General features: G+C 56.7%; 108 protein-coding genes, 1 tRNA gene and 1 pseudogene (1 of these 110 only partly in view). 55 read left to right on the top strand and 55 right to left on the bottom strand.

Annotated features, from left to right (window positions below; all coding sequences use genetic code 11):
- The 10 genes from AC2FJB_RS08460 to trpS all read right to left on the bottom strand — a co-directional run.
- Positions 1-807 carry the 5' portion of an ABC transporter permease gene (locus tag AC2FJB_RS08460; protein WP_496672287.1) on the bottom strand. 288 nt of this gene lie to the left of the window's left edge, so 807 of the gene's 1,095 nt are visible here — the first part of the coding sequence; the start codon lies at positions 805-807; its stop codon lies off the left edge, out of view.
- 1 nt (position 808) lies between these two features.
- The gene (locus AC2FJB_RS08455) at positions 809-2,338 is read right to left on the bottom strand and encodes an ABC transporter ATP-binding protein (protein WP_299899100.1); all 1,530 of its coding nucleotides are present in this window, start codon (positions 2,336-2,338) and stop codon (positions 809-811) included.
- A gap of 95 nt (positions 2,339-2,433) precedes the next feature.
- The gene (locus AC2FJB_RS08450; RefSeq protein WP_117870287.1) at positions 2,434-3,432 is read right to left on the bottom strand and encodes a BMP family lipoprotein; all 999 of its coding nucleotides are present in this window, start codon (positions 3,430-3,432) and stop codon (positions 2,434-2,436) included.
- A gap of 138 nt (positions 3,433-3,570) precedes the next feature.
- Positions 3,571-3,990 carry a GNAT family N-acetyltransferase gene (locus tag AC2FJB_RS08445; protein ID WP_496818136.1) on the bottom strand — a complete coding sequence of 140 codons (420 nt, stop codon included), beginning with the start codon at positions 3,988-3,990 and terminating at the stop codon, positions 3,571-3,573.
- An 11-nt stretch (positions 3,991-4,001) separates the two neighbouring features.
- The gene (tsaB, locus tag AC2FJB_RS08440) at positions 4,002-4,592 is read right to left on the bottom strand and encodes a tRNA (adenosine(37)-N6)-threonylcarbamoyltransferase complex dimerization subunit type 1 TsaB (protein ID WP_496718014.1); all 591 of its coding nucleotides are present in this window, start codon (positions 4,590-4,592) and stop codon (positions 4,002-4,004) included.
- The gene (locus tag AC2FJB_RS08435; protein WP_299639479.1) at positions 4,582-5,145 is read right to left on the bottom strand and encodes a NifU family protein; all 564 of its coding nucleotides are present in this window, start codon (positions 5,143-5,145) and stop codon (positions 4,582-4,584) included. Before AC2FJB_RS08435 ends, tsaB begins: the two co-directional genes overlap by 11 nt.
- Before the next feature lie 69 nt (positions 5,146-5,214).
- Complete coding sequence (locus tag AC2FJB_RS08430; RefSeq protein WP_496718015.1) at positions 5,215-5,808, bottom strand: 2-hydroxychromene-2-carboxylate isomerase; 594 nt, start codon at positions 5,806-5,808, stop codon at positions 5,215-5,217.
- A gap of 9 nt (positions 5,809-5,817) precedes the next feature.
- The gene (locus AC2FJB_RS08425) at positions 5,818-6,273 is read right to left on the bottom strand and encodes a universal stress protein (protein WP_496718016.1); all 456 of its coding nucleotides are present in this window, start codon (positions 6,271-6,273) and stop codon (positions 5,818-5,820) included.
- A 77-nt stretch (positions 6,274-6,350) separates the two neighbouring features.
- Positions 6,351-7,214, bottom strand: a complete 864-nt coding sequence (locus AC2FJB_RS08420) for a branched-chain amino acid aminotransferase (RefSeq protein WP_496718017.1) — start codon at positions 7,212-7,214, stop codon at positions 6,351-6,353.
- A gap of 59 nt (positions 7,215-7,273) precedes the next feature.
- Positions 7,274-8,302, bottom strand: coding sequence for a tryptophan--tRNA ligase (gene trpS / locus AC2FJB_RS08415; RefSeq protein WP_496718018.1), 1,029 nt, complete (start codon positions 8,300-8,302; stop codon positions 7,274-7,276).
- Between the two features lie 86 nt (positions 8,303-8,388).
- Here trpS and AC2FJB_RS08410 point away from each other — a divergent pair, with 86 nt between their 5' ends.
- Positions 8,389-9,075 (top strand): rhomboid family intramembrane serine protease, encoded by a 687-nt coding sequence (locus tag AC2FJB_RS08410; protein WP_496718019.1) that lies wholly within the window; start codon positions 8,389-8,391, stop codon positions 9,073-9,075.
- On the opposite strand, the gene murJ is transcribed toward AC2FJB_RS08410, so the two are convergent.
- The 3 genes from murJ to AC2FJB_RS08395 are packed head-to-tail and all read right to left on the bottom strand — an operon-like array spanning position 9,076 to position 14,553.
- Entirely contained in the window at positions 9,076-10,617 is a 1,542-nt protein-coding gene (murJ, locus tag AC2FJB_RS08405; protein WP_496718020.1) for a murein biosynthesis integral membrane protein MurJ, read from the bottom strand.
- Positions 10,614-13,433: a [protein-PII] uridylyltransferase gene (locus AC2FJB_RS08400; protein ID WP_496718022.1), complete on the bottom strand. Its 2,820-nt coding sequence runs from the start codon at positions 13,431-13,433 to the stop codon at positions 10,614-10,616. Before AC2FJB_RS08400 ends, murJ begins: the two co-directional genes overlap by 4 nt.
- Positions 13,393-14,553, bottom strand: coding sequence for a penicillin-binding protein activator (locus tag AC2FJB_RS08395; protein ID WP_496718023.1), 1,161 nt, complete (start codon positions 14,551-14,553; stop codon positions 13,393-13,395). Before AC2FJB_RS08395 ends, AC2FJB_RS08400 begins: the two co-directional genes overlap by 41 nt.
- An 88-nt stretch (positions 14,554-14,641) precedes the next feature.
- On the opposite strand from AC2FJB_RS08395, the gene rsmI reads away from it, so the two are divergent.
- The 3 genes from rsmI to gshB all read left to right on the top strand — a co-directional run bounded on the left by rsmI (position 14,642) and on the right by gshB (position 16,866).
- Positions 14,642-15,499 (top strand): 16S rRNA (cytidine(1402)-2'-O)-methyltransferase, encoded by an 858-nt coding sequence (rsmI, locus tag AC2FJB_RS08390; protein WP_117870262.1) that lies wholly within the window; start codon positions 14,642-14,644, stop codon positions 15,497-15,499.
- Between the two features lies 1 nt (position 15,500).
- Positions 15,501-15,872, top strand: coding sequence for a YraN family protein (locus AC2FJB_RS08385; RefSeq protein ID WP_117870261.1), 372 nt, complete (start codon positions 15,501-15,503; stop codon positions 15,870-15,872).
- 61 nt (positions 15,873-15,933) lie between these two features.
- A complete protein-coding gene (gshB, locus tag AC2FJB_RS08380; RefSeq protein WP_496718024.1) occupies positions 15,934-16,866 on the top strand; it encodes a glutathione synthase in 933 nt (310 codons plus the stop codon).
- On the opposite strand, the gene AC2FJB_RS08375 is transcribed toward gshB, so the two are convergent.
- Genes AC2FJB_RS08375 through cobU form a run of 4 tightly spaced genes read right to left on the bottom strand, consistent with a single transcriptional unit; the run spans position 16,863 to position 20,461 of the window.
- A complete protein-coding gene (locus AC2FJB_RS08375; RefSeq protein ID WP_496718025.1) occupies positions 16,863-18,377 on the bottom strand; it encodes a YifB family Mg chelatase-like AAA ATPase in 1,515 nt (504 codons plus the stop codon). The two genes, gshB and AC2FJB_RS08375, sit on opposite strands and share 4 nt — an antisense overlap.
- A gap of 47 nt (positions 18,378-18,424) precedes the next feature.
- Positions 18,425-19,306, bottom strand: coding sequence for a glutathione S-transferase (locus AC2FJB_RS08370; protein ID WP_299899078.1), 882 nt, complete (start codon positions 19,304-19,306; stop codon positions 18,425-18,427).
- Between the two features lie 58 nt (positions 19,307-19,364).
- Positions 19,365-19,943, bottom strand: coding sequence for a histidine phosphatase family protein (locus AC2FJB_RS08365; protein WP_117870252.1), 579 nt, complete (start codon positions 19,941-19,943; stop codon positions 19,365-19,367).
- On the bottom strand, positions 19,940-20,461 hold the full coding sequence (cobU, locus tag AC2FJB_RS08360) for a bifunctional adenosylcobinamide kinase/adenosylcobinamide-phosphate guanylyltransferase (RefSeq protein WP_117870249.1): 522 nt from the start codon (positions 20,459-20,461) through the stop codon (positions 19,940-19,942). Before cobU ends, AC2FJB_RS08365 begins: the two co-directional genes overlap by 4 nt.
- 99 nt (positions 20,462-20,560) lie before the next feature.
- Here cobU and AC2FJB_RS08355 point away from each other — a divergent pair, with 99 nt between their 5' ends.
- The 6 genes from AC2FJB_RS08355 (at position 20,561) to AC2FJB_RS08330 (ending at position 27,131) form a co-directional block, all read left to right on the top strand.
- Positions 20,561-21,439, top strand: coding sequence for an RNA polymerase factor sigma-32 (locus AC2FJB_RS08355; protein WP_117870247.1), 879 nt, complete (start codon positions 20,561-20,563; stop codon positions 21,437-21,439).
- Positions 21,436-22,260, top strand: a complete 825-nt coding sequence (locus AC2FJB_RS08350) for a ChaN family lipoprotein (protein ID WP_496718026.1) — start codon at positions 21,436-21,438, stop codon at positions 22,258-22,260. The genes AC2FJB_RS08355 and AC2FJB_RS08350 overlap by 4 nt, the downstream gene beginning before the upstream one ends.
- 63 nt (positions 22,261-22,323) lie before the next feature.
- Positions 22,324-23,520 carry a bifunctional phosphopantothenoylcysteine decarboxylase/phosphopantothenate--cysteine ligase CoaBC gene (gene coaBC, locus AC2FJB_RS08345; protein ID WP_496718027.1) on the top strand — a complete coding sequence of 399 codons (1,197 nt, stop codon included), beginning with the start codon at positions 22,324-22,326 and terminating at the stop codon, positions 23,518-23,520.
- A gap of 15 nt (positions 23,521-23,535) precedes the next feature.
- Positions 23,536-23,991, top strand: a complete 456-nt coding sequence (gene dut, locus AC2FJB_RS08340) for a dUTP diphosphatase (protein WP_117870240.1) — start codon at positions 23,536-23,538, stop codon at positions 23,989-23,991.
- A complete protein-coding gene (locus AC2FJB_RS08335; RefSeq protein ID WP_299899066.1) occupies positions 23,991-25,040 on the top strand; it encodes a HesA/MoeB/ThiF family protein in 1,050 nt (349 codons plus the stop codon). Before dut ends, AC2FJB_RS08335 begins: the two co-directional genes overlap by 1 nt.
- Positions 25,041-25,115: 75 nt before the next feature.
- A complete protein-coding gene (locus AC2FJB_RS08330) occupies positions 25,116-27,131 on the top strand; it encodes a M3 family metallopeptidase (protein ID WP_496718029.1) in 2,016 nt (671 codons plus the stop codon).
- A 2-nt stretch (positions 27,132-27,133) separates the two neighbouring features.
- On the opposite strand, the gene AC2FJB_RS08325 is transcribed toward AC2FJB_RS08330, so the two are convergent.
- The 6 genes from AC2FJB_RS08325 to AC2FJB_RS08300 are packed head-to-tail and all read right to left on the bottom strand — an operon-like array spanning position 27,134 to position 33,700.
- Positions 27,134-28,066: a 2-hydroxyacid dehydrogenase gene (locus AC2FJB_RS08325; RefSeq protein WP_496718030.1), complete on the bottom strand. Its 933-nt coding sequence runs from the start codon at positions 28,064-28,066 to the stop codon at positions 27,134-27,136.
- Positions 28,067-28,081: 15 nt separating this feature from the next.
- A complete protein-coding gene (gene rodA, locus AC2FJB_RS08320) occupies positions 28,082-29,221 on the bottom strand; it encodes a rod shape-determining protein RodA (protein WP_117870230.1) in 1,140 nt (379 codons plus the stop codon).
- Positions 29,218-31,167, bottom strand: coding sequence for a penicillin-binding protein 2 (gene mrdA, locus AC2FJB_RS08315; protein ID WP_496718031.1), 1,950 nt, complete (start codon positions 31,165-31,167; stop codon positions 29,218-29,220). The genes rodA and mrdA overlap by 4 nt, the downstream gene beginning before the upstream one ends.
- Complete coding sequence (locus AC2FJB_RS08310; protein WP_117870226.1) at positions 31,164-31,700, bottom strand: rod shape-determining protein MreD; 537 nt, start codon at positions 31,698-31,700, stop codon at positions 31,164-31,166. Before AC2FJB_RS08310 ends, mrdA begins: the two co-directional genes overlap by 4 nt.
- Positions 31,693-32,595, bottom strand: a complete 903-nt coding sequence (mreC, locus tag AC2FJB_RS08305; RefSeq protein ID WP_299643591.1) for a rod shape-determining protein MreC — start codon at positions 32,593-32,595, stop codon at positions 31,693-31,695. Before mreC ends, AC2FJB_RS08310 begins: the two co-directional genes overlap by 8 nt.
- 58 nt (positions 32,596-32,653) lie before the next feature.
- Complete coding sequence (locus tag AC2FJB_RS08300; protein ID WP_039523195.1) at positions 32,654-33,700, bottom strand: rod shape-determining protein; 1,047 nt, start codon at positions 33,698-33,700, stop codon at positions 32,654-32,656.
- A gap of 155 nt (positions 33,701-33,855) precedes the next feature.
- Here AC2FJB_RS08300 and AC2FJB_RS08295 point away from each other — a divergent pair, with 155 nt between their 5' ends.
- Positions 33,856-34,641, top strand: coding sequence for a 23S rRNA (adenine(2030)-N(6))-methyltransferase RlmJ (locus AC2FJB_RS08295; RefSeq protein ID WP_496718033.1), 786 nt, complete (start codon positions 33,856-33,858; stop codon positions 34,639-34,641).
- Between the two features lie 169 nt (positions 34,642-34,810).
- Here the strand turns inward: AC2FJB_RS08295 and AC2FJB_RS08290 are convergent, their stop codons facing one another.
- Positions 34,811-36,379: a 2-isopropylmalate synthase gene (locus tag AC2FJB_RS08290; RefSeq protein ID WP_496718034.1), complete on the bottom strand. Its 1,569-nt coding sequence runs from the start codon at positions 36,377-36,379 to the stop codon at positions 34,811-34,813.
- Between the two features lie 289 nt (positions 36,380-36,668).
- Between AC2FJB_RS08290 and AC2FJB_RS08285 the strand changes: the two genes are divergently transcribed.
- Complete coding sequence (locus AC2FJB_RS08285; RefSeq protein ID WP_496718035.1) at positions 36,669-37,334, top strand: SDR family NAD(P)-dependent oxidoreductase; 666 nt, start codon at positions 36,669-36,671, stop codon at positions 37,332-37,334.
- A 4-nt stretch (positions 37,335-37,338) separates the two neighbouring features.
- Here AC2FJB_RS08285 and AC2FJB_RS08280 read toward each other — a convergent pair whose 3' ends face one another.
- Positions 37,339-38,820, bottom strand: a complete 1,482-nt coding sequence (locus AC2FJB_RS08280; RefSeq protein WP_496718037.1) for an MORN repeat-containing protein — start codon at positions 38,818-38,820, stop codon at positions 37,339-37,341.
- A 154-nt stretch (positions 38,821-38,974) separates the two neighbouring features.
- Between AC2FJB_RS08280 and AC2FJB_RS08275 the strand changes: the two genes are divergently transcribed.
- The 3 genes from AC2FJB_RS08275 (at position 38,975) to AC2FJB_RS08265 (ending at position 42,640) form a co-directional block, all read left to right on the top strand.
- Complete coding sequence (locus AC2FJB_RS08275; RefSeq protein ID WP_496718039.1) at positions 38,975-40,633, top strand: NAD+ synthase; 1,659 nt, start codon at positions 38,975-38,977, stop codon at positions 40,631-40,633.
- A gap of 313 nt (positions 40,634-40,946) precedes the next feature.
- Positions 40,947-41,171, top strand: coding sequence for a hypothetical protein (locus tag AC2FJB_RS08270; protein ID WP_254683721.1), 225 nt, complete (start codon positions 40,947-40,949; stop codon positions 41,169-41,171).
- A 137-nt stretch (positions 41,172-41,308) separates the two neighbouring features.
- Positions 41,309-42,640 (top strand): NAD(P)/FAD-dependent oxidoreductase, encoded by a 1,332-nt coding sequence (locus AC2FJB_RS08265; protein WP_496718041.1) that lies wholly within the window; start codon positions 41,309-41,311, stop codon positions 42,638-42,640.
- Between the two features lie 4 nt (positions 42,641-42,644).
- Here the strand turns inward: AC2FJB_RS08265 and AC2FJB_RS08260 are convergent, their stop codons facing one another.
- Complete coding sequence (locus AC2FJB_RS08260) at positions 42,645-43,577, bottom strand: MBL fold metallo-hydrolase (protein WP_496718042.1); 933 nt, start codon at positions 43,575-43,577, stop codon at positions 42,645-42,647.
- A 116-nt stretch (positions 43,578-43,693) separates the two neighbouring features.
- On the opposite strand from AC2FJB_RS08260, the gene AC2FJB_RS08255 reads away from it, so the two are divergent.
- Positions 43,694-44,128, top strand: coding sequence for a DUF1801 domain-containing protein (locus tag AC2FJB_RS08255; protein ID WP_496718043.1), 435 nt, complete (start codon positions 43,694-43,696; stop codon positions 44,126-44,128).
- A 75-nt stretch (positions 44,129-44,203) separates the two neighbouring features.
- Positions 44,204-45,529, top strand: a complete 1,326-nt coding sequence (gene gltX, locus AC2FJB_RS08250) for a glutamate--tRNA ligase (protein ID WP_299899042.1) — start codon at positions 44,204-44,206, stop codon at positions 45,527-45,529.
- 52 nt (positions 45,530-45,581) lie between these two features.
- Here gltX and AC2FJB_RS08245 read toward each other — a convergent pair whose 3' ends face one another.
- Positions 45,582-46,151, bottom strand: a complete 570-nt coding sequence (locus AC2FJB_RS08245) for a gamma-glutamylcyclotransferase family protein (protein ID WP_496718044.1) — start codon at positions 46,149-46,151, stop codon at positions 45,582-45,584.
- A 93-nt stretch (positions 46,152-46,244) separates the two neighbouring features.
- Here AC2FJB_RS08245 and AC2FJB_RS08240 point away from each other — a divergent pair, with 93 nt between their 5' ends.
- Complete coding sequence (locus AC2FJB_RS08240) at positions 46,245-46,691, top strand: RrF2 family transcriptional regulator (protein WP_170346430.1); 447 nt, start codon at positions 46,245-46,247, stop codon at positions 46,689-46,691.
- 2 nt (positions 46,692-46,693) lie between these two features.
- Here the strand turns inward: AC2FJB_RS08240 and AC2FJB_RS08235 are convergent, their stop codons facing one another.
- Both AC2FJB_RS08235 and AC2FJB_RS08230 read right to left on the bottom strand, forming a co-directional pair.
- Positions 46,694-49,222, bottom strand: a complete 2,529-nt coding sequence (locus tag AC2FJB_RS08235) for an ABC transporter permease (RefSeq protein ID WP_496718045.1) — start codon at positions 49,220-49,222, stop codon at positions 46,694-46,696.
- The gene (locus AC2FJB_RS08230) at positions 49,219-49,914 is read right to left on the bottom strand and encodes an ABC transporter ATP-binding protein (protein ID WP_496718046.1); all 696 of its coding nucleotides are present in this window, start codon (positions 49,912-49,914) and stop codon (positions 49,219-49,221) included. The genes AC2FJB_RS08235 and AC2FJB_RS08230 overlap by 4 nt, the downstream gene beginning before the upstream one ends.
- 66 nt (positions 49,915-49,980) lie before the next feature.
- Here AC2FJB_RS08230 and AC2FJB_RS08225 point away from each other — a divergent pair, with 66 nt between their 5' ends.
- Positions 49,981-50,607, top strand: coding sequence for an arylesterase (locus AC2FJB_RS08225; RefSeq protein WP_496718047.1), 627 nt, complete (start codon positions 49,981-49,983; stop codon positions 50,605-50,607).
- An 18-nt stretch (positions 50,608-50,625) separates the two neighbouring features.
- Here the strand turns inward: AC2FJB_RS08225 and AC2FJB_RS08220 are convergent, their stop codons facing one another.
- The 4 genes from AC2FJB_RS08220 to AC2FJB_RS08205 form a co-directional block, all read right to left on the bottom strand.
- Positions 50,626-51,180 (bottom strand): L,D-transpeptidase, encoded by a 555-nt coding sequence (locus AC2FJB_RS08220; protein WP_117870197.1) that lies wholly within the window; start codon positions 51,178-51,180, stop codon positions 50,626-50,628.
- Positions 51,181-51,345: 165 nt separating this feature from the next.
- Complete coding sequence (locus tag AC2FJB_RS08215) at positions 51,346-51,552, bottom strand: cold-shock protein (RefSeq protein WP_117870195.1); 207 nt, start codon at positions 51,550-51,552, stop codon at positions 51,346-51,348.
- Between the two features lie 668 nt (positions 51,553-52,220).
- Complete coding sequence (locus AC2FJB_RS08210) at positions 52,221-53,858, bottom strand: sulfatase-like hydrolase/transferase (protein ID WP_299899032.1); 1,638 nt, start codon at positions 53,856-53,858, stop codon at positions 52,221-52,223.
- A 180-nt stretch (positions 53,859-54,038) separates the two neighbouring features.
- Positions 54,039-55,073 (bottom strand): fatty acid desaturase, encoded by a 1,035-nt coding sequence (locus tag AC2FJB_RS08205; protein WP_496682658.1) that lies wholly within the window; start codon positions 55,071-55,073, stop codon positions 54,039-54,041.
- Between the two features lie 318 nt (positions 55,074-55,391).
- Between AC2FJB_RS08205 and rplO the strand changes: the two genes are divergently transcribed.
- From rplO to AC2FJB_RS08120, 17 genes are all read left to right on the top strand, one after another.
- Positions 55,392-55,865, top strand: coding sequence for a 50S ribosomal protein L15 (gene rplO / locus AC2FJB_RS08200; protein WP_117870187.1), 474 nt, complete (start codon positions 55,392-55,394; stop codon positions 55,863-55,865).
- Between the two features lie 109 nt (positions 55,866-55,974).
- Positions 55,975-57,339, top strand: coding sequence for a preprotein translocase subunit SecY (gene secY / locus AC2FJB_RS08195; protein ID WP_117870185.1), 1,365 nt, complete (start codon positions 55,975-55,977; stop codon positions 57,337-57,339).
- A complete protein-coding gene (locus tag AC2FJB_RS08190) occupies positions 57,336-57,980 on the top strand; it encodes an adenylate kinase (protein ID WP_496718050.1) in 645 nt (214 codons plus the stop codon). Before secY ends, AC2FJB_RS08190 begins: the two co-directional genes overlap by 4 nt.
- A 400-nt stretch (positions 57,981-58,380) precedes the next feature.
- On the top strand, positions 58,381-58,749 hold the full coding sequence (gene rpsM / locus AC2FJB_RS08185) for a 30S ribosomal protein S13 (protein WP_008757392.1): 369 nt from the start codon (positions 58,381-58,383) through the stop codon (positions 58,747-58,749).
- Between the two features lie 15 nt (positions 58,750-58,764).
- On the top strand, positions 58,765-59,154 hold the full coding sequence (gene rpsK / locus AC2FJB_RS08180; RefSeq protein WP_058283499.1) for a 30S ribosomal protein S11: 390 nt from the start codon (positions 58,765-58,767) through the stop codon (positions 59,152-59,154).
- Positions 59,155-59,268: 114 nt separating this feature from the next.
- A complete protein-coding gene (locus AC2FJB_RS08175; RefSeq protein ID WP_117870179.1) occupies positions 59,269-60,285 on the top strand; it encodes a DNA-directed RNA polymerase subunit alpha in 1,017 nt (338 codons plus the stop codon).
- 118 nt (positions 60,286-60,403) lie between these two features.
- On the top strand, positions 60,404-60,823 hold the full coding sequence (rplQ, locus tag AC2FJB_RS08170; RefSeq protein ID WP_117870177.1) for a 50S ribosomal protein L17: 420 nt from the start codon (positions 60,404-60,406) through the stop codon (positions 60,821-60,823).
- Between the two features lie 159 nt (positions 60,824-60,982).
- Positions 60,983-62,368 (top strand): trypsin-like peptidase domain-containing protein, encoded by a 1,386-nt coding sequence (locus AC2FJB_RS08165; RefSeq protein WP_496718051.1) that lies wholly within the window; start codon positions 60,983-60,985, stop codon positions 62,366-62,368.
- A 3-nt stretch (positions 62,369-62,371) separates the two neighbouring features.
- Entirely contained in the window at positions 62,372-63,682 is a 1,311-nt protein-coding gene (locus tag AC2FJB_RS08160; RefSeq protein ID WP_496718052.1) for a replication-associated recombination protein A, read from the top strand.
- Positions 63,683-63,780: 98 nt separating this feature from the next.
- Positions 63,781-64,587, top strand: a complete 807-nt coding sequence (locus tag AC2FJB_RS08155; RefSeq protein WP_496718053.1) for a crotonase/enoyl-CoA hydratase family protein — start codon at positions 63,781-63,783, stop codon at positions 64,585-64,587.
- 120 nt (positions 64,588-64,707) lie between these two features.
- Positions 64,708-65,751 (top strand): RluA family pseudouridine synthase, encoded by a 1,044-nt coding sequence (locus AC2FJB_RS08150; protein WP_496718054.1) that lies wholly within the window; start codon positions 64,708-64,710, stop codon positions 65,749-65,751.
- The gene (locus AC2FJB_RS08145) at positions 65,748-66,419 is read left to right on the top strand and encodes an HAD-IA family hydrolase (protein ID WP_496672183.1); all 672 of its coding nucleotides are present in this window, start codon (positions 65,748-65,750) and stop codon (positions 66,417-66,419) included. The genes AC2FJB_RS08150 and AC2FJB_RS08145 overlap by 4 nt, the downstream gene beginning before the upstream one ends.
- 3 nt (positions 66,420-66,422) lie before the next feature.
- The gene (locus AC2FJB_RS08140; RefSeq protein WP_496672180.1) at positions 66,423-67,130 is read left to right on the top strand and encodes an ATP12 family chaperone protein; all 708 of its coding nucleotides are present in this window, start codon (positions 66,423-66,425) and stop codon (positions 67,128-67,130) included.
- Positions 67,131-67,335: 205 nt separating this feature from the next.
- Entirely contained in the window at positions 67,336-68,352 is a 1,017-nt protein-coding gene (locus AC2FJB_RS08135) for an amino acid ABC transporter substrate-binding protein (protein WP_117870166.1), read from the top strand.
- A gap of 126 nt (positions 68,353-68,478) precedes the next feature.
- The gene (locus AC2FJB_RS08130) at positions 68,479-69,711 is read left to right on the top strand and encodes an amino acid ABC transporter permease (RefSeq protein WP_117870164.1); all 1,233 of its coding nucleotides are present in this window, start codon (positions 68,479-68,481) and stop codon (positions 69,709-69,711) included.
- A gap of 3 nt (positions 69,712-69,714) precedes the next feature.
- Complete coding sequence (locus AC2FJB_RS08125; RefSeq protein WP_117870162.1) at positions 69,715-71,013, top strand: amino acid ABC transporter permease; 1,299 nt, start codon at positions 69,715-69,717, stop codon at positions 71,011-71,013.
- A 12-nt stretch (positions 71,014-71,025) separates the two neighbouring features.
- Entirely contained in the window at positions 71,026-71,817 is a 792-nt protein-coding gene (locus tag AC2FJB_RS08120) for an amino acid ABC transporter ATP-binding protein (RefSeq protein ID WP_117870160.1), read from the top strand.
- A 49-nt stretch (positions 71,818-71,866) separates the two neighbouring features.
- Here AC2FJB_RS08120 and AC2FJB_RS08115 read toward each other — a convergent pair whose 3' ends face one another.
- From AC2FJB_RS08115 to rpmH, 12 genes are all read right to left on the bottom strand, one after another.
- A complete protein-coding gene (locus AC2FJB_RS08115) occupies positions 71,867-72,364 on the bottom strand; it encodes a SixA phosphatase family protein (RefSeq protein WP_496718055.1) in 498 nt (165 codons plus the stop codon).
- A complete protein-coding gene (locus AC2FJB_RS08110) occupies positions 72,361-73,047 on the bottom strand; it encodes a ferredoxin (protein WP_496718056.1) in 687 nt (228 codons plus the stop codon). Before AC2FJB_RS08110 ends, AC2FJB_RS08115 begins: the two co-directional genes overlap by 4 nt.
- 22 nt (positions 73,048-73,069) lie before the next feature.
- Positions 73,070-73,933, bottom strand: a complete 864-nt coding sequence (argB, locus tag AC2FJB_RS08105; RefSeq protein ID WP_117870155.1) for an acetylglutamate kinase — start codon at positions 73,931-73,933, stop codon at positions 73,070-73,072.
- A gap of 60 nt (positions 73,934-73,993) precedes the next feature.
- Positions 73,994-74,647: a ribosome biogenesis GTP-binding protein YihA/YsxC gene (gene yihA, locus AC2FJB_RS08100; protein WP_299899003.1), complete on the bottom strand. Its 654-nt coding sequence runs from the start codon at positions 74,645-74,647 to the stop codon at positions 73,994-73,996.
- Positions 74,644-75,381, bottom strand: a complete 738-nt coding sequence (locus AC2FJB_RS08095) for an MOSC domain-containing protein (RefSeq protein WP_299899001.1) — start codon at positions 75,379-75,381, stop codon at positions 74,644-74,646. Before AC2FJB_RS08095 ends, yihA begins: the two co-directional genes overlap by 4 nt.
- Positions 75,378-77,207, bottom strand: a complete 1,830-nt coding sequence (yidC, locus tag AC2FJB_RS08090; RefSeq protein ID WP_496718058.1) for a membrane protein insertase YidC — start codon at positions 77,205-77,207, stop codon at positions 75,378-75,380. Before yidC ends, AC2FJB_RS08095 begins: the two co-directional genes overlap by 4 nt.
- A 126-nt stretch (positions 77,208-77,333) precedes the next feature.
- The gene (locus tag AC2FJB_RS08085) at positions 77,334-78,866 is read right to left on the bottom strand and encodes a putative bifunctional diguanylate cyclase/phosphodiesterase (protein ID WP_496718059.1); all 1,533 of its coding nucleotides are present in this window, start codon (positions 78,864-78,866) and stop codon (positions 77,334-77,336) included.
- A gap of 61 nt (positions 78,867-78,927) precedes the next feature.
- On the bottom strand, positions 78,928-79,821 hold the full coding sequence (gene ttcA, locus AC2FJB_RS08080; RefSeq protein ID WP_496718060.1) for a tRNA 2-thiocytidine(32) synthetase TtcA: 894 nt from the start codon (positions 79,819-79,821) through the stop codon (positions 78,928-78,930).
- A 43-nt stretch (positions 79,822-79,864) separates the two neighbouring features.
- Positions 79,865-81,481, bottom strand: a complete 1,617-nt coding sequence (locus tag AC2FJB_RS08075; protein ID WP_496718062.1) for an acyl-CoA dehydrogenase family protein — start codon at positions 81,479-81,481, stop codon at positions 79,865-79,867.
- Between the two features lie 67 nt (positions 81,482-81,548).
- On the bottom strand, positions 81,549-81,794 hold the full coding sequence (gene yidD / locus AC2FJB_RS08070) for a membrane protein insertion efficiency factor YidD (RefSeq protein ID WP_496718063.1): 246 nt from the start codon (positions 81,792-81,794) through the stop codon (positions 81,549-81,551).
- Positions 81,791-82,216 (bottom strand): ribonuclease P protein component, encoded by a 426-nt coding sequence (gene rnpA / locus AC2FJB_RS08065; RefSeq protein ID WP_117872865.1) that lies wholly within the window; start codon positions 82,214-82,216, stop codon positions 81,791-81,793. The genes yidD and rnpA overlap by 4 nt, the downstream gene beginning before the upstream one ends.
- Positions 82,217-82,241: 25 nt before the next feature.
- Positions 82,242-82,376, bottom strand: coding sequence for a 50S ribosomal protein L34 (gene rpmH, locus AC2FJB_RS08060; RefSeq protein WP_005980833.1), 135 nt, complete (start codon positions 82,374-82,376; stop codon positions 82,242-82,244).
- 295 nt (positions 82,377-82,671) lie between these two features.
- On the opposite strand from rpmH, the gene AC2FJB_RS08055 reads away from it, so the two are divergent.
- From AC2FJB_RS08055 to AC2FJB_RS08040, 4 genes are all read left to right on the top strand, one after another.
- Entirely contained in the window at positions 82,672-83,403 is a 732-nt protein-coding gene (locus AC2FJB_RS08055) for a TVP38/TMEM64 family protein (RefSeq protein WP_117872864.1), read from the top strand.
- Between the two features lie 3 nt (positions 83,404-83,406).
- Complete coding sequence (locus AC2FJB_RS08050; protein WP_496718064.1) at positions 83,407-84,825, top strand: dihydrolipoyl dehydrogenase family protein; 1,419 nt, start codon at positions 83,407-83,409, stop codon at positions 84,823-84,825.
- 18 nt (positions 84,826-84,843) lie between these two features.
- Positions 84,844-86,226, top strand: a complete 1,383-nt coding sequence (locus tag AC2FJB_RS08045; protein WP_496718065.1) for an ATP-binding protein — start codon at positions 84,844-84,846, stop codon at positions 86,224-86,226.
- A 64-nt stretch (positions 86,227-86,290) separates the two neighbouring features.
- Positions 86,291-86,367: transfer RNA gene (locus AC2FJB_RS08040), tRNA-Arg, on the top strand.
- 419 nt (positions 86,368-86,786) lie between these two features.
- On the opposite strand, the gene AC2FJB_RS08035 is transcribed toward AC2FJB_RS08040, so the two are convergent.
- Positions 86,787-87,755 (bottom strand): hypothetical protein, encoded by a 969-nt coding sequence (locus tag AC2FJB_RS08035; protein ID WP_496718066.1) that lies wholly within the window; start codon positions 87,753-87,755, stop codon positions 86,787-86,789.
- 278 nt (positions 87,756-88,033) lie between these two features.
- Positions 88,034-88,699, bottom strand: coding sequence for a recombinase family protein (locus tag AC2FJB_RS08030; RefSeq protein ID WP_496718067.1), 666 nt, complete (start codon positions 88,697-88,699; stop codon positions 88,034-88,036).
- Between the two features lie 61 nt (positions 88,700-88,760).
- Between AC2FJB_RS08030 and AC2FJB_RS08025 the strand changes: the two are divergent.
- The 3 genes and pseudogenes from AC2FJB_RS08025 (at position 88,761) to AC2FJB_RS08015 (ending at position 90,849) form a co-directional block, all read left to right on the top strand.
- Positions 88,761-90,041 (top strand): annotated as a pseudogene (locus AC2FJB_RS08025) (inositol monophosphatase family protein).
- Entirely contained in the window at positions 90,038-90,556 is a 519-nt protein-coding gene (locus tag AC2FJB_RS08020) for an ADP-ribosylglycohydrolase family protein (protein ID WP_496818109.1), read from the top strand. The pseudogene AC2FJB_RS08025 and the gene AC2FJB_RS08020 overlap by 4 nt, the downstream one beginning before the upstream one ends.
- Before the next feature lie 38 nt (positions 90,557-90,594).
- Complete coding sequence (locus AC2FJB_RS08015) at positions 90,595-90,849, top strand: hypothetical protein (RefSeq protein WP_496718070.1); 255 nt, start codon at positions 90,595-90,597, stop codon at positions 90,847-90,849.
- Positions 90,850-91,442: 593 nt separating this feature from the next.
- Here the strand turns inward: AC2FJB_RS08015 and AC2FJB_RS08010 are convergent.
- Together AC2FJB_RS08010 and AC2FJB_RS08005 are read right to left on the bottom strand one after the other, a co-directional pair.
- Positions 91,443-91,760: a hypothetical protein gene (locus AC2FJB_RS08010; protein ID WP_496718071.1), complete on the bottom strand. Its 318-nt coding sequence runs from the start codon at positions 91,758-91,760 to the stop codon at positions 91,443-91,445.
- Positions 91,761-91,874: 114 nt separating this feature from the next.
- Positions 91,875-92,972, bottom strand: coding sequence for a hypothetical protein (locus AC2FJB_RS08005; RefSeq protein WP_496718072.1), 1,098 nt, complete (start codon positions 92,970-92,972; stop codon positions 91,875-91,877).
- A gap of 253 nt (positions 92,973-93,225) precedes the next feature.
- On the opposite strand from AC2FJB_RS08005, the gene AC2FJB_RS08000 reads away from it, so the two are divergent.
- The 4 genes from AC2FJB_RS08000 (at position 93,226) to AC2FJB_RS07985 (ending at position 97,379) form a co-directional block, all read left to right on the top strand.
- A complete protein-coding gene (locus tag AC2FJB_RS08000) occupies positions 93,226-94,698 on the top strand; it encodes a DUF2779 domain-containing protein (protein WP_496718073.1) in 1,473 nt (490 codons plus the stop codon).
- A gap of 60 nt (positions 94,699-94,758) precedes the next feature.
- Complete coding sequence (locus AC2FJB_RS07995) at positions 94,759-95,451, top strand: hypothetical protein (RefSeq protein WP_496718074.1); 693 nt, start codon at positions 94,759-94,761, stop codon at positions 95,449-95,451.
- Positions 95,452-95,772: 321 nt separating this feature from the next.
- Positions 95,773-96,009 (top strand): hypothetical protein, encoded by a 237-nt coding sequence (locus AC2FJB_RS07990; protein ID WP_496718075.1) that lies wholly within the window; start codon positions 95,773-95,775, stop codon positions 96,007-96,009.
- Positions 96,010-96,851: 842 nt separating this feature from the next.
- The gene (locus AC2FJB_RS07985; protein ID WP_496718076.1) at positions 96,852-97,379 is read left to right on the top strand and encodes a hypothetical protein; all 528 of its coding nucleotides are present in this window, start codon (positions 96,852-96,854) and stop codon (positions 97,377-97,379) included.
- Positions 97,380-97,659: 280 nt separating this feature from the next.
- On the opposite strand, the gene AC2FJB_RS07980 is transcribed toward AC2FJB_RS07985, so the two are convergent.
- Positions 97,660-98,667: a helix-turn-helix domain-containing protein gene (locus AC2FJB_RS07980; protein WP_496718078.1), complete on the bottom strand. Its 1,008-nt coding sequence runs from the start codon at positions 98,665-98,667 to the stop codon at positions 97,660-97,662.
- A 489-nt stretch (positions 98,668-99,156) separates the two neighbouring features.
- Here AC2FJB_RS07980 and AC2FJB_RS07975 point away from each other — a divergent pair, with 489 nt between their 5' ends.
- The 8 genes from AC2FJB_RS07975 to AC2FJB_RS07940 all read left to right on the top strand — a co-directional run bounded on the left by AC2FJB_RS07975 (position 99,157) and on the right by AC2FJB_RS07940 (position 110,780).
- Entirely contained in the window at positions 99,157-100,437 is a 1,281-nt protein-coding gene (locus AC2FJB_RS07975; protein WP_496718080.1) for a hypothetical protein, read from the top strand.
- Between the two features lie 134 nt (positions 100,438-100,571).
- On the top strand, positions 100,572-101,216 hold the full coding sequence (locus AC2FJB_RS07970) for a COG3904 family protein (RefSeq protein WP_496718081.1): 645 nt from the start codon (positions 100,572-100,574) through the stop codon (positions 101,214-101,216).
- Positions 101,217-101,239: 23 nt separating this feature from the next.
- Positions 101,240-101,632 (top strand): thermonuclease family protein, encoded by a 393-nt coding sequence (locus AC2FJB_RS07965; RefSeq protein ID WP_496718083.1) that lies wholly within the window; start codon positions 101,240-101,242, stop codon positions 101,630-101,632.
- 193 nt (positions 101,633-101,825) lie between these two features.
- Entirely contained in the window at positions 101,826-102,923 is a 1,098-nt protein-coding gene (locus AC2FJB_RS07960; RefSeq protein WP_496718085.1) for an ATP-dependent Clp protease proteolytic subunit, read from the top strand.
- 295 nt (positions 102,924-103,218) lie between these two features.
- Complete coding sequence (locus AC2FJB_RS07955) at positions 103,219-105,264, top strand: anti-phage protein ZorA-like protein (protein WP_496718086.1); 2,046 nt, start codon at positions 103,219-103,221, stop codon at positions 105,262-105,264.
- Complete coding sequence (locus AC2FJB_RS07950) at positions 105,261-106,316, top strand: OmpA family protein (RefSeq protein ID WP_496718088.1); 1,056 nt, start codon at positions 105,261-105,263, stop codon at positions 106,314-106,316. Before AC2FJB_RS07955 ends, AC2FJB_RS07950 begins: the two co-directional genes overlap by 4 nt.
- A complete protein-coding gene (locus tag AC2FJB_RS07945) occupies positions 106,303-107,652 on the top strand; it encodes an EH signature domain-containing protein (protein ID WP_496718089.1) in 1,350 nt (449 codons plus the stop codon). The genes AC2FJB_RS07950 and AC2FJB_RS07945 overlap by 14 nt, the downstream gene beginning before the upstream one ends.
- Positions 107,652-110,780: a DEAD/DEAH box helicase gene (locus tag AC2FJB_RS07940; protein WP_496718090.1), complete on the top strand. Its 3,129-nt coding sequence runs from the start codon at positions 107,652-107,654 to the stop codon at positions 110,778-110,780. The genes AC2FJB_RS07945 and AC2FJB_RS07940 overlap by 1 nt, the downstream gene beginning before the upstream one ends.
- Positions 110,781-111,065: 285 nt before the next feature.
- Here AC2FJB_RS07940 and AC2FJB_RS07935 read toward each other — a convergent pair whose 3' ends face one another.
- The 5 genes from AC2FJB_RS07935 to AC2FJB_RS07915 all read right to left on the bottom strand — a co-directional run.
- On the bottom strand, positions 111,066-111,212 hold the full coding sequence (locus AC2FJB_RS07935; RefSeq protein WP_496718091.1) for a hypothetical protein: 147 nt from the start codon (positions 111,210-111,212) through the stop codon (positions 111,066-111,068).
- 48 nt (positions 111,213-111,260) lie between these two features.
- Entirely contained in the window at positions 111,261-111,767 is a 507-nt protein-coding gene (locus AC2FJB_RS07930; protein WP_496718092.1) for an N-formylglutamate amidohydrolase, read from the bottom strand.
- Positions 111,768-111,790: 23 nt separating this feature from the next.
- On the bottom strand, positions 111,791-112,069 hold the full coding sequence (locus tag AC2FJB_RS07925) for a hypothetical protein (RefSeq protein WP_496718094.1): 279 nt from the start codon (positions 112,067-112,069) through the stop codon (positions 111,791-111,793).
- A gap of 681 nt (positions 112,070-112,750) precedes the next feature.
- Complete coding sequence (locus AC2FJB_RS07920) at positions 112,751-112,972, bottom strand: hypothetical protein (RefSeq protein WP_496818102.1); 222 nt, start codon at positions 112,970-112,972, stop codon at positions 112,751-112,753.
- 173 nt (positions 112,973-113,145) lie between these two features.
- Positions 113,146-113,946: IS3 family transposase (locus AC2FJB_RS07915; RefSeq protein ID WP_496718096.1), on the bottom strand; the 801-nt coding region annotated here is incomplete at its 5' end.

Below are 113,946 nucleotides of genomic sequence, written 5' to 3'. Positions count from 1 at the left end.
GACATTGTTGATGGCCATCAGCCCCGCTAGCCCGCCGGAAATCAGCATCGCAACAATCGTGATACGCACAGGTGAAATACCGGCATAAACAGCGCCGGTCTCGGAATGGCCGTAAGCCCGGATTTCATAACCCAGACGCGTGCGCCAGATCAGTGCCCAGACAACGACGCAGGCAAGCAACGCGATGAAGAAGGTTATATTCGCCGGTGCACCTCGGAAAACAACGTTCTCTGCGGTTGAGAACATCTCCTGGAAAGACGGCAGATGCACGCTTTCAGAGAACCGCGCGGTGGCCGGATCCTGCGACCCTTGGGGGCGCATGACATTGACCAGCATGTAATTCAGGAAAGCAGCGGCGATGAAGTTGAACATGATCGTGGTGATCACGATGTGGCTGCCACGCTTTGCCTGAAGATAGGCCGGAATTGCCGCCCATAGCGCGCCGAACAGCATCGACGCTGCGCAGGCTGCAAGCAAGGCAATGCTCCAATGCGGCCAATCGACATACAGACAGACCATGGCCACGCCCAGCCCGCCCAGCATCGCCTGACCTTCGCCCCCGATGTTGAACATACGGGCGTGGAAGGCGACGGCCACTGCCAGACCGGTAAACATGAAGTTCGTTGCATAATAGAGCGTATAGCCCCAGCCATAGGTCGATCCCAGCGCACCAGTGACCATAAGTTTGACCGCTTCGACAGGGTTTTCGCCGATGGCGAGAATGACCAGCGCCGAAAGGATTGCGGCCAGTATCAAACTGATCAGCGGGATCAGAATGACATCCGCCCATTTAGGCATTTTTTCCATGTTACGCGGCCTCTCCCGCAACACCGGCCATCAGCAGGCCCAGCTCTTTTTCATCTGTTTCATGGGGCAGGCGTTCTCCCATGATATGTCCGTCAAACATCACCGCGATCCGGTCCGAGAGCGAGAAGATTTCTTCCAGTTCGACCGATACTAGCAGGATAGCCTTGCCCTGATCGCGCAGCGCAACAATCTGTTTGTGAATGAACTCGATGGCACCGATGTCCACGCCACGCGTGGGTTGGCCGACCAGCAGCAGGTCAGGGTTGCGTTCAATCTCGCGTGCAACAACGATTTTCTGCTGGTTGCCGCCCGAGAAACTCTTGGCTGCCAACCATGGATTGGGTGGACGGACGTCGAATTTCTCGATCTTGGCTTCGGTATCGGCACGCAACGCCGCGTTGTCCATAAAGATACCGCGTTTATAGGCCGGGTCGCGGTGATACCCGAAGGCCACGTTTTCCCATGCGTGGAAATCCATGATTAGGCCTTCCCGCTGCCGGTCTTCGGGCACGTGGGCGATGTGTTGCGCGCGACGGGCCTGACCATCTGATCCTGCACCACTCAGTGCCAGCGGCTCGCCGTTCAGTTTGATCGTGCCCTGTCCCGGACGCATTCCGCCAAGAACTTCCAGCAGTTCGGATTGACCATTGCCGGCCACGCCGGCGATGCCGACGATCTCACCTGCGCGTACGGTCAGGTCGATACTCTTGACCCGTTCAACGCCGGCCGAATCGAAAACGCTGAGATTTTCGATCTCGAGGATGGGTTTGCCGGGCGTCGCAGGTACCTTGTCGACTTGCAGCAGGACCTTGCGGCCGACCATCAGTTCTGCCAGCTCCTCGGGACTGGTCTCGGATGTTTTGACAGTCGCCGTCATTTGCCCGCGCCGCATAACCGACACCGTGTCGGTGTTTTCCATGATTTCGCGCAGTTTGTGGGTGATCACGATGACTGTTTTGCCCTCGGACCTCAGTCGGTCGAGGATGCGGAACAACTGATCGGCTTCGGCTGGGGTCAACACGCCGGTCGGTTCGTCCAGAATCAGAATTTCGGCCTTGCGGTACAGCGCCTTCAGGATTTCGACCCGCTGCTGCATCCCCACGCCGATCTCGTCGATGCGCTTGTCGGGATCGACGAACAGTTCGTATTCTTCCTCGAGCTCTTTCAGCTCTTTGCGGGCTTTTGCCAGTGACGGGGCCAGCAACCCGCCATCCTCGGCACCCAGAACGATGTTTTCCAGGACGGTGAAGTTTTCCACCAGTTTGAAATGCTGGAACACCATCCCGATGCCCGAGGCAATGGCCGCCTGGCTGTCAGGGATGTCGGTCTTGGTGCCATTGATCCAAATCTCACCTTTGTCGGCTTTGTAAAAGCCGAAGAGGATGCTCATCAACGTGGATTTGCCTGCGCCGTTTTCACCGATAATCCCATGGATCGTACCGGGTGCAACACTGATCGAGATGTCTTTGTTGGCCTGAACTGGCCCAAAGGCTTTGGATATCCCTTTGAGCTCAATGGCTGGGACGGTCATGTCTTGCCCTCAACTGCCGAGAAACCCATCCGGCTGTCCGCTCGGATGGCGAAGTGGGTGGCGAGGCGGAAGGCGTCCTCCCGCCCCGCAGGTAATCAGAACTGCAGTGCCGGGCAGCTGTCGTTCTCGTAGTAGCTTACAACATTGATATCGCCGTTGATGATACCCTTGCGGGCTTCGTCGACAGCGTCGCTCATGCGAACTGAAACAAGTTCCTTGTTGTTTTCGTCCATGGCAACGCCAACACCGTCTTCAGCCAGACCCATGATGAATACACCGGTTTCGACACCATCACCCGCCTTCATCGCTTCATAAACAGCAACGTCCACACGCTTCAGCATCGAAGTCAGCACTTTGCCGGGATGCAGGTGATTCTGGTTGCTGTCCACACCAATCGACAGGATGCCTTCGTCAGCCGCAGTCTGCAGAACGCCAACGCCGGTTCCGCCGGCCGCGGCGTAAATCACATCAGCGCCCTGGCTGATCTGTGCTTTTGTAAGCTCTGAGCCTTTTACCGGATCGTTCCAGGCAGCAGGAGTCGTGCCAGTCATGTTGGCGACAACGTTGATGTCCGGGTTCACAGCCTTTGCGCCCTGAGCATAGCCGCAGCCGAAATGGCGAATCAACGGGATGTCCATGCCTCCGATGAAACCAACGGTGCCGGTTTTCGACGCCATGGCAGCCATCATGCCGACCAGGTAAGATCCTTCGTGCTCGGCAAAGCCAATCTGGCGGATGTTTGGTGTGTCCAGCCAAGTCACGTCAACAGCGACGAATTTGGTGTCGGGGTAATCACTTGCAACAGCGGCCAGGGCGTCAGCGATTCCGAACCCCATGGTGATGATCGGATTTGCACCGGATTCCGCAAAACGGCGCAGAGCCTGTTCGCGCTGCGGTTCTGCCTGAATTTCGATTTCCAGATACTTGCCGCCGGTTTCATTGGCCCAGCGCTGCGCGCCGTTATAGGCGGCTTCGTTGAAGGACTTGTCGAACTTGCCACCCAGGTCAAAGATTACCGCCGGCTCGGCCAGAGCCGCTCCAGCTGACATTGCGACCGCAGCGGCAGCACCCATCAAGGATTTCATCAGGGTCATTTCAGTCTCCCAGTTTATTTTGTTGGCACAGGGTCAGATTAGCCCCGTTCACCCACTTTTAGCGAGCATAACTGTTGTGATGGCGGGTATTAAGGGGGTTTGCAACCACCATGGTCAACTGAATTCTGACCAAATGGTCTAAAAAATGGGCGATTGCCGTTGGGGCAGGCAGCATTCCATTACAAATGCATCAACTTTTTGGCCCTTTTCTCGCGCATAATAATCCTTGCGCAACCCGCACTGCCGATATCCGCATCGACTGTACAGGGAAATGGCCGCAATGTTGTCGGTTGCAACATCCAGAAAGGCACGTGTCGCCTGAAAATCGATCGCCTGATCATGCCATTCGTGCATGAGTCGAAGTGCCAGGCCCTGCCTTTGAAACGAGGGATGGGTCGCAATAGTCAGCAACTCGGCTTCGCCCGGAATCACCTGAAACAGGGCAAAACACCGAGAATCTCCGATGGAATGAGTAAAGCGGTTTTCGAGAAGAGCGGTGAATTCACCTTCTGTCCAGCCGCGCGATTGTGAGAACGCAGCGGCGTGAATCGTTGCCATCTCGTGCGGTGTCATTTGTCCAGCAGTACAGGGGGTGTATCGCGGGAAGGGGCCGCGTCCGCAGACCTCACGTACAAAGGTGCCGGAGGCGAACTGACACTGTCCCAGCGCTGCGCGGCCAGAAGGGCGATGGCTTGTGCCTGCAAGGCTGGGTCAGAGCAGGAAAACAACGGCCCGCCAAGTTCTGCTTCGGCCCTGGGCAAAAGACAAGGATCGGCACCGGGCATTTTCACATAAACCTGGTCGCGCGGGGCAGGGATCGCCGGTATCTGCCCTTCTTCCGCCAGCTCACGCAGGGCATCAAAACCGGAAACCCCGACCGCAGGGATTTCAAGCCCAAGCGCAAGACCCCGCGCGGCCGAGACCGAAATGCGGATGCCGGTGAAATTACCGGGCCCTATCCCAACGCCGATTGCGTCCAGACCAGCCCAATCACATCCGGTTTCTGCCAGAACGTCTTCCAACAGCGGAATCAATCGCTCGGCCTGGCCGCGAGACATTGCTTCGGCACGGGACGTCACGATCTTGCCATCGCGCAACAAAGCGGCCGCGCAATGCGCGGCCGATGTGTCAAACGCCAGAATCGTCGGGTTAGACGGCAACAGGGCGAACCTCGGTCACTTCCGGAATGTAATGGCGCAGAAGGTTTTCGATACCCATCTTCAGGGTCAATGTCGAAGACGGGCAGCCTGCGCAGGCCCCCTGCATGTGCAGATAGACCACGCCGCGATCAAAACCGTGGAACGTGATGTCTCCCCCATCCTGAGCCACCGCAGGGCGTACGCGACTGTCCAGCAAATCCTTGATCTGGTTTACGATTTCAGCGTCTTCGCCAGAGTGCTCGGCATGGCCTGATGCTCCGGCGGCATCTGCGCCCATAACGGGTTGGCCGGATTGATAATGCTCCATCACCGCACCAAGAATGGCCGGTTTAATGTGATCCCACTGAACGTCGTCCGTTTTGGTAACGGTGACAAAATCATTGCCAAAGAACACGCCGGTCACACCGTTGACTGCAAATATGCGCTTGGCCAGCGGGGATTTTTCGCCCGCTTCCGCAGTTGGGAAATCCGCTGTTCCAGCTTCCAGCACCGTTTGGCCGGGCAGGAATTTCAACGTGGCCGGATTGGGGGTGGATTCGGTCTGGATGAACATGAGGGCGCTCCGTCTGATGTGCTTCTGATATGCGCGCAGGCGTACTGGAAGTCAAGATTTGGAACGATTCTAAATTGTCGAGGCGTATTCAAGTGCGTCATCCAGACGGTCATCGCCCCAGAACAACTCCCCCCCGGCCAGAAAACTTGGTGCACCAAACAGGCCAAGCACCTTGGCACGGGCAGATTGTTCGAACAGGGCCTCTTTTATGTCCGTGTCCCCTGCGCGGTTCATCACGCTGCTGCACAACCCTGCCTCGCTGAGACAGGAGGTCAAAACGCTGTCCTCTGAGATATTCTGCCTGGCGCCGAATTCGGCGCTGTAGACAGCCCGAACAAACGCCGCCCGTTCCTTGTGATCTTCAATGGCCAGAACCAGACGCGCTGCCTTGAGCGAATTCTGCGGAAACGGATCAGGCTTTGAAAAAGGCAGTCCCCGCGCTTCACACAGACGTTCCATATCGCGCCACATGTACCGCCCCTTGGCCGGATACAAGTTGAAAGGTGAGGTGCGCCAACCCTGATCCGCGAAAATCGGACCCAGTAAGAAAGGGTGCCATTCTACGGCAACGCCCATTTCTTCTGCGGCCGCTTCGATCCGCATTGCGCTGAGGTAGGAATAGGTCGAGGCGAATTCGAACCAGAACTGTACTGTCTTCGCCATTGCCGCCCCTCAGGTGATTTCTTCCAGTTTCTCTTTGCTCAGATCACCTGGAACAATCGTGATCGGAATCGGCAGGCTGCCTGAATTCTTTGTCAGTTGAGTTACCAACGGGCCGGGGCCCTTCTTGTCGGTACCCGCTCCAAGGACAAGAACACCAATCTCAGAATCGGATTGAACATGCTCGATGATCTGCGTAACGGGATCACCTTCGCGAATGGCCAGTTCGGGTTCCACATTCTGTTTGTCCCGCATCCATTTGGCAAACACCTCGAAATGCGCGTGGATACGTTCGCGGGCTTCTTCACGCATGGTTTCAGCCACGCCGATCCAATGGTTGAACTCGTCAGGCGGGATGACAGAAAGGACTGTTACACCACCACCGGTATGGGCAGCTCGCATCGCGGCAAACCGCATTGCGTTCAGGCATTCGCGGCTGTCATCCAGAACAACTAGGAACTTACGCATGGGTATCCTCTTCAATTTTAAGGGATCATGCCCGAGCGATCGCGTGCTGGCAACTCGGACACGTCATAAGCGCTATGCTAGCGTTCGCTTGCAGCCCAATCCCAATAGAGGGCGCGGGCACGGCGGGCAATAGGGCCGACCTGAAATTGCGTGTCCTCCAAGGCGGTTACCGGTGTGACCTTACTCATGTTGCCGGACATGAAGACCTCGTCGGCTTCATGAAAATCCTCGAAGCTCAGAACCGTTTCGTGGACCGTCACACCATCTTCGCGCAGGTTTTTGATATGCCGTGCTCGCGTAATGCCAGCCAGGAAGGTTCCGTTCGGGATCGGTGTAAAGATTTCGCCATCCTTTACCATAAAGATGTTGGCCGTTGCCGTTTCGGCCACATGTCCCATCGCATCAGCTACCAATGCGTTGGAAAAACCTTTCGAGCGCGCCTCTTGCAGCATGCGGGCGTTGTTGGGGTACAGGCACCCTGCCTTGGCGTTTACGACCGCGCTTTCCAGAACCGGGCGGCGGAAGCGCGTTGTTGACAGAGTGGCCGACGCGGTTTCGGGCGCCATTGGGATTTCTTCCAGGCAGATTGCAAAACCGGTGCTGTTTTCCTGCGGGACTATGGCCGTGCTGTCGCCGTCGATCCCCCAATACATCGGGCGGATGTAAACGGCTGCATCCGGGTTGTAAGCCCGCAACCCTTCGCGCACCAAATCGACCATCTGCTCGGTCGTCATTGTCGGCGTCAGCATTAAGGCTTCGGCAGACCGGTTCACCCGTGCGCAATGGGCCGCCAGATCGGGAGAGACCCCGTCAAAATACCGCGCGCCGTCAAAGACAGAAGATCCCAGCCAGGCGCCATGATCCGCCGCGCGCATGATGGGTGCATCCCCCTCATGCCATTGGCCTTGAAAATAGGTCCGGATGTTCGTGCCGGTTGCCATGACGCCCTCCTTTGATTCAGGCAAACCCTAGGAGGGCGTCAGGCGAAGGTCCAGTGCAATCAGCGTGATGCAGGTCCGACCATGCCTACGATTTCGTAGGTCTTTTGCAGGATCGGAGCCGCGATCTCGCGGGCGCGCTCAGCTCCACGGGCCAGAATCCGGTCAATCTCGGCCTGATCCCCCATCAGACGTGACATTTCGGTCGAGATCGGGGCCAGTTTCGCCACTGCCAGATCGGCCAGCATCGGTTTGAAGTCACCGAACTGCTTGCCGCCAACATCGGCCAGAACCTGCTCGATGTTTTGATCGTTCAGGGCCGCGTAGATATTGACCAGGTTACGCGCTTCTGGGCGGTCCTCCAGCCCTTCGATTTCTGACGGCAGGGCATCGGGGTCGGTCTTGGCTTTGCGAATTTTCTTGGCAATCGCTTCGGCGTCATCAGTCAGGTTGATCCGGCTCATATCCGATGGATCGGATTTCGACATCTTCTTGGACCCGTCCCGCAGGCTCATGACGCGGGTGGCCGCACCTTCGATCACCGGCTCGGTGATAGGGAAGAAATCGACGCCGAAATCGTTGTTGAATTTGATGGCGATGTCCCGGGTCAGCTCAAGATGCTGTTTCTGGTCTTCACCGACCGGCACATGGGTTGCATGATAGATCAGAATGTCGGCTGCCATTAGGGCAGGGTAGGCAAACAAGCCAAGCGAAGCGTTCTGCTGGTTCTTGCCGGCCTTGTCCTTCCACTGGGTCATGCGCTGCATCCAACCCATACGCGCAACACAGTTGAATATCCAAGCCAGTTGCGCGTGTTCCGGCACCTGGCTTTGATTGAACAAAATCGATTTTTCAGGGTTTAGACCAGAAGCGATGTAACCGGCACAAAGCTCCCGCGTTGCATGCTGCAACGCGGTTGGGTCTTGCCAGACTGTGATTGCATGAAGATCGACCATGCAATAGATGGTTTCAAATTCATCGCTTTGCATTCTCACCCAGTTCCGAAGCGCACCGAGATAATTGCCGAGGTGCAGGTTGCCCGAAGGCTGTGCGCCGGAAAACACGCGCGGCGTGAACTGGGTCTCGGTCATCAAAGGGAACTCCTGTCTGGAAAAATCAGCCTCCGTCGCTTACCCATGAGGCAAAGGGACGTCAACAGCCGCGAAAGGCCAGCCCAATGAGCAGTGCACATTACACACCGCCTGTGAACCCCCTTCCACCGGTCGTGGTGGCGCTGGTTCTGTTCATCATCGGCATTGAGCTTGTCTTCACGCTGGGCGCGCGGGGGCTGGTCGGGGGGCCAGCGGCAGTCGGCTGGCGCCTGGACGCGATACAGCACTATTCCTTCTCGGCGGATATTTTCGACTGGATGGTACTGAACGGGCGTTGGCCGTTCGACCATGTGATCCGGTTCGTGACCTATCCCTTTGTTTCAGCCAATTTCACGCAGGCGATTTTTGTCTGTGTCTTTGTGTTGGCGATGGGCAAGATGGTCGGAGAGGTATTCGGGGGCTTTCCCATGCTGCTGATCTTCGTCGTCTCGGGGATTGGCGGTGCGTTGACCTATGCCGTTCTCCTTGATCCACGCTATCCCCTGATCGGAGGGTTCCCACCTGTTTACGGGCTGATCGGAGCATTTACGTGGTTGTTGTGGCGCAAATTGTCGCTTGTAGGGGCAAATCAGGCGAAGGCGTTTCAGCTGATCGCCGTCCTTATGGGCATTCAGTTCCTGTTTGGTCTGATCTTCGGCGGCAACGCTGAATGGGTTGCCGATCTGGGCGGGTTTGTCACGGGCTTTGGCATGTCTTTTTTGGTGGCACCCGGAGCCTGGGCCCGGATCGTCGGGCGCATCCGCCGCGATTAATCAGGACCGGCGCAGGGCGCGTTTGAATTCTGACAGTTTGAATGCGCCCAAGACATGACCAAGACAGAGATACGAGACGGCGGCGACCACGATCAGGATCAAAAGCGCAAGATAGCGCCAGCCGGGAATGTCCAGCGTCCAACCATAAAAGTGGGTCGCTGCGAACAAGACCACTCCCATCCCGACCGAGGCCAGAACGATCCGGCCCGCACGATTCCTGAACCGGTCATCGAAACGCGCTTCCTCGCCCATGCGGCGTGCGCCGAGCGCCAGCAGAACCACCATTGCCCAGCCGGCAGTTGACGCAGCAATCGCAGGGGCGATCCAGCCCACCAGCGGAAACAGGCCAAACGCCAGTGCCGCGTTCACCACCATTGCAACCATTGCGTAGCGGAACGGAGAACGCGTATCTTCACGCGCGAAGAAAAGCGGTTGCAGCAATTTTTGCAGCATGAATGCAGGCAGACCGATGCCATAGATCGCGACCGCCAGCGCTGTCGCAGCGGTATCCTCGGGGCTGAACTGTCCCCGTTCGAAAAGTACCGAAACCAGCGGGTTCGGGATGATCAGGAACGCCACGGTCGAGGGCAGTGTCAACAGCAGCATGAATTCCCCGGCGCGGGAAAACGCGTTGCGGGCGCCTTCCTTGTCGTCGGCGCGCAGGCGGCGGGACAGGTCGGGCAGCAGGACAATGCCAATGGCGATTCCGACGACGCCCAAAGGCAGTTGGTACAGGCGATCCGCGGCAAACAGCCAACTCACGGCTTTTTCAGTTTTGGACGCCACCAATTGCCCGACCACCAGATTGACCTGAGTAACCCCCATGGCCAGAGCGGCCGGAACCGCGATGCGGACCATTCTGCGCATCTCGGGCGTCAGGTGGGGCAGGCCGGGGCGTATGCGGATACCGGCACGCTCGGTCGCTACCCAGACCAGTGCCAACTGCGCGACACCAGCAACCGGAATGACCGAGATCAGCCATCGTATCACCTCGCCGCCGGACATGGCCCCGGCGATCAGCGCGGTGCAGGCAAAAATGTTCAGCAAGACAGGTGCTGCTGCGGCTGCGGCGAACCTGCCGGTTGCGTTCAATACGCCCGAGAACAGGGCCGCCAAGGACATGAAAAGGATATATGGGAACACGACATAGCCGTAGTCCACGGCCAGATCGAACCGTTCATCACCATAAAACCCTTCGGCTGTCAGCCACACCAGGCCGGGCATGAAGACCATGGCCAGCCCGACCAGTGCCAGAACAGCCAGGGCCAAAAGGTTGAACGCATCCTGTGCAAAGCCCTGAGGATTCTCATCCGCTTCCAGCCGTTTCGAGAACATGGGCACAAAGGCGGCGTTAAACGCGCCTTCGGCAAAAAAGCGGCGAAACATGTTCGGCAGGCGAAAGGCCGCGACAAAAGCATCCATCACCGGCCCGGGACCGATGAAGGCGGTCAACAGTATTTCCCGCAGGAACCCCAGTATACGACTGGCCAGCGTCCAGAAGCCGACCGTGAACAGGCCCGAGACCAAGCGTATTTGCTTCATGACGCCGCACGCTCTGCGCCTTCGGTGATTGCCTTGCGCAGCTTGGCCTCAAGCCCACGTTGCTTGCTTTCCGAATGGTACTTCAAGCCGAACATATCCTTGACGTAAAACGTATCGACCACCTGTTCGCCATAGGTCGCGATCACCGCATTGGCGATATAAACATTCGCGGCGGCGAGGGTCCGGGTCAGATCAAACAGCAGGCCCGGCCGGTCGCGGGTGTCCACTTCGATGATCGTGTATATTTCAGAACCGTCGTTGTCGAAGGTGATATGCGTCGGGACGTTGAAGGCACGCTCGCGTTTCTTGATCTTGTCGCGTGATTTCAACGCCTCTTTTGCGACCACTTCGCCGCGCAGTGTCTTGTGAATCATCTGCGTTAGACGTGGCAGGCGCGAGGCTTCAAACGGGTGTCCCTCTGCGTCCTGAATCCAGAAGGCATCGGTGACGTAGCCGTCTTTGGTGGTATAGCTGCGAGCATCCACAACATTCGCGCCGACCAGGGCCAGCGCGCCGGCGATGCGCGCAAAAATACCGGGGTGATCGCCCATCGCGAAACAGGCTCGCGTTGCGTCGCGATCCTCGTCCGGCTGAAGCCGGATCTCCATCGCGCCGGGGTCGCCGCATTGTTCCAGCGCGCGCAGCATGTTCGCAAACTCGACATGTGTAGCCAGATTAAGACCCTGCCAATAAGGGTCGTAGTGACGTCCTGTCTCGGATTTGAGGTCGGCCTTGGACCAGGCTGCCAGTTCGGTGCGCAGGGCTTTTTTTGCCTCGGCCCCGCGATTGGCGCGGTTGAGGTCCTCCATCCCGGTTTCCAGCGCGCGCTTGGTTTCAGCGTGAAGGGCACGCAGCAGCGTGGCTTTCCAATTGTTCCAGGTATTCGGCCCTACACCGCGAATGTCGCAGACGGTCAGAACGGTCAACAGGTCCAGTCGTTTGACTGTTTGGACTGCTTTGGCAAAATCACGCACTGTGCGGGGGTCCGAAATGTCGCGTTTCTGTGCCATGTCGGACATGAGCAGGTGATAGCGAACCAGCCATTCCACCGTCTCCGTATCCGCTTTGTTCAGACCCAATCGCGGCGCGACCTTGCGCGCGATCTGTGCCCCAAGGATCGAGTGATCTTCGGGTCGTCCTTTGGCGATATCATGCAGCAAAAGGGCGACATACAGAACCTTACGATTGACCCCGCCTTCCAGAATCGACGAAGCAAGAGGCAGGGATTCAATCAACTCTCCGCGTTCTATCTGGGCCAGATTCACGATGCACTGGATGGTATGCTCGTCCACCGTATAGCTGTGGTACATGTTGAACTGCATCATTGCCACGATGGGCTCGAACTCGGGCAGGAAAGCGGAGAGTACACCCAGTTCGTTCATCCGCCGCAAAGCGCGTTCTGGATTGCCGTGTTTCAGCATCAAGTCCAGAAAGATGCGCCGCGCCTCTTTGTCGTTGCGCATTTCGTCGTCGATCAGATGCAGATTTGCCGCCACCAGACGCATGGCATCCGGATGGATCAGCATTGCTGTTCGCAAACCTTCTTCGAACAAGCGCAGAAGGTTCACTTTGTCGGACAGAAATTTGTCAGGGTCTGCTACGTCCAAACGGCCGTGAACAACCTTGTATCCGGCTTTGACCCGCCGGCGTTTGCGGAAAATGCGCTCCAGCAATGGCGCGCCTTTCACGTGCAGCGCCTCAAGCTTTGTCAGAAAAATCCGCGTCAACTCGCCCACACGTGTGGCTTCGCGAAAATAGCGTTGCATGAATACTTCGACCGCACGGCGACCGGCGCGATCCTCATAGCCCATGCGCGCCGCGACCTCGACCTGCATGTCAAAGGTCAGCTGTTCGGTGGCGCGGCCTGTCACCAGATGCAAATGCGAACGAACAGCCCAAAGGAACTCTTCGGCCTGAACGAAGGTATTGAATTCTTCCGGGGTGAACAGACCCAAAGGCACAAGCTCGGCCACGTCCTGAACGCCGTAGATGTACTTTGCAATCCAGTAGAGGGATTGGAGGTCGCGCAACCCCCCTTTGCCTTCTTTCACGTTGGGTTCGACCTTGTATCGTTCCCCTTGTTTCAGGTGCCGCTCATCTCGTTCATTCAGCTTGGCTTCGATGAATTCCCGTTCGGTTCCCTTGAACAGGTCGGTTTTCAGCCGCCGCTCAAGCTCGTCGGCCAGCGCCTTGTCACCCGCCAGATAGCGTTGCTCCAGCATTGCCGTACGGATTGTGAAATCCTCGGTCCCCAGCCGGAGGCAGTCTTTGATCGTGCGTGACGAATGCCCGACCTTCAACCGCAGATCCCACAGAATATACAGCATCGATTCGATAACGCTCTCGGCCCAGGCCGTAATTTTGTACGGTGTGAGAAACAGCAGATCGACATCGGAAGACGGTGCCATTTCACCGCGCCCGTAACCTCCAACGGCCAGAACAGCGATCTTTTCACCCTGAGTTGGCGTCGCAATCGGATGCAGGCGCGTGCTGGAGACCAGCATTGCAGTTCCGACCAGTTGGTCCGTCAGGAAGGTATAAGAACGGGTCAGCGCGCGCGCGTCAAACGGATGCTCGCTGAAGGCATCGGCAATAGCTTTGCGACCAGCTTTCTGAGCGTCGCGCAGAATGCGCACTGTTTCAGAGCGCATTTCGCTGTTGTCAGAGCAGGTCTCGAAGGCCATAGCCAGCGCATCATTGACGCTGACGCTGTCAAAGATGTTTTTGGCTGGGCAAATCAGAGCGCCTTCAGGCGCCATAGTCACGCCCGATCGCTCAGAAACCGGCACCAGAGAAGCTTTGCGGGGCAGGGTCAATCACAACCACCTGTTTATTCTGAATCGTCGCTACGGCAAGGCCGCGTTCGTTAGTGCCGTTTGGACGCAGGCGGAAGATGCCGCCAACGCCTTGGAAACCGGCATTCTGAGTTAAGGCAGCACCGGTCAGGGCATCGGACTTGCCCTGACTGACCAAGGCACCAATCGCCGCTATGCCGTCATAGGCCAGACCGCTGATCGGGTGAGGCGCTTCGCCATACGTCGCGTTATACCGTTGACGATAGGCTTGTGCCTTGGATGGGTCGGGCAGGGCAAACCACCCCCCCTGCACACCCGGCAGTTCCAGCGTCTGCGGGGGGATATCCCAACGGGTCAGGCCGATGAATTGAGTTGTCGCCGGAGAAACGCCTGCCTCAGGCAGCAATTGCGAGAAAAGTGGCAAAGCACCCGCAGTTGTGGCCGTCATAAAAATCGAGTCCGCTCCGGTCGAATCGACGGTGGCTTTGATCGTGGGAACCGAGTTGATAACGCCCTGTTGCGACCGGTCATATCCGACAGTTCCGGCATTGTTGACTCGGCTGTTTGCCAGCGCATTGGTGATTGCAGTTTGCCCCACTTGCCCCGCGGAATCATTGCTGTGCACGATAACCATGTTTGTTTTGCCTTGCCGGCCCGCGAAATTGACCAGCCGGCTGGCCGTGTTTTCAAAGGTCGGTCCCAGAACAAATACGTTGCCACCCGCAATGCTGGTGTTGTTCGAAAATGAAAGAACATTGATGTTATTGTTCAGCACCGCCAGTCCTGCAGCATTCGCGGCCTGGGCGTATACAGGGCCGACAATGATTTTGGCGCCTTCTGCAACGGCCTGCTGGGCCACGGCTGTCGCCGTGGTTGGGTTCCCCGCCGTATCGTAGACACGCAGGTCGATTTTGACGTTGGGCAGATCGGACATCGCCAGGCGGGCTGCGTTCTCGAGGCTCTGCGCCAGTGCTGCGTCGCCAGAGCGGGGAACCAGCAAAGCAACCGGAACAGGATTCGATGTGTTGATCGAGGGCCCACCCCCAACGCCACCCGGCTCACAAGCGGCCAGAAACGCTGCGGTCGTCAGGGCAATGGCGGCTTTCGCCAGCTTGCTTACGGGCTTGCAAACGGTAAACATCTAAATGAAAACTCCCTGATCCGGCGGCTGTTAGTGCTTCTGTTCTGTCGAGCCGCGATAATAAACGTCACGCTGTGAGGGTCCAGCTTTGAATTTCCAAAAGATCAGATTGGCTGCGGGCCTGTATTTTGTTGCCACTCCGATCGGAGCCGCGCGCGATATTACGCTCAGGGCGCTGGATGTTCTGGCCTCGGCCGATGTGATAGCGGCAGAGGACACCCGGAGTTTGCGCCGGTTGATGGAGATTCACGGCATCCCCCTGGAGGGTCGGCGTATACAAGCCTACCATGATTACAGCGGTGCAGGTGCGCGTGGCAGGCTTATGGATGCCCTGGCGCAGGGGCAATCGGTCGCCTACGCATCCGAGGCGGGTATGCCGCTGATCGCTGATCCGGGATATGATCTTGGCAAGCAAGCGGCAGAAGCCGGGCATATGGTGACCTGTGCGCCCGGTGCATCGGCCGCGGTAACCGCGTTGACATTGGCGGGCCTACCAACAGATGCATTCTTTTTTGCGGGATTTCTACCAAATGCATCCGGTGCACGTCGGGCCCGGATTGAGGCATTGAAGACTGTTCCAGGCACCTTGGTTTTTTATGAATCTCCGAAACGCGTATCAGCCAGCCTTGTGGATCTTGCCGAGTGTTTGGGGGCAGACCGTCAGGCGGCGTTGTGTCGTGAACTGACAAAAAAGTTTGAAGAAATCCGTCGTGGAAGCCTGGCTGATCTGGCAACTGAAATTCAGGAAAAACCAGTTAAGGGTGAAATAGTTCTGCTGGTGGATCGTAGCCATTCGCAAAGCGTTAACGAATCCGACGTAGAAGAGGCCTTGAAGCGAGCTTTGGAAACCCACTCGGTTCGGGATGCAGCGGATCTTGTGTCAGAAATGTATGATCTGCCGCGGCGTCCGATCTACCAGAAAGCGCTGAAAATGGGAAAAGGGTGACATGGGGCAACGTGCAATTCAGGGCTCGGTTTCCTATCATGCGGGTCAGTCGGCCGAGCTTCGGGTCGCCTCGGATTACGAGCGTCGGGGTTTTGCAATTGTGCATCGCCGGTGGCGGGGTGCCGGTGGTGAAATCGATCTGATTGCCCGAGATGGCGACGGGGTTGTGTTTGTCGAAGTCAAGAAAAGTTCCACTTTCGAAAAGGCTGCGGCCCGGATCAGCCAAAAACAAATTGACCGAATCTGTGCCTCGGCCGCGCAATATCTGGAAAATGAGCCGGGTGGGCAGCTGACCAATGTCCGTTTTGACGCGGCACTTGTAGATGGCACTGGCGCAGTTCAAATCATCGAAAACGCCTTCGGTCATGCCTAAGCCCCATTGAACCCTCGGGCCTGCTGGGCCATGTATCTGGCATTAAACTGAGGGACACGCCATGAAAATAGCCTTTCAAATGGACCCGATCGGGGACGTGGACATCAACGCCGACAGCTCATTCCGTCTGGCGGAAGAGGCGCAGGTGCGTGGTCATTCGTTGTTTTTCTATGGACCGGATCAACTGGCTTATCAGGAAGGACGCATTACGGCGCGCGGCCATGACATGACTGTTCAGCGGGTCGCAGGCGACCCGGCTGTTCTGGGCTCCGAACGTGAAGCTGACCTGGCCGACTTCGATGTGGTCTGGCTGCGTCAGGATCCACCCTTTGACATGCACTACATCACGTCGACTCACCTACTGGACCGCCTCAAAGGGCGAACGCTGGTGGTCAACGACTCGTTCTGGGTGCGGAACTATCCTGAAAAACTGCTGGTTCTGGATTTTCCCGACCTGACCCCGCCCACGACGATTGCCCGCGATCTGCAGACGATCAAGGCGTTCAAGGAAAAGCACGGCGATATCATCCTCAAGCCGCTCTATGGCAATGGCGGTGCTGGCGTGTTCCGACTGGATGCCAATGACCGCAACCTGACCTCTCTGCACGAGCTGTTCACGGGGTTCTCGCGCGAGCCTCTGATCGTGCAGAAATTCCTGCCGGATGTCAGCAATGGCGACAAGCGCGTGATCCTGGTGGACGGCGAACCGGTTGGTGCTATCAACCGGGTTCCCGCCGCAGGCGAAACGCGCTCAAACATGCATGTGGGCGGTCGCCCGGAAAAGATCGGGTTGTCCGAGCGTGATCTGGAAATCTGCGCCGCCATCGGACCGCTGCTGAAAGAAAAAGGTCAGATATTTGTCGGGATCGACATTATTGGCGACTACCTGACCGAGATCAACGTGACCTCGCCCACCGGTATTCAGGAGCTGGAACGGTTCGACGGCGTCAATATTGCCGAGAAAATCTGGCAGGCGATAGAAGCCAAGGTTTAGGCCATGACCCGGGCGCTGATGCGAAAGCTCAGCGCCTCTGCCACATGTGGCCTGCGGATGTCGGCTGAACCGTCCAGATCGGCGATCGTCCGCGCCACTCTCAGGATGCGGTGAAAGGCGCGGGCCGATAGCCCGAACCGATCGGCTGCTTTCAGCAACACCGCTTTTCCTTCGGCGTCAGGTGTTGCGATCTCTTCCAGAACCCTGCCTTCGGCGTCGGAATTCTGGCGCAGGTTCGGTGTTTCCCGAAACCGGTCTGCCTGAATGGCGCGGGCGTTTTCAACACGTACGGCAACTGTCGCCGAGCTGTCGCCGGATGGGGGCAGATCAAGATCGGTGAAACCCACAGGCGGAACTTCGATCCGCAGGTCGAACCTGTCCATCAGGGGCCCCGAGATACGGTTCAGATAATCCTCGCCGCAGCCGGGTGCGCGAGAGCAGGCTCGTGAGGGATCCGTCAGATAGCCGCATTTGCATGGGTTCGCAGCGGCCACAAGCATGAAGCGGCAGGGGTATTTCACATGGGCATTGGCCCGTGCCACCATGACTTCTCCGGATTCAATTGGTTGGCGCAGGGTTTCCAGAACTGTACGCGGAAACTCGGGGAACTCATCCATGAACAGCACGCCGTTATGCGCCAGTGAGATTTCACCGGGTTTGGCACCTTTGCCACCGCCGACAATGGCTGCCATCGAAGCCGTATGATGCGGTTCCCGAAAAGGACGTGTGCGGTTGATGCCGCCTTCGTCCAGCAACCCGCACAGGGACTGGATCATCGAAGTTTCCAACGCTTCGACCGCCGTTAGCGGAGGCAAGATGCCCGGAAGCCGAGCGGCCAGCATGGATTTGCCCGACCCCGGCGTGCCGATCATGATCAGATGGTGACGCCCGGCTGCCGCGATTTCCAAGGCGCGTTTGGCGCGTTCCTGTCCTTTTACATCGCGCAGATCCCGCGCGCTGGGCGTCAGATTCACCTCGCCGGGTTGTGCCGCCGGCAAAGGGGACTGTCCCGAGAAATGGCGGACAACATCACCAAGGGAATCCGCGCCGATAACCTGAGTGGCGTCGACCCATGCCGCTTCGGCGCTGGAGGCTTTGGGACACAGCAACATGCGATCCTCGGAAGCTGCCGTCATGGCCGCGGGCAGGGCACCGACAACAGGCACCAGGGAGCCATCAAGCGACAACTCTCCCAGTGCAACTGTTCCTTCGGCGGCATCGGCCGGGATGATCTCGAGCACGGACAACAGCGCGACCGCGATGGGCAGGTCAAAATGACTACCTTCCTTGGGCAGATCGGCAGGAGATAGGTTAATCGTAATTCGTTTCGAGGGCAGGGCGATGGCCATCGCACTCAGCGCGCTGCGGACACGGTCCCGGGCTTCGGACACAGCCTTGTCTGGAAGGCCCACGATGGAAAAGGCCGGCAAGCCGGGTGAGACGGCACATTGCACTTCGACCGGGCGGGCATCGACTCCTTGAAACGCGACAGTGTGGGCACGGGCAACCATGGCAGTCCTGTTCTTGGTTAACAGGACGTTGCTGCCATGGTTGTGGTTTAAGAGTCGTTAACGGTTGCGCGCAAGGCAGCGAATTTGGGCCACGCGTCGGGATCTGCAACGGTTTTGTCGCGGCAGAATGGATTGCAGAAGCCCCAGCATTTGCCATCCAACTCCAGAAACTCCACGACCGGTTCGCCGGAATAAGGGCAAACTTCGTTGATTGACGGGCCGGATACCGGCTTGGCGGTTGAAACCCCTCCGATCGGCCAGGGCTTGGACGACAAGTCCTGACGATAGGGAAAAGGGTCGTATCTGACGGTCAGGCCCATTGCGCGCCATTGTCTGACGGCGGGGTCTGCCAACAGGTCCAGGCAATAGGCCCGGTTCGCCTTTGAAACTGGCAGCCCATACCCGATGATCCGCGCTGCGACGGGTGTGTAAAACACGTCCGCCAGCGAATACGTGACAAACAACGGGCCTTGTTCCGCACCGGACACTGTGCGCGCATGGTCCCAGAGTGTTTCGACGCGTGCCAGATCTACCAGTGTCTCATCCGATGGTTTGAAATCCTGCCAGACGTGCAACAATTGCATGGGGCATTCACCTCGCAAGGCGCCAAACCCCGCCACCATCTCGGCGCATAGCCATCGGGCAGTCGCCCGGGCTGCGGAATCTGATGGCCACAACCCGGCATCAGGGCGGTGCTCGGCGAGGGTTTCGGCCATGGCCAGGCTTTCGCCGACCACAGTTCCATCCGGCAGGCGCAGGGCGGGCACAAGTCGCGCTGGAGCCAGGGAAGCCATGTCCTGTGTCATGGTGCCCGAATACAGGCCAATCATGTGGCTTCTATGGGGCAGGTTGAATTTCTCAAGCATCAACCAGCCGCGCATCGACCAGCTGGAGAAAAGGCGGTCACCGATATACAAATCATAAGTCATACGCGAACGATGCCGCAGGTTCGCAGCCCGGTAAAACGGTGATTTGTGCGGGGGCTGTTCACGGAAGGTGATTGATTGTCCCAACCAACCACTTGCCTGCGTCGATCGTGATGTCCGTCACCGACAGGTTGTCGATTGTATGTGAAAAGGTCTGTTGCCCATCCAGATCAAGGGCGCGCTGCACCTGGGTGAGGATCACGCCGAAATGCGCAACGATGACCAGATCGCGGTCTGTATGTGCCGAAACAAGCACGTCGATGGCTGCGTCGACCCGATTGCGGACATCGTTCCAGCTCTCACCCTGCGGCGGGCGGACATCGCCGGGGTTGTCCCAATACGCAAAGGCCAGTTCCGGGTCTTCAGCTTCGATTTCGGCAAAACCGCGCAGTTCCCAGCGGCCAAAGTGGATTTCCCTCAGGTCAGGGTGATGAGGCAGTCGATGACGTCGGCCTTGTATGGCCGTTGCCGTGTCAACTGCCCTTGACAGGTCTGACGAGATCACAAGCGCCTCGGGCGGCAAATGGTAGTGCAGACGTTTCAGGGCCGCAGTATCGCTCAGGTCAGCGGGCAGGTCGGACCAGCCGACCATTGTTTTTGCATGGGTCGGCCCGTGTCGGACAAGATGTAAACGCGTCACGGCAATTGCCCTTTCAGAACCAAAGGCAACCCGGCTGTGATCTGCACCACCAGATCGGCCTGCGCTGCAAGCGCGATGTTCAGCCGTCCCTGCGCTTCGCGAAACCGGCGGGCCAGGGCGTTGTCCGGAACAATACCGTGACCGACTTCGTTCGAGACTATCACAATCTGGGCCGGGCATGAGCGAAATGCTTTAAGCAGGGCGGTTTGTGCGGCTTCCAGATCGGATTCGGCCAACAGGTGGTTGCTCAGCCACATGGTGGCGCAGTCAATCAGGCAAATCTGATCGGGCGCCAACTTTGCCAGAACCGGTCCCAAATCAAAGGGTTCTTCAACCGTGGTCCAACCGTCGCCGCGTTGCTCAAGATGGCGGTCGATTTTCTGGCGCATCTCGTCATCAAACACTTGTGATGTCGCAAGGTAAACGCGGCTTTTCCCCTGAGAAACAACCAGTTCTTCGGCGAAAACCGACTTGCCCGACGCGGCCCCGCCCAGAACCAAGGTTAAATCCGGCGACACAATACTTACCTATAGTTGATCCGATTGGTGCTGTTTTGCGTAAAGGTCATAGGTCGGCAAAGCAAGTCTGACCAGTACCTGCAAACAGGGGAGAGGTTTATGGCACTGGATAACGCGACGGACTTTTCGATGTCCCGGCAAGCAATGAAGGCCGAGCTGCTGGATGCGGAAACTGAACTGAAACTGGCGTATGCTTGGCGTGATGAGCGTGATGAGCAGGCGTTGCACCGCCTGATCACCGCCTATATGCGTCTGGCGATTTCGATGGCGGCCAAGTTCAAGCGCTATGGCGCGCCGATGAATGATCTCATTCAGGAAGCAGGCCTTGGCCTAATGAAGGCCGCAGACAAGTTCGACCCGGATCGCGGTGTGCGTTTCTCGACCTATGCCGTGTGGTGGATCAAGGCAAGCATTCAGGATTACGTGATGCGGAACTGGTCCATGGTTCGGACCGGGTCCACCTCGGCTCAGAAGTCCCTGTTCTTCAACATGCGCCGTGTTCAGGCCCGGCTGGAACGTGAAGCCGCCACCGAAGGTCAGGACCTGGACCGTCATCAGTTGCATCAGATGATCGCAACGGAAATCGGCGTGCCTCTGCGCGACGTTGAGATGATGGAAGGCCGTCTGTCCGGTTCCGACTTTTCTCTGAATGCCGTGCAATCTGCGGATGAGGATGGACGTGAGTGGATCGACGCCCTGGAAGACGACCGCGAACAGGCCGCAGAAGCAGTTGAGCACAGCCACGATACCGAACAATTGCGCAAGTGGCTGTTGACGGCGATGAGTGCGCTGAATGATCGCGAGCGTTTCATTGTGCGCGAACGCAAGCTGCGAGACCCCGCTCGAACCCTGGAAAGCCTTGGAACAGAGCTGGGTCTGTCCAAAGAACGCGTGCGACAGCTCGAGGCCGCAGCCTTCGTGAAGATGCGCAAGAACCTTGAAGCCCAGTCGCGCGAGGTGCAACACTTCATCGCATGAAGCAGTTTGCGATTCTTGTGTGTGTTCTTGGTCTTACGGTTGCGGCAACGCGACCGGGGCTAGCAGATAGACTAATTCCCGCTGATGCTATGTCCGCGATGCGGGACGCCGATGTCCTGATTTTGGGAGAAGTTCACGACAACCCGACGCATCATCTGGTGCAGGCCGAAGCGCTCGAGGCTGTTTCACCCTCGGCCGTCGTCTGGGAAATGGTAACCGAAGAGGGCGCACAGAGGCTTACTCAAAAAGCAGTGTCCAACCCAGAGGAGCTTAGCCGTATTCTGAAATGGGCTGAAAGTGGATGGCCGCCGCTCAGTATGTATTACCCGGTGTTTGAAGCTTCCGGCGCGCCGGTTTACGGGGCCATGGTTCCGCGCACCGCCGCACGTGCCGCAATGGAACGTGGTGCGGCTACGGCTCTGGGTGCAGACGCGGCGCGCTATGGTCTGACTGTACCGTTGACGCCCGAGGAACAGGCCGCGCGCGAGGCCGACCAATTGGCTGCGCATTGCGACGCGCTTCCGGCTGAAATGTTGCCCCAGATGGTTGCGATCCAGCGCCTGCGCGATGCTGTGCTGGCCCGTGCGGTTTTGCGTGCAATGGAAGAAACCGGGGGTCCGGTTGCCGTGATCACTGGAAACGGTCACGCGCGAAAAGACCGGGGCATACCAACGTATCTCGCGCGTCTTCAGCCAGGGTGGAAACTGGTGGCCGTCGGACAATCCGAGGACGGAGCGATTGACGGTGATTTCGATATCGTAATCGACAGCCCCACGGTGGAGCGCGAAGATCCCTGTGCGGCATTTCAAGTTCAGAATTAATCGCTGGAACTACCTGCAGGCCTTGCCTAATGTCGGGGCCGACCGGGACAGGAAGGGCTGAACATGCTGTCATCCAAACGCATTCTGCTGATTATCGGTGGCGGGATCGCGGCTTATAAGTCGCTGGACCTGATCCGCAGGTTGCGCGAGCGCGGTGCGGATGTAACCCCTGTATTGACGCGCGCAGCGGAAGAGTTCGTGACGCCTCTGTCCGTGTCTGCACTGGCAGGTGAAAAGGTCTATCGCGATCTGTTTGACCTCACCGATGAGGCCGAGATGGGGCATATTCAACTTTCACGCTCTGCTGATCTGATTGTTGTGGCCCCCGCAACGGCGGACCTGATGGGCAAGATGGCCGGAGGGCTGGCCAATGATCTGGCATCGACCCTTCTGATGGCCACGGACACACCCGTTCTGTGTGCGCCCGCGATGAATGTGCGGATGTGGACCCACCCGGCGACGCAACGAAACCTGAAGCAGTTGCAGGCAGATGGCGTGCGCTTTATTGGCCCGAACGAAGGCGACATGGCCTGTGGCGAATACGGCCCGGGGCGCATGTCCGAGCCGATGGAAATTGTTGCAGCAGTTGAGGCTCAGTTGTCTGCGGGGCCTTTGGCGGGCAGGCGGGTGCTGGTGACGTCCGGCCCGACGCGTGAACCAATAGATCCTGTCCGGTATATAGCGAACCGGTCGTCCGGGGCTCAGGGTGCCGCCGTGGCTCGGGCGCTGGCGGAATTGGGGGCCGAGGTGATCTTTGTGACCGGCCCCGCAGATGTGCCACCCCCGACGGGTGTGCGGGTCGTGCCCGTCGAAACCGCGCAACAGATGTCTGATGCGGTTGATGCGGCTCTGCCCGTCGACGCCGGAGTATTCGCGGCGGCGGTCGCGGATTGGCGTGTCGCCAGCGCGTCGGACAAGAAGCTGAAGAAAAGCCGCGACGGCCTGCCGGTACTGGAATTCGCCGAAAACCCGGACATTCTGAAACGTGTTTCTCGGATGGGCGCGAACCGTCCGCCGTTGGTTGTCGGATTTGCGGCCGAGACCGACAATGTGGTCGAACACGCCACGGCCAAGCGCCTGCGCAAAGGCTGCGACTGGATCGTCGCCAACGATGTCAGCCCTGCAACAGGCATTATGGGCGGGTCAGAGAATGCGGTCATCCTGATTTCGGACAACGGGGCCGAGGAATGGCCCCGCATGGGCAAGGACGAAGTTGCCCGGCGATTGGCGGCGAAGATTTCGGACGCGTTGGCAGGCTGAAGGAAAGGCAAGAGCATGGTTGCAATCCGAGTGATCCGCGAAGACGGGGCAGACCCCGCCGTGGCACTTCCCTCTTATGAAACCTCGGGGGCGGCCGGGGCGGATGTGCGTGCCAATCTGCCCGGCGGCGCGCCGATAGCGTTGGAGCCCGGCCAGCGGGCGCTGGTGCCAACCGGCCTGCGCATTGAAATCCCGCGCGGGTATGAGGTTCAGGTTCGGCCCCGCTCGGGCCTTGCGTTGAAACATGGGATTACACTGCCCAACACGCCGGGCACCATCGACAGCGACTATCGTGGGCCGTTGGGCGTGATCGTGATGAATGCGGGCCAGGAACGGTTCGAGATCGCCCACGGAGATCGTATCGCGCAGCTTGTGGTCGCGCCGGTGGTGCAGGCCACGTTTGAACTGGCTCAGACGCTGGGCGAAACCGATCGTGGGGCTGGCGGTTTCGGCTCGACTGGGCGCGGCTGATGCTGCTGGTTTTCATCCTGGCCGCGGGGCTTTGGGGTGTCGGTTATTTCGCGGGCACGTCGAAAAAAGCGCGGGTGGTTTCCGTGAGCGTGTTGTTGGCGGGGGTCATACTGTCTCATCTGATCTTGCCGGATGGGCACCCTCTTCGCGAAGCAACCGGCGGGTCTGCGGCGCTGTGGCTGATCCTTGTGGGTTTCGCGGCGCTGGCTTTGCTGTATGGCAGAGTGCTGAAAACCCTGCGCAACCGCGCAGCTTCAGTTGCAGACCCGGAGCCTGACATGCCCTCCGACCGATTTACCGAGACTGAGCTGGACCGCTATGCCCGCCATATCGTGTTGCGCGAACTGGGTGGGCCCGGCCAGAAAAAGCTTAAGAAAGCCCGCGTTCTGGTGATCGGCGCTGGTGGTCTGGGCGCACCTGCGCTGCAATATCTGGCGGCAGCAGGTGTCGGCACGATTGGTATCATCGACGATGACGTCGTCGAGAATGCCAACCTGCAACGACAGGTCATTCACCGCGATGCGGACATTGAAATGCCCAAGGTCTTTTCGGCCCAGCAGGCGATGGAGGCGCAGAACCCGAACGTGGTGGTTCTGCCCTATCATCGCCGTTTGAGCGAGGAAATCGCGACCGATCTGTTTGCAGATTTCGATCTGATCCTTGACGGAACCGACAATTTTGAGACCCGTTATCTGGCCAACCGAACCGCCGTCGCGCTGGGCAAACCGCTGATATCGGGGGCTTTGTCACAGTGGGAAGGTCAACTGAGTGTGTTTGACCCGGCCAACGGCAGCCCCTGCTATCAGTGTATCTTCCCAGAGGCACCGGCCCCCGGCCTGGCCCCGTCCTGTTCCGAGGCCGGAGTGATCGGCCCGCTGCCGGGCGTGGTTGGGTCGATGATGGTGGTCGAGGCGATCAAGGTGATAACGAGCGCCGGCATGGCGCTGCGCGGCGAGATGCTGATCTATGACGCGCTGTACGGTGAAAGCCGCAAGATTGCTCTGACCCGCCGGGACGATTGCCCTGTTTGTGGCATGACAAACGATTAACCTTTCTTCACATGGGTTGGGTGTTCTGGAACACCCGGCCATGGCGACATAGCTATGGGATCAAAGGAGATCCGCATGACCAACCCGATCCTGTCCAATTGGACCACACCGTTTGAAATCGCCCCTTTTTCCGATATCTCGGATGATGATTTCTCGCCCGCACTGGAGCAGGCGATGAAAGAGCATAACGCCGAGATTGACGCGATAGCAGCAAATCCGGATACCCCCACATTCGCCAACACGATCGAGGCGCTCGAGGCCGCGGGCGAGCAACTGGACAAGGTCCTGTCGGTCTTCTTCACGATTGCGGGCGCAGACAGCAACCCAAAGCGGGAAGAACTGCAACGAGAGTTTTCCCCCAAGCTTTCAGCGCATTTTTCGAGCATTTCTTCAAACAAGTCGCTGTTCAAGCGTGTTGCCGACCTATGGGCACTGCGCGATGATCTTGACCTGACCGAGGAACAGGCGCGCGTGCTGATGTTGACCCACCGAGGCTTTGTGCGTGCCGGCGCGGCCTTGGAAGGGGACGAAGACGCCCGTATGCAAGAGATCAAGTCGCGCCTCGCGTCGCTGGGCACGTCGTTTACCCAGAACCTGCTGGCGGATGAGCGGGACTGGTACATGGACCTGACCGAAGAGGATCTGGACGGCTTGCCGAATTTCGTCGTGGACGCGGCGCGTGCCGCGGGGCAGGAGAAGAAGGCACAGGGGCCAGTGGTCACCTTGTCACGGTCGCTGATTGTGCCATTCCTGCAATTCTCGCCCCGCCGGGACCTGCGCGAAAAAGCCTATCGCGCCTGGGCCGCACGCGGTGCCAATGGGGGAGAGACCGATAACCGTGACATCGCGGCCGAGATCCTGGCCTTGCGCGAAGAGCGCGCCAAGCTTCTGGGCTATGACACGTTCGCCGAATACAAGCTGGAAACCGAGATGGCAAGCACGCCGGATCGGGTGCGTGAGCTGTTGATGCAGGTATGGGAACCGGCCAAGTCCCGTGCAGACGCCGACGCGGATGTTCTGACGCAGATGATGCAGGAAGACGGCATCAATGGCCCGCTGGAAGCTTGGGATTGGCGGTATTATGCTGAAAAGCGGCGCAAGGCGGAACACGATCTGGATGAGGCCGCGTTGAAACCCTATCTGCAGCTTGATCGCATGATCGAGGCTTCGTTTGCCTGCGCCAACCGGCTTTTCGGGCTGGAATTCAATCCGTTGGACGTACCCCTCTATCACCCGGATTGCCGGGCTTGGGAAGTTACCCGCGACGGGCAGCATATTGCCGTATTTATCGGAGACTACTTTGCACGAGGGTCCAAGCGGTCAGGTGCCTGGTGCAGCGCGATGAGGGCGCAGGCCAAATTCCCAAAGAAGCAGACACCGGTTGTCATCAATGTCTGCAACTTCGCCAAGGGGGATCCCGCCTTGCTGTCCTATGATGACGCGCGGACCCTGTTTCATGAATTCGGCCATGCCCTACACCAGATGCTGTCCAACGTGACATATGAAAGCATCTCGGGCACTTCGGTTGCGCGCGATTTCGTCGAATTGCCCAGCCAGCTTTACGAACACTGGCTGGAAGTGCCAGAGGTCCTTGCCGAATTTGCGACCCATGCGGAAACGGGCGAGCCGATGCCGCAGGAAATGCTACGGAAGGTTCTGAACGCGGCCAATTTCGATCAGGGTTTCCAGACGGTGGAATATGTCGCCTCGGCCCTCGTTGATCTGGCCTTCCACGATGACGAGGCACCGGCAGATCCGATGGCAAAACAGTCGGAAGTTCTGGCCAGGTTGGGGATGCCGAAGGCCATTGGTATGCGCCACGCCACTCCGCATTTCGCTCATGTGTTCGCGGGCGACGGCTACAGCTCGGGCTATTACAGCTATATGTGGTCCGAGGTGATGGATGCCGACGCCTTTGCCGCCTTTGAAGAGGCAGGTGGTGCCTTTGACCCGGAACGCGCCAAAGCGTTGGAGGACAACATCCTTTCCACTGGCGGTTCGCGCGAGGCAGAAGACCTGTATCTGGCATTCCGGGGAAGATTGCCGGGGGTTGACGCCCTGTTGAAAGGCCGCGGTCTGATCGCGACCTGAAATCAGTAGCCCAACGCGCGATCTACCAGGTGCACATAGGGCTCTCCGGCTTCGCCACGTCGGATGTTTTCGCAAATGACCTGCGCGGCTGTGGCCGGGCGGGTCTCGGACGCGATATGAGGGGTCACAGTCACGTTCGGATGTGCCCAATAAGGGTGATCGGGGGGCAAGGGCTCGACCCGGAACACATCCAGCGTCGCATGACCGATCTGACCCGAGTTCAAGGCATCCAGCAGCGCTTCGTCATCGATCAGGGGCCCGCGGCCCGGGTTGATGATCCGCGCGCCTTTGGGTAGCAAGGCCAGCGTTTTTGCATTCAACGCGTTTTCAGTGGCAGCGGTATCAGGCAGCAGCAGAACCAGTATCTCGGCCTGAGAAAGTGCATCACGCAGCCCGTCAGGACCGTGCAGGCAGGTCACGCCGGGGATGTCCTTGGCGGTGCGGCTCCAGCCAGTGACCGTGAAATTCAGTAAGGCCAGGGCGCGGGCCGCGGCTTCGCCCAATGCGCCGAGGCCCAGAATGCACACGTTGCGCTCTTGTGCCAAAGGTGGGGCATCCGGGACCCAGACGCCATCCTGGATGGTGATGTGGCGATCCATTCCCAGATGATAGCGCAGCACATGGCCCACCACCCATTCGGTCATACCCTGCGTCAGCCCGTGATCCACCATCCGTGCCAAGGGGACGCTCAGCGTGTCATTGTCCGCGATCTTTTCAACCCCGGCCCAGAGGCTCAGAACCGCCTTCAGGCGCGTAAAGGGCGAAAAATCCAATAGCCCGCCATTCGGAGCGTAGACTACGTAATCAACCTGATCCGGTTCAAATTCCGTACTGATCTCCGCCTGGACGCCAGCTTCTGCAAGGTATTGAGTGAGCAGCGGTTCATACACGGGCCAGAGGGCAGGGCGCGCGGAAAACAGAACGTTTACGGGCATCTGGGGCCTTTCAGATCAGCGGGGACGATGGATATGAGCGCTTTGGACGATGCCGAACGCGGCCATCAGCACCAGCATGGCCGAACCGCCATAGCTGACCATTGGCAGAGGGACGCCCACGACCGGTGCCATGCCCATCACCATCGACATATTGACGGCAAAGAATAAGAAAAAGTTCAGCGCGATGCCCAATGTGACCAGGGAGGAGAACCGATCCTTGGAGGCCAGCGCGGTCGCTATGCAGAACACAAGGATCAGGGCGTAGAGAACCAAGAGCGTGATGCCCCCGACAAAGCCGAACTCCTCGGCGAGCGTGGTGAAGATGAAATCGGTGTGTTTCTCGGGCAAGAAGTTCAGCCGGGATTGTGTACCCTGCATGAAACCGCGCCCGTTCCAGCCCCCCGAGCCAAGGGCAATCTTGGATTGCGTGATGTGATACCCGGCACCCAGAGGATCGGTAGAGGGGTCGAGAAACGTGTCGATACGGCGGAACTGATAATCCTTGAGCAACTGCCATTCGGTCCCGCGACTGTTGAACACGGCGGCGATCAGGCCCACGACGGCTGCAATGACGGCTGCAAAATACGCCCAGTGGACACCCGCAAGAAACATCAGCCCTCCACCGGCGGCCAACAGCAGGATCGACGTGCCGAGATCCGGTTGCTTCAGAACAAGTAGAGTGGGCAGGACAATCAAGGCCACGGGGATAAAGACCCAAAGAGGGCGGGACGTCTTGTGCGATGGCAGCCAGTCGTAATACGCCGCCAGAACCATGACCAGTGCCACCTTCATGACCTCTGAGGGCTGAAGGCGCATGAACCCAAGGTCGATCCAGCGCTGTGCACCCATGCCGATGGTGCCGAACAATTCCACGAACACCAACAAGGCGACCGAACCGAGATAGGCCAGAACGGACATGTTGCGCCAGAACCAGATCGGAACCAGAGCAATGATGAACATCGCGGTCAGGCCAAGCCCAAAACGCTCCATCTGGGGCTCGGCCCAGGGCGTCCACGAACCGCCTGCGACCGAATACAGCATCAGGAACCCAGCGCTGGCGGTGCTGATCAGCAGCAGGGTCAGCGGCCAGTTCATGTACAGGAACTTCCGAAACCCCGACGGCGTGGATTTCACGGCATATTCAAGGTAGCTCATGCGCGGTCCTTTCCGTCGGGGCGCGCTTTGGGGCGACGATCGCCCTCGAGCCGTTTTTGCTGTTCCTTGATACGCTCGCGGTCGGCAACAGGATAAGCCTCAAGCGGCGGAGTGCCGTTATAGAGCGCCTGAAGCATGATATCGCGGGCCACCGGTGCCGCCGCCTTGGACCCCCCGCCGCCATGTTCAACGACCACGGCAACCGCGTATTTCGGATTGTCATAGGGGGCGAAACAGACGAACAAGGCGTGGTCGCGACGTTCCCATGGCAGGTCCTTGTTGCTGATCACACCCGCAGCGCGTTCGGCCTTGGTGATGTTTCGAACCTGACTGGTGCCGGTTTTGCCGGACATGCGGAACTCATCCGCGATGATGCGGCTGCGATAGGCCGTCCCTCGCCGATCATTCGAGACCGAGAACATGGCGTTACGAACCTGTTCCAGATTGTACGCGTTGATGCCCAGCGGCCCCCCTGCACCTGAGGGCTGTTCGACACCGTCGATCGAGCGCACAAGGCGCGGTGTCACGGATCGGCCGGTGGCGATGCGGGCGGTCATTACGGCCAGTTGCAGCGGCGAGGCCAGCATGAACCCTTGCCCGATGGACGCGTTGGCCGTGTCGCCCACCAGCCAATCCTGACCGTGTGTCCGCTGCTTCCATTCCTGATTGGGGGCGAGCCCCGCGGCGACCGCCGACATCGGAATATCGTGTTTGGCCCCCAGACCCAGCGTGCGGGCCATCTCGGATATCCTGTCGATGCCCACCCGCAAAGCCACGTCATAATAGTAAACGTCGCAGCTGCGTTTCAGCGACAGGTTCAGATCGACCGTGCCATGCCCGCCGCGCTTCCAGCAGTGGAACCGGCGGCTGCCGACCTTCAGGTGCCCGGGGCAATACACTGTGTTGCCGGGGCCTATCACGCCAGCCTCCAGCGCGGCCAATGCAGTGACCATCTTGAACGTCGACCCCGGGGGATAAGTGCCTTGCACGGACTTGTTGGCCAGGGGGCGATACTTGTCCTGCGTCAACGCCCGATAATCAGCGACCGAGATTCCGCGCACAAACAGATTTGGATCGAAACTGGGTGTAGAGCTGACAGCGCGCAGATCCCCGGTTTCGCAATCCAGAACAATTGCGGCAGCGCTTTCACCTGCCAGCCGCGCTTGCGCATATTGTTGCAGGTCGGCATCGATCGCCAATTGCAAGTCGGCACCCGGCTGACCTTCCTGCCGGTCCAGCTCGCGCATGACGCGCCCTGTAGCATTGACTTCGACGCGCTTTGCACCGGCTTTACCCCGCAGCGCAATTTCCTGTTTTGCCTCCAGCCCGACCTTGCCGATCTGGAACCGGGGAATTCGCAAAACCGGCTCGGGGTCTTCAAGCTTGCTGAGATCATAGTCGCTGACCGGGCCGACATAGCCGACGATATGGGCAAAATCCTCATAGCGTGGGTATTGTCGCGTCAGGCCGACCTCGGGCGTCACACCCGGCAGGGCCGGGGCATTGACCGCGACTTTCGAGATGTCTTCCCAAGTGACCTGATCTGCCAGTGTCACTGGCAGGAACGGGGCTGATCGACGCATTTCGGTCCGGGCGCGCTCGATCTCATCATCGTTCAGCGGGATGAGTTCTGACAATTTGGCAATCACTTTGTCGACGTCTCCCGCATCCTCACGCACGATGACGATGCGATAGGATGGTGAGTTCTGACCGATGATCTGCCCGTTGCGGTCATAGATTCGTCCACGGGTCGGTGGGATCAGGCGAATGTTGATGCGGTTTTCTTCAGCCAGCAGGCGATATTCGTCGGCCTGATCCACCTGCATGAAACGCATTCGTGCAGCCAGCCCGCCGATAAAAGCCGCCTGCAAACCGCCCAGCACCAGCGCTCTGCGTGGCAGGCGTTTATAGGCAAGGCCCTGCGACTTGGGTTTGCGTTGCTTCATGCCCTGCCTCCCACGGCTCCGGCATCCGCCGCAGACAAGCGGTGGACACCAAATACGCTTTGGGTCAGCAGCACGATGACCGGGTAGAAGGCGATTGTCAGCACAAGTTGAATCACCACTGGCCACAAAGCGGCCTGCTGCACCGACAAGATCGACAAAACGACTCGGTTCATCAAAAACACCATGGCAATCACCACACCGACCGACATCCATTCTCCGACAAATCCCGTGTCCTTCATACCCGGAGCGGCGGCGCGCAGATAGGCTGCGCCAAACACCACCAAGGCGGCCAGAAGGCCGGGCGGGCGTTGCAGCAAAAGGTCCGCCATCAGCATGACAAACGCAACCAGAAGGGTGGGCACATAATCGGGGCGCCGCAACACCCAGGCAAAGGTCAGCGCAATCAGCACATCGGGAAAGGGCCAGCGATCCGGTTGCGCATCAAGCGGCAGCAAATGCAGGAACAGCACGACAAAGGACAGCGCAGCGTAAAGGCCGCGCATGGCCCAGCTGTATGAGGCCGGCCTATCCATCACTTACCTCATCCGGTACAAGCGCAGTTTCGGGTCGCGTTGGCCCGACGATCCCACCCGGATCCTGAATTGGGGGGGGCGAATGGAAGCGCAGAACACGAAGAAATTCGAGCCGTTCAAAATCCGCCGAAAGGCGAACGCGCAGGCGGCCGCCCGGATCCGCGGCGATCTGGCCGATTAGCAGACCTGCCGGAAACACTCCACCGTCGCCGGATGTGATCACCCGATCACCGGGACGGACCAGCTCGCGGTTTTCCAGGAACTCGACCACTGGGGCCGGGGTGTTATCTCCTTTGATCAGTGCGGTCTGACCAGAAGGCTGGATCGTTGCCGGGATGGCACTGGTGGCGTCCGTTACCAGGATCACCCGTGCCGTATCCGGCCCGACGCCGGAAATCCGGCCTACCAGTCCGATGCCATCCATCGTGGCCCATCCATCGACGATCCCGTCGCGCTCCCCCACATTCAACAGGACGGACTGTCGGAAGGGGGAGCCGCTGTCGGCCATCACGACGCCCGTGATGTATGTCAGGCGCGGGTCGAGGCGGACATTGTTCAGATCCAGCAGCCGTGCATTTTCCTGCTCCAACTGCAGTGCGGCCTCTTTCCAGGCACGCATCAGGCGCAGTTCGCTACGCAACTCGCGGTTTTGCTCGCTCAGGCGCTGATAGCTTTGGAAATCGCGGATAAGGTTTACAGCGGCAGTCACGGGCACCATGGCCCAATCCATCGAGGGCACGATCGTGTCCACCACCTGGGCGCGGAACCGCTCGACGCGCGGGCTGTCGATCCGCCAAACCAGAAAGATGCCCAGCAAGCACAGAATGACGATCCCCAGCAACAATCTGCGCAGAGGGGTCGTGTAGTCATCGCGCTGTGATCGGTCTTTTGCCACAGGTTACCTTCCCGTGCTGCTCGTGCCGAATTAAGCCTGTCCCTAAAAGGTGCGTGCCTTAGCTTTCGTAGTCAATCGCGTGGCGTAGCTGTTTTTCGTATTCTAGCGCCTTGCCCGTGCCCAAAGCCACACAATTCAGGCTTTCGTCCGCAATGGACACGGCCAGGCCGGTCTGTTCGCGCAGGGCGAGATCAAGATCGCCCAGCAATGCACCACCACCGGTCAGCATGACGCCCCGGTCCACGATATCGGCGGCCAGATCGGGCGGAGTGGTCTCGAGCGCAGTCATCACTGCCTCGCAGATCTGCTGGACGGGTTCCGACAGCGCCTCGGCGACCTGGGCCTGGCTGATCTCGATTTCCTTCGGTACGCCGTTCAGCAGGTCACGACCTCGGATATGCATCGACTGGCCGCGTCCATCATCGGGCATGCGCGCCGTGCCGATTGTCGTCTTGATGCGTTCCGCAGTGGATTCACCGACCAGCAGGTTCTGCTGGCGACGCAGGTACGAGATAATGGCTTCATCCATGCGGTCACCACCAACGCGGACCGAACGGGCATAGACAATGTCGCCCAGCGACAGAACCGCCACTTCGGTTGTGCCACCGCCGATGTCGACGACCATGTTGCCGGTCGGGTCGGTGATCGGCATGCCCGCGCCAATCGCGGCGGCGATCGGTTCGGCGATCAGGCCTGCACGGCGGGCACCAGCGGACAGAACCGACTGACGAATTGCCCGTTTTTCAACGGGTGTCGCGCCATGGGGGACGCAGACAATGATCTTGGGCTTCGAGAAAGTCGAGCGTTTGTGAACCTTGCGGATGAAGTGCTTGATCATTTCCTCGGCGGTATCGAAGTCAGCAATCACACCTTCGCGCATGGGGCGGATGGCTTCGATCGAACCGGGCGTTCGCCCCAGCATCAGCTTGGCATCTTCGCCGACAGCCAGAACTTTTTTCACGCCGTCCTTGACGTGATAGGCTACGACCGAAGGCTCAGACAGGATGACACCGCGCCCCTTGACGTAAACCAGCGTGTTCGCTGTTCCAAGGTCAATGGCCATGTCCGCTGTGAACAGGCCGCCCAGATTGCCAAAGATCCCCATGTTTCCCCTGATCCTGTATGTCGGTTTTTCTACTGCCCGCGACTCGACGGTTCCGGGACGGATGACTTATAGGGTGCCATCACGCCCGGTAAAAGGGCTGATTCCGCGACGATCAGCACCTTTCCGCCTTATTGATTGGGACTTTAGAAGGCAAAATGCTCTCTTATCAACACATTTACCATGCCGGGAATCTGGCTGACGTCCAAAAGCACGCGTTACTGGCGTGGGTGCTGGATTATTTGACGCGCAAGGACAAGCCGCTCAGCTATATCGAAACGCATTCCGGGCGGGGTCTGTACCAGTTGGACGCGGACGAATCCATGCGGACAGGCGAGGCGGCGGCTGGGATCGTGCGCGCGCAGAGAGAAGGGTGGTTCGGACTCGAACATCCAATGGCCCGGGTTCTGGAAAACGTACAGGCCCGGCACGGTGACGCGGCCTATCCGGGGTCACCGATGATTGCAGCAAGTCTGTTGAGGGATCAGGACAGTCTGCATTTTGCAGAGCTGCACCCTCAGGAACATGCCGCGCTTTCTTTGGCGATGTCGCCGTTTGGGGCGAGGGTGTATCAGCAGGACGGGTTTGAACTGGCGCAGTCCCTGCTGCCTCCGACGCCTCGACGGGGAATGTTGCTGATTGACCCAAGCTATGAGGTGAAGACCGATTACGATAGACTGCCCAGTGTGATTGCCAAACTGTACCGGAAATGGAATGTCGGGGTGATCGCGCTGTGGTACCCGGTCCTGACGGACAAGCGTCATGCCCGAATGATCGCGGCGCTCAAATCGCAAAACTTCCCTAAGACCATTTGTCATGAGGTGACGTTTCCACCGGTGCGCGAGGGGCATCGGATGGTAGGATCAGGGATGTTCATCCTGAATGCACCATTCGGCATCGAGGAAGAAACGTTCCGTCTGTCGCAGCTATTTGAAGGTCTCTGAGGTCAACCAACGGGATTCCAACCGATACTCCCGCCTTGTTTGCCTGCATCAGAGATGCCGTCAAACATGTTGAGCCCGGCAGCGCGCTGCCGGGCTCAAAGCTTCAAAGGTGTCCGGCGCAGTCGGGCAACCGCAGGTGCGGGAGCCCTTTATCGCGCCATTATTTGAATCAGGTCAGGTCTTTGTAGCTGATTTCGCGGGCATCCGCGCCCGGGCCGGTCTTTTCCCGGCGCACGATCAGGCGGTTCAGCGCGTGGATATAGGCTTTGGCCGAGGCCACGACGGTATCCGTGTTCGCCGACTGACCCGTGGCAATCATGCCATCTTCTTCCAGCCTGACCGAAACCGTGGCCTGCGCATCGGTGCCTTCGGTCACCGCATGAACCTGATACAGCTGCAAACGGGCTGTGTTGGGATAAATCGCACGGATCGCCTTGAAGGTCGCATCAACCGGCCCGTCACCATGTTCAGTTGCGATGACGTCCTTGCCGTTGACTTCCAACTCGACTGTCGATTCCGCCTGACCGCCGGTGCCGCAGGTGACTTTCATCGACACCAGTTGCAGATAGTCGTCCGCCTCATCCAGCGTCATCAGCGCAATGAGATCGTCGTCGAACACTTCTTTCTTGCGATCCGCCAGGTCCTTGAAACGCACAAAGATATCTTTGAGTTGATTGTCGCCAACTTCAAAGCCAAGCGTCTCAAGTTTGTCGCGCAGTGCCGCGCGCCCTGAGTGTTTGCCCAGTGGCAGGGATGTGCCCGACAGGCCGATATCCTCGGGACGCATGATCTCGAAATTGTCGCGGTTTTTGAGCATTCCGTCCTGATGGATGCCGCTTTCGTGGGCAAAAGCGTTCTTGCCGACAATGGCCTTGTTGAACTGCACGTTGAAGCCCGACACCGTAGCGACCCGGCGTGAGATATGTATGATCTTGGTCGTGTCGATCCCGGTGTGGAAGGGCATGATGTCATTGCGCGTGCGCATTGCCATAACGACCTCTTCCAACGCGGTGTTACCGGCACGTTCGCCCAAGCCGTTGATGGTGCATTCGATCTGGCGCGCACCGCCGATGACGGCCGCCAGCGAATTCGCTGTCGCCATGCCAAGGTCGTTGTGGCAGTGGGTGGCAAAGATCACCTCATCTGCGCCCGGAACCGTCTCGATCAGGCGTTTGATCAGATCCGCGGATTCCAGCGGCGCAGTATACCCCACGGTGTCAGGGATGTTGATGGTGGTCGCCCCGGCCTTGATCGCGATTTCGATCACGCGACACAGGTAGTCCCATTCGGTTCGGGTTGCATCCATCGGCGACCACTGCACGTTTTCGCACAGGTTGCGCGCGTGGCTGACCGTTTCGTGGATTTTGTCAGCCATCTCGTCCTGTGTCAGGTTCGGAATGGCGCGGTGCAGCGGAGAGGTGCCGATGAAGGTGTGAATGCGGTTCTGTTCCGCATGTTTGACCGCCTCCCAGCAACGATCGATATCGGTGAAATTGGCGCGGGCCAGTCCGCAGATGCGGCTGTTTTTCGATCGTTGCGCGATCTCGGACACCGCTTTGAAGTCACCTTCTGATGCGATCGGAAAACCTGCTTCGATGATGTCGACGCCCATGTCATCCAGCAGTTCGGCAATCTCAAGCTTTTCGTCATGGGTCATGGTCGCGCCGGGGCTCTGCTCGCCGTCGCGCAAAGTGGTATCGAAGATCAAGACGCGGTCTTGGTCGGTCACGTTGGTCATGGGAATCTCTTTCTTGTCTGTCCTAAAGCCTGTTGGCGCGCTGGCGTCCTCCTCTGAGCGGGCGCGCCGGATGGCACGCTCAGAGGCGGATTAGGATCAGTAGGCCACGCAGAGACACACCGCGAAGGGCGGAGTCGACACAAAGGATATCTGCGCGGTTGATCATGGAATTGAGGTTATACAGACGACGACAAGAATGAAAAGAACCAATTTTCGACAAGTTGCGGTGTAGGTGTTTCCAAATTCCTTTTCCCTTGATTGATCCGGCCATGCCGCTAGCTGATCGCAGATGGATACAGCTTTGATCATTGGTGCGTCCGGCGGGATTGGTGCGGCCGTACGCGAGCAATTGGAGGCACAGGGCGTTGCGGTGGCGTGCCTCTCGCGCTCTGTCGAGGGGTTCGATCTGATGGAACCAGACCGAGCGAGCCGGATGCTTGACCGCCTTTCAGGACCGTTCGATCTTGTTCTTGTCGCTTCCGGGGCGCTGGAAGTTTCAGGCAGTGCGCCCGAAAAGACCATTCGATCTGTTTCGGCAAGGGCAATGATGGACCAGTTTGCTCTGAATGCCGTTGGTCCGGCGTTGGTGCTAAGCCGGGCCCATCAGTTGTTGCCGCGACAGCGGCGTTCCGTATTTGCAGTTTTGTCCGCGCGGGTCGGGTCCATCGGCGACAATCGGATGGGCGGCTGGATCAGCTACCGCGCGGCCAAAGCAGCGGTTAATCAGATCGTCCATACTTCGGCAATTGAATTGGCCCGGACACATAAACAGGCGATATGTGTTGCGCTGCATCCGGGTACGGTCAAGACAGAGTTCACTCGGAAATATCTGAACCGGCATCCCGCCGTTGAACCCGGCGAAGGCGCGCGCAATCTGTTGTCTGTGATCGGCGGGTTAAGCCCGGCAGATACCGGTGGGTTCTTTGACTGGGCCGGAAAACCTGTTCCCTGGTGAGTGATCATTCGCCAGATGGAACTGGTTGTACCGCCTCTGTATCAGGGTCTGTCTGCTGTGCCGGAGTGTCAGCGCCGCCCTGTTGATCCGGGGTTTGATTTGGCAACACACCGTTTTCCCAAATTCCGGTTTCCTCTTGCCCGTTGGCGTAACGCATGGTCCCGCTGCCCTGTCTCTTGTTGTCGACAAAGTTGCCCTCATAGACATCGCCGTTCGAGTAGGTCGCTATGCCTTCGCCGTTGATTTTGCCCTCGGACCAGTCGCCACTATACTTGAATCCGGCAGGGGTCACGATTTCTCCTTTGCCGTGACGTTTTCCGTTCATGAAGTCTCCGGTGTATACCGTGCCATCAGAGTAGGTCGCCTTGCCTTTTCCCTGACGGACCCCGTTGAACCAATCCCCGTCATAGATCGAACCGTCTGCGCGGGTCATCACACCCTTGCCGTGGCTTTGAGCGTTCTTGAACTGACCCTTATAGATCATACCGGTGGCATAGGTCGCCGTACCCTGACCTTCGATTACGCCTGCGATCCACTCACCCTCATAGGTGGAGCCGTCGGGATAGGTAATGCGGCCGTTTCCTTCCGCCAGGTCGGCCACGAAATCGCCCACGTAAACCGAGCCGTCGGGATAAGTCAGCTCACCCAGGCCTTCTATCTGACCCTGGTTCCAGTCGCCGGTGTACACAAAACCATCGGTTCCGGTGAACGTGCCCTTGCCATGGCGGCGATCATCGACAAAGTCGCCCTCATAGACGTCCCCTGACGCGTGAGTTACTTTGCCCTTGCCCAGGCGGCGTCCTTCCGCAAGCTCACCTTCATACACATCGCCATTGGCATAGGTCAGGCGACCTGTCCCGGTGATCTGGTCCTGCGTCCATTCGCCTTCGTATATCATTCCGTCAGGCATCGTCTGGGTGCCCGTGCCATCGCGCAAGCCGGCGTTGACATCGCCTTCGTAGACGCTGCCATCGGCATAGGTGATCGTGGCTTTGCCTTGCCGCTGGCCGTCCACCCAATCGCCATCGTAAATGTATCCGTCGGGAAAGGTCAGTTTGCCCTTGCCGTGCCGTTGTGCATTCTTGAACTCACCCTCATAGCTCGAGCCGTTGGCAAATTCAGCGACGCCTGTGCCGTTGATGGACCCGTCAGACCACTCACCGTCATAGCTGCTGCCATTGGCATAGACGATCTTGCCGCGCCCTTCCGGCTGACCTTTTGCGAACGAGCCTTCGTAAACCGATCCATCAGGGTACTTGGTGATGCCCTGACCCTGAATTTCGCCTTCCACCCACTGGCCGGTGTATTCGAACCCGTTGGGCAGCCGATACGTACCCGTCCCGTGGCGCAGGCCGTTTTCATAGGTGCCCTCGTAGACGCCGCCCACTTCGTCATCCTTGACGATAACCGTACTGTCCTGCGCGAAAGCGGTCACAGCTGCCAGGCTCATGGCCACAGCTGCAATTGAGTTTCGGATCACGTTCATTTTTGGTCCTGCCTGCCGGATCATCGTTGGTTGCATCCCTGTGCGCAAAACTAGGGTACCGTCGAGGGCAGGGCAACGGGTTTTGCCGCATTGGCCTTTTACTCGCGCGGTGATCTGCTAAATGGCAATAGGACTGACGAGGCAAGAGGGCAGCATGGCCGACCGATTCCGCATCACTCTGGCGCAATTGAACCCGACAGTAGGGGATATCGAAGGTAACGCGGCCAAGGTCGTTGCCGTGTGGGAACAAGGCAAGGCCGAGGGTGCCGATCTGGTGGCGTTCCCCGAGATGTTCATCACCGGCTACAACACGCAGGATCTTGTTCTGAAGCCGGTGTTTCATCACGCGGCCATGGATGCGGTCGAGTCTCTGGCCGAGAAATGCGCCAAAGGGCCCGCGATTGCCTTGGGTGGTCCGTGGGTCGATGACGGAAAGCTGTATAACGCTTATCTGATCCTGAAGGGGGGGCGGATCACCAGCAAGGTTCTAAAGCACCACCTGCCGAATGAGACTGTTTTCGACGAAGTGCGCCTGTATGATGCGGGTCCTCTGGGCGGTCCGTATTCGGTTGGCAACTTCCGGATCGGCAGCCCCATCTGCGAGGATGGCTGGCACCCGGATGTGGCGGAAACGCTTGAGGAAGCCGGGGCCGAGTTTCTGCTGATCCCCAATGGATCGCCCTATTTCCGGAACAAATACGATGTACGTCTGAACCATATGGTCGCGCGCGTGGTCGAAACGGGCCTGCCGCTGATCTACCTGAACATGGTTGGCGGGCAGGACGATCAGGTGTTTGACGGTGCCAGCTTCGGTCTCAACCCGGGCGGAGAACTGGCCTTCCGGATGCCGGTGTTTGACGAAGTGGTTGCGCAGGTGGATCTTGCGCGTGGCGATGATGGCTGGCGCATTGTGCCTGCCGAGATCGTGCCTCAGCCGGATGTGTGGGAGCAGGACTATCGCGCGATGGTTCAATCCCTGCGGGACTATATGGGCAAGACCGGTTTCAAAAAGGCATTACTGGGATTGTCTGGCGGGATCGATTCCGCGTTGGTGGCAACTATCGCGGTGGACGCTATCGGGGCCGACAACGTTCGCTGCGTGATGTTGCCGTCGGAATATACCAGCCAAGCGTCATTGGACGATGCCGAGGCCGCCGCCAATGCACTGGGCGTGCACTATGACTATGTGCCGATTTCGGAAAGCCGGGCTGCTGTCACCAACACTCTGGCTCCGTTGTTTGCGGGGTTGGATGAGGGATTGACCGAGGAAAACATTCAGTCCCGCCTGCGCGGGCTATTGCTGATGGCGATCTCGAACAAGTTTGGTGAAATGCTGTTGACCACCGGCAACAAGTCCGAGGTCGCGGTAGGTTATGCCACGATCTACGGCGACATGAATGGCGGTTACAACCCGATCAAGGATCTGTACAAAACCCGCGTGTTCGAAACCTGCCGTTGGCGCAACGCCAATCATCGAAACTGGATGATGGGGCCTGACGGAAAGGTCATTCGCCCGTCAGTCATCGACAAGCCACCTAGCGCCGAACTGCGTGAGGATCAGAAGGACAGCGACAGCCTGCCGGACTATCCCGTACTGGACGGGATACTTGATATTCTGGTCGATCAGGATGGGTCCATCGCGGATTGTGTCGCCGCTGGATTTGACGAGGCGGATGCGACAAGGGTCGAACATCTGATCTATATCAGCGAGTACAAGCGTTTCCAGTCCGCTCCGGGTACGCGCCTGAGCAAACGGGCATTCTGGCTGGACCGGCGGTACCCGATCGTGAATCGCTGGCGCGAACGTCGCTGAAAGCCGAAGGTTCACCAGGTAATTGGAAACAGTGAAGTTTCCTTTGCGCGCATTGTTCCCAGGTCGGGGGGTGTTGCCTGTGGAAAGAGGCAAAAAAGGCCATCCCAGACTTGTTTGGATGACATTTTTCTGACACATTTTTGCTTGGAAGTTGCCCAATGTGGGGCGGATGCGACGCATTGTTTGTTGAAGTTGCAAAGTTGATTTTGGTGAACGCGACGTATCCGGGGTTGGATGTCTGAGTGAATGGTTTGGTGTTAAAATGTACGAGGACTATGAAAGATCGCTTCATGCGCCTTTGAGATGGCGTACAATGGAATCTCCGCCGCAAGAGTTGGATGAAGAGAAGCTGGATTCAGCAATTGCCGATTTGTTGAATGAGCAGCGGCAGTCGGAAGATCAGAGAGTGGCGATGTTGCGGCCAGAGTTTCCGCAATTGCTTCCACAGGAAGATGTGTCTGCACAAGCAGCACTGAAAGAAAAACGGTTGTCTGCGATCTTGCGCCAGAAATGGGCGGAACTGTCCGGCGCAGCGTAATCTTCGGCCCGCATTCATAGCCTCAGGCGTCTGGGTCACAGATGCCAAAATTCGCTTGGTCGCGGTGACGGTTTGTATTGCCTATGCTTTGTCTCTTGGTCTCCATAACGGTCCAAGCGACAGAGTAAGGCCTATCGATGACCGCTCCTAAACCGACTCCTGTAGAATCTGATCTTGCCCTGCCAAAATCCGTTGATGTTGTGGTCATTGGCGGCGGTATCATTGGCGTTTCAACCGCGCTGGAACTTGCAGAGCGGGGCGCCTCGGTCCTTTTGTGCGAAAAAGGGCAGATTGCCTCCGAACAAAGCTCTCGCAACTGGGGGTGGGTCCGTCTTGGGATGCGGGACCCAAGGGAAATTCCCCTGATGCAAGAATCGTTGCGCATCTGGCAGACGCTGGATCACCGGCTGGACCGCAAGACAGGTTATACCCAATCCGGTATCCTTTTTGGCGCATCAGGTAAGCGGGATGCGAGGAACATGGAACGTTGGCTGCACCACGTGGAGGGTTTGCAGACCGGCGCACGGATGGTTTCGGGCGGTGAGTTGGCAGACCTTTTGCACGGCAACCAAACGGGCATTGTAACCGCGCTGTACATGCCGCAGGACGGACGTGCTGAACCACAATGGACAGCCCCTGCAATCGCCCAGGCTGCGCAGGATCGGGGCGCTGTGATCATGACGAATTGCGCCGTACGCAGTGTGGACGTTCAGGCTGGCTGTATCGCTGGTGTTTTCACGGAACGCGGCAAAGTTGCCAGCAGCAGTGTCGTTCTGGCCGGAGGCGCGTGGTCGCGCCTGTTTGCTGGCAATGCGGGGATCGAACTGCCGCAGCTGAAAGTCCTGAATACGGTGCTGCGCACATCCCCCATCGCAGAGGGGCCCGAGGCATCGTTGTGGTCGGATGACTTTGCGATCCGAAAACGGGCCGATGGTGGTTACACAATTGCGTCCGGTCACGAGAATACTGTGGACATCGTGCCGGACAGTTTCCGGTTGGCGATGCGGTTCCTGCCAGCTTTCGCACAGGAGTGGAAATCTCTGCGCTTTCGCCTGTCCAAACGCTGGACGGTCGAAGCAAAACAGAACCGGATATGGCTGCCAACCGATGTGACACCATTCGAACGGTGCCGGATCCTGGACCCTGAACCGTCGCAAAAAACGTTGCGACGCGCCTGGGCCAGCGCGTGCAAGGGATATCCCGCTTTGCAAAAAAGCGAGATCGTACAAAGCTGGGCAGGTATGATCGATGTGACCCCGGATGCCATTCCGGTCATCTCGGGCGTGGGTGACCTGCCGGGAATGTACATCGCCACGGGGTTTTCAGGCCATGGTTTTGGAATCGGACCCGGGGCGGGACGACTGATGGCTGATCTGGTTTCAGAAACAGTGCCTTGCGTGGATCCGGCTGCCTTTCGCTTGTCGCGGTTCAGCGACGGTTCAAAAGTGCGACCGGATCCGGGGTACTGAAAGCTTAGCCCATCATCTGGTAGCTGACCGGGACAAAGCGGAAGCCTTCTCCGCGTGCCTCAACATAACCAGCACCGGGGAAAGGCATGTGATAGCCGACCATAGGCACCTTGTCGGCAGCCAGCATGCCAAGGACATTGCGGCGTGCGGCAGTTGCTGCGGCCTTGTCCATATCGAACCGGACTTCCCATTCGGGATGCGCGAAAGACCAGACATAGTGGTTGGCCAAATCCGCTGTCAGCACCAGACGTTGCCCGTTGCTTTCCAGATGGTAAACCGTGTGGCCCGGTGTGTGGCCAAAAGCGGCAACCGCGGTAATGCCAGCGGCAACCTCGCCCCCGTCTTCGACAAAGGTCATTTTCTCGGCCAGTGGTGTGACTTTTTCAGCGACCAGATCGCCCACACGATTGCCTGCGTCCTGCGCAGCCCAAAAATCATATTCCGAAGCCGCCGTCACGTAGCGCGCATTGGCGAAGGTGGGCGTGCCTTCGGTCGTCATGCCACCGATATGGTCAGGGTGCATATGCGTTATCACGACCACATCGATCTGATCCGGGGTCACACCTGCATCTGCCAGAGCGGCCTGTATGCCGCCTTGCCCCAGGCCGGTATCGAACAGAACCAGCTCTGAGCCTGTATTGACCAGCGAGGGGGTAAAGAAAAACTGTGTGACGTCCGCTGGAATAAAGTTCTCAGAAGAAACCCGGGCGAATTCTTCGTCCGACGCTCCGCCCCCAAAAATCTCTTTGACTCCGTCGCGTGGAAAGCTGCCATCCAGCAGGGTCGTGACCGTGAAGTCGCCAACATGAAATGACTTGGCGATGCTCGAGTTTGCTTTGGTTTCCGGGCTTGCGGCCAGAACCGGTGCGGCCGCAGTTGCAAACGGCAAGGCGGCAGCAGTTCCCAAAGCGGCGCGGCGTGTGAGTTTAATTGTCATCTTCGTTCTCCCTGTCAGGACTTCATTGGTTCAGTTAGGGCGTCGTGAGTCTGTTGCCAGTTTATACGCCATCCAGATAGGGTGCATGGATGAATATTACGTGTTAAATTTTGTTCATGGCGCGATCAGACAACAAGACAGTTCCGACGGATCAAAGCGTTGAGCATTTCCTGACAACGGTTCAACCGGCACGTCGCGCCGAAGACGCGCGCGAGCTTGACAAACTGTTTCGCGCCACCACCGGGTATACACCGCTCATGTGGGGACCGTCGATCATCGGGTATGGCCGCTACCACTATCGCTATAAATCGGGTCGTGAAGGGGACTTTCTGGCAACCGGCTTTTCACCGCGCAAATCAGCTTTGGTGATTTATATCATGCCGGGTTACGCAGATTTTGGAGATCTGGTGGCCAGATTGGGAAAGCACAAACTGGGTAAGTCCTGTCTTTATGTCAACAAGCTGGCGGATATCGACACGGGAGTATTGTCCGAGCTAATTGGCGCCGGATTGGACGATCTCAACAGGGTGTGGCCGGTAAAACCTTTCTGAATCACCTGATGGACCAAGCGGCGGCTGGACAAAAACGCCCCCATGTGACAAGAGCCGCGCCAACAGGAGACACCCATGACAACCACCCGTTTTGCCCCGTCGCCCACCGGTTACATCCATGTGGGCAACCTGCGCACCGCCCTGATGAACTATCTGATTGCCCGCAAAGCAGGCGGTACGTTCATCCTGCGCATCGATGATACCGACCCTGAGCGGTCGAAAGAAGAATATGTCGATGCCATCAAGCAGGACCTGGAATGGCTGGGTTTGCATTGGGACCGGGTCGAGCGTCAGTCGGACCGTCTGGATCGCTATGCCGAGGCGGCCGATAAGCTGCGCGCGATGGGCCGTTTGTACGAGGCATTCGAAACGCCGACCGAACTGGATCTGAAGCGCAAGAAGCAACTGAACATGGGCAAGCCGCCGGTCTATGACCGCGCTGCGCTGAACCTGTCGGAGGCCGAGAAAGAAGCCTTGCGCGCCGAACGTGGCAATGGCGTCTGGCGCTTCAAGCTGGATCATGAACGTATCGAATGGAATGACGGCATTCTTGGCGACATCTCGATTGATGCGGCGTCGGTTTCCGATCCGGTTCTGATCCGTGGCGATGGTCAGGTTCTCTATACGATTGCGTCGGTTGTGGATGATACTGAAATGGGCGTAACTGATGTTGTACGTGGTTCAGACCATGTGACCAACACGGCGACGCAGATCCAGATCATCAAGGCGTTGGGCGGGCGTTGTCCGCGTTTTGCCCACCATTCTCTGCTGACAGGTCCGCAGGGTGAGGCATTGTCGAAACGGCTGGGCACGCTGGCCTTGCGCGATCTTCGTGAACAGGGTGTGCAGCCAATGGCGTTGCTGAGCCTGATGGCGCGTCTGGGCTCGTCGGATCCGGTCGAGCTGCGCTCGGAAGTGGAAGAGCTGATCGACGGGTTCGATGTGAACCGATTTGGCGCCGCACCGACCAAGTTCGATGTACAGGATCTGTTCCCGCTGACCGCCAAACATTTGCAATCGCTGCCGCTGGCCGATGTGGCCGGTGCTGTTGCGGATGCCGGCGTTCCTGATGAATTGGCCGAGCCTTTCTGGGCCATGGCCCGTGAAAACACCACCACCCTGGCCGATCTCAAGGGCTGGTGGGAGCTGTGCCGTGACGGGGCCGATCCCTTGATCGCCGAAGAAGATCAGGAATTCATTGCCGAGGCGATGGCTTTGCTGCCCGAGGGTCCGTTCGACGGCGAGACCTGGAGCACCTGGACCAAAGCCGTGAAAGAGGCAACCGGTCGCAAAGGCAAAGGCCTGTTCATGCCATTGCGCAAAGCGCTGACCGGCATGGAGCGCGGCCCGGAAATGGCTGCTTTGATGCCGCTGCTGCAGGTGATCCGCGCGCGCGGCTAACGCTGTGGTACACTACAGTTATGGGCCACGTCATCGGCGTGGCTCTTTTTCGTCAAGCCGGTTGCTCAATCCGAACCGACAAACTGGTCAGGCGGTCATCGACAAAATCACGCTCGACAGGTTTGAGTTGCTGGTGGCGTGGATAACGCGGTTCGGCGCGATCATTCAGGATCGGGGCGTCCCAGCCGGTTGTCGTCTCAAAGAATCGATCCGCGCCGTCCTCGCCGAAGGCCCGCAAGTAACCCTGCACGACAACATCGATATAGCTGAGCAGCAACGGGTGGTGATTGCTGGGCTGGCTGTGCCGATCTTGCGGGACGGCGTAGACAGCTATTTCGACATTGTGAGTCAGGGGATGCGAAACCGAATGCGTTGCAGGAATTCGGTCATACGCCCATTCCCGCTCATCCAGCGCGGCCCAGTCATTTTTTGGCACATGCGCAATCATGCCGTCGATCTCAGACTCGGGGTCGGGCACAGCAGTCAGAAATGCCACGGGGCGCAGATCAGTGTGCCTCCAGGCCCGCCGCCAACCTTTCAGTCGCGCGGGGCGCGGATCGGGAAAATCATGCGTCGCGAGGTTCACAAGGCTGCCATAGCCAAAGAAATAGGGGTCGGCCATCCGAGAAGTGTCCTTTCGGTCGATTGATGTATGTCAAACCGCTTTTTTCCCGGACATGCAATAAGGTTGCATCTTGAGTTTAGGGAGGCCCTCATGCGGATTACCAAACGGACGAATATCGCTGTGCGCCTGTTGATGTATTGCGCAGCTCACCCGGACAGGCTGGTCACGAAATCCGAAATCGCCGAAGTGTGCAACATTTCGGAAAACCATCTGGCGCAGGTGATCAATCAGTTGAGCCAGCTGAATTATCTGAGCACGCAGCGCGGTCGTAACGGTGGAATGTCGCTGGCGCGCCCGGCGGACCAGATACGCATCGGTGCGGTATTCCGGCATGTTGAAGGCGCTTTGCCCATTGCCGAGTGTTTCGCCGACGCTGACAACACGTGCCCGCTCACGGATGCCTGCCGGTTGAGGCTTGCGCTTCAGGATGCGGCAGAGGTGTTCTATGCGTCCCTGGACGATGTTACCCTGGATGCGTTGGTATGTGACAATGATCCGCTGCTTAGGCTCTTGCAGCCTGTGGCCTGCGTGCGCTGATTTCAATCGCTCGCGCGCAATATGCGCGCCGGACGCACCGAAAGTGGACGCAGGGCAAATGCCAGTCCTGCACATAACGTGACGCCTATCCCGGCCAGAACGATCCCGAAGGCCGATGACCAGATGACCGTGAACTCTGTGTCGAAGATGTAGGTGGCGACGGCCCAGCCGCCCAGAATACCAACGAACAGCGCGACGCAACCCGCGGCGGCCCCAAGCAGAACAGATCGCAGGCCAAAGCTGCGCAGAATATGGCCGCGGTCTGCACCTAATGTCTTGAGGATTGCTGCTTCGTATCTGCGGGCAGGTTCGCCCGCCGCCGCTGCGCCGATCAGCACCAGAAATCCGGTCACCAGAGATACTCCTGCGCCATACGAGGTTGCTGCGGCGATGCCTGCCAACAGGCCCGATACACGGTCAATGGCGTCGCGCACCCGAATGGCCGTGATATTGGGGAACTGGCCTGCAAGATCCCGCAGGATGGCCGCCTCCGCCTGTTCTTCGGCATAGACTGTCGCGATAAAGCTGTGCGGTGCACCAGCCAGCGCAGACGGGTTCATCGACATGACAAAGCCCATTCCCGCCGTGGAGAAATCCACCTCGCGCAGGGACGTCAGTTCTGCCGTGATGTCACGCCCCAGGATATTGACGGTCAGCTGGTCGCCCAGGTTCAGACCCATCTCTTCAGCTTCTTCTGCGGCAAAACTGACCTGAGGCGCACCCGCGTAGTTTTCAGCCCACCATTCCCCTGCGGTCAGGCGTGCGTTCGGCGGAGGTTGAACCGAATAGGTCACGCCGCGATCCCCTTCCAGCACCCAGTGATCTCCGGCCACGTCCCGAGCGGGCCGGCCGTTGATCTGCGTGATGATCCCGCGCAACATCGGTGCGCTTTCAATGCGGCTGACTGCGGGATCGCTTTGCAGGCGCTCGGTGAAGCCGGGCATTTGATCCTTCTGGATGTCTACAAAGAAGTACGAAGGCGCGACATCCGGCAGGTTGCCCGAAATAGCATTTCGCAGGGTACCGTCGATCTGCCCGACCGCAGCCAGCACTGACAAGCCCAGCCCCAATGACAGAACCACAGACCCTGCGCCTTCGCGCGGGTCTGAGATGGCGGACAATGCCCATCTCAGTGTGGGTCGGCCGCGGGCCAACGGAGCACTCGCCCGGGCCAGTTTGCGAACGGCATAAGCGGCGAGGCTCAAGAGCGCCAGTGCGCCAACGAGCCCGCCACTGGTCCAGAGGGTGAGCCGGGTTGAGCTGCTGAACCATGAAGCAAGGGCGATCAGCAACGACAACCCAACTCCTGTCGCCACGACAAAAACAAGCCGCGGAAAGGGGCGGGCCGAGTTTAATGCGTCGCGAAACAACGTCGCGGCGCGCACATCCTCGGTTCGGGCCAAAGGCCAAAGGGTGAACAAGAACGCTGTAAGCAGACCGTAAATTGCTGCCTCAATCAGCGGCTGTGGATACAGGGAAAACACTGCGGGAACCGGCAATTGGCTTTCCAGCAGTGGGGCCAGAACAAGCGGTGCCAATCCACCCAGGGTCAGGCCGATCACGATCCCGATGACAGACAGCACGCCAATTTGAATCATGTAGGTTTGAAAAATGGTGGCGCGATCGGCCCCCAAGGTGCGCAGCGTCGCAACGGTTTCCGTCTTCTGCGTCAGATAAGCACGCACGGCAGCAGACACGCCGATGCCGCCGACGGCAAGCCCGGACAGCCCGACAAGGACCAGAAAAGCACTCAGGCGATTGACGAACTCGGATATTCCGGGGGCACCGTTGCGCGCATCCGTCCAGCGCATCCCGGTGCCTTCGAATGCCGCATCAGCCTTTGCGGATACATCCGAAAGGTTTGCGTTCTGGGGCAAGATCATCCTGTATTTTGTCGAAAACAGCGTTCCGGGTTCCAGCAGACCGGACGCCTGCAACGCCTCGGTTCGTACCAGAGTGCGCGGCCCAAGGCCAAATCCATCCGCCGCGCTATCGGGCTCGTTCAGCAAGGCCGCTGTCAGGATGAACTCTTGCGTACCAAGCGCAAACCGATCACCGATGGACACCCCAAGCCGGTCTATCAGCGCGGGTTCCATCACGGCCCCGGGTAAGTCGGAACTGCCGTTCAGGGCGTCTTGCAGCGGGATGTCGGGTTCCAGCCGAACCGTCCCAGTGAGTGGGTATGCATTGTCGACCGACTTGACCTGAGTCAGTGCTCGTTCCGGATCTGTAGCGCCGGGCACAACGGCCATCGAGCGGAAATCGACAACCTCGGAAACTCGCGCAGACGCCTGTTGCATCCAGGCGCGCTCGCGCTGGTCGGCAAAACGATAGGTGAACTCAAGTTCGGCATCGCCGCCCAGCAGCGATGCTCCTTCTTTTGCCAGCCCCGTCTGGATGGCTGTACGGACCGATCCGACGGCGGCAATTGCTGCGACCCCCAGCGCCAGACAGGCAAGCAATATCCGAAAACCGCGCAGGCCACCGCGCAACTCGCGACGCGCGAGCCGCCCGGCCATCCGCAGGCTCATTCCGCAGCCTCCTGCCGGGTCTCTTCGGTGATCCTGCCGTCGCGTAACCGAACGACCCGATCACATCTTTCTGCCAACGAAAGGCTGTGTGTCACCAGAACCAGGGTCGCATCGTATTTCCGGCGTAAACCAAACAGCAGATCAACAATCGCGGCGCCATTCGTTTCGTCCAGATTCCCGGTCGGTTCATCAGCCAACAGGATTTTGGGACGTGGCGCAGATGCTCGCGCCAAAGCAACACGTTGTTGTTCACCGCCCGAAAGTTGCGCCGGATAATGATCACAACGATGCGACAGGCCCACGGCTTCCAGCTCATTCCCGGCCCGGTCGAACGCATCCTTGTGCCCCGCCAGTTCCAGTGGGGTCGCCACGTTTTCAAGTGCCGTCATTGTCGGGATCAGATGGAAGTTCTGAAACACCACCCCCATACTGTCGCGTCGAAACCGGGCCAGTGCGTCCTCATCCATTCCGGTCAGGTCCTGACCCAGAGCGACGACCTGACCGCGCGTGGCCTGTTCCAACCCTCCCATCAACATCAGCAGCGAAGACTTGCCCGAGCCCGAAGGCCCGATAAGCCCCAGCGTCTCGCCCTTGTTCACAGTCAATGAAATGTCATGCAGAATATCGACCCGCCCGGCATTGCCATCCAGGGACAAAGCGGCATTTTGGAGGGCAAGAACAGCAGTCGTCATGGGTCTACCCGAAAAAGGAGCGGTCTTTTGGGATATGGAGCGATCACTACATTGCGCAAGGCTTTGATGGCAGGCCTTTTCACGTGGTGCGGTTTTGCGGCCACAGCCGAACAAGTGGTGATTGCGGCTTTGGGTGACTCGCTGACTCAGGGCTATGGGCTGGTGGAGGAGAGCGGGTTTGTTCCGCAGCTTGACCGTTGGCTGCACGCGCGGGGGGCGGATGTCAGGGTAATCAACGCCGGCGTTTCGGGCGATACCACAGCGGGCGGGGCCGCGCGCGTGGATTGGACCCTGACCCCGGATGTGGACGGTATGATTGTTGCCCTTGGCGGTAATGACGTGTTGCGTGGGATCGATCCAGCCGTCTCGAAGGCCAATCTGCGCAGGATCCTGGACGTGGCGCGTGACGCGAATGTACCGGTTCTGCTGATCGGCATGCAGGCTCCGGGTAACTACGGGGCCGATTACAAGCAAGCTTTCGACGGGATGTACCCTGACTTGGCGAACGAGTTCGACGTCCTCTTCGCCGCTGGTTTCTTTGAAGGGCTTGCAGCAGGGGGTGACCCCGGTGCGGTATCACAGTTCATGCAGTCTGACGGAATACATCCAAACGCGGATGGGGTGGCAAAGATCGTTGAATCTCTGGGCCCGTCCGTGCTGAAGCTTGTTGATCAAGCCGGTGGAGAAAGATAAGCGCCCACCCAAGGACGATCAGACGACTGTAACGACAGTTCCGATTGGGACCCGGTTGTATAAATCGATCACATGCTCGTTCAGCATTCGAATGCAACCGTTGGACACTGCCCGACCGATGGTTTGCGGCTGTGTCGTGCCGTGGATACGGAAATAGGTATCGACACCGTTCTGGAACAGATACAGTGCCCGCGCGCCCAGTGGGTTGTCTCCGCCTCCGGGTTGGACATAGTCATTGTCCTTGAATTTTGCGTAAGCGACGGGATCACGTTCGATCATTTCAATGGTCGGACGCCAGGTCGGCCATTCCTTTTTCACATCGATGGTAGCTGTGCCGGTAAACTCCAGCCCGGCCTTGCCGACACCGCAGCCATAGCGGATCGCTTTGCGAGGTTCAGTCACGTAGTAAAGATAGAACGAGCGGGGGGCGACCAGCAACTGACCGGGCACAAACTGCTTTTTGATGCGCACGAATTGCGGTGTCGGATCATACTCGACCGCTTTTTTCGCGTTGGCGATACCCGGCAACATGCTGGCCGCAGCCCCAGCCAAAAAAATACGGCGTGTAAACATCGAAACCCTCATCGAATGACCAATAAAACCTGAGTACCAGTTTCATCATGATATGATATTTGGTCAATTCTAGGGCAGACATCACGTGGACGTGATGTGTCCTGCCTGCCACCGAAGGTCGCGGCGGGAAGAGGGCGAGGGGGATCCCCTCACCCGATATCAAGCTTAGGCCAGCTGGATGCTGTCGGCGCTTTCGCGGCCGTCACGACCGGCACGCAGCTCGTACGTGACTTTCTGGTTGTCGGCCAGGCCGGTCAGGCCCGAACGTTCGACGGCCGAAATGTGTACGAATACATCTTTGCCGCCCTCATCCGGTGCGATGAAGCCGAAGCCTTTAGTGGTATTGAACCATTTTACGGTGCCTGTAGGCATATCCGTGTCTCCTGTTTTAGTGCTGCCCACGGAGTTGCGGCAGCCTGGCGTCGTCGGTCTGTATCGATAGACTGACTGCCGATGAAGGAGACAGTAGGTCGAAAAGATAAACGTAAGCTCTATTCATATGGCATCGGGGCGAGACTGTGACAAGAGATTTTGTTGGATTTGTGCAAGGGTTTGCGGGTCAATTGTCCGGTTTGTACAAGATTCCGCCGACGGGTTTGGCCATCGTTTTGAGTGCTTTCTATATGATGTGTTTTTTGGGTCGGAGCATACAAACGGAAATCAGAATCCGTTAACCAGGCCCGTGATCTGGTCACGGCACGAGCGATGTCCACAGTGCCCGCATTCCCGGGGGCGAAGGTTCTTCTACCGCGTTGCTGCCTTGCCCAGCAGTGTCAAACGGATTGAGCGGCCACTCTTGATTATCACGGCTGCTGTGCGGCTTGGCATTCATGCTGCCCCAGGCTCTCTCAATCAGAAGGTCACGCCCTTTTTCCGCAGCCACGCTGGTCGCGGTGCTGTTTGCCATTGGACAGGTCGTGCCCAAGACGGGGTGGCCAGAGACAAGTGGACATGTCGATGGTTTTACCCTCTTTCAGGGGCATATGGGCTTTCTTGATGTCTTTCCGTCGAACCGGCTGACCGAAAGTACTAACCTACTCTCACTGCCAGCTCGAAAACACTTCGCGGGCCTTTTCACTTTCCGGGCGCAGATTCTCGATCCCTCCATAGGGCACACCTTTGCCCAGTGGCAGGTGAGGGTACTTTTCGATCATCTTCTGGTGCCTCTTCATCATGTCCTGAAAGGACGCACCGGACCAGAGTGAGCCGCCGATGTCCGGCGTGGATTCACGAGGGTCACGCAGTATATTGAAAACCGGGGCTGCGGCGCCGGGCACACCCGGCGGCGGCATGTGCATCTTGAATTCCTGCTTAACAATCGAACGCAAAACAGGGCCTTCATAGATATAGACATAGTCTCGGCGTGAATTCCCTTCGCCCTCCAATAGCAAGGCCGTCTGGTCGATCCCGTCAATTACCCGATCACGCGGGATATGTTCACTGCCGCCCGCGATCCGGGCAAGCGTGGTGTACAGGTCTGAGACATGAATAATATCACCGGCATAGCTGCCCGCTTCGATTGCGGCCGGCCATCTGACAAAAGCATCGACGCGCACGCCTCCCTCAAGATGTTCAGCTTTTCCGCCCCGATAGATCAGTTCCATCATTCCTGAATCCGGGGAATACTGCTTGAAAATCCCGTTGTCCGCCATCAGGACGACAAGCGTGTTTTCGGACACGCCCAAGTCATCAATCCTGGACAGCAACTCTCCTATCCATGCATCCACAACTTCCATCTTGTCCGCCATGAAGCCGCCATTCCGGCTGGTTTGCTGTTCGGAATAGGTGAAGTTCAGCGGGTACAATGGCCAGTATTGAAGAAAGAACGGAGCGTCTTCCTGTGAAAGCCTTTCAAGCTGCTCCATCGCCTGAGCTTGGTAGCGTTCGTTCATCCGTTCGTAATGCGCCTGCGTCCATTCTTCACCCGGAGCAAGATCGACTTCACGGGCCAAACCTCCTTCTTCAGCTTCCAGGCCCGTTACAAGCCCGTAAGGTTTGAACAACTCGTCGATGGCAAACTGACCAGATTGTGTGGACCGGTGCCAACCATTCAGGTTGGTCGCTGCCGCGGCTTCGGGAGTCATCAAGCTCAACTGCACTTGCTGATGAACGGGAAAGAACGCCTGATCAAACCCCTGATTATGCGGGAACGATTGCTCAATGTCCCCCTGATGCCACTTGCCAACATGGGCGGTGTTATATCCCGCTTTCTTTAGGATCTCTGCCAGAGTCACTTCGTCCGCCGACAGACCTTCGCCAACCAATGCAACCTTAACTTCTTCCTGGCCTGCACGAACAGGGTGTCGACCTGTCAGGAATGCAGTTCGCGTAGGGGTACATGATGGCTCTGTATACATTCGCATCAACGACAGGCTTTCTGATGCAAAATCGTTGATCTCCGGGGTGTCAAATCCAGCCACGTAATTCAGCGCTCGATTGCCCATCAGGCCGAAACTCACGTCGTCAATCAGAATATAGACAATGTTCGGAGGGCGGTCGTTGTTGGCGGATCGAATATCTGCCAGCTTTGCGCTCAAATCGGCATCTTGGGCGTCCCATCGGTCGCCGAACTGAGCCCTGAGAAACTGGTACTCACCGTCATGCACTATCGGCTGATCCTGAGCATGAAGAAGTGTTGCGGCAGTTACGGCCAGTGAAAAAACAACGTGAAAACGCATCTGTCCCCCCAGACTAAATCACATGGAGGATAACGGCCGGAAGCAATTAGTCAAATATTCGATTTGGAGAAAGTGAGTAGCCGCGTTTCGCCTAGAGACGTACGACTGCACCTTGGGTGCGAGTCATGAGTGCACCGTTTGCGAGGTTTTGGTTGCGCTCAGCCTCGCTGAACGCGCCCTTTACCCGTAAAGTGCTCGTGCCTCGGCGAAGGACAACAGGCGGCGGCTCTGCTCGTCCCACAGATGCAGGCGCGCGTTGGCGAGGCTTTCGCGGATTGTCATCCGGTTGCTGTTCGCCAGCTCATCATGATCGCGCAGCACTTCGGTCAGGCGGTAGAACGGAATTCGGCTGTAGAGGTGGTGTACATGGTGGATGCCGATATTGGCGCTGAACCACTGCAACACCGAGGGCAGGATGTAGTGTGAACTTCCGTGCAACGCCGCTTCGTGTAGTTGCCAGTCTTCATCGGATTCCCAATGTGTGCCCTCGAACTGGTGTTGTACGTAGAACAGCCAAACTCCGGCCGTAGCGGCAATCAGGGTCGAGGGCAGGAAGATCAGCAACATCGGCATCAGCCCGCCAAAATAGTAGATGGCCACGAGTGCAACCAGAATGGCAAGATTGGTGGCCATCGCGCTGACCCAGAACCTGACGCTGTCTGTCAGGCCCAGCGGAAGGCGGTTTTGAAACAGGAACAGATAGCCAGGGCCAAGCACGAACAGGGTAATCGGGTTTCGATACACGCGGTACCAGAACCTGTTCATCGGTGTTTTGGCCTGATACTCGGCCACGGTCAGGGTGTGGATATCGCCCATCCCGCGCTTGCCCAGATTGCCGGAACTGTTGTGATGTGTGGAATGGGTGCGGCGCCAGACGTCATAAGGCGTCAGCGTCAGAACTCCGATTCCACGCCCGATCCAGTCACTGATGGTTCGATTCTTGAAGAACGCGCCGTGCCCGCAATCATGCTGAATGGCGAACAGTCGCAACAGGAAGGCCGCGTTGAGGACGGAAATCGCAAAGGCCAGCCAATAGCTGACTGACAGCGACATCCAGGACAAACCCCATAACGCGAAGAAGGGGATAATACTGACACCCAACTCGAAGAAGCTGCGCAGCTGGTCCGGTTCGCGATATTTGGCAAGCGTCGTTACCCAGTCGCGTGCAGCGGTAGTCTCCGGCTTATCCCGGAGCGAGAGAGAGGGTTCAGTCATACGCCTGCCAGTCTAGTGTTTGCAGGCAACCGGATAGACTACCACCCCGGCATGGCAAGAGGTTTTTGACAAAGTTGCTATATTTCGCAGTCAATTTTCGGTCAGAAGCGGGCTGGGGTGCCCTTTCTGTATCACTTAGACAGCCTGGTTCGGGACCCTCTGCCGACATCGCAAGGCGGATGGCAATCTACAGGCTTGTCAAGTGTGGTTATCGGGCCTATACGCCTGCGGTGGCATTCCGCCACGAGAATCAAAACCAAGAAATGCCGTGTTTGGCCCATCACGCTTCGGGGTCATATCCGGCTTAGGAGAAGCGAAATGAAACTGAATGAATTGCGCGACAATCCTGGCGCCTCAACGAAACGCACGCGCGTCGGTCGTGGTCCGGGTTCCGGCAAAGGTAAAATGGGTGGCCGTGGAATCAAAGGCCAGAAATCCCGTTCGGGTGTAGCCATCAATGGCTATGAAGGCGGTCAGATGCCCTTGTACCAGCGTCTTCCCAAGCGTGGCTTCAACAAGCCGAACCGCAAGGAATTCGCCGTTGTCAACCTGGGGCTGATCCAGAAATTCGTCGAAGCCGGCAAACTGGACGCTACGGCTGCGATCACCGAAGACGCTCTGGTTGCGTCCGGTCTGGTCCGTCGCAAGCTGGACGGTATCCGCGTTCTGGCCAAAGGCGAAATCAGCGCCAAGATGAACCTGGAAGTGACCGGTGCTTCGAAATCTGCTGTCGAGGCAGTTGAGAAAGCGGGCGGTTCACTGAAGGTCACAAAAGCTGCTGCGGCAGAGTAATCGCTTGTGAGCGGGCAAAGACCCGCTTACATAGACCTCAGAGTTTTCCAAGACGCCGTCCGAGCCGGAAAACGGTTCCGGGCGGCGTTTGCATAAGAGAGACCGATTTATGGTATCAGCAGCAGAACAAATGGCAGCCAACACAAGCTGGGCTGCTTTAGGCAAAGCCACCGATCTGCGCAACCGCATCCTGTTCACGCTGGGTTTGCTGATCGTCTATCGTCTGGGCACCTTCATTCCGGTGCCGGGGATCGACGGAGCAGCATTGCGCGAATTCATGGAGCAGGCGGGGCAGGGCATCGGCGGCATGATTTCGATGTTCACCGGCGGGGCGCTGGGGCGGATGGGTATCTTTGCCCTCGGCATCATGCCCTATATCTCGGCCTCGATCATCGTTCAGCTGCTGACATCGATGGTTCCCGCGCTTGAGCAACTCAAGAAAGAGGGCGAGCAAGGGCGCAAGAAGATCAACCAGTACACCCGGTTCGGCACCGTGGCGCTGGCCACCGTTCAGGCCTATGGTTTGGCCGTTTCGCTGGAATCGGGCGATCTGGCGACCGATCCGGGTCTCTATTTCCGGATGTCGACCATGATAACGCTGGTTGGCGGCACCATGTTCCTGATGTGGCTGGGTGAGCAAATCACCGCACGCGGTATCGGCAACGGCATCTCCCTGATTATCTTCGTGGGTATCATTGCCGAGGTTCCGGCCGCTCTGGCGCAGTTCTTTGCAAGCGGACGCAGCGGTGCAATCAGCCCTGCCGTCATCGTTGGCGTGATCGTCATGGTGATCGCTGTCATCACCTTCGTGGTGTTCATGGAACGTGCATTGCGCAAGATCCACATTCAGTATCCGCGCCGTCAGGCCGGTATGAAAATCTACGAAGGCGGCTCCAGCCACCTGCCGGTCAAGGTCAACCCTGCGGGTGTCATTCCGGCGATCTTCGCCAGCTCGCTGCTTCTGCTGCCGGTCACGATCTCGACCTTCTCGTCAGGTGCTGCGAACGGACCGATCATGTCTTGGCTGCTGGCCAATTTCGGCCCCGGACAGCCGCTTTACCTGCTGTTCTTTGCGTCGATGATCGTGTTCTTTGCGTATTTCTATACGTTCAACGTGTCGTTCAAACCGGACGATGTGGCGGACAACCTGAAAAAGCAGAACGGATTTGTGCCCGGTATCCGGCCCGGCAAGAAAACCGCCGAGTATCTGGAATATGTGGTCAACCGCGTTCTGGTGCTGGGTTCGGGCTATCTGGCGGCGGTCTGCCTGCTGCCCGAGATCCTGCGCGGCCAGTTCGCCATTCCGTTCTATTTCGGTGGCACCTCGGTTCTGATTATCGTCTCTGTGACCATGGACACGATCCAGCAGGTTCAGAGCCATCTGCTTGCGCATCAATACGAAGGGCTTATCGAAAAGTCCCAACTGCGTGGCAAAGGCAAGAAACGCGGCAGAAAGGGAGCTGCTCGTCGATGAACATCATTCTTCTGGGCCCCCCGGGGGCAGGCAAGGGAACGCAGGCGCGTCACCTGGTTGAAACCCGCGGTATGATCCAACTGAGCACGGGTGACATGCTGCGCGAGGCGCGGACCAGCGGCACAGAGATGGGCAAGAAGGTTGCAGCGATCATGGACGCGGGCAAGCTCGTCACCGATGAGATCGTCATCGGTCTGATCGAAGAGAAACTGACCACCGAAAAAGGTGCTGGCTTCATCTTTGACGGTTTCCCGCGCACATTGGCACAAGCCGATGCGTTGGCAGCTTTGCTGACCAAGCTGGGCCAGTCGCTGCACACTGTGATCGAGATGCGCGTAGACGATGACGCCCTGGTGGATCGGATCACCGCACGCTCGACCTGCGGCGGATGTGGTGAGGTCTACAACGACAGGACCAAGCCGATCCCGGCTGATGGAAAGTGCACCAATTGCGGCAAGGAAAATGACTTCGTGCGTCGCGCCGACGACAACGAGGAAAGCCTGCGCACGCGTTTGATGGAATATTACAAGAAGACGTCGCCGCTGATTGGGTATTACTACGCCAAGGGTGATCTGCGTCCGGTGAACGGGCTGGCGGATATCAAGGAAGTCACCGCTTCGATCGAAGCCATCTTGGGCTGAACGTCAGGTTTTTGGTGTTCTAGAATGCCTACTATAAGGCTTCTGCCGTATTTCTGGTTGGCCTTCTTGGGGGCATTGTACTGGGTGGATTAGCCGTGATGAGTATAGGTGGCCTGAATACCCATATGGATTTTTGTAACGACCAAACCAGCATTCATTTCATCTTCGATCAGTATGTCAGAGAGAAGGTTTGCTGGCCGGATTGATATGGACTTGACGCCGAGCTTAAAAGCCCATATCGACCCCCATCCCTAAAGGGAATCAAGATCGCGTGAGGGATTCGTCGCTTGCGCCCCGACCACCTCGAATAATACTGGACCCTCTGGCGTCACTGCCACGGTCAGGTGTTGTGAAAAAAGGTTCCGGAGTTACGGAACCGCAACAAAAAGGAAAGTGACACGTGGCACGTATTGCCGGCGTAAACATCCCGACTGCAAAGCGGGTACCTATCGCCCTCACATATATCACCGGTATCGGAAACACCTCGGCCAAAGCGATCTGCGAAGCCGTAGGTATTGAAGCGCACCGTCGCGTCAATGAATTGTCCGACGCCGAAGTTCTGGCCATCCGCGAGCACATCGACGCAAACTTCACCGTCGAAGGTGACCTGCGTCGTGAAGTGCAGATGAACGTGAAGCGCCTGATGGACCTGGGCTGCTATCGCGGTCTGCGTCACCGCCGCAACCTGCCGGTTCGCGGTCAGCGTACCCACACCAATGCTCGTACCCGCAAAGGCCCCGCAAAGGCCATTGCTGGTAAGAAGAAATAAGGGAGGGTCTGACTGATGGCACGTGACAAGACTCGCGTTAAGCGCAAAGAGCGCAAGAACATCGCATCGGGCGTTGCCCATGTGAACTCGACCTTTAACAACACCAAGATCCTGATTTCGGACGTGCAGGGCAACGCCATTGCATGGTCCTCTGCCGGGACCATGGGTTTCAAAGGGTCGCGTAAATCGACACCCTACGCCGCTCAGATGGCTGCAGAAGACGCAGGCAAGAAGGCGCAGGATCACGGCGTCAAAACGCTCGAAGTCGAAGTTCAGGGGCCCGGTTCGGGCCGTGAATCGGCACTGCGCGCGTTGGCTGCAGTGGGCTTCAACATCACATCGATCCGAGATGTGACACCGATTGCTCACAACGGTTGCCGCCCGCCGAAGCGTCGTCGCGTCTAAGCGATTTGGAATTGAGCTGGGGCTGTGTGTACGCACGGCCCCAGCACGTCATTTTGAACCTCGGGCGTCTGCACCTTGTTGGTCATGGGGCGCGGACAGGAATGGAGGGATTACATGATCCACAAGAATTGGGCAGAATTGATCAAGCCGACCCAGCTGGAAGCCAAGCCGGGTAATGATCCTGCACGTCAGGCCACCCTGGTTGCTGAACCGCTGGAGCGTGGCTTTGGTCTGACCCTGGGCAACGCCCTGCGCCGCGTCCTGATGAGCTCGCTGCAAGGTGCGGCCATCACCAGCGTCCAGATCGACAACGTCCTGCACGAGTTTTCGAGCGTGGCAGGCGTTCGTGAAGACGTCACCGACATCATCCTGAACCTCAAGCAGGTTGCCTTGCGCATGGAGGTCGAAGGCCCCAAGCGCCTGTCGATCAATGCCAAAGGCCCCGCAGTCGTCACCGCCGGTGACATCAGCGAGAGCGCCGGCATCGAGGTTCTGAACCGCGATCACGTCATCTGCCACCTGGACGATGGCGCAGACCTGTTCATGGAACTGACCGTCAACACCGGCAAAGGGTATGTCTCGGCTGAGAAGAACAAACCCGAGGATGCGCCTATCGGCCTGATCCCGATCGACGCGATCTATTCGCCGGTCAAGAAGGTTGCCTATGATGTTCAGCCGACCCGTGAAGGTCAGGTTCTGGACTATGACAAGCTGACCCTGAAGATCGAAACCGATGGTTCGATCACGCCGGAAGACGCGCTGGCTTTTGCCGCTCGTATCCTGCAGGATCAGCTGTCGATCTTCGTCAACTTCGACGAGCCGGAATCGGCAAGCCGTCAGGACGAAGACGATGGTCTGGAATTCAACCCGCTGCTCCTGAAGAAGGTGGACGAGTTGGAACTGTCGGTCCGTTCGGCAAACTGCCTGAAGAACGACAACATCGTTTACATCGGCGACCTGATCCAGAAGACCGAAGCCGAGATGCTGCGCACCCCGAACTTCGGCCGCAAGTCGCTGAACGAGATCAAGGAAGTGCTGTCCGGTATGGGTCTGCACCTCGGCATGGATGTCGAGGACTGGCCGCCCGACAACATCGAAGATCTTGCCAAAAAATTCGAAGACGCGTTCTAAGCGCGTCTTCCCCAATGCCCGGGTTTCCGGGGACAAAATGGGCATTCACGCCCCAAGGAGAGCCGGTGACACGCATCGCCGGCCAGACAAAGCAAAACGCTGAAGAAGGAACTAGAAAATGCGTCACGCACGTGGTTACCGCCGCCTGAACCGTACTCATGAGCACCGCAAGGCTCTGTTTGCGAACATGGCTGGCTCGCTCATTGAACATGAGCAGATCAAGACAACTCTGCCCAAGGCAAAAGAACTGCGCCCGATCATCGAAAAGCTGGTCACTCTGGGCAAACGCGGCGACCTGCACGCCCGCCGTCAGGCCGCATCGCAGCTGAAAGAAGACAAAGACGTCGCCAAGCTGTTCGAAGTTCTGGGCCCCCGCTATGCCGAGCGTCAGGGCGGTTATGTCCGCATCCTGAAAGCAGGCTTCCGCTATGGCGACATGGCCCCGATGGCGATCATCGAATTCGTTGACCGTGATCTGGACGCCAAAGGCGCGGCTGACAAAGCCCGCGTTGCCGCTGAAGAGGCCGCAGAAGAATAAGATCTGACCAATGTCAGAATACAACCTCCGTTCGGGAAGCCGGGCGGAGGTTTTTTCGTTCAAGCTTACCGGGACATGTGACAGGGCACACTGACGCGCCGACTTGCAATTCGGATTGGGTGTCAGCATATCTGAGCCAATCAAAAAAACGGAGCCGCCATGATCCGCGCGATGCTGACCCTTGTTGCTTTGACCTGCGCCACGCAAGGTAATGCTGAAACGAAAGTTCCGCAGTCACAAACAGAGATTTCCCTGGGGTTTGCCCCAGTCGTCAAGCAAGCCTCACCGGCGGTGGTGAACATCTATGCCAAGATCGTCCGGCAGGACCGGGCAAACCCGTTTTTCTCGGATCCGTTCTTTCAGGATTTCTTTGGCCGGGGTTTTGGAGAACCACGCCAGCGGGTGCAGAACTCGCTGGGCTCCGGGGTTATTTTGTCTGACGATGGTTACGTTGTTTCCAACTATCACGTGGTCGGGTCCGCGACCGAGATTCGGGTTGTTACGACGGATCGACGCGAGTTCTCGGCCAAGGTTGTGCTGGGTCATGAGGAAAGCGACATAGCGATCCTACGTCTGGAAGAGGCAGAAGACCTGCCTTCCCTGACCTTGCGCGATTCCGATCTGGTCGAGGTTGGAGAGCTGGCCCTGGCCATCGGAAATCCATTCGGGGTGGGGCAGACGGTGTCGTCCGGCATTATCTCAGGGCTGGCGCGCACCGGAACCGCAACAGGGAATGCGCGCGGCTATTTCATTCAGACAGATGCGGCAATCAACCCGGGTAACTCTGGTGGGGCATTGATCGATGTGAATGGCCTTCTTATCGGGATCAACACCTCAATTCTGACCCGGTCGGGTGGATCAAATGGCATCGGCTTTGCCATCCCGGCAAATCTGGTGGAGGAGTTTCTGAAGCAGGCGCAGCAAGGAAATGACAGTTTCGTCAGCCCATGGGCGGGCATGTCGGGTCAACACATGAGCGCGGATATCGCGGAATCCCTTGGTCTGGCGATCCCGTTGGGCGTTGTGATCTCTGACCTGCATGAGCTCAGCCCGCTGCGTGATGCCGGGTTGCGCGTAGGGGATGTCGTCACTCATGTGGACGGGGACGAGGTGAATTCGCCCGCCGAGATGAAGTTTCGGATGTCTGTTGCCGGGGTGGGTGGGACATCGGTTCTGACCCGCTTGCGTGGTGAGCAGAGCGATAAGGTTGAGGTGGCCCTGATCAAAGCCCCTGATGTTCCTGCCGCCGAAGAAACGACGCTGGATGATGGCACTGTTCTGCCGGGGCTGGTGGTATCTCGGGTCAATCCGGCAGTGATTTCCAATATGGGCTTGTCGCTGTCCCAGACTGGTGTCGTTGTTGTCGATCCCGGCCCATATGGCGGCCGCGCGGGTTTGCGACCCGGGGATATTCTTGAAAGCATCAATTCTGAAGAAATTCAGCGCCCACGGGACGTTGAAACCGCGCTGACCGATCCGGGCCGGCGCGTACAGATGGGTCTTATGCGCGGGGGGCGGTCAGTCTCTTTGCGGTTCCGGTTGTGACCTGTGAGTGATCTGTTCGATGCCGGGGCGGCAGAACCCGCCGCTTCCCCACACCGGCCTCTGGCTGACCGGTTGCGGCCTCGATCCCTGGCCGAAGTGATCGGGCAGGAACAGGTGCTGGGCCCCGAAGCCCCGCTGGGTGTTATGCTGGCGGCAGGTAGTTTATCCAGCCTGATCTTCTGGGGCCCACCCGGAGTTGGAAAGACGACGATTGCACGGCTGTTGGCACAGGAAACCGATCTGCACTTCGTTCAGATCAGTGCGATCTTTACCGGTGTGCCGGATCTGAAGAAAGTCTTCGAGTCCGCCAAAATCCGCCGCCAGAACGGGCAGGGCACGTTGTTGTTCGTGGACGAGATCCACCGCTTCAACAAGGCACAGCAAGACGGGTTTCTGCCCCATATGGAAGACGGCACCATCCTGTTGGTCGGCGCAACGACCGAGAACCCGTCCTTTGAACTGAATGCCGCTGTGCTCAGCCGGTCGCAGGTGCTGGTGCTGGAACGGCTCAGCCTTGCCGATCTGGAGCGCCTGACCCAGCGGGCCGAAAAAGAGCTGAACCGTGCGTTGCCATTGACGCCTGCCGCACGCGATGCGTTGCAGGAGATGGCCGATGGCGACGGTCGGGCTTTGCTGAACCTGATCGAACAGGTTTCGGCGTGGAAGGTGGATGCGCCGCTGGGCCCCGATGCGCTGTCGACGCGATTGATGCGGCGGGCTGCGAAGTACGACAAGTCTGGTGATGAGCATTACAACCTGATCTCGGCCCTGCACAAATCGGTGCGCGGCTCTGACCCGGATGCGGCTTTGTATTGGTTTGCGCGCATGCTGACCGGGGGCGAGGACCCAAGGTATCTTGCACGCAGGATCACACGCATGGCCGTCGAGGATATAGGCTTGGCCGATCCACAGGCGCAGGCCATTTGCTTGCAATCGTGGGAAACCTACGAACGTCTGGGTTCCCCGGAAGGAGAGTTGGCGCTTGCTCAGGCGCTGGTCTATCTAGCCCTGGCGCCAAAATCCAACGGCACCTATGTCGGCTACAAGGCGGCAATGCGATTGGCCAAGCAATCCGGCAGCGAGCCACCGCCCAAGCATATCCTGAACGCGCCGACCTCTTTGATGAAGGATCAAGGATATGGTGCAGGCTATGCCTATGACCATGATGCCGAGGACGGGTTTTCCGGTCAGGACTACTTCCCCGAGACAATGAAACGCCCGGTTCTGTATCAACCGGTCGAACGTGGGTTTGAGCGTGAGTTGAAGAAGCGCCTCGATTACTTTGCCAAGTTGCGGACGCAGCGGAACAGCTAGTTACGCAGGGTCAGTTGTGGACCTTCCGCGGCGTCACAGGCGACAGGATTGAAATTGGACGCTTCCCTCGGGTCAACGCTTGCAGGGGAGGGCTTGGTATGCCGGTTTCAATCGAAAAATCCGAGAGTGTCTGGACCGTCATTCACGACAGGCCGGATGCGCGGAATGCTGTTGATACGGAACATGCCGAGGCTCTGGTTGAGGCATTTCTGAGTTTTGAGGCCAGTTCGGCCAAGGCTGCGGTATTCTGGGGCAAAGGTGGCAATTTCTGTGCAGGGTGGGATCTGAAACTTGCCGCATCGCTGGCCGATCCCGAGCGACGCGAAGCATATTTCGACAAACACAGCTTCCCCATCGGGTCGGCCCCTTCAACGCTGGGGCCCATGGGGCCTTCGCGGCTGGAGCTTTCGAAGCCCGTCATTGGCGCGATTGAGGGTGCGGCAGTGGCCGGAGGAATGGAGCTTGCCTTGTGGTGCGATATCCGGGTCATGGCGGAAACGGCTTACTTGGGTGTTTTTTGCCGCCGTTGGGGGATTACCCTGATGGATGGTGGCTCGGTCAGGTTGCCGCGTCTGGTGGGGCAGGGCAAGGCGTTAGAGATTGCTCTGACCGGGCGCAAGGTCGAAGCTGAAGAGTGTTGCAGGATTGGGCTGGCGGAAAAGGTCGTCTCACATGGCACAGCACGCAGTGCAGCCGAAAAAGTGGCCCATGAAATAGCCCGTTTTCCACAAGAGGCCGTTCGTGCAGACCGCCGATCAATCATTGAAACACATGGAATGCCGGTACGTGACGCGCTGAAGGCAGAATGGGCCAACGGGTTGGACGCCATTCGCCGAGAAGGTACCGCTGGGGCTGGCCGGTTTCGGGATGGAGCAGGGCGACACGGCAACTTCTCGAACATCTGAGAACCACAGCCAGATACCTTGACTCTTGCCGCGTTGCGCGCGACAGACGCCCATGATTTCTGGGACACGGGTAAACACGCAATCCGGGCGGATCACCCGCGCGGAACAAGGGGTAATGGCATGAGTGGCGTACAGATGATTACAGTCGCTGAAGGGGATGGGGACCAGCGTGTAGACCGTTGGCTGCGCCGCCTGTTTCCGCATGTCAGCCAGGGCCGCATTGAAAAAATGTGCCGCAAGGGAGAATTGCGTGTTGACGGAAGCCGCGCCAAGGCCTCGACCCGACTAGAGGTAGGGCAGGTGGTTCGCGTGCCGCCCCTTCCGGATGCCGATCACAAACCGGCTGAGGTCAAACATCGTATCTCGGATGCGGATGCCAGGATGATCCAGTCCTGCGTGATCTATCGTGACGATCACATTCTGGCCCTGAACAAGCCGCATGGCTTGCCGGTGCAAGGCGGTAGCGGGCAGACGCGACATGTTGACAGCCTGTCCGAAGCATTGCGGTTCGGCTATGACGAGAACCCTCGGCTGGTCCATAGATTGGACAAGGACACGTCAGGTGTTTTGCTGCTGGCCCGCACGCGGGAGGCCGCCAAGGGTCTGACGGCCGCCTTCCGTCATCGTGATACGCGCAAGATCTACTGGGCGCTGGTTGCCGGTGTTCCGACACCGTACCTGGGTGAGATCAAAACCGGCCTTGTCAAAGCGCCGGGTCATGGCAAGCACGGTGAGGGTGAAAAGATGATCCCCGTGCATATGAGCGAAATTGACAGCACTCCGGGCGCGAAACGCGCGCATACGCATTACGCAACCCTCTATCGGGTTGCCAGCCGCGCTGCATGGGTGGCGATGGAGCCGATCACCGGACGTACGCACCAATTGCGGGCTCATATGGCCGCAATCGGGCATCCGATCATAGGCGACGGAAAATACGGCGGTTCGGGTCAGGAAAACCTTGGCGACGGATGGGGTGCGCAATTGGGCGGGGTCATCAGCAAAAAGCTGCATTTGCACGCAAGGCGGCTGTCCTTCCTGCATCCGATGACGCGGAAACCGGTGACGGTGACGGCGCCCCTGCCCGAGCATATGAAACACAGCTGGGATACGTTCGGATGGAGCGAAGATCTGGCGACTGACGACCCGTTTGAGGAGCTGCAATGAGCGCACCCTTGCGGCTGGTCCTGTTCGACGTCGATGGTACCCTGGTCGACAGTCAGGGCAGCATTGTTCACTCCATGACCACCAGCTTTCAGGCCGTGTCCGTGCCGGTTCCGACGCGTGAGGCGATCCTGTCCATTGTCGGCTTGTCGCTGCCGCACGCTATCGCGCGGTTGGTGCCGGAACAGCCTCTTTCGGTCCAGAACGATCTGGTCGAAGGATACAAGGAGGCTTATCACGCCCATCGGCTTGACTTGGGCGCGGCAAGTTCGCCGCTGTACCCCGGCGCAAGAGAGGCAATTGAAGCATTGTACGCCGTGCCCGACGTGCTTCTTGGCGTGGCAACCGGCAAGTCGCAGCGCGGGTTGGACGCGCTGATCGAAGCGCACGGGTTGGAAGCGTATTTCGTGACCCGGCAAGTCGCGGATCACCACCCTTCAAAGCCGCATCCGTCCATGGTGCAGACCGCATTGGCGGAAACCGGGGTCGATCCGGCCTGTGCAGTGATGATCGGCGATACGAGCTATGACATGGATATGGCTGCGGCTGCCGGAGTTCGTGGCATCGGCGTAACCTGGGGCTATCATGACCGATCGGCTTTGACCGCTGCCTCTTGCACTATCGAAACCTTTGACCAGTTGCCAAATGCGCTGGCCGGGATGTGGGACTAGAACATGAGCGACTGGAAACCGAAGCGCTTTTGGAAAAACAGCACCGTAGTCGAGGCCGATGGCGGGTTTACAGTTGAGCTTGATGGCCGCCGTGTCAAAACACCCGCCAAGGCAGGATTGATCCTGCCAACCCGTCCCATGGCCGAAGCGGTCGCAGCGGAATGGGACGCCCAGGAAAAAGAGGTTGATCCCGCAGAAATGCCGTTCACCCGTTCTGCAAATGCAGCGATTGACAAAGTCCGCATCCAGCACGGGGAGGTTGCCGACATGCTGGCCGACTATGGCGACTCTGATTTGTTGTGTTATCGCGCAACCCATCCGCAAGAGTTGCAGGATCGCCAGACCGCCGAATGGGACCCCGCCCTGGATTGGGCCGAGACCGCGCTGTCCGCCCGTCTGGTTCCGGTTGCCGGCGTACTGCATCAACCGCAGTCGGGAACTGCCCTGGCGACATTGCGGTCTCGGGTGCGTGGGCTGGATGCGTTCCAACTGGCCGCTTTTCACGATCTGGTCAGTTTGTCGGGGTCATTGATTCTTGGCTTTGCGGTCGCCATGAACTGGCGCAAACCGGACGAGATATGGCGCATTTCTAGGTTGGATGAAACCTGGCAGATTGAACAATGGGGCCATGACGAAGAAGCCCATGAGGTTGCCGAGGCCAAGAAAGCGGCCTTCATGCATGCCAAACGCTTCTTTGACCTATCGGTTTGATCCTTAATTCCTGATTTTTGAGCAAATCTGTAAATAGCTTGGGGCCTGATCCATCGTTTTCGATGATCCGGCTCTTGACGTTTGTTTATGAATACGCCCAAACTCAGTGCCACTAAAGGGGAGACACCTTTGGGGTAACCTATCCGGCATCCACTTGCCGGGCAGAGCCGTCTCGGACGGGGCGGAAAATCAGGAAGAGGTAAAAATGAAAAAATCCGTAATCTTGGGCGCGGCAACGATTGCCGGTCTTGCTGCTGGCGCAGCCATGGCAGGGACCGTTGACGACGTTAAAGCACGCGGCAAGCTGAATTGTGGTGTGACCACCGGTCTGGTTGGTTTTGCTGCGCCCGACGCAAATGGCGAATGGCAGGGCTTTGACGTATCGCTGTGCCGCGCTGTTGCTGCTGCCGTTCTGGGCGACGCCAACGCCGTTGAATTCGTTCCGACCACTGGTAAGACACGCTTTACCGCTCTGGCCTCGGGCGAGATCGACATGCTGGCAAGGAACACCACCTGGACCTTCAGCCGCGATGTTGACCTGAAGTTCGAATTCACCGGCGTGAACTATTATGACGGTCAGGGCTTCATGGTTCCCAAAGCGCTGGGCGTCAGCTCTGCCAAAGAACTGGACGGTGCCCGTGTCTGCATCCAGACTGGTACCACCACCGAGCTGAACCTGGCCGATTTCTTCCGTGCCAACAACATCAGCTACGAGCCGGTTCCGATCGAAACCAACGCCGAAGCGCAGCAGCAGTACCTGGCTGGTGCATGTGACGTTTACACCACCGACGCATCGGGTCTGGCTGCAACTCGTGCCACCTTCGAAGCGCCGGACGAGCACATCCTGCTGCCCGAAATCATCTCGAAAGAGCCGCTGGGCCCGCTGGTCCGTCATGGCGACCACGAGTGGGGCGACGTCGTGCGCTGGACTCTGAACGCACTGGTTTCGGCTGAAGAGCTGGGCGTGACATCGGCAAACATCGACGAACTGAGCGCCGGCACCGACAACCCGGAAATCAACCGCCTGCTGGGTACAGAAGGCACTCTGGGTGAAATGCTGGGTCTGGACGCGGACTGGGCTGCCAAAGCGATCAAAGCTGGTGGTAACTATGGTGAAATCTTCGCCAAGAACATCGGTGAAGAAACACCGATCGGTTTGGCGCGAGGCCTGAACGCACAGTGGACCGAAGGTGGTCTGCTTTACTCGCCTCCGTTCCGCTAAGACATCAATGGAAGAGGGCGCAGGGCAACCTGCGCCCTCTTCTACAATAAATTGCTGCGGGCAGATGCAGAGCGGGGAAAACCTCGCCGATATTTAACAGCTCGCAAGCCACGGGGATCCCAAAATATGTCGACTATGACTGACCCACCGAAAGCAGATTTTCGGTTGTCTATGCTCATAAACGATACCCGCTATCGCTCTCTTACATTTCAGGTGATTGCGGCCATCGTTATTGCGCTTTCGATCTGGTATCTGGGCAACAACCTGATCCAGAACCTCAGGGCCGCAGGGCTCAATATTTCCTACTCTTTCCTCGGCGATTCCGCCGGGTATGACATCAACCAGCGTCTTGTAGAATATGACAGTCAGTCATCACATGCACGCGCAGCGCTCGTAGGTTTGCTGAACACACTGCTTGTCGCCTTTCTGGCTTGTATTACAGCAACGATTTTTGGTGTGATCGCGGGTGTTCTGAGACTGTCGAACAACTGGCTCGTATCGAAGCTGATGGCGGTATATGTCGAGATCTTCCGGAACATACCGGTGCTGATCTGGATCATCATCATCTTCACGATCATGACGGCTGTGCTGCCGCCGCCAAGCGAGTTCCGTGGGGAAAACCCGACGTCATCGATGCTGTTTGGTTCTTTTGCCTTTACCAACCGGGGCATTTATTTCCCGCGTCCTGAATTCGCCAGTGGCGTGTTTGCATCGGCAGCCCTGAACTGGTTGCTGGTCATCGCCGTTCTGATCGGATCTTGGTTTGTCAGTGGCGAAGTTGAAAAACGCGCAACGAAGAAACAGGAAGAAACCGGCGAGCGTCCCGCGACGCTGTTGCCGAAACTGGCAATCTGGCTGGTGCCGTTGGTGCTGTTGATGGTCATCATGGGCCTGACCTGGGACGTCCCCGAGCTGAAGCGCTTTAACTTCAGCGGTGGACTGAATGCAGGCGGCCCGCTGATTGCGTTGTGGTTCGCCCTGTCGATTTACACCGGAGCCTTTATCGCGGAAAACGTGCGCGCGGGTATTCAGGCGATCAGCAAAGGTCAGACCGAGGCCGCAGCCGCGCTGGGCTTGCGTCAGGGACGGATCATGAAACTGGTCATCCTGCCCCAGGCATTGCGGGTTATCATCCCGCCGCTGATCTCACAGTATCTGAACATCACCAAGAACTCGTCTCTTGCGATTGCTGTTGGCTATGCGGATATCACCGCGACACTGGGTGGTATCACCCTGAACCAGACCGGTCGAGCGATCGAATGCGTTCTGCTGCTGATGTTGTTCTATCTCACAGCTTCATTGCTGATTTCGACGGGGATGAACATCTACAACGCTTCCGTCAAGCTGAAGGAGCGCTGAGCCATGAGTGATCAAGCAACAAACCCGATCGCCTTCGTGGCCGAAGGCACAATCCCGCCCTCTCCGCCGCCGGCGAATGAGACGGGTGTCATCAAATGGCTGCGTGAGAACCTGTTTTCAGGGGTCGCCAACTCAATCCTGACGGTGCTGTCACTGATCCTGATCTACATTCTTCTCAAGAATACCCTGCCATGGATTCTGAACGGAGTGTGGAATGCCAACTCGCTGGCAGAGTGCCGCGAGATTCTGGGGGATAAGACCGGAGCCTGTTTCGCGGTTCTGACGGAACGCTGGCCTCAGCTGATCTATGGGTTCAAGTACCCCACCGATGCTTTTTGGCGCCCGAATCTGGCTTTTGTGCTGATGCTGGTGGCCATTGCCCCGGTGCTGTTCTTTGACCTGCCCCGCAAGATGCTGTTGTTCACTGCGGTCTATCCCTTCCTGGCGTTCTGGCTGATCTGGGGTGGCACGATCCTTGTTCCTCTGGTTGCACTTGTCGGCTGCGTTGCTGCCGGTGGCGTTTTCCAGAAGCTGGGCAACAACAGCTTTGCTGCAGGGTTCTTCGGAGCAATCGTGACCGCCCTGGTCATCTGGAAAGTCGGTGGAGCCCTGATCCCGGAAGGTGCATCAGATAATGCGTGGCTGACGGCCGTTCCCAGCCGTGATCTGGGTGGTTTCATGCTGAACATGATGCTGGGCGTGACCTGTGTTTCGCTGTCGGTGCCACTCGGGATCGCACTGGCCCTGGGGCGACAGTCGAACATGCCGCTGATCAAGTGGGTCTGCGTCATCTTTATCGAATTCATCCGCGGCGTGCCTTTGATCACGCTGCTGTTCGTGGCTTCGGTGATGCTGGCGTATTTCTTCCCGCCTGACAGCACGGTCGACCTGTTCCTGCGCGTCGTGATCATGATCACCATGTTCTCATCCGCCTATATCGCCGAGGTGATCCGCGGCGGTCTGGCAGCGCTTCCGCGGGGGCAGTACGAGGCGGCAGATAGCCTTGGGCTGGATTACCCGCAGGCAATGCGGCTTATCATCCTGCCGCAGGCCCTGAAGATCTCGATCCCCGGGATCGTGAACGTGGCCGTGGGCCTGTTCAAGGATACGACACTGGTTTCGGTCATCTCGATGTTCGATCTTGTGGGCATGATCCGGGGTCCCATCCTGGCGTCGACCGAATGGAACGGCGTTTACTGGGAGCTTCTGGGCTTTGCTGCGCTTCTGTTCTTCGTCGTCTGCTACGGCATCTCTCAATATTCACAGTGGCTCGAGCGTCGCCTTGCCACCGATCATCGTTAAGGAGTTCAACGCATGTCTGAACTTGCAATTGACCGCGAAATCGACCGCTCCAAGATGCAGGTGAGCGACGAAATCGCCATCGACATCAACCAAATGAACAAGTGGTACGGGTCTTTCCACGTGCTTCGCGACATCAATCTGACCGTCAATCAGGGCGAGCGGATCGTGATCGCGGGCCCGTCGGGCTCGGGCAAATCCACCCTGATTCGTTGCCTGAACGCGCTGGAGGAACACCAGCAAGGCACCATTGTGGTGGACGGAATCGAGCTGTCGAATGATCTGAAGAACATCGACAAGATCCGGTCCGAGGTTGGCATGGTGTTCCAGCACTTCAACCTGTTCCCGCACCTGACCATTCTGGAAAACTGCACGCTGGCCCCGATCTGGGTGCGCAAGACGCCCAAGAAAGAGGCCGAAGAGCGCGCCATGCACTTCCTGGAAAAGGTGAAAATTCCCGAACAGGCCGACAAGTTTCCCGGTCAGCTTTCGGGTGGTCAGCAGCAGCGTGTGGCGATTGCCCGAAGCCTGTGCATGATGCCGCGTATCATGTTGTTCGATGAACCGACATCGGCGCTGGACCCCGAGATGATCAAAGAGGTGCTCGACACCATGATCGAACTGGCCGAAGAAGGCATGACCATGCTGTGTGTAACCCACGAGATGGGTTTTGCCCGCCAGGTCGCCAACCGCGTGATCTTTATGGATGCCGGTCAGATCGTGGAGCAGAACGAACCCGAAGAGTTCTTCAACAACCCGAAAAGCGAGCGGACCAAACTCTTCCTGAGCCAGATTCTGGGTCATTGATCCACACAAGGACTGAAAGAGCGAAGGCGGGGTATTGCCCCGCCTTTTTCTATTCGATCAAGTCGCGTGGGATGGTGAACCCCAGCACTGTCCCGGTGCGCCATTTGACTTCGGCCCAGCTGTTTTCGTCGAATGCCAAAACAGTTGTTGCACAGGTTGGATAATCGAAAAAGCGTATGTGATCAGGCGGTTGTCGCACCAGACGGTCGGCGAAATCGGCAATCCCGGGATTGTGGCCCAGCATCAACACAGTCGGTTCCGTAGCGCCCGAAAGCTCTCGCAACATGACCTCTGAATCAGCGTGGTAGAGCGCGCTGTGAAAACAGGTTTTATCGGCCTGCAAGCCCATCCGATCCCATGTCTCACGGGTACGGGTTGACGTCGAGCACAAGATTTCATCCGGGAGCCAGCCGTTTTGCCGCAACCAAGCAGCGATGGCCGGGGCAGACTTTCGTCCACGTTTGTTAAGAGGGCGTTCATGATCACCAAGACCCGGGTTATCCCAGCTGGACTTCGCATGACGTGTCAGGATCAGAGTTCGGGTCATGACGGATGAAAGGCTCTCATATGATGGGCCGATTGTTCGGGGTCGCGCCCTGCGCCTGTACTGAGGGGGCACGCAAGGCGGGCCAGACACCCACCAGACATGCAGGTCTGACCTTCAGAAGTGTCAAGATGGTCGTGGCAGCCACCGATGTTGTAGAAGTCCTGCGCGTTCAGGGCGCTGACCGGACAGGTCGTCGTGCAAGGCGCGGCGCAGGTTTCGCAAGGCGATACCCCGGAGGGGTCTGGGATGGCGAATTCTTCGGCAAAATGCAGTGCGCCCCGATAGGAAATCATCATGCCAACGGTATCATGCACCAGTGCGCCGACCGGGCTGCTGAACGTACGTCCTGATTTGAGCGCCCAGTCGATAAATGGGATGTACGGGGGGCCGCCAAACGGAAAATACGCCTGGGCGCCGAGCGCCACGGCCATCTGATTGACCACCCTTTTCGACCATCGGTCTACGGGGTCGGGCCGGTGCCATTCTGGTGAGGCTTTCAGTACGGGCCAGAAGTCTGCGCCGGCCCCCAACAGGATCAGGGTTCCGGTGTCCAGTTGTTTGGCTGCAACGTGGCGAGGATGCAGCGCGCCCATGACCATCAACCCTGCATGGCTGGCGGCGTTTTCAACCTGTTCATAAGGCGTAACGTCAGGATCAGAGGAAGGCTGTGCAAGATGTGTCATGTCTCCTCCTCTCGTGCGGGGATCAGTCCGGACGTATCAGTGACCCGGCCCCATGTTCCGTGAACAGCTCCAGCAGCACGGCATTCGGTGCACGCCCGTCCAATATGACAACCGCCCGCACGCCGCTGTGTAGGGCGTCCAGCGCGGTTTCTGTCTTTGGTATCATACCGCCTGCAATAGTGCCTTCGCGGGTCATTTCCCTTATCTGACCGGCCTTCAGTTCGGTCACAACGTCACCCGCAGCGTTCTTGACACCTGAAACATCCGTCAGCAGCAACAGACGGTCTGCCTTGAGAGCTGAGGCAATCGCCCCGGCTGCCGTGTCACCATTTACGTTGAATGTCTCGCCGTCGCGGCCCGCACCAAGCGGCGCAATGACCGGGATTACGTCATGGGAAAACAGATCATGCAGGATCTTCGGATTCATCTCGGCAGGAGTGCCGACAAAGCCCAGCGACGCATCTGTCTGATCGCAGACCATCAGGCTTGCGTCCTTGCCAGACAGGCCCACGGCCGACCCCCCCTGATCATTGATCGCCTGAACGATGCGTTTGTTCACGAGGCCGGACAGAACCATTTCGACCACTTCAACCGTGGCCTTGTCGGTCACACGTTTGCCGTTCACGAAATCGGATTGAATGTCCAGCTTGCCCAGCATTGCATTGATCATCGGACCACCGCCGTGGACGACCACCGGGTTCACACCGACCTGGCGCATCAAAACCACGTCCCGGGCAAAGCTTTCCATCGCCTCGTCGCTGCCCATGGCGTGACCGCCAAGTTTGATGACGACAATGGCTCCATCATAGCGCTGCAGATAGGGCAGGGCGCTATTGAGTGTGGCTGCGGTGGCGATCCAGTCCCGGTTCATATCTCGTGTCTTCATTGCTAAAGTCCTTCTGGAAAACCGTGTTAGGACCTTTACCCCACGCTGCCAAGGGCGAAGCTATTCCAGATGCGCAATGATGGACCGCAGGGTCGCGATGCCATCGCCCTTCTCGGAAGACGTAAGCACAATTTCCGGAAAGGCTGCGGGATGCTTGGACAACGCGGCCCGGGTTTGTTCCAGCACCTTCTCGCGCTCGTTGGCTTTGACCTTGTCTGCCTTGGTCAGCACGCATTGAAACGTCACGGCGCTGGTGTCCAGCAGCTTCATGATTTCGTCATCGACCGGTTTTACACCGTGGCGTGAGTCAATCAGGACAAAGGCACGGCGCAGCGTCTGGCGCCCACTGAGATATTGTTTCAGCAGCTTCTGCCACTTCTCGACCACTTTCACCGGCGCATTTGCATAACCATAGCCCGGCAGGTCCACGAGATAGAGTTCCGGGCCTTGGGTGAAAAAGTTTATCTCTTGCGTGCGACCGGGTGTGTTGGATGCGCGGGCCAGACCCTTCGTGCCGGTCAAGGCATTGATCAGGCTGGACTTGCCCACGTTCGAGCGCCCTGCAAAACAGACTTCCAACCGGTCAGGGGCAGGCAGACCGTTCATGGCGACAACGCCTTTGACGAACTCGGAAGGGCCTGCAAACAGTTTGCGGCCTTGTTCCATGGCGAATTCATCAGGGTCTTCGACCAGAGGGAAGGGTAGTGTGGTCATAGCACCTGCACCTCATCGTTGACGCGGATTTCGCCGCCTTTGATGACCTCGGCGTAAACGCCGAAATCCTGATGATCCCAGCTGTTCAGGGCGCGCAGCGTGTCCGCGTCCCGCTCGCCGGTTTCGGGATTGGCGGTGGTGGCCATACAACGCGTGATCCGCTCGCGTACGCGAAGCACGGCCTCGCCAATGCGAACGTCACGGCCCAGCCAGTCAAACTCATCCCACAACGGCAGACCTTCGAACCAGATATTGCCGCGCCACCGATCAATGGACAGAGTCTGGCCCAGTTTCTGTTCGACTGCGCGGTGCGATGCCATGTTGCACAGGCTGATCGACGGGAAATCGCTGTCGGTCATGCCGCGCCCGGGAACCCGAACGATCCGGGCAGATGCAGCACGATCCGCAGGCATAAGCGGCTTTACCCAATCCAGAAAGACTTCCTGCTCCGTATCAGGTTCAAAAGTCAATTCCGGTCGCTGTGGGTGGCGCAATGTGACCCGGTCGCCCAGTAATTCTGCCGAAATGGCCATCAGCTGCGGCGCTTTCGAACAGCGGCTGAAATTGAAACAGGGGGCCCAGTTCGAACCATCGGTTTTGGCCGCCTCATGAGCGACCGCCCAAACGCGATCCCCGGGCATGGTTTGCCCGGGGATGACTGTGACTTGGCTCAGGGCTTCACGCCCGTGGCTTTTGATCGGGTGGCGCCAAAGGCCTGAAACCGTTCCGCTCATTTGTTGTCCGTATTTGGCGTCCGCTTGAAACCGGACTTGATGTTTGCGAACACATCCGGCTTGTAGCCTTGGCTGCGCATGATCAGATATTGCTGCGTGAACGTGATCGTGTTGTTCGCAATCCAGTATACGACCAGGCCACTTGCGAAACTACCCAGCATGAACATGAAGACCCAAGGCATCCAGGCAAAGATCATTGCCTGCGTTGGGTCAGTTGGTGCCGGGTTCAGCTTCTGCTGCAGCCACATCGAGATACCCAGCAGCAGCGGCAGAATACCGATGAAGATCAACGCCATCAGGGTGTCAGGCTGCGGGCCGGCCCAAGGCAGCCAGCCAAAGAAATTCATGATCGATGTCGGATCCGGCGCGCTCAGGTCCTGGAACGGGCCGAACCATGGGGCCTGACGCAGTTCGATCGTCACGAAAATAACCTTGTACAACGAGAAGAAGATTGGAATCTGCAACAGAATTGGCAAACAACCCGCGGCAGGGTTTACCTTTTCCTTTTTGTACAGCTCCATCATGCCCTGCTGCATCTTCTGACGGTCGTCGCCTGCGGCCTCTTTCAGGGCTTCCATCTGCGGCTGCAATTCCTTCATCTTCGCCATCGAGACGTAGGACTTGAAGGCCAGCGGGAACAGGATTGCCTTGATGATCAGCGTCAGGCCGATGATCGACCAACCCATGTTTCCGATCAGGGCATTGATGTTGTGCAGCAGCCAGAAGATCGGCTTGGTCAGGAAGTAGAACCACCCCCAGTCGATGCTGTCGATGAACTTCTGAACACCTTCTGCCTGATACTCTCGGATGGTTTCCCATTCCTTGGCACCGGCGAACAGTCTTGTCGTGACCTCTTCCGTGGCGCCGGGCGCGACTGTAAGGGTCGGCAGTACTGTTTCTGTCTGGTAAATCTTGCGACGTGAGTCGTACTTGGCAGCGGTCTTGAAAGCAGCGCCCTCGGCCGGGATCAGGGTGGTCATCCAGTAGTGATCAGTGAACCCGACCCAGCCGCCTTCTTTAACCTGATAGACCTCTGCCTGCGCGCGTTCATCGGGATCGATATCGAAATCGCGTACATCGCCGTAGTCGATCTCATCCAGAACGCCGTCAGCCATGACCATAACGCCTTCATGAAGAATGAAGAAATTCTTCAGGCCCGGCAGGTCACCGTCTTCGCCGATACCGTGGCGTGCGAGGATACCGTAAGGGGCCATGCCGACCTCGGCGTCTGTGGCGTTCTCGACCGACTGAGTGACAGAGAACATGTAGTTTTCATCCACGGCAATGGTGCGGCGGAAGGTGAGGCCGTTTCCATTATCCCAGGCCAGAGTAATCGGTGCGTCAACACCCAGAGTTTCGCCCTGCTCAAGCGTCCAAAGGGTGTTCGGGCCGGGAACGTCCGTGGCCGACAAGCCTGCGCCGGGGGCCCAGCCATAAAGGGCATAATATGCGGATTCACTTCCAACCGGGGACAGAAGCTCGACGATCGGAGAATCCTCGGCCAGTGAAACCTTGTAGTCTTTCAGCGACAACTCATCAATTCGGCCACCGGCAAGCGACAGGCTACCAGTCAGACGGGGCGTGTCGATGCTGACCCGGGGCGCCTCGGCTTCGGGTTCGGCTTCGGTGGCGGTCGCAGTAGCTTCGCCGACGGTGCCGGTATCGGCGGCGCTGGGCGCCTGAACCTCATTCCCTTCGATGCTGGCGATTTCAGCCTGCTCCGTGGTTGGTGTGGGTTCCGGAGGAGGGAACAGCACGAACCAGACCAGGATCACGAGAAAGCTGAGCGCGGTTGCGAGGATGAGATTCTTGTTCTGATCGTCCATCTGGGACAGCCACCTTGAGCAGTGAAAGACACCCGCAGGGTTCAACAGAGTGCAGGCCCAAAGGTCAAGCGGAATCGCTCGTCATTTCGTCACGGATCGGTCTTCTGTGGCGCAGTTTTTGGTTCTTTAGCCCGTTTGCCGTCCGATTTTGGGCATTCCGTCTATCTTGTCGCGATGAGATGTGATCCAGTTCTTAGTTTTTTCAAAAGGCATGGGCTTGCCGATACCGAACCCCTGAACATGGTCACATCCCAATTGCGCCATCAAGGCATGTTCCCCTGGCGTCTCGACACCTTCTGCGAGTGTTTCCAGATTCAACCGTTCTGCCATGGTCAGAATTGCGCTGGCCAGCTGCTGCTGGCTTGGGTCCTGGTCGGCCTTTGTCACAAAAGAGCGGTCGATTTTTATCCGGGACACATTGAACCGCTTGATTGACGCGATCGAGGCATGCCCTGTGCCAAAATCATCCAGATCAATGCAACACCCCATCGCGGCCAGGCCCGTGACATTGCGGGTGATTACGTCATCCGGCCGTCTGGAAAACACGGTCTCCAACACCTCGACCGCCAATCTGTCCGGCGTCAGATCGAATTGATCCAGTTCCGATTTCAAGCGGTCGATCAATCCTGGGTCGCGCAACTCGTCCGACGAGAAGTTGATACCGATGCGTGGCACAATCAGACCGGCGCGATCCCATTCGCGCATTGCGGAAAAGGCGTGATGCCGCATCGCCTGTCCCAGTTTACCCATCAACTCGGCCTGTTCAGCAAAGGATAGAAAGACATTGGGACCCAACACGCCCTTTGTCGGATGTTCCCAGCGGGCCAACGCCTCAAACCCGGGCACGCGCCCGGTATCTGTCGAGATCTGAGGTTGAAACCATGGACGAATTTCACCACTTTCCAACGCAGCGTCAAATTCCCTGCGCAGATTGGTTCTGACCTGAGCTCTGCGACGTGTTTCGGACGAAAAGGCACGAATCGTCGAGGGCCCGTTTTGCTGTGCCTCCTGCAGCGCGTTGTTTGCAGCGTCGCACCAGTCTGTCGCAGAACCGTCGGGGGCATTGCTGCTGAGGCAGAAACCAATGGAGCAGGACATGTAAACTCCGGTGCCGTTCAGCATGATCGGGTCTTCGACTGCGGATTGCATTCGTCCCGACATCTGAATGCAGGTTTCCAGATCAAGCTGTTGTGCAGGGTGCAGAACAACCAGCATCTTGTTTCCATCGACCCGGGTTGCGGAGTCATTGGCGCGGATCAAGGACATGATACGAGAGCAGAATTGCTGCGCTACGTGGTTTGCTGCTGCCTTGCCATGTAGATCAATCATTTGCACATAGTCGTCCAGGATCACAGCGAAACAGGCCGAAGTTTCACCCCTGCGGCGGCTATCCGAGAGTACCTCTGCCAGAACGGTTCCGAACCGGTCTTTCGGCAGCAGACCACCCTGTTGTCGTTTCCTGTTTGCCGGGTTGGGTGCAATTGCCCAAATGCCGGCAAGTATCAAAGGCAAACCCAGTGTCACTGCGATCAAAGCGCGTTCACCGCCGAGCCAGAATGCACCCAGACTCATTGCCGGAACAAAAGCAAGAACGGCAGGGCCGTATGCCAAGTTTCTCAAAGATTCAATAACACGGTCGACAGAAGGATGATTCCGCATCGGGTCCTGGCCTTGGGCATGGATTGTATGCCGAGCCTAGGAAACCAGTCTGAGTCAGTCGTTAACGCAGAAGCGGTATTTCTTCCAAATTTTCTGATTTTTTGTCAGAGTTTACGGAAAGATTAACAAAATCAAAGAGTTTCGCATCCAGAAGGTGCGACGGGCGCGCATTGGTTAACGCGCGGAACATAACCTGACGCCGACCTGGGCTGTTCTTTTCCCACTGATCGAGAATTTGTTTGACCTGCTGCCGTTGCAACCCGTCCTGACTGCCGCACAAATCGCAGGGGATGATCGGATACTGCATGGCCTGGGCAAATTTCGCGCAATCGGCTTCGGCGACGTGGGCAAGCGGGCGGAAGACAAAAAGATCGCCCTCTTCATTCACCAGTTTCGGCGGCATGGTGGCCAGACGGCCTCCGTGGAAGAGGTTCATGAAAAACGTCTCGAGAATATCGTCGCGGTGGTGCCCCAGCACGACGGTGCAACAGCCTTCTTCCCGGGCAATGCGATACAGGTTGCCGCGGCGCAGTCGCGAACACAGGGCGCAATAGGTTCGGCCCTGCGGAACCTTGTCCATCACAACAGAGTAAGTGTCCTGATACTCGATCCTGTGTGGCACACCCATGCGGTCCAGAAACTCTGGCAGGACCGTGGCCGGAAATCCGGGTTGCCCCTGATCCAGATTGCAAGCCAGAAGATCGACAGGCAGCAATCCGCGCCATTTGAGTTCGTAGAGGACGGCCAGCAGCGTATAACTGTCCTTGCCGCCCGAAAGGCAGACAAGCCAGCGTGGCGGTTTGCCGTCCTTGTCGTGGGCGGACGGGTCCACCATCCCATATTGCTCGATCGTTTCGCGCGTTTGGCGCACGATGCGTTTACGCAGTTTCTTGAACTCGGTGGTCGAGGGCGCGCCAGCAAAGAGCGGGTGGATATCATCTGCATCATCAAACATGCGCTGCCCCTACAGCAGATGGCGCAACCGGGCAAGTGGCGGGTCAGCCAAGCCGCGCCAGCAGGGCGTCGGTATCCAACCCGGCTACTGCCCCGGGAATGCGGCCGCTATCACCGGAAAGACGTGTGGCAATAAACGCGTCAGCCACCGCCCCGGGCGCATGGCGCAGCAGTTGCGAGGCTGTCAGCAGCAGTGCCGTGCGTTCAGTGTACCAACGCGCTTCAGCCTCAGGCGGCAGACCGGGCCAGCGGTTGCGATGCGCGGTCAGTGCTGCGTCATAATTACTGTCTGCGCCTTTCACCGTATCCAACTCGGCCTCCAAAACCTCGGCAGCCAGCGGCTCACGTGCCAGAGTGCGCAGGATATCGAGGCAGATCACATTGCCTGACCCCTCCCAGATGCTGTTCAGGGGCGCTTCGCGGTAGATCAGGGGCAAGGGTGTGTCTTCGACATAACCCATGCCGCCCAGTACTTCCATCGCTTCGATGACGACGACCGGGCAGCGTTTATTGTTCAGGAACTTGGCCAATGCGACACCGATCCGGGCGAAGGCCTTGGCTTCGGGCGTTTGACCGTCAAATGACTGCGCGACACGCATTCCCAAGGTCAATGCGCCTTCCCAGTCCAGAACAAGGTCGGACAGGACCGCTTGCATCAGCGGTTGATCGATCAATCGGCGCTGAAACGCGCTGCGATGGGTCACCCAATGATGCGCCTCGCTGAGCGCGGCACGCATCAGCCCGGCCGGCGCCATGGCTGTATCGAGCCGCGTGTGATGCACCATTTCCAGTATGGTGCGCACACCCGCTCCTTCTTCCCCCAACTGATAGGCCAGCGCGTCATGATACTCGATTTCTGAGGATGCGTTGGATTTGTTGCCCAGCTTGTCTTTCAGACGCATCAGGTGGATTGCATTGCGCTCGCCCTCGAGCCAGCGGGGCACCAGAAAGCAGGTCAACCCGCCGGGCGCCTGCGCCAGCGTCAGGAACCCATCCGACATTGGCGCAGAGCAGAACCACTTGTGCCCACGCAGGCGCCAGTGATCCCCGTCGCGGGTCGCAACGGTCGTATTGGCACGTATATCCGAGCCGCCCTGTTTCTCGGTCATGGCCATCCCCAACGTCGCGCTGATCTTTTGACCGATCGGTTCCTCCGAAGGATCATAGTGCCGGGCCAAGAGTTTTGGCTGCCAGAGTGAGGCAATGTGTTCATTGGCAGCGAGTGCAGGGATTGCTGCATAGGTCATGGTCATCGGGCAGCAATGCCCGGGTTCGACCTGTCCTGCCAAATAGACCATCGCCGCATGGGTCGCATGTCCGCCGGGCTGTCCATCCCAGGCCAGTGCGGCATAGCCCGCTGATTGGCTGATCTGCATCATCTGATGATAGGCCGGATGAAACCGCACCTCGTCCAGACGTCTGCCACCCGGGTCGAACAGACGCAGCTCTGGTGGATGCCGGTTGGCGTCCCGTCCCAGTTCCTGCGTTTCTTCGGTTCCGAGCGTCTTACCATATGCCGCCAGATCCAAAGCGCGCGCGCCCGCTGTTCTTGCTGCGTCTTGCAGGACCGGATCGGACAGCCAAAGATCGGTGTCGCCGCGCACGGACGGTTGGTTCAGGACATCGTGGGTCGGCAGGGTGTCGCGCGCTGGGGATTTCATCGGGACCTCGGGTTGGACTGGTCCAACTGTTCAGGCGCTGCGTATACCGGTCAAGTCTGACGGGGGGTCAGGACGAAGGGTCGTTATGCTTGTGGTCAGGTACCGGATCATACCCGTCGCCGCCCCAGGGGTGGCAGCGGCAAATCCGGTGAGCGGCCAGATAGGAGCCTTTGACTGCCCCGTGTTTCTCCAGCGCCTCAAGCGCGTAGGCTGAACACGTGGGTTGGTAGCGACAGTTGAAACCGACCCATGGGCTGAAGATCAACCGATACGCCCGAACAGGCAGGGCGACGATATGGGACAGGAAGGTCATTTTTCTGCCGCATGCACCTTGCGGAGCGCATAGCGCAGGTCGTCCAACAGTGCGTCATAGGGGCGGTTGGCGGTGACTTCGGCACGGCCGATCAACACGTAATCCCACCCGTCGCGGCCGGCCTCGGGCAGGACGGCCCGTGCGGCTTCGCGCAGACGGCGCTTGGCACGGTTGCGGGCCACGGCATTGCCCACTTTCTTTGAGCAGGTGAATCCTACGCGCATCCCGTTGCCCTCGCCGGGGGCACGCTTGCGGGCCTGCACCATCATCGAAGACGTACCTTGTCGGCGGGCACGCGCGGCTTTCAGAAAGTCGGACCGTTTCTTGAGAACGGTCAGAGGTTCAGACACACAAACGGACGCCGCCGGGGGCGTATTCCCGGGGTGGTTCCTACCAACCTCAGGGGCCTCCGGCGGCGTCATGTTCATAACCTGATCGGTGAGCGGTTTACGCGCTCAGCGATTTGCGGCCGCGTGCGCGACGTGCGTTCAGGATCTTGCGGCCGGCCTTTGTGGCCATGCGCGCGCGGAAACCGTGGCGGCGTTTGCGAACCAGGTTCGAAGGCTGATAGGTGCGTTTCATCGCTCCGTCTCCAATCTATGCGGTCGGGTGCAGCGCGGATTCGCCTGCCCGTGGTGTTCGAAGCCCGTCCTCTACTGCCAAGCGGGGGGTAAGTCAAACCCCAACGGCCAGGTTTTCGCAGCTTTTGCAACAATTCTGTAACCGGCAACGGCAAAAGGTTTCAAAATACCCGTTTATCACCGAAATCCCTCACATTCGATGCCATACAGATCAAGGCCCCGTGATCCCCCTGTTGCTGGCCCTCCAAGCAGCGCATCTTGGGCACAAGATGAAGAACAAAGAACCGGAAAACCTGATGTCCGACACAAGCCATGCACCGCGCAACGGTTTCGCGCGCCACATTCCGCTGCTTGTAATCCTTAGCGTTGCCGTTGTCGGCTTTTTCACACTTGGGGATTACCTGACCTTCGAGACCTTGCGGGACAATCGCGAGGCGCTTCTGGCGTGGCGGGACGGTCACTATTGGATCATGGCTGCCGCTTTTGTTGCCATTTATATCGCCATAGTGGCCTTTTCCCTGCCGGGTGCTGCGGTGGCTTCGATGACGGGCGGCTTTCTTTTCGGTCTTTTTGCGGGAACCGTTTTCAATGTTGTGTCTGCCACCATCGGCGCGTCGGCGATCTTTCTGGCGGCGCGCTGGGGCTTGGGCGAAGCCCTGACGTCGCGGCTGGAATCTTCAGAGGGGACAGTCAAGAGGCTGAAAGACGGTTTGCGGGAAAACGAAATCTCGGTCTTGTTTCTGCTGCGTCTGGTGCCGGTCGTGCCGTTCTTTGTTGCCAATCTCGTGCCGGCTTTGGTCGGTGTAAAGTTCCGTAACTTCCTTTTGACGACCGCGCTGGGCATCATCCCCGGAGGTATCGTGTACACGTGGATCGGAGTCGGTTTGGGTGGTGTGTTCGACCGCGGGGAAATGCCTGATGTTTCATTGCTGTGGGAGCCGTTCGTGATCGGGCCGATTATCGGGTTGTGTGTATTGGCCGCCTTGCCCATCGTTTTCAAAGCACTGCGCGCGAAAAGGGGCACCTGAGCCATGAAAGACCTGAAAACCGATCTCCTGGTCATTGGCGCCGGGTCCGGAGGATTGTCCGTCGCCGCTGGTGCAAGCCAGATGGGTGCGGACGTTATTCTGCTGGAAGGGCACAAGATGGGCGGTGATTGCCTGAATTTCGGCTGTGTCCCGTCGAAGGCCCTGATTGCAAGCGGCAAGGTGGCCTATGGTCAGGCGCATTCCATTCGTTTTGGTGTCGCTGATATAATCCCGCAGGTCGACTATGCCGCCGTAAAGGGCCATGTCCATGATGTGATCGCTCAGATCGAACCGATGGACAGCCAGCAGCGGTTCGAAGGCTTTGGCGTGAAGGTCATTCGCGAATACGGCGCGTTCATATCCCCAGAAAAGGTGCAGGCCGGAGATCATGTCATCTCTGCGCGTCGCATCGTCATTGCGACCGGTTCGTCGCCGCTGGTGCCGCCGATTCCGGGGTTGGACAAGGTGCCCTATTATACGAACGAAACCATCTTTGACTTGAAAGAGCGGCCAGATCATCTGCTGATCATCGGGGGCGGCCCGGTCGGGATGGAGATGGCGCAGGCCCATATACGCCTCGGCAGCAAGGTGACGGTTGTCGAAGGGCTCACAGCCTTGGGCAAAGACGATCCCGAGGCTGCGTCCGTGGTGCTGGATACCCTGCGCAGTGAAGGAGTGGATATCCACGAAAACGCCTTGGTCGCGCAGGTCCGCGGAACAGAAGGTGCTGTGGAAGTCGTTACCGAAAACGGTGATATTCATCGTGGCTCACACCTTTTGATCGCTGCTGGACGTAAAGCCAATATTGAGCGTCTGAACTTGGACGTGGCCGGAATCGATCGCACGAGAACCGGCCTCAGGACGGATGACGCGCTGCGCACGACCAATCGCCGCGTCTATGCGATCGGAGATGTGGCGGGTAGCCTGCAATTCACCCATGTTGCCGGGTATCATGCAGGTGTCATCATTCGTTCGGCCCTGTTCGGTCTGCCGTCCAGGGCAAAAACGGCACATATCCCTTGGGCCACCTATACGGACCCGGAGTTGGCCCAGGTCGGACTGACCGAAGCTCAGGCGCGCAAAGTGCATGGTGAAAAGCTCGAAATTGCTCGCTTTGACTATCACCACAATGACCGGGCGATTGCTGAGCGCAAAACCGAAGGTTTCATCAAAGTCGTGGTGGTGAAAGGCCGACCCGTCGGCGCCACAATCGTCGGGCATCAGGCAGGCGAGTTGATCAACTTGTGGTCGTTGGCTTTGGCCAATAACCTGAAGATGGGACAGATCGCTGCTATGGTTTCACCCTATCCGACGATCGGAGAGCTTAACAAACGTGTGGCGGGTGCTTATTTCTCGCCAAGGCTGTTTGAGAATCAGACAGTTAAACGAGTGGTCAGGTTCGTCCAGCGCTGGATTCCCTGACCTGAGGAGGGGCGCAAATTGAACTCGCTGTCGGGCCGATTTCTGATCCTGACGACGGTCTTCGTCATGTTGGCCGAAGTCCTGATCTTTGTCCCGTCGATCGCCCGGTTTCGCGAGGATTTTCTGCTGAACAGGCTCGAACGCGCGCAGATCGCCTCGCTGGCTTTGCTGGCGGACGATATGCTTGCGGAAGATCTTGAGGCGGAACTGCTGGCAAACGCAGGCGTCTATAATGTCGTATTACGACGGGATGAGGTTCGGCAACTGATGTTGTCGTCGCCTATTCCGGGCCCAATCGGCGACACGTTCGATTTGCGGGATGCAAGCCCCTGGGTTCTGATCCGGGATGCGATCAGCCGCTTCTTTGAGCCCGAAAACGAAGTCATCCGAGTCATTGGAGAACCCGTCAAGGGTGCAGGCCTTCTGATCGAAGTCACCACGGACAGCATGCCCTTGCGAACGGCGATGGTTGACTACGGGTTGCGTATTCTCGGTCTGTCTTTTGTCATTTCCATCATCACGGCGTTTTTTCTCTTTCTCGCTGTGCGCGTTGTACTTGTGCGCCCCATCAAAAGCGTTGTCGGCTACATGCAGCGCTATGCCAGTGCGCCAGAGGACGCGCGTGGCATAATCACACCGAATTCGAAGGTAACGGAGCTGCGCGAGGCCGAGGAAGCACTGAAGATGCTGCAAACTGACCTGACCCAGGCGCTTAAACAGCGAGAAAGGCTGGCGCAGCTGGGGGGGGCCGTAGCCAAAGTCAGCCATGACCTGCGCAATATCTTGACGTCGGCGCAGTTGTTTACGGACCGGATCGAGGCCAGCGATGATCCGCTGGTGCGGCGGATGGCACCAAAACTGGTGAATTCCATCACCCGGGCTGTGTCCCTTTGTGAAAGCACATTGGCGTTTGGCCGCGCGGAAGAGCCCGCGCCCACTCTGACAATGGTTCCGATACGCGCAATCGCGGCGGATGTCGCGGCCAGCGAACAGCTCGCCGTTGCCGATGCCTGCATCGAGATCGTGAACGAAGTGCCCGAAGTGCTTGTCGCCCGCGCGGACCCCGAACAATTGTACCGAGTCATCATGAACCTCGTGCGCAATGCTAGACAGGCCCTGGTTGCTTCCGGAAAACTTGGTCGGGTTACCATTGCCGGGTGTGAATACGACGACACGTGGTGCATCGAAATCCGCGACACGGGGCCGGGCCTTCCCCCCAAAGCACGCGAAAACCTGTTCACGCCTTTCCAGGGGGGGGTCCGAAAGGGCGGCTCTGGCCTGGGGCTGGCAATCTCTCAGGAGTTGGTGCGCGGGCACGGGGGTGATCTGGTCTTGAAAGAGACGGGCCCCGAGGGAACTGTCTTTGAAATCAGCCTTCCGCGTGGGGACATGACTTTTTGATTTTTTTTTGAAGAATCGGCTTGCACGTCTCGGGCGGCAGGTCTAAACAGCGCCTCACCAACGCGGACCGATAGCTCAGCTGGATAGAGTACTTGACTACGAATCAAGGGGTCGGGGGTTCGAATCCTCCTCGGTCCGCCATTAAATCAATGACTTAGATTTTGGCGGTTGCTTCTGGGGCCTGGCGGGCGAGACAGGAGCGAGACAAAACTGGTCGATTTACCAAGTCTCAAGGCAAGTGTTTGCGGTCAAAACAACGATCTGAGCTGTGCAGATCGATACCTCGGAACGCCAGAATCGACCGCGGCCGGAGTTTCAAAACCCGTCGCGTTGACACTGAGTGATTGCGAGTGATCCGTGTTCGTCGGCGAGTTCAGCGGTTTTCCTGCGGCGCTCAGTCCGGTCGAATGGACCTGGACCTCTAAAGCACCTGCCCCACGTTCGAGCCTCTTGGCAGTCTCAAGAATTCTGTGAGTTCCTAAGCGCCAATCCTTGACCGTGTGCTGTGCTCAATCGTTCCCTTGGTTTTACTTTCGACCCTATGACATAGGCGCCTGGCATCAATCAGCGACGCTGGTAGGTTGCTCGATCGACGTGCGTGGATCGACACCGTATGGATGCATCTCAAAACATTTCCTGTCAATTTCAAATCCATATATGGAGCACGCGCTCACGTCTTGGCCGTCCGACCACCAACTCTGCAGCCAGTCTTTGAAGTTTGCCGTTCCTTCCGTCGTGGATGTCCAAATCGAACTCACGCCGTCAGACCCCTGGTCCCAGACAAAACGGATGCCATCCACACCTTGATCATACAAGAATTGAACGCTCGATTGCGTCCATTCGAATTGACTGTCCCAGTCGATTTGCGGCATTTCAATAGCCTTCAGCTCCTCGAAGCTGGGCATGACTGCTCTTGCTGCGCTCATAGCTTCAGATGGCTTTTTCTTCGCTGCGGCCCAGATCTCCTGACCCGACGGTACCTGCATGGAGCAGACCGTAGCCTCATTGGCGTCAGGTTCCAGCGACGGGTCAAAGGCTCGGCTAAGAGCGTTCATATCCTTGATGGTTTCGCAAAGATCATAAAGCTCGAGCGCCGTTACTCCCACGATTACGGCGGTTCCTGCATAAGGAATGGCTTCGCCTACGACTGAGCCCGCGCTTCTGCTCGCTGTCGCCGCTGCCCTTTTGGAAATCGTCGAGGTGGTCGCAAGCACGGCTGCTTTTGCAGTCGTGCGCTTCCCTTTGTGGACGATCATCTTCTCCTCAGCAAACTTTTTTGCGACAAGCTTCTGGGCCGCGAGATCTTCGCTCAATGAAGCCACCTTGGTTCTCAGCTCGCGATTTTGTCTTTTTTGGTCAGCCAAGTGTTTGTTGAGTTTTTTCTTCTCATTGGCTTGGTGAGTCGCCACAGACTGTTTGCCGGTAACGGTCTCGAATGCACTCGAGGCCACGTCGAAGGCGGCACCTCCAGCCATGATCAATAGATTGAATGCGAGTGACGCGGCCAAAAGCAACGGGGTCACGATCATCCATATCGTACGAAAGACTTTCCAAGTTCTCTTCATCTCAACATAAATCCTTTGGAGCCTTTGTGCTCGACGACCTGTACGAGCAGGTCAATTCAGGGCTTCTCCAGGCCTGGGGTCTGCTCTTTTAGCTTTTGTTTCAACGAAACACTTATTCATCGAACGAGGATGCAACTTTTTAATTTTTGCCAACATTTTTCATGCAGAAGACATGTTGGCGAAAACGCAGAAGCGAAGTCGTTGCTAGGCTCAGGCCATACAAGACACGCAGAAGGCTCTTGTCAGGAGTGTTTTTTCAAAAAGAGACGGACATTACTCTCGCTCCACCGTTTACCACTTGGAGATGGCGTGTGTTCGGCGTTCAAGGCTTCAGCCAAGGCTGCGTAGCTCATATCGCTTGATTTTAACTGTCTGGCTCTAGCGAGGGCTGCGGCCTCTCTTTTGGGTTTTGAATGCATCCATTCGAGCTGCCGGCGACGCCATTCAGAAAAATGCTTGTGTGGGTCGAACGACCAGTCGGCGGTGATGAGAGGATCAGGATCTAGTTTCTCTATCGTCAATTCGGTTCGTTCAAACCAATCAGTCATGTAACCGTGACGCCGCCAGTTTTTCACGCGTGAAAAATCGACGATGAGTACCGTCGCCTCTCGTTCGAGGCACTCCACTTCCATCGCATTAAGTGTGTCTTGGATCGATGCGCTGCCACGATCTGGTTCGATCTCCATGAATATTTCTTCGCGTATCAAATCGTAGCCATGCGTTTTTGCGTATCTGCGTATCATTTCCTTCTGGTAGCGAATGGTGCGGCTGACTTCGGCGGCTTCCTCTACGTCCGACGGCAAATCGACGAAGTGCGCCCAAGTGACTGGGAGGGTCCAATAAAATCCAACCGCCTTTTCCACTCTTTTTACCTTCCAAGTGACCAAATCCGCAAAATCCCGAGGCATCCGACGCGCCCTAAGGAGCCGATGTAGATTCCTGGAAATCGAAAAACACGGAGTCTTCCATATGAGCAGAGATACTCAATCATTTGCAGCAATTCTTCCTCAAGTCATCACCGCAGTCGAGACTGTTGGTGCCATGATCCGTGCAGAGTTCCACCGTCCAGGCGGACCTCGCGGTACGACACACAAAGCTGCAGTGGACACCGAAGCAGAACTCTTTCTGAAGAATGAACTGATGTCACTCCACCCAGCGTCTTGGCTTGGTGAAGAAACGGATAGCTGCGAGGTCGATTGTTCCGACATCTGGATCGTAGACCCGCACGATGGAACTGCAGACTTCATGAACGGTCTACGTGGGTCTGCGGTCTCAGTGGCGCTCCTAAGTGAAGGTCGGCCCGTGCTTGGTGTCGTTTACGCACCAACAGCGCCCGATGACAGCGGTGACATGATTTCTTGGGCTTTGGGTGCGGAACTCATCCGAAATGGACATGCTGTGGAGCCTGAACCGACAAGCGGCAACCCAGTGATCGCTCTCAATGCCGACGCAGCGAACTATGCGCTTCCAAACCACATCTCATTTGGTGGAGCTCGCGTGCGACCGCTCCCGAGCCCGGCGTATCGGGCAGCCCTGGCTGCCGTGGGCGAGGTCGACGCTGCGATCAGCCTGGTGCAGGGCCTGTCGTCTTGGGACATCGCTGGAGGACATGCGCTGCTTATCGGTGCTGGTAAAGCCATGGTTCAGTTGGATGGGCAAGAGCTGAACTATGCTTCGAACTGGTTTCAAGGCTTCATTGCGGGCTCGGCTGACATCGTTTGCAGACTGTCATCGGTCCAGGTGACTTCCAGCGGAAGAATTGATAGGAAACCGGCTGTTCCAAGCGCCAGAACCGGTTCGGCGCCGTTGCTTTCACGCGCTCACGGTACGATGCTGGGGCAGCTGGCGGGCGATGCACTTGGATCGTTCGTCGAATTCCTGGACGCTCAAACGATCCTAGATCGCTACCCTGAGGGCGTCGTCTACTTACACGATGGCGGAACGTGGAACCTGATTTCGGGTCAGCCCACGGACGACAGTGAAATGGCGCTTGCGCTTTCGAGAAGCATTTGCGCTCGAAAACGATATGTCGTCGACGACGTAGCTCAGGCCTACGTCGACTGCTGAAACTCGGGTCCTTTTGACATCGGTCAAACGACATCGAGTGCTATCTCGGCGTTGGAGGCAGGTGAACTCGTGCAATCCGAGAGCCAAGCCAATGGCGCTTTGATGCGTGCTTGCCCAATCGGGATTTTTCCTTTGGCAATCCAAAGCTTGCAGCGCTGCTCGCGCGCCAGGACGCGTCCTTGACGCACCCCAACGGCATCACGATGGCCGCAAACGCCGCATTTGTAGCAGCAATCTCAGTGGGTATTGCCGGCGGCAAAGAAGAGGAAATGTGGGCTGCAGCCTACAGCCACGCTGGAGACGACGAAGGGGCTGACATCGTTCGAAGTAGGCTTTTGGAAGCCAGATCGAACCGCCCTCAAGACTTCCAAAACCAGATGGGCTGGGTGCTCACGGCGTTTCAAAATGCATTTTTTTGCTTGATGGTCGGGCAATCGCTGCGGGATGCGGTGGTGGGTTCCGTCGCATGTGGCGGAGACACCGATACAAATGGTGCAATTTGCGGTGCTCTCTTGGGTGCATCACAGGGACGGGACGCCGTGCCAATACAATGGCGAAATGCGATCTTATCTTGTCGACCGGTTGCCGCAGTTGGAGTTCATCACCCAAGACCGCATACTTATTGGCCGGATGACGCGTTGGATCTTGCCGAGGCTCTTCTGGTTGCAGGCTCAGCGCACCACCTAGCCGCATTTTGACTGAAGGTGCCCAAAAGGAAATCCAGGAGAACTATTCTATGAACGACTTCGAAAACCTGAACAAGCAACGCCAAATCCTGTTGAAAATTAAAATCGACGGCTATGTCGAGGCGGCTTTTCTTACGGCAAAAGCGAACAATATCGGACTAAGCGAAGCCGCGTGCCTCACCATGCAAGGGTTGATCAAAGAATTGGTTGCGCACTCCTTTGATAGGCGAAAGGCGCATACAATACTGGAAGCGGCTCTGCAGAGCGGTTTTCCTGGGTCCGGCACTGAAATCACGACCCACTAGGAGATTGTGAGAGCCTTCTTTGCCCTTCGAGATTGCTTTGGGTGAATCAAACGCGAATAGGGACAGACGCCTGCCGGTTTGTCCTTGCCAAGTCAGACGACATCGAATGCTGCAGGGCTCCAGTTAGCCGGCTCGGGAGACAAGAGTTGCGTCATCGAAAGGCATTACGTCTCTCGATTTCATGCCGGGCCTGTTGCATCCGACGTCGGTAGTGGTCCCTCATCGCTTCTAGGATGCCGCCTGCCCAGGATCCATTGAGCACGGGAAAAATCTCTTCGTGAGCACGTTCACCGAAATCACACCAAATCCAATACAGCAGGACCATGACCGGATATTCGAATTGTACGAAGCTATCATCGAACTCCCGTAGCTCAGCTGCAACTTCTTGAGCGCGTTCCAGACCAAGTCGAGTCTTGGGCCGGATTGCACGAACACTGTCAGGCTCACCTAGAAACAACATTCGAAAGCGATAGCTTCCGCATGTCGTACACCCCATTTGGATACACCAGTTTTCGGCGATTGCAGTACGTATACCCTCCGCCAATGTGCGCGGCCGATATCCGGGAGAGCTCCACATCTCGTCTCTGCTGCGCCTATATTCGCGCTGCAAAGCCATTCGTATTTTCCCGGTGCAACACGTCGTTCATTTGAATGACTTCAAAGTCTGTCAGCCAAACTGAAAAACCGAAATCATCCCGATGTCGAGCAGGTCGCACGACAAAACGTTCATGCGGAAGTTTGGAGAGAAGACGCCAGAAGTATTTTTTTAGGTGCTTTTGCAATATCGCCCTGACAACATTCAGAGGAATGTTGTAGCCCAGCGTCGATTGCCATGCCTCCAAGGCTTCTATGACTTTCTCTGAGGTTACTTGTTGAAAGTTGAAAACCTCTGGGTGGTCGTACCAATTCAATTCATCCTCCGCTAATATTGATTAAGGCCGTTCAGTTTGAGTTTGGTTTTTGGCCGGTGGCCGCTGGGATGTGACAAGCGCTTCCTCGTTTTCAATCCGAACGCAAACCATCATTTAGCCAAATCGTAATCTGTAAATTTCTGATATTGTTCTGTCTTTCATGTCAGGGAAATACTGCGCTTTGACCCACTTGGCACGACCGATTTCCCAAAGAGCAAAATTTTGTACGAGCCCGGCTTGATGGAGAGCATTTGGTACGAAAGAAGTGTGCGCTAGCACGCTCCGTTCATCGTCGTTTCCTTGCATGTGCCAACATCCCAGCTGGGGAGTTTCGGTCCAAGCCCGAGACTCCATGAAGTTCAACAATGGAGCGACGTCTGAAGGTTTCGTCGCGTCGTTCCAAAATGGAATCTGCAAAGTCACCAGAAGTCCATTCCCTAGTTGTGGGTGGCTTTGATCGGCCCACAAGCGAATTAGCGCCGTGTCATCACCAAAGGGAATTTCGGCTACAAGTTTGTCGGCGTCAGAATTGGCAAAACAGCCCTCGGTGTGACCAAAAGATCTTGCAAATCGTTCAAATTCATCAGTACCAGACCATCTGGAAGGTTCTTTCCCAGCAGGTAAAAACACTTGATCTGCAACTTCCAAAATACCATCGAAATCCGACCTTTTTGTACCAATCGCAAAGGCAGCATCTCCTCCACTGAGGAACTCTGGAAATTTGTATCCACGAATTTCGGCGTCGATTGGTTGCATGATGGCCATCTGCGCGAAGAACTCGGGCAACCAACCCGCCAAGTTCTGATCAATGTATACGCTTGAAAAGAAATCTAGATCGCAAGGTGTATCCTCGGCGCCCCATTGCTGCGTGAGGCGGTTGGGTGGGTACACCAGGGAATAGGTTGAGCTCAGTGATGGCCCAGCACTACTTAGAATTCCGCAGGCCTTTGCATCGTTGCTTGGGAAATCAGATATTACATGGGTTTGGACACTCAGTCTCACGCCTCCGGGGCGAACAGGCACTTCGCCAAATGAGTGAAACATCTGAAAAGTTTCGTCCGCTGGATCTGCAGAAACGGCCCTGACGCTTACCATGTGGCTTCCAGGAAGCCAGTCGAATCCTTTCGGACCCCTGGTAAGATCCTTTTCTTCGGCTTGCCAAGCCGCAAGGATCTGATCGAGTGCGTGTTCTATGATCGAATTGTCGGTCAATTTCGTCGGTCTCCAGAGCGCGATCCAAGTGCGCCCAATGAAGTGAGCCTTACCACTTGGAAGAACTTCAACGTATTTCCAATAGTCACGTAGAGTTCGACCGTGAGCAGCGCTTTCGAAATTCCGTCAAAATAGGGAAAACGCTTCAAACGAAGGCAAAAATGAAAAAACCATTTGATGTTGTGGAGGGGCAAGCGACACTAGGCCGGCGACCGTTTACCGATCACATAAATTCTGGGATGCAAATTATACGATGCTATCCAAATCAGATTACATGATGTTTCTCAGGCACCCTGCTTGGCTATGGATCAAGAAACACCCCAGGCATCTGTTGCCGCCGATTGACCCCTCATTGCAAGCACGCTTTGACGAGGGGCACGCGTTTGAGCCTTATGCTGAGGAGCTGTTTGGTGATCTCGTAAAACTCGGCTTTTCAGATTTTTCAGAATACCAGGCTCTGCCCGCGCGCACTTTGGAGGCTTGGAGAAACGGTGCAAACGCAGTGGCGCAGGGACGCTATGAAGATGGAACCATAACTTGCATCTCCGACATCGTGAGCCGCAGTGACGATGGGTACGTTCTGACAGAGATCAAGAGCGGGACTTCTGCAAAGCCCGAGCACACTTTTGATCTCGCATTCCAGCGTGTCGTGCTTGAGGCGGCCGGGTTCCCCATTGCGCGCTGCGAAGTGGCACATGTGAACCGTGACTACGTCAGAAACGGCGAAATCAATCCGCAAGAGCTTGTCGGCATCACTGACATCACGGATGTGGTGACTGAGCAGCTCGAAAAAACGCGCACGCGTATCGATCAGGCATTGAGCGTCGTTGCCAGCGGTACGATGCCTGATCCGTCCCCCGAACGTGCACGCCTTAAATCCTATGGTGAATGGCTGGAGATCCGCGAGAAGCTAGACCCTCCTATCGTGCAAGACAGCATCCACCGCCTTCCGTTCATGAACGCGGAAAAAGCCTCAGAACTCATCGCAGACGGGATCACAAAGATTGACGAGATCAGTGATCCATCTGTGTTGGGCAAGTCGACACAGCGCTACTTGAGAGCAGTGGCGAACGGTGAACGCACAATCGATCATCAGGAGTTAAGCAGGTTTCTGAGCGAGATTGTCTATCCGGTTTATTACTTTGACTACGAGACGTCTCAGAGTTTGGTGCCACCCTGGGACGGAACGCGTCCCTATCAGCAAGTGGCTTTCCAGTATTCCTTGCATATCCAGCATGAGCCTGGCGGAGAAATTGAGCACAGGGAGTATCTTCACCGAGACGCCAGTAACCCGATGCCTGCCTTGCTGAAAAGGCTACGTGACGACATGGGTGACGTTGGCTCCGTTGTGGTTTGGTATGCGCCGTTCGAGAAATCGCGAAATAAGGAAATGGCGGAAACCTATCCAGGGCACGCAGAGTTTCTAGAAAACTTAAACGCCCGCGTAGTTGATTTGATGAAACCGTTTGCGGATGAAGTGATCAACGATCCCGCGTTCAAAGGAAGCGCCTCTATCAAGGCCGTCCTTCCAGCGTTTTTGCCAGAACTTTCGTACGATGATCTGGACATCAAAGAGGGGGCAAGCGCGTCTCGCCTTTGGAAGGACGTAACATTGGCAGAACAGGATGATCCGGCGCGCGAGAAGGTCTATTCTGATCTTGTGGCGTATTGCACGCGCGACACCTGGGCAATGGTCGCAATTCATCGGGAATTGCTGGCGATGTGAGGCGATCGTACTGGTGGGGGACGGCCCGTTCGAGACCAAATTGTCGGAGTTGTAGGTTGGATGAAATTCCGACAAGTAAGCTCTCTGACACACGCCATACGAAAGGCTTTTGTGTTGGGGGGCAACAAGATTCAAATCATCAATTTGACGAAAAAACGCAACCTTCTGACCGGACTGAAAAAGCGAAGTAACACTAGGGAACCCACTTTAGTTTCATCAATAGAAGATACAAAGCAGAGCGTAGTCGCTTGCGATGAGGAGACTGAAATGAAAATTGTTCGTGTTTTTGCTCAATCGGTCATTGGGTTTGTGTTCGGGATTGTTAGTATGGCGGCTCTGTCACCGTTTTTTGCATCATTACCTGAGCAGACGGGGCTCTACGCGGGGCTTGGCGTGGCGGGACTTATTGCTATTTCGTCAACTTTTGCTCTTACTGTTCGCCGCGCATTTGGCCGCGGATTTCTATTCTCTGGCGCATCCGTGTTTGCACTGCCTCTTTCAACCCTTGTCCTGGCCGGCACCGTTACAGCCCAAACCGTGGGTGATGCCGCAGTAGCAGATCAGGGATATGCGGTTGCCGGCGGCGTGATCGCAGGAGGAATGATGACCGCCACCGCAGGTTTCATTGGATTTTTCTTCGGTGCCATTCTGCTACTTATCGGGCTTGTGCTCTCCCTTGGTGGACGCCGTGAAGTTGTCGTAGTGAAAGATCAAGGCTTTGAGCGAAAAGAACCTGTCCTGGCGTCGAGCTGAAAACGGGGTCGTCAGTAAGTTCATCCGGAAGTCGGCACTGATAGTCTCATTGCCGGCTACGATCACTAATTAGTATTTTCAATATGTGTGTTGATTAAGTCCGCAAGAGTACAACTGCCTTTTTCGCCAACGTCTGATCTGACGCATGAGCTGCCGTTGAGACCACACGCCATCTATTAGCCGAGAGCCAAGTTTTCGATATCTTTTCCTAAGCAATGCTACAGAATTCCTATTGAACGTTTAGCTGGCGATACACAAAGCTTCGAACGCGCCTTGGCCGAAAAAAGATGAAAAAGACTTTTTCTTTAGGGAAAATAGGCAATGTTTAACGAAACTGCAGAAGAAGAAATTGAAAAAAGCGCGTCGTGTATCAAGTCAGTTAATGGCTACGGTTACGATGGTCGTTTTGATATATCCATATGGGAATACAGAGGAAATTTCTTCGTCACTGCTCAAGAATATGATCGAAGCCCGATCTTTTCTAAGCGGAAGGATGCTGAGAATTGGCTGGAGGACATAGCGCAAGCCAATCCTTACGACGAAGACCTAGATTATTAGGGTGAAGACCTAAGGACTGACTCCAACCTCGACGGCAGCTTCTACCGGCACCGGACGTTCGTCGAAATCGCCGCTATGTCCGAGTCGCGGACTTTACGGCAGTTCTAAACTTTCGAATAGTCCCTAAAAAAGACCTCCCGGTGCCGCCACTCACTATAATCTCCGGGAGGCAACCAGACGGATCTGGCGAATGCGCGAGCAACAGAGGTAATACAAATTTGCCACGCATGCGAATACTTGAACCTAAAATATAACAATTCAAGGAATTTTGCGCGCGCCAAAAAGATTGCTCTCGCGTGCTTGAGAATTTCTTGCTTATTCCGGCCTACACGTCCGCGTCAGAAAACGTGGCTGCACTGTGCAATTGGTAGGTTACGAACTTGGACAATGCCGTAAAGAACTAGCGTTCATGCTAACTTAGCTGACTATCCGCGGCCAACCGCACATTCGACTTAGTCTGGCTAGTCCCATGGTCAGCCTAAATCCCCGCGTTGCCTATCATCCCAGATAACGGTGACGCGGGGAACTTTGATCCACCCCGCGATCCTTGGCGTAATTTAGTTACCCCGAAACTAACGCCCGCGTTGTTCACATGGTCCCCCCTGTTGAACGCGGGTTTTTTGGGGATGAGGGGGTAACGAGTTTTCTGTCACCAATGGCCGACCGAACCTTTTAATTCTGGTTCGGTCGGTAATGAGACGTTCGGTGCTGAACGTCGCGCTTATTGAATCAAATGAAGAGCCGCGGCACAATTATTTAGGGTTGAAGGTTTGCTTGCGAAACTCGCGTTCAGCGCCTATCGTCATATTCTTATTCTGCAATAATATTATGGGAGAGATTCTATGAAATCGCTGACCAAGACTTTTGTTGTGGCTGCTGTTCTTGCATGTGGAGCAACAATCGGACATGCCAAAGACAAGAACATTCTGCCGAAAGACAATGCGGAATTCGCAAACTATGGCGAGGAATCTGGCTGGAATATCTTTGTGGACAAGAGCCGAAATACCTGCCTGATTGAAAGGGTGGATGAGAATACCAACGTTGTGCAAATGGGTCTGACGCCAGACAAGGATTTCGGCTATCTGGGTGTATTCACCAAGGCGGACATCGAGTTTAAGGATGACAAGGTAGAGCTGCTCATGGACAACAAATTGTACTATGGCGATACAACAGCAGCACCGCCCAATTTGGCAGACGGGTACAAAGGCGGTTATCTCCTTGCTAACAATCCTGATTTCGTCACAGACGTGATGGAACGCGAAACGATGATTGTAATGCCGGAGTCCAACTTTGCCTTCGAAATTAGTCTTGCTGGCACAAAAAAGGCGATAGAAGCGGCGCGTGAGTGCAATGCTTCTCTGACCAACTAATCTGTGTCGATACTTCAAGGCCGTTCACTTTGTGGGCGGCTTTGTTTGTGGCGGCGCGAACCCTGAGTATCAAGGAAGACTGTAAGCCTGACGAACGTGCTTTCGACCCGGTTGTAGCGTTTCTAGGATCGCTTGTCGTACTCCGCCTACCGCATTTCTGTTTCCGGCGGGGGACCCAAGCGCGTACTCGGAGCGCCTCATCAGAAACGGAACCTTTAAAGTCTGTTCTAAGTTCGTCCTATGGACCCAAGAAGAGCTTGATGAAATGGTGGCCCAAAGGTCATCCAGCTCGCGATGTAATGCTGAAATCTCTCGGTGCAGTTCCAGTCCAACGTTTGAATGCCGTCGAAAAAGCCGCTTGGTTAGCGTAGCCGAGAGCGAATGATATTTCCGAAAGTGTCATCCCATCTTTCATGAGCGTTTTTGAAAGGTCGAACCGCAACTCGTCCACGATTGTACGAAAACTGGTGCCATCGTCTTTGAGGCGACGTGCGAAAGTACTGGCGCTCATGCCAAGGCTGGACGCCACATCATTGGCTGAAAGCATCTTCGACGGTAGGGATTTCGTGAGCAGCCCTTCTACTTGTGATCGAAGCGCCATTTTGTTCCTAGGACGCTCTACTAGGAGCCGATCCCCGTACTCCGTCAGGTGCTCTCTCAACCTCAAATCGTACGTGGGAATGGGTAGGTCCAAAGTCGAATGGGACAAAATGATCTCAAGGCTCTCGGCTCCGAAAACGACTGGAAATCCGGCGAGTTTCTCAAACTCCCGCGCCGAATTTCGCACTTCATGATCAAAACGGAGTTCAATAGGGTAAAAAGCCGACTGAGTAATGTGCCTCATTCGAGACAGTACACCAAATAACAAAAATTCTGTGTGGCGGTGATATTTGGAATAGCCTGCGTCCTTCCATGAGACTTCGAAGGATGCTGCGTTGCTGGAAAGCTTCAGAGCATAGAATACAGCAGGGTCGATGATTTCGTGAAACTTAGAGGTATTTTCGATCGCGGCCCTAAGGTCTTTGGAATACTTACTTATGTATCCAGTGACGCTATTCGATACTTTCCAACATAGTCCAGCTTTGGCTCCAAAGGTGATGTCGCCTAATGCGTCGCAGGCCTCCCGTACAATTTTTGCTTCTGTTTCGTAGTCGAAGAGTTTTGCCTGTTCGGCATCGCGACGGGATATTCCACATTTGATAAGGATCTTGTTCACGGTTTCCCGATCACATCCCTCTTTTTCCATGGCGCTGATCAAATGCCTTAGTCGAGCAGCATCGATTTTCATAGTTGGACACTCACCTTTGAAATCTTGGGAATTTTAATCAGCTGAGGCGGGTTTCGAATGATTTTTTGTGGCTGCAAACCTTTTGAGTCTGAAGCCGTGTCTTATCTGTCATGCTTTGCGAACAGCCTACGTCCAGGCAGGTTCTGTAAGTGCTCCGATCCGAAGCCTGCCGTAGGAAATGTGTATGGGCTATTTTTTGACAAAGTACGACCGGTGCCAGAAATCGGTTCCTGAGGCGGTCCAAGCGCTCTGAAACCCGCCGGTCTCATCGGTTGAAAAAGTCTTTAGAGCGGCTGTCTTCTCGAAATTTGAAGGCCATCTCAGCAAAGCGGACCAAAAAAGGTTGTATGACCAATGTCCGCAAAAATCTGACATTTTCTCACAAGCGACCCATACATCGCGACGTTATTTGCACGTCAGCGTGAATAACACTGTCGAATGATTATGTAGCGATTTGAATTGAATAAGAGTTTGGAGCACGAGCTAGTCATGACGAAAACCCAGGACCGCTTAACAGCCGAGGAAGCAAAGGGGCTTCGGACGGCAAAGGAACTCGAAAGTCATCTGGCCTGGCTAGACACGTTCACGCCTGCAGCTCTTGGTGCATTGGCAATCGCATCCGGTATTTACACCTATCTTGGTGTGTCCTCCTTACTCGAAGAAAATGGCGCAATTTCCTTCTTCGCAGCCGTCGCATATTCAATCGCCGTGTCAGTCGGTATTTTCGTTTTCTGGAGCTACATGCTTCGGCTTCTACCTTCGATGCGCACCGCCAGCGGTTTCATCGGCTTGACCATTTCCACGATGGTGGGCTCCGTCGCCATTATTGCCATGTCCAGCTGGCTCAACGCGGCCGCTCTTGCTGGTTCGGCCGCGGTCGAGCAACACCTGGAGAACACGGTGCGCGACTACCAGGCAGCATTGGAACAGGCACACGATATAGCTCTCAGTGGTCAAGCGCTTGGTCGCGAGGTCGAGCGCGCACGTCAGAGTTTTGAAGAACTGGCGGAACTCGAGCAATCCGGCGACCTTTCGGGCACGGCAGGTAGAGGCGCAGTTTTCCGTGTCCTGACCCAGAAGGCCGAAGAACTCCGTAACCTTGAGGACCAGATCACTGCCCAGCAGGAGCCTATCGAGGAGGCGTTCCAGCAAGGCAATGAAATCCTAGCTAAGATGCGGGAATTAACTGTGGCTCCGGGCCCTGTCGATCGCCGTTCGGTGCAGTTTTCTGAGGAAAGTGTGAAGCTTGCCGGTGTCATCTCACGTCTCAACCAATACAGCGTGGCGCCGTTGGTTGCCCGTGCCGCTGAGGATCTACCGTCTTCGGTCGTACTCCCTGAACTCGACGGACGGAGTTCTGACGTGCGGGATGCACAGTCTTCTACTATCAACTCGGTCCTCAACGCACTGGACCAGCGTAGTAAGACGCTCAAGAACGCCGCCGACGAGGTCCTCGATATGGAACCGCCCATTGAGACGGCCTACAATCCGATCTCCAGCGCCGACGCTGTCATCAAATACGCCTACAATTTTGTTCCGTCCTGGGCTGGAGCCATCGCCATCGACCTTTTGCCTGCAGTCCTGGTATTCGTGCTGGCAATCACCCAGGCCGCCATCCGCAGCGGTAAGGACGGCATGAGCATCGAGGACACGCTGACCTTGTACGATCTGAGAGCCGCTATGAATGCCATGAAGGACGTCGAAGCAACGATGGGCGTAGCTGACGCAGCGATCCTCGAACGCGCGACGCCCAAGAAAGACGACGCTTGATGGGTATCCTATCCCGCTTGGACCCTCGCACAGGGCTGCGATACGTCCTGATACTTCAGTTTGCTATCGCGTGTGTTCTTATTGCTTCTGACGTCGCTGGGTTTGTCTCGATACCCTTCAGAGAGAAGGTGGTGTTGCCAACCGGACCCGTGTCACCGGGCGACCAACGTCGTGAGTACCGGACGGACCGCACCGACCCGACATTGCTGCCTCAGGAGGGACCACTGGATTTGCCAGTGCCAGAGAACTTTTCTGACAGGCTCGACTTCAGCGAACAAGATGTCGATGGCCTGGGACGAGTACTGTTGTTGAGCGGTCAGATAGAGGAGGGCGACGCAGATCGTTTCGCTACACACCTATCCGAGATGCAGGATAAGCCCGACCTCGTTGCCCTTCACAGTCCCGGTGGCATCGTGTCCGAGGCGTTGTCGATTGGTAAGCAAGTCCGCGAAGCCGAGCTTTCGTCAGCCGTTCTCGCTGGAGCAGTCTGCATGTCGTCGTGCCCATATATTCTGGCTGGCGGTCAGGAGCGCGTTGTCTCGCTCAGCGGCATCGTGGGCCTTCATCAGCATTACTACGAGCAGCCTCGCCTTATCCCGGTCGTCTTCGCAGTCGAGGGCATTCAGAAAGGGCAAGGCGAGACGATGCAGCATCTCATCGACATGGGAGTAGACCCAGCACTCATGCTGTACTCCCTCAACACGCCGCCTGAACAAATCTACGCGCTTATCGAGGAAGAGCTCGTGGATACACGCATAGCCACTCAAATCATCGACTAACACCCAATACCGAGGACCTGACTTTGTTCAAGAGACTGACCACAGCCCTGGCATTAGTTGCCACAACCGCTACGGCCGCTGGCGTCCAGGTGCGCGACGCCGATACGATAGTTGTGGATGGCACGCCCGTACGACTGCAGGGAGTTGATGCACCCGAACTGGGAACTGCGGCGGGGCGCGATGCGCGACGTTGGATGGTCAACTACCTTCGCGGCAAAGCGGTTGAGTGCCAATTGACCGGTGAGCGGACATACGACCGGTACGTAGGCGTTTGCTATGTCGACGGGCAGGATATTGGTGCTGCTGTAATCGCAGCGGGCCACGCTCTGGACTGTGCACGGTACAGTGGTGGTCGTTATCGAGATCTCGAAACACCTGCGGCCATGTCGCGGCTGAACCGTGCGCGCTACTGTTGAACCGCTTAGAAAAGAGTTTGCGCGCCTACCTCCTTCGCAATTGGATTCTCAAATGAATGCTGCGATGAGTCCCATTGGCGTCTTTTAGCTGTTTGATTTGAAATTTGACTACAATTCAAAGAATTGTGGATCTTTTGAAAAAGTCACTTCACCCAACGGCACCCAAATCACTTGTAGAATTGGGAGAAGTGAGATGGTTCACACGTATTGGAAAGGGGCGCTAGCTCTTTCGGTTTCGGGGTTGCTTTCGGTGGCTACTTCTGCCTTTGCCGTGACGCAGGAGTTTCATGGAGAAGTAGCAGGGTGGAGCTTTGTCAGCAGGCACTACAATGAAGAATCGGGAGATCCGTATACTGGTGTAATCTGCTCGATGACAGCTGAGACATCAGATGGTGACGCAGCTGGATTGCAGTGGGGCGCAACCGACGACGGTGAGCCGCAACTCCGGTTTTGGCACTCCTTTGGAGACGAAACACATACAGAGCATCTGCTGTTCGACGATGGCGAAGGTCAAATCCCGGTCATTCACTACTCAGATGATGAGTTTCAGTACTTCTACGTTGTTTCGAGCGATTTCGGGACGGCGAGAAATGCGCGTGAATTCTATTCGCTCTTTGCCGGCAGTAACAAGATTTCGACTTCAGGCCATTATTTGACGTTGCCCGGCACGAGTGCGGCTTTGAAGTCCGAATACTTCAATGAATGCATGGGTTACAACTTTTTCGAAGTAGAGCTCTCGGCGTTTGGGTTGGACCACATTCCCTCTTATGAAGATCGACCAGGCTATGCTTCGAAGTCTCCTCAACCTGAGGAAACCAACGAACTGGATTTCATTGTCACCTATGTGGAGGAAAAAGACGAAATCTGGTTCAGTGGTGACTTAAATAGGGACTCGATGCGGGAAGTGGTTTCGCTGGTTGTCAAACATGAACCAACCCGGTTGGTCATTCAAAACAGCCCAGGCGGTCTCGTCTACGATGCAACCATGGCAGCTGGTGTACTGAATCGATATCAAATCGACACACACGTCGAGGGAGCTTGTCTATCTGCGTGTGTCATTCTCTACGCTGGTGGACATGAGCGGACGGCAGCAGCAGATGCTCGTTTCGGTATCCACCAGATGTCTGGGGGAACCATCGCGTCAACTCAAGAGAGTTTTTCGAGGATTGACGACCTCTTTCTCACCGCCGGCGTGGACAGTCGCTTGCTCTTCGAAATGATGCGGATCGAAGCAGACGACATGAAGTATCTGAACGTCCTAGAAGCGAGCGCTTACGGGTTGGTCAACTAGTCGGACCGTCAATCATACCTAGAGTGCTTTTCAGCTTCTTTGCGCAAAAACAGGTTTTCGGATCATCATGGTCAGATTACATTGACGCAAATCTTTAAGAAATTGACAAGAAAACAAAAGCCGAAATTGGGCATCCGAAACAAGTAGGAATCAAATACTATCAATTGGTTGAGTGCCTGAATGTGTTGGGGGTGCAACCTTTGTGAAGCATCCCGTGGCGTGACGCCTCGTCGATCGTTGTTGCGTCGGCGACTTCCCGCTAGGGGTGATTTGCAAATTTAAATGGAGTTTTGACGTGGAAGAGATCACAGCTGTTGGTAGTGCGATCAAAGACCTGATCCTCACAATTGCGGAATATCTGACAGAAGACTGGACGCCGGGTTTCGTGGCAGGTGTTCTGCTCGCGTCCATGGTCGTTTTTTTGGCTGCGTGGTCTTTTCGCGTCGTACGCCGCACCCGTGCAGTTTCTCAATTTCAGCGCATCTTCCTGGGTCAAAAAAACGCTGATGATGGAGCTGTGAATTTCGAGGAGCTGTCGGCTCAGATAGAAAGAAACTCGAAGGGGCGGGCTTCCAGATCGCTTGCAACGGCATGGGGCGAGTACGGCGAAACGATCATTCACTACAAAGGTCTGGCCAGAAACTCGGTGCGTCCCTCATACTTTTTCAACGTAGACGATTTGGCGTTCGGACCAGGGTTCTTCCGAATTTTACCGAACCTCTTCGTCACGATTGGATTGTTCTTCACCTTCTTAGGATTGATTGCGGCGTTGAATACGATGACGGGGAAAGCAATTGACGACGCTGCAATAAGTGACCTGTTGTCAGTCGCGTCCGCGAAATTCATCATGTCTCTCACTGGACTATTGTGTTCGATCGTGTTCACGGTGGCTTTGCGCGTAGGCAACGGAAAGATCGAAGGGGCAGTTCATGCATTGAGCGGCCTCATTGAAGACAATCTGAGTTTTGTGAGCCAGGAAGAGCTTGCCGTTCGACAACTCAATATCGCCGAGGAACAGCGCGACAACTTGAGAACCGTCGGGATGGAACTCGTCAGCGAACTTACAGCACAATTGAAGGACGGTATCTCTGGCCCGATCGTCGAGTCCATAAACGACAAGATGGATGAAATCGTAACGCGCTTGCAGGATGGCTTGCCCAAAGCACTAGCCGAAGAAATAGCAGGCAAACTTGAAGGTATCAGTAAGGATATCGGGCGAGCTGGCAGCGATGGTCTGACCGACGTCGTCGAAGGCTTGTCGAAGACTTTGACCGGAAACGTAACGGGCGCTTTGCAAGACTCAGGACGACATCTTTCAGAAGCGGCAGCGAAGATTGGTGAGCTGGCAGATCGGCTGGATGATAGTTCCGGGAAAATGGGATCTGGCATGGAGAGCGCGATTGGACAAATGACTTCGGCTGTCCAGGATCTCCGGAACTCGGCGGTATCGTCTGCAGATTCCACGCGAGAAGTTCTAAACCAGGGTGCAAACTCGCTCCTGAGCAGCATGAATGACTCGCTTGATCGGATCAGTGACAACACCAAAGAAGGTGCTGCGGCGATGCTGTCAGCGGCCAACGAGATGAAATCTGCCGCTGAGCAATTCGGAGCGGAACTCAAAACAGCGACGGAAACGGGCGCCGCAACTGCGGAAGCCACGATCAACGAAGCAAGTGCAGAAGCCGCGTCGAAAATTCAGGCGGCGGGAGCGAGTGTCACCGAATTGGTGGAAGAAGGTCGCGACGAGGTTCTTGCTCCGCTGAACGAAATGGTGAGTTCGCTCAAGACGATGACTGAAGAGTTGGGCAACGGTGCGCAAAAGATGCAGCATATGTCCGACAGCGTTGGCAGGGGCGCCGGAGCCGTTACCGAAGCTTCCGATAGCTTCAAAGCTGCTTCCAACGGTCTTCTGGCCGCTGCAGCACCGATCGAGGTTTCGACGTCCAGGATCGAGACGGCTACAGCCAACCTAGATCGTAACGTTGATGCGACTGCCCAAACCGTTTTGAAAGCTGCCAAACAAACAGCTGAAATCGCCAGCGAGACAATGGAACGAGCTCGTGACGTCCTAGATGGAAAGCGTCGTGGGATCGAAGATGCTCTGGAAGGTGTCCAAGCCGTCGTACGAGAAATGACGGGGCAGGGCGAACGCTTGGATGACATTGACGAGAAATTGGGACGCGCGTTCGAGACGTACAACCAGAAAGTTGAAGAGGCTCTCGGATCGATCAAGACCTATGTCAGTGAAGTGCAGGGTAAATTCGGTGAAGGTATCGATCAGCTTCAGGCCGTCGTCGATCAAGCCGAAGACTTCGCTCCGCAATCCCGGAGCGCATCATGAAGCACGCTCAAATCAGGCGATCCGTAGCGGAAGAGGAAGAGTCAGCCTTCGTATCGATGACCGACATGACAGTCAGCGTCTTGTTCATCGTGATCATCCTGCTCGCGTTTTTCGCCCGTTTCTACGGCAACCAAGAACCTGACGCGGTTCCTCGATCGACATATGAGGTCGTCAAACAAGAAAGAGATACCGCAGTCTCTTCGTTGGAAAGCGTTCAAACAAAACTAAAGCTTTTAGAAGCGGAGCTCTCAGACGTTTCGAGAGAACGTGATGAGTTGATAAAAAAAGTGAATCGCCTAACAGCCAAGGTCCTGAGCCAGGACCTGCTGATCAAAGATCTTCAAAACGAAATCAAAGCAAAGAACCTAAAAATATCCGATCTCGAGACACAGCTTAAGATGCTTCAGCGTCAAATGCGGGATCCATTGGAGAATTATATCGCGCAAGCTGACGCTACGCGGATCAAGGTTCTCAAGGAGATCGAAGCGCGCCTCAAAGTAGACTTTCCCGAGCTCGAAGTAAAAGTGAACGAAAGAAACGGCGCTTTGCAGTTCAAGGGGGAAGGCCTTTTTGGCAAGGGAGCCCGAGAGCTTCTACCCGCAAAAAGAGCCGTCATGCAGCGTGTGGGATCGATGATGGACGAAATTCTGCCTTGCTACACATTTGGCGACAACAGCTTCTGGCAGGAAGGGTGCAATCCTGCCTTTGCCGTAATAGAGGCTATCCAGATCGAAGGGCACACGGATAGCGAGGGCGGCGAGTTATACAACTTGCGCCTTTCAAACGATCGGGCGGTTTCCGCATTTTCGACGATGACCTCGGAAGCGCCGAGGTTGATCTCACATCTCAATCTTCGCGAGCAGCCGGTGATCTCAGTTGCTGGATACGGTGAATATAGACCGATTGCTTCGAACCAGACCCGCGCTGGAGAGGACGAAAACCGACGAATTGATCTTCGGATCATAATGTTCTCGCCCGCGAGTACGGAACAAATCGATGACTTGAAATCCAGACTTCACTCTGCTGCGGGAGGCGGGAATGAGACTCAGTGAGGTTTTCGCGCAGAGAATCGAACCGACTTCTGTCGTTCTCCCGGCCCCGAAGCGCCTGGAAACCGCCGTAAATCGTGTGCTGAAGCGATGGCCAGATGTATTTGCTGAGCCCTCTGAGAACGACCGCGAAACCTTGGTCGCAGAATTGAAGCGTAGACTGGATGATTGGTCGTGGAGCGGCGCAAAGATTTCGTTCGTGAACCAAGCATCCATAGCGCTCTTTGATCGTGAGCGGAGGTCTCGGCCGGATCTCGAGCATGTTCGAAAGTTTTACTATGAAGAAGCCGCCACGAACCACAGTCGGACATTTTTGGGAAACGCGGTGCAGGTCTACATTGGTAGCTTCGTCAAAGGAGCAGTTCACACACGTCGACTGTCTGAAGCTCTTACAAACCAAATTCCGTATCTCAGTGGACGTTCCAGGAAACTGTTGAAGAGTTTCCCAGCATTCTTCGATTCCAATAGAATTGCTATGGAAGTTGCGTCTCGCATGAAGGATGTGGAACGTCCTTTCCAAGAATTGAAGAGTTTAGGCTTCAACAAGCCACATGCACCGGGGTTGCTTGACCACGCGCATCTAGAATTTCTTGAGATATTGGATCTCAGAACTCATACCGATATCGAGAAACTATTCCATTGGCTGCATCCGGATGGCCAGTTGGCGAAACAAAGCGGGGCGTCAGAAGCAATCGAAGCATTGTTGGCGCCTTGGCTCGATGAAGAGCCCAAAGAAGACGTCAAAAGGTTCCTGATCGACCACCTAACCGAAAGCTACGGCGACATCCGGATCAATCCTGGAAGCGCTTGGATAAACGTAAGCGAACAAGCAAAGCAAGTACTGCTCCGTTGGTTGACCGGCGAGAGTATGCGGTTTCTCTTCGATGTCCTCACAGACACGCAAGATAGCCATATGTGGAGCGAAAGAAGGCGTTTCTGGATGGATCAATACGACAGGGGAAATATTTCTGCTGCCTGGGTGGCTTTTGATCTAAGGGGACACAAGCTCGCTCGCAAGAACCTTGGCCGTGAAAAAAACCTTCCGTTTGGACGCCAGGTGTCTCACGCGAACGACGACGGGAACAAGTCTTTGCTCATCATGAAGGTGGGCCAAAGGATCATCGTCGAAGGAACTTACAATTTCAAAGTCCACATCTATGCAAAAAACGATCCTGAAGCACCGAAGTTGTATCAGCCCAAATACGATTGTGCGGACATACGACACGATAGAAGAAAACGAGTCAGTTCTGGATTTGTTAAAATCGGCCCAGAGGAGCGAAAAATGCACCTCGGTGATTGGCAGGGTTACTTGCGTACCCGGTATCCGGAGATGTTTTGATGGAGTTCGAATTTTCCTATGACGACGCAAAAGTCATTTTGCGTCCCAAGTCTCAGCGCGCTGGATTTCTTTCTTTGTTCGGAAAGAATGTGCCAGTCTCACTGAACCATCTCGACCCCAAAGAGCGGCAGGTCGCCTTTGCCATAGGTGACTTGAGGGCCATAGAGGCCGAACACCCTGGTTCGATTGTGATCCATGACGATCGCGTAGAGTTGACACATGACGGTGCGGCGCTGGTAGGTGCCAAGTCTGGTCAAATCTTGGGGCTTCCACCGCTTGTAGATCTTGAGCTCCACACCGATGCAGAAGGGATCGTGGGGTCCGACCATTTTCGGCTTCACTACGAATGGCAATACCAGGGGAGAACAATAGAGCCCAAGCGAACTGGTGCATTCCTGAATACGGCTCGAGGAGTTCAACGAGTTCCTAGTTGGATGCTTGGAGCGATCCGTATCGCTGACTGCTTCAACCCCAATGAGGACGAGGTCGATCACTGGACGGCTCTTGCACGTTTCAGGAAAGCTCTCGTTCCAGAAGAGGAAATCGGCGCGAACACGGAGATGTCCAACTTTCTTTCTGGACTAAAAGTGAGTCTGGCCGACAGTTTTTCGATTTCCCCGATTGAGAAAGGTGAGTACTTGGACTTCGCGCCTGTGCCTTTCGCAACTGATACTCTATCGCAAAGTGAAGGCGACGAAGTGATCGAAGAAGCTGCGTCTGAGCTTGATGAAAGAGAGCTGTCCGTTTTTCAGGATCGTTTCCAAAGATCAGGCGCCCTTCCTTCCTACAAAACGGGTGACAAGAGTTACCTGGTCGTCGATCCTTCAGCCAAAGTGACGCTCGAAGTGATGGAAGAGAAGAAAAGAGCAACCGCCTTTGAGAGGGCGGAGTTCGTCAAAAACCCCAAGCCAGCGATCACCGCGGCGATTCAGGAAGACCTCGAAAAGCGCGGGGCATTGGCGGGGTTGAATGATGCGCAAGTTCAAGAGGCAATCGAAACCGCGACGGGTGCGACTTTCGTGGAGACGCGTGAGTATTCAGAGCGTGTGATCGGTATCGGCAAGTGGAAGCGACCGGAGCTCGGGGATGACTGGTCGAATGGCACAGAATGGATGCCGGAGGGACTGTCTCGGAGTGTCGTGGACCGTATTCTGGAAAAAAACCTGAAGCAGACAGAATCCGTTCTCGAAGAGATGAAAGCAGCTGCAGCCAGGGGAGACGCAAAGATAGACGTCGACGGGCAAGCGGTTCCAGTCAACTCGTCGACGATCAAGTCGGTCGAAAGCAGGGTGGAGCAGCTTCGCAAAGAACAAGACAAGACAGACGGTTCAGGTGAGGATGAAGGAAGCCGCGACCAAACCACGTCAGCCACTGACTGCGATCCAATCGTCGTTCAAACCAAGCACAATTTCGGGAAAATCGAATGGCGCCCAGATAGGAACAAACGTGACGCCTTTGTAGAGAAACGCGTTCCTGACCTCATATCCACACCATTGAAGGAGCATCAGACGAAGAGTTTCGAATGGTCTCTGGAGGCTTGGAGTGAAGGTCTTCCAGGTATTCTGAATGCAGATGAACAAGGGTTGGGAAAAACGCTTCAAACGCTTTCATTTCTAACCTGGCTCAAGACCAACATGGCGCACCGGGACAACAAGGCGCGTCTGCCCATTTTGGTGGTTGCGCCAACGTCACTTCTGGAAAACTGGGAAGAAGAGGTTTCCAAGCATATCGGTGGTGATGGGCTCGGTTTCATTTACAGACTTTACGGCAATTCCATCGCTGGGTTTAAGAGGAAGTCAGGCTCTGGAAAAGACACCGACAAGGGCCAGGACACTCTCAATTTCGATGCCCTCCATGAAGCGATAGAGGATGGTAGAGGCGACAGAGTATGGATTCTGACGACCTACACGACGATGACGAACTATCAGCACTCTTTGGCGAAGATACCGTTTTCGTGCGCCGTATTCGATGAAATCCAGAATATCAAAAACCCCGGCACTTTGGCCGCCGCATCAGCGCGCGCAATTCGCGCGGATTTTCGGATAGGATTGACTGGGACACCGATCGAAAACGTGAGTGGAGACCTGTGGTCCATCATGGATCAGCTCGTTCCAGGTGCCTTGGGTAGTCTTCGCGAATTCAACGATGTCTTTGGTTCTCCAAACGAAGAAAACATGAGCCAACTTCATCAACTGGTGTTCAAGCAGCAGGACGACGGCAATGGGGCGCCGGTTCCACCGATGGCGATACGCCGGGTCAAGGAAGAAGCGGCAAAGGATTTGCCGAGCAAAACTCGGATGCTCCACCCACGTCTGATGCCGGAGCTTCAAGCAACAGTCTACGATGCCGCTCGTTTGAACCTCGCGAAAGGTGGACTCGGAGCCAGGCTCGCAATGATACATCACATTCGGACCGTTTCGGTGCATCCCAATATCGAAGGCAACGAAACAGGAGAGAGTTTTGTTAATTCTTCGGCGAGACTGGAGGCAACATTTGAGATCCTGGATCGGCTCGCATCGAAAGGTGAACGAGCATTGGTTTTCATCGAAAACATCAAGATGCAGTATCGTTTCGTCGAATTGATCAAACAAAGGTATCAGCTGCCCCGCGTAGATATCATCAACGGAAAAACACCGATCAAGCAACGCCAGGCTATCGTAAATCGTTTTCAGCGCCATCTCGTCGACGACAAAGGCTTCGACTTGTTGGTATTGGGGCCCAAGGCGGCAGGAACCGGCCTGACTTTGACCGCGGCTACACATGTCATTCATTTGTCACGTTGGTGGAACCCTGCAGTAGAAGAGCAATGCAACGATAGGGTTCACAGGATCGGGCAAACCAAACCAGTAGAGATTCATGTGCCGATGGCAATCCATCCGGGTTACCGAGAAGGCTCATTCGACTGCCTATTGCACAGTCTCATGCAACGAAAACGAAAGCTGGCGAGTTCCGCTCTTTGGCCGCTCGCAGATAGTAGAGGCGATGCGGCTTTGCTTCAAAGCGGGTTGACCGAGATCGAGATCAATACTGGCGGTGAGCCTTTGGAGAGCGCCATGATCGCTATGTTCGAAAGAGATGGCGCTTCGCTCCCTCAAGCAAAGCCCGATGGTTCTTTAGTATTTTCATGAGAGCGTAGCGGAATGGGCTGAGCCAATGTCCAGGCAGCGATTTCGAAAGTTACATCGTGTTATCAGGGTGCTCGCGTCGAGCGGCAACACACGCGGTAAGAGGGATAAAGTAGTGGCCGAATGGGAAGACGACTTGAATTATTTGGATCAAGAATGGAAATCAAAATGTACCTCATAGCAGCTCAACTTGTTTGACATATATAGGTTCGGCGCAAATCAAACTCCCTGATCAGTGACCCTGCCGCCGACCATCGATGGTTCGAATTACGGATATCTAAAATCACGCTAAGGCATTGGAACTTTCGAAAGGCAGTCGAGCAAACGGCCACCATCTCGCCCGTCCTTCCACGCCGACATGAGATCCCTCCGGATTTCGAGCATGACCCCGTCCAGTGCTCCCACATCGATCACACCCGCATACGGAGTGTTCATGCCCACTTCATAACCGAACGCTTCGAAATGAACCTTCAAAGAGGCAAGCTAGGCCTCTGAGGTGACACCGTCCGAGAACCCCAAATCTATTTCAGGTCTAGGAGCGTCGCGATCCGCCTCTACCGCCCATGCTGACAATGGGTAGCTGTGAAAGTCGATGAGGTAACCCGACTTCGCCGCTGTACTGAGCGCGTCCCAATGGGGGTCGTAAAATTGCTTCTTTAGGTCCAATCGGTTTTCGGGGCTCAAATCTTTGCGCATCCTTTGACCATCATGGGTGTGGGTATAGATCATGCCGCGACCGACATTTGCCATGACTTCTAGCTCGTCGTCGGCATATCTCTCCACGTCCAAAACGATGCGCGAGACTTTCGCTTCGATGATCGTGGCAGCAGGGAATGCAGCAGCAGCCAATTCGTCTGTCCATAAATCAGCAGACTCCGCCGCCTCTGCAATGAGTTGCTCATCCCTCAACAAGTATTGCGACTTCACCTCCGTGGGTATGGTCAGTGATGCGTGCGGAACGTGAATGATGAGATTAGGGGACTGTTGCATCGGTTCGAACTCCCTTGGAGCTTCTATTTGGACTGTGAAGGCCGCTCCAGCCGAGCAATGATCTCTTCAAGGCGATTCACGCGCTCCGAAAGAGTGGGTCGCGTATGTGCCATTGGCGCGTCGTCATCTATACCTTTGGCGACAGGGGGTGGTGGCGGCCAGTACCCCGTTTCCTTGAGATATGATTCGACAGCTCCTGCAATCACACCGTTTCTGGTCTCGTCCGGGTTTTCAGAAAGATAGTGTTCGAGCGCTTGTAGTCGGCGTGCTCCAAGCCGGATCGATATGGGTTTGTCTTCCATTTCAAGGCCTTATTCAGTATAATACAATTTCTTTGTACACGTATTACATTTTTTCTTGCAATGCGTATTACGTAATACTATCTATGTGTCATCCGGGCAATGGTGCTGATGCATCTGGCGGTGCATTGGATGCAACGGCCTGGTGATCCAAAGAAACAGCATTGCGGGACCACTCGTGATCCAATTGCCTGCGAGCAATAGAGATTGGACGAGCTGCGACCGCAATTGACGAATTGGGGCCCGGACGCGGGTTCTTAGGCCGTGCGCCGAACAACCGTTTGCATGGGACGGTAAGGCGGCTGCAGAGCCATGGTGGCTCGTTGGGGGCCGTGTAAGGCGGCTTCCGAGTGTCGGGGTAACTCTAACCCGGCTGCAGGTTCCCTCGCTGGCACGAGGGTTGTGGGTGATCCTTAGTCCCACCGGTCGCCATAATTTGGCGGGACAAAGAAATGAAACTTGAAAGCCTTGGGCAATTCACCAAACGACGTAATCGCGTCGCCAAACATAACCGGTCGATGATGTCGAAGGCGTATTTGACCAGACGTAAGAAACGGTTGGCAAGGACCCGAGCTCGCAACTCAAGACGCCAGCCAAATGCATCCTGCATTGGTCGGCTCGGATATCGTCCGTTGCGGCAACGCAAATTGGAGCGTGAATCGGATCACTCTCTGTTGAAGCTGCTCATGCAGGTCGAGAAAGAAGAAACAAGGAACAAGCCGAGGGGATGATCCCCTCTCGGTTGCGGTGCATCGAACGGCGGCATGCCAGTGCCGTAAGATGGCTGTGGGTCGTCGTGACCCTGTCTACGTGGTTAATCACCATGGCGACAAGCCCATGGGTAACTCCATGGTGCAGGCTCCGGGTACGCGAGGCAAGGACCAGCGCCCGGTTGAGGGTAACCATTCCCTCCCGCATTCAATTTAATGAAATCGAAGTTTTCAAGGAGCGAGTACATGTCGAACAATACCCCAATCGGACTAGCAACGGTTATCATCATGCGAGTGTCCGTTGTCAGGGATTTTGGGACAGATGGCTGCCTGAGCTAAGAGAGGATCTGGCGCATCTGGTTGGTTTGATTATGCGGCGGTTTTGCGGTGAAGCAAGCGCCTGGTTTCGATTGTCTTTTGTTTGATTCTTTCTCGCTGCTTTAGAATGGTCTGCCCGCGTCCGAAGTAGACATCAGCGGGCGTGAGGTTTTGTAAGCTTTCGTGGTAACGCCGGTGATTGTAGTGATCGACGAAAGCATCGATCTGCTGCTTGAGGTCGCCGGGCAGATAGTAGTTTTCCAGCAAGATGCGGTTCTTCAGGGTCTGATGCCAGCGCTCGATCTTCCCCTGAGTTTGCGGGTGATATGGGGCACCTCGAACATGATCCATCTGCCGATCCTCCAGCCAATCAGCCAACTCGCTGGAGATGTAACTGGACCCGTTGTCGCTGAGCAGCCGTGGTTTGTGCAGAACCGTCGCCTGATCACAACCCGAAGCCTGTAACGCCAAGTCGAGCGTGTCGGTCACATCGCCCGACTTCATGGTCGTGCAGAGCTTCCAGGCGATGATGTAGCGGCTGTAGTCATCGAGGATGGTCGACAGATAGAACCAGCCCCAGCCGAAGACCTTCAGGTAAGTGAAGTCGGTCTGCCAGAGTTGGTTCGGCCGAGTGGTTTTGTCGTGGAACTCGTCGGCCGCCGATAGAACCACATAGGCCGGGCTGGTGATCAGGTCGTAGGATTTGAGGATGCGATAGACGGAAGCCTCTGAGACAAAGTACTTTTCTGTGTCGGTGAACTGCACGGCCAACTCACGCGGCGACAGTTCGCTCTCCTTCAGAGCCAAGTCCTTGATCTTCTCACGCATCGGCTGTGGAATGCGGTTCCAGAC

This window comes from Ruegeria sp. CDSC085 (genome assembly GCF_059610465.1).
Note: the sequence above shows the minus strand (reverse complement) of the source record. Positions and strands in the feature narration are given on the sequence as shown.

What these genes read in the sequence shown, in the direction of transcription:
- AC2FJB_RS08455 (WP_299899100.1), bottom strand. Translation starts at nt 2,338, where the DNA reads ATGACCGTCCCAGCCATTGAGCTCAAAGGGATATCCAAAGCCTTTGGG.
- AC2FJB_RS08450 (WP_117870287.1), bottom strand. Translation starts at nt 3,432, where the DNA reads ATGACCCTGATGAAATCCTTGATGGGTGCTGCCGCTGCGGTCGCAATG.
- AC2FJB_RS08445 (WP_496818136.1), bottom strand. Translation starts at nt 3,990, where the DNA reads ATGGCAACGATTCACGCCGCTGCGTTCTCACAATCGCGCGGCTGGACA.
- AC2FJB_RS08435 (WP_299639479.1), bottom strand. Translation starts at nt 5,145, where the DNA reads ATGTTCATCCAGACCGAATCCACCCCCAATCCGGCCACGTTGAAATTC.
- AC2FJB_RS08430 (WP_496718015.1), bottom strand. Translation starts at nt 5,808, where the DNA reads ATGGCGAAGACAGTACAGTTCTGGTTCGAATTCGCCTCGACCTATTCC.
- AC2FJB_RS08425 (WP_496718016.1), bottom strand. Translation starts at nt 6,273, where the DNA reads ATGCGTAAGTTCCTAGTTGTTCTGGATGACAGCCGCGAATGCCTGAAC.
- AC2FJB_RS08420 (WP_496718017.1), bottom strand. Translation starts at nt 7,214, where the DNA reads ATGGCAACCGGCACGAACATCCGGACCTATTTTCAAGGCCAATGGCAT.
- trpS (WP_496718018.1), bottom strand. Translation starts at nt 8,302, where the DNA reads ATGACCGAGACCCAGTTCACGCCGCGCGTGTTTTCCGGCGCACAGCCT.
- AC2FJB_RS08410 (WP_496718019.1), top strand. Translation starts at nt 8,389, where the DNA reads ATGAGCAGTGCACATTACACACCGCCTGTGAACCCCCTTCCACCGGTC.
- murJ (WP_496718020.1), bottom strand. Translation starts at nt 10,617, where the DNA reads ATGAAGCAAATACGCTTGGTCTCGGGCCTGTTCACGGTCGGCTTCTGG.
- AC2FJB_RS08395 (WP_496718023.1), bottom strand. Translation starts at nt 14,553, where the DNA reads ATGTTTACCGTTTGCAAGCCCGTAAGCAAGCTGGCGAAAGCCGCCATT.
- AC2FJB_RS08385 (WP_117870261.1), top strand. Translation starts at nt 15,501, where the DNA reads ATGGGGCAACGTGCAATTCAGGGCTCGGTTTCCTATCATGCGGGTCAG.
- gshB (WP_496718024.1), top strand. Translation starts at nt 15,934, where the DNA reads ATGAAAATAGCCTTTCAAATGGACCCGATCGGGGACGTGGACATCAAC.
- AC2FJB_RS08375 (WP_496718025.1), bottom strand. Translation starts at nt 18,377, where the DNA reads ATGGTTGCCCGTGCCCACACTGTCGCGTTTCAAGGAGTCGATGCCCGC.
- AC2FJB_RS08370 (WP_299899078.1), bottom strand. Translation starts at nt 19,306, where the DNA reads ATGACTTATGATTTGTATATCGGTGACCGCCTTTTCTCCAGCTGGTCG.
- AC2FJB_RS08355 (WP_117870247.1), top strand. Translation starts at nt 20,561, where the DNA reads ATGGCACTGGATAACGCGACGGACTTTTCGATGTCCCGGCAAGCAATG.
- AC2FJB_RS08350 (WP_496718026.1), top strand. Translation starts at nt 21,436, where the DNA reads ATGAAGCAGTTTGCGATTCTTGTGTGTGTTCTTGGTCTTACGGTTGCG.
- coaBC (WP_496718027.1), top strand. Translation starts at nt 22,324, where the DNA reads ATGCTGTCATCCAAACGCATTCTGCTGATTATCGGTGGCGGGATCGCG.
- dut (WP_117870240.1), top strand. Translation starts at nt 23,536, where the DNA reads ATGGTTGCAATCCGAGTGATCCGCGAAGACGGGGCAGACCCCGCCGTG.
- AC2FJB_RS08335 (WP_299899066.1), top strand. Translation starts at nt 23,991, where the DNA reads ATGCTGCTGGTTTTCATCCTGGCCGCGGGGCTTTGGGGTGTCGGTTAT.
- AC2FJB_RS08330 (WP_496718029.1), top strand. Translation starts at nt 25,116, where the DNA reads ATGACCAACCCGATCCTGTCCAATTGGACCACACCGTTTGAAATCGCC.
- AC2FJB_RS08325 (WP_496718030.1), bottom strand. Translation starts at nt 28,066, where the DNA reads ATGCCCGTAAACGTTCTGTTTTCCGCGCGCCCTGCCCTCTGGCCCGTG.
- rodA (WP_117870230.1), bottom strand. Translation starts at nt 29,221, where the DNA reads ATGAGCTACCTTGAATATGCCGTGAAATCCACGCCGTCGGGGTTTCGG.
- mrdA (WP_496718031.1), bottom strand. Translation starts at nt 31,167, where the DNA reads ATGAAGCAACGCAAACCCAAGTCGCAGGGCCTTGCCTATAAACGCCTG.
- AC2FJB_RS08310 (WP_117870226.1), bottom strand. Translation starts at nt 31,700, where the DNA reads ATGGATAGGCCGGCCTCATACAGCTGGGCCATGCGCGGCCTTTACGCT.
- AC2FJB_RS08300 (WP_039523195.1), bottom strand. Translation starts at nt 33,700, where the DNA reads ATGGGGATCTTTGGCAATCTGGGCGGCCTGTTCACAGCGGACATGGCC.
- AC2FJB_RS08295 (WP_496718033.1), top strand. Translation starts at nt 33,856, where the DNA reads ATGCTCTCTTATCAACACATTTACCATGCCGGGAATCTGGCTGACGTC.
- AC2FJB_RS08290 (WP_496718034.1), bottom strand. Translation starts at nt 36,379, where the DNA reads ATGACCAACGTGACCGACCAAGACCGCGTCTTGATCTTCGATACCACT.
- AC2FJB_RS08285 (WP_496718035.1), top strand. Translation starts at nt 36,669, where the DNA reads ATGGATACAGCTTTGATCATTGGTGCGTCCGGCGGGATTGGTGCGGCC.
- AC2FJB_RS08280 (WP_496718037.1), bottom strand. Translation starts at nt 38,820, where the DNA reads ATGAACGTGATCCGAAACTCAATTGCAGCTGTGGCCATGAGCCTGGCA.
- AC2FJB_RS08275 (WP_496718039.1), top strand. Translation starts at nt 38,975, where the DNA reads ATGGCCGACCGATTCCGCATCACTCTGGCGCAATTGAACCCGACAGTA.
- AC2FJB_RS08270 (WP_254683721.1), top strand. Translation starts at nt 40,947, where the DNA reads ATGGAATCTCCGCCGCAAGAGTTGGATGAAGAGAAGCTGGATTCAGCA.
- AC2FJB_RS08265 (WP_496718041.1), top strand. Translation starts at nt 41,309, where the DNA reads ATGACCGCTCCTAAACCGACTCCTGTAGAATCTGATCTTGCCCTGCCA.
- AC2FJB_RS08260 (WP_496718042.1), bottom strand. Translation starts at nt 43,577, where the DNA reads ATGACAATTAAACTCACACGCCGCGCCGCTTTGGGAACTGCTGCCGCC.
- AC2FJB_RS08255 (WP_496718043.1), top strand. Translation starts at nt 43,694, where the DNA reads ATGGCGCGATCAGACAACAAGACAGTTCCGACGGATCAAAGCGTTGAG.
- gltX (WP_299899042.1), top strand. Translation starts at nt 44,204, where the DNA reads ATGACAACCACCCGTTTTGCCCCGTCGCCCACCGGTTACATCCATGTG.
- AC2FJB_RS08245 (WP_496718044.1), bottom strand. Translation starts at nt 46,151, where the DNA reads ATGGCCGACCCCTATTTCTTTGGCTATGGCAGCCTTGTGAACCTCGCG.
- AC2FJB_RS08240 (WP_170346430.1), top strand. Translation starts at nt 46,245, where the DNA reads ATGCGGATTACCAAACGGACGAATATCGCTGTGCGCCTGTTGATGTAT.
- AC2FJB_RS08235 (WP_496718045.1), bottom strand. Translation starts at nt 49,222, where the DNA reads ATGAGCCTGCGGATGGCCGGGCGGCTCGCGCGTCGCGAGTTGCGCGGT.
- AC2FJB_RS08230 (WP_496718046.1), bottom strand. Translation starts at nt 49,914, where the DNA reads ATGACGACTGCTGTTCTTGCCCTCCAAAATGCCGCTTTGTCCCTGGAT.
- AC2FJB_RS08225 (WP_496718047.1), top strand. Translation starts at nt 49,981, where the DNA reads ATGGCAGGCCTTTTCACGTGGTGCGGTTTTGCGGCCACAGCCGAACAA.
- AC2FJB_RS08220 (WP_117870197.1), bottom strand. Translation starts at nt 51,180, where the DNA reads ATGTTTACACGCCGTATTTTTTTGGCTGGGGCTGCGGCCAGCATGTTG.
- AC2FJB_RS08215 (WP_117870195.1), bottom strand. Translation starts at nt 51,552, where the DNA reads ATGCCTACAGGCACCGTAAAATGGTTCAATACCACTAAAGGCTTCGGC.
- AC2FJB_RS08210 (WP_299899032.1), bottom strand. Translation starts at nt 53,858, where the DNA reads ATGCGTTTTCACGTTGTTTTTTCACTGGCCGTAACTGCCGCAACACTT.
- AC2FJB_RS08205 (WP_496682658.1), bottom strand. Translation starts at nt 55,073, where the DNA reads ATGACTGAACCCTCTCTCTCGCTCCGGGATAAGCCGGAGACTACCGCT.
- rplO (WP_117870187.1), top strand. Translation starts at nt 55,392, where the DNA reads ATGAAACTGAATGAATTGCGCGACAATCCTGGCGCCTCAACGAAACGC.
- secY (WP_117870185.1), top strand. Translation starts at nt 55,975, where the DNA reads ATGGTATCAGCAGCAGAACAAATGGCAGCCAACACAAGCTGGGCTGCT.
- AC2FJB_RS08190 (WP_496718050.1), top strand. Translation starts at nt 57,336, where the DNA reads ATGAACATCATTCTTCTGGGCCCCCCGGGGGCAGGCAAGGGAACGCAG.
- rpsK (WP_058283499.1), top strand. Translation starts at nt 58,765, where the DNA reads ATGGCACGTGACAAGACTCGCGTTAAGCGCAAAGAGCGCAAGAACATC.
- AC2FJB_RS08175 (WP_117870179.1), top strand. Translation starts at nt 59,269, where the DNA reads ATGATCCACAAGAATTGGGCAGAATTGATCAAGCCGACCCAGCTGGAA.
- rplQ (WP_117870177.1), top strand. Translation starts at nt 60,404, where the DNA reads ATGCGTCACGCACGTGGTTACCGCCGCCTGAACCGTACTCATGAGCAC.
- AC2FJB_RS08165 (WP_496718051.1), top strand. Translation starts at nt 60,983, where the DNA reads ATGATCCGCGCGATGCTGACCCTTGTTGCTTTGACCTGCGCCACGCAA.
- AC2FJB_RS08155 (WP_496718053.1), top strand. Translation starts at nt 63,781, where the DNA reads ATGCCGGTTTCAATCGAAAAATCCGAGAGTGTCTGGACCGTCATTCAC.
- AC2FJB_RS08150 (WP_496718054.1), top strand. Translation starts at nt 64,708, where the DNA reads ATGAGTGGCGTACAGATGATTACAGTCGCTGAAGGGGATGGGGACCAG.
- AC2FJB_RS08145 (WP_496672183.1), top strand. Translation starts at nt 65,748, where the DNA reads ATGAGCGCACCCTTGCGGCTGGTCCTGTTCGACGTCGATGGTACCCTG.
- AC2FJB_RS08140 (WP_496672180.1), top strand. Translation starts at nt 66,423, where the DNA reads ATGAGCGACTGGAAACCGAAGCGCTTTTGGAAAAACAGCACCGTAGTC.
- AC2FJB_RS08135 (WP_117870166.1), top strand. Translation starts at nt 67,336, where the DNA reads ATGAAAAAATCCGTAATCTTGGGCGCGGCAACGATTGCCGGTCTTGCT.
- AC2FJB_RS08130 (WP_117870164.1), top strand. Translation starts at nt 68,479, where the DNA reads ATGTCGACTATGACTGACCCACCGAAAGCAGATTTTCGGTTGTCTATG.
- AC2FJB_RS08125 (WP_117870162.1), top strand. Translation starts at nt 69,715, where the DNA reads ATGAGTGATCAAGCAACAAACCCGATCGCCTTCGTGGCCGAAGGCACA.
- AC2FJB_RS08120 (WP_117870160.1), top strand. Translation starts at nt 71,026, where the DNA reads ATGTCTGAACTTGCAATTGACCGCGAAATCGACCGCTCCAAGATGCAG.
- AC2FJB_RS08115 (WP_496718055.1), bottom strand. Translation starts at nt 72,364, where the DNA reads ATGACCCGAACTCTGATCCTGACACGTCATGCGAAGTCCAGCTGGGAT.
- AC2FJB_RS08110 (WP_496718056.1), bottom strand. Translation starts at nt 73,047, where the DNA reads ATGACACATCTTGCACAGCCTTCCTCTGATCCTGACGTTACGCCTTAT.
- argB (WP_117870155.1), bottom strand. Translation starts at nt 73,933, where the DNA reads ATGAAGACACGAGATATGAACCGGGACTGGATCGCCACCGCAGCCACA.
- yihA (WP_299899003.1), bottom strand. Translation starts at nt 74,647, where the DNA reads ATGACCACACTACCCTTCCCTCTGGTCGAAGACCCTGATGAATTCGCC.
- AC2FJB_RS08095 (WP_299899001.1), bottom strand. Translation starts at nt 75,381, where the DNA reads ATGAGCGGAACGGTTTCAGGCCTTTGGCGCCACCCGATCAAAAGCCAC.
- yidC (WP_496718058.1), bottom strand. Translation starts at nt 77,207, where the DNA reads ATGGACGATCAGAACAAGAATCTCATCCTCGCAACCGCGCTCAGCTTT.
- AC2FJB_RS08085 (WP_496718059.1), bottom strand. Translation starts at nt 78,866, where the DNA reads ATGCGGAATCATCCTTCTGTCGACCGTGTTATTGAATCTTTGAGAAAC.
- ttcA (WP_496718060.1), bottom strand. Translation starts at nt 79,821, where the DNA reads ATGTTTGATGATGCAGATGATATCCACCCGCTCTTTGCTGGCGCGCCC.
- AC2FJB_RS08075 (WP_496718062.1), bottom strand. Translation starts at nt 81,481, where the DNA reads ATGAAATCCCCAGCGCGCGACACCCTGCCGACCCACGATGTCCTGAAC.
- yidD (WP_496718063.1), bottom strand. Translation starts at nt 81,794, where the DNA reads ATGACCTTCCTGTCCCATATCGTCGCCCTGCCTGTTCGGGCGTATCGG.
- rnpA (WP_117872865.1), bottom strand. Translation starts at nt 82,216, where the DNA reads ATGACGCCGCCGGAGGCCCCTGAGGTTGGTAGGAACCACCCCGGGAAT.
- rpmH (WP_005980833.1), bottom strand. Translation starts at nt 82,376, where the DNA reads ATGAAACGCACCTATCAGCCTTCGAACCTGGTTCGCAAACGCCGCCAC.
- AC2FJB_RS08055 (WP_117872864.1), top strand. Translation starts at nt 82,672, where the DNA reads ATGTCCGACACAAGCCATGCACCGCGCAACGGTTTCGCGCGCCACATT.
- AC2FJB_RS08050 (WP_496718064.1), top strand. Translation starts at nt 83,407, where the DNA reads ATGAAAGACCTGAAAACCGATCTCCTGGTCATTGGCGCCGGGTCCGGA.
- AC2FJB_RS08035 (WP_496718066.1), bottom strand. Translation starts at nt 87,755, where the DNA reads ATGATCGTGACCCCGTTGCTTTTGGCCGCGTCACTCGCATTCAATCTA.
- AC2FJB_RS08030 (WP_496718067.1), bottom strand. Translation starts at nt 88,699, where the DNA reads ATGCCTCGGGATTTTGCGGATTTGGTCACTTGGAAGGTAAAAAGAGTG.
- AC2FJB_RS08015 (WP_496718070.1), top strand. Translation starts at nt 90,595, where the DNA reads ATGAACGACTTCGAAAACCTGAACAAGCAACGCCAAATCCTGTTGAAA.
- AC2FJB_RS08000 (WP_496718073.1), top strand. Translation starts at nt 93,226, where the DNA reads ATGCTATCCAAATCAGATTACATGATGTTTCTCAGGCACCCTGCTTGG.
- AC2FJB_RS07995 (WP_496718074.1), top strand. Translation starts at nt 94,759, where the DNA reads ATGAAATTCCGACAAGTAAGCTCTCTGACACACGCCATACGAAAGGCT.
- AC2FJB_RS07990 (WP_496718075.1), top strand. Translation starts at nt 95,773, where the DNA reads ATGTTTAACGAAACTGCAGAAGAAGAAATTGAAAAAAGCGCGTCGTGT.
- AC2FJB_RS07985 (WP_496718076.1), top strand. Translation starts at nt 96,852, where the DNA reads ATGAAATCGCTGACCAAGACTTTTGTTGTGGCTGCTGTTCTTGCATGT.
- AC2FJB_RS07980 (WP_496718078.1), bottom strand. Translation starts at nt 98,667, where the DNA reads ATGAAAATCGATGCTGCTCGACTAAGGCATTTGATCAGCGCCATGGAA.
- AC2FJB_RS07975 (WP_496718080.1), top strand. Translation starts at nt 99,157, where the DNA reads ATGACGAAAACCCAGGACCGCTTAACAGCCGAGGAAGCAAAGGGGCTT.
- AC2FJB_RS07960 (WP_496718085.1), top strand. Translation starts at nt 101,826, where the DNA reads ATGGTTCACACGTATTGGAAAGGGGCGCTAGCTCTTTCGGTTTCGGGG.
- AC2FJB_RS07950 (WP_496718088.1), top strand. Translation starts at nt 105,261, where the DNA reads ATGAAGCACGCTCAAATCAGGCGATCCGTAGCGGAAGAGGAAGAGTCA.
- AC2FJB_RS07945 (WP_496718089.1), top strand. Translation starts at nt 106,303, where the DNA reads ATGAGACTCAGTGAGGTTTTCGCGCAGAGAATCGAACCGACTTCTGTC.
- AC2FJB_RS07940 (WP_496718090.1), top strand. Translation starts at nt 107,652, where the DNA reads ATGGAGTTCGAATTTTCCTATGACGACGCAAAAGTCATTTTGCGTCCC.
- AC2FJB_RS07935 (WP_496718091.1), bottom strand. Translation starts at nt 111,212, where the DNA reads ATGAACACTCCGTATGCGGGTGTGATCGATGTGGGAGCACTGGACGGG.
- AC2FJB_RS07930 (WP_496718092.1), bottom strand. Translation starts at nt 111,767, where the DNA reads ATGCAACAGTCCCCTAATCTCATCATTCACGTTCCGCACGCATCACTG.
- AC2FJB_RS07925 (WP_496718094.1), bottom strand. Translation starts at nt 112,069, where the DNA reads ATGGAAGACAAACCCATATCGATCCGGCTTGGAGCACGCCGACTACAA.
- AC2FJB_RS07920 (WP_496818102.1), bottom strand. Translation starts at nt 112,972, where the DNA reads ATGGTTACCCTCAACCGGGCGCTGGTCCTTGCCTCGCGTACCCGGAGC.